93 protein-coding genes and 7 pseudogenes (2 of these 100 running past the window's edge) are annotated in these 115,343 nt (G+C 66.3%); 53 read left to right on the top strand and 47 right to left on the bottom strand.

Annotated features, from left to right (window positions below):
• From IU450_RS28580 to mobF, 19 genes and pseudogenes are all read left to right on the top strand, one after another.
• Positions 1 to 560, top strand: the 3' portion of a protein-coding gene (locus IU450_RS28580) for a class II glutamine amidotransferase (RefSeq protein WP_195152832.1). 196 nt of this gene lie to the left of the window's left edge; the window shows 560 of its 756 coding nt (coding positions 197-756); its start codon lies beyond the left edge, outside the window; the stop codon is at positions 558 to 560.
• A 71-nt stretch (positions 561 to 631) separates the two neighbouring features.
• The gene (locus IU450_RS28575) at positions 632 to 889 is read left to right on the top strand and encodes a hypothetical protein (protein WP_195152831.1); all 258 of its coding nucleotides are present in this window, start codon (positions 632 to 634) and stop codon (positions 887 to 889) included.
• Entirely contained in the window at positions 886 to 1,317 is a 432-nt protein-coding gene (locus tag IU450_RS28570) for a hypothetical protein (RefSeq protein WP_195152830.1), read from the top strand. The genes IU450_RS28575 and IU450_RS28570 overlap by 4 nt, the downstream gene beginning before the upstream one ends.
• Positions 1,318 to 1,342: 25 nt before the next feature.
• Complete coding sequence (locus tag IU450_RS28565; protein ID WP_195152829.1) at positions 1,343 to 1,819, top strand: DUF3085 domain-containing protein; 477 nt, start codon at positions 1,343 to 1,345, stop codon at positions 1,817 to 1,819.
• 5 nt (positions 1,820 to 1,824) lie between these two features.
• A complete protein-coding gene (locus tag IU450_RS28560; protein WP_195152828.1) occupies positions 1,825 to 2,325 on the top strand; it encodes a hypothetical protein in 501 nt (166 codons plus the stop codon).
• Entirely contained in the window at positions 2,322 to 2,531 is a 210-nt protein-coding gene (locus tag IU450_RS28555; RefSeq protein ID WP_195152827.1) for a hypothetical protein, read from the top strand. Before IU450_RS28560 ends, IU450_RS28555 begins: the two co-directional genes overlap by 4 nt.
• A gap of 57 nt (positions 2,532 to 2,588) precedes the next feature.
• On the top strand, positions 2,589 to 3,269 hold the full coding sequence (locus IU450_RS28550; RefSeq protein ID WP_195152826.1) for a cell envelope biogenesis protein OmpA: 681 nt from the start codon (positions 2,589 to 2,591) through the stop codon (positions 3,267 to 3,269).
• Between the two features lie 14 nt (positions 3,270 to 3,283).
• Positions 3,284 to 3,422: pseudogene (locus IU450_RS40150) on the top strand (DUF2786 domain-containing protein); the annotation flags it as partial.
• Positions 3,423 to 3,591: 169 nt separating this feature from the next.
• Positions 3,592 to 4,131, top strand: a complete 540-nt coding sequence (locus tag IU450_RS28540) for a TIGR04338 family metallohydrolase (protein WP_195152825.1) — start codon at positions 3,592 to 3,594, stop codon at positions 4,129 to 4,131.
• A 145-nt stretch (positions 4,132 to 4,276) separates the two neighbouring features.
• Positions 4,277 to 5,143, top strand: coding sequence for a bifunctional DNA primase/polymerase (locus IU450_RS28535; RefSeq protein WP_195152824.1), 867 nt, complete (start codon positions 4,277 to 4,279; stop codon positions 5,141 to 5,143).
• 426 nt (positions 5,144 to 5,569) lie between these two features.
• The gene (locus tag IU450_RS28530) at positions 5,570 to 6,010 is read left to right on the top strand and encodes a DUF4192 family protein (RefSeq protein ID WP_195152823.1); all 441 of its coding nucleotides are present in this window, start codon (positions 5,570 to 5,572) and stop codon (positions 6,008 to 6,010) included.
• A 75-nt stretch (positions 6,011 to 6,085) separates the two neighbouring features.
• Positions 6,086 to 6,499, top strand: a pseudogene (locus IU450_RS28525) (DUF4192 family protein); the annotation flags it as partial.
• Between the two features lie 33 nt (positions 6,500 to 6,532).
• On the top strand, positions 6,533 to 7,453 hold the full coding sequence (dprA, locus tag IU450_RS28520; protein WP_195152821.1) for a DNA-processing protein DprA: 921 nt from the start codon (positions 6,533 to 6,535) through the stop codon (positions 7,451 to 7,453).
• A gap of 129 nt (positions 7,454 to 7,582) precedes the next feature.
• The gene (locus IU450_RS28515) at positions 7,583 to 7,822 is read left to right on the top strand and encodes a hypothetical protein (protein ID WP_195152820.1); all 240 of its coding nucleotides are present in this window, start codon (positions 7,583 to 7,585) and stop codon (positions 7,820 to 7,822) included.
• Positions 7,823 to 7,936: 114 nt separating this feature from the next.
• Positions 7,937 to 9,625 (top strand): ParB/RepB/Spo0J family partition protein, encoded by a 1,689-nt coding sequence (locus IU450_RS28510; protein ID WP_195152819.1) that lies wholly within the window; start codon positions 7,937 to 7,939, stop codon positions 9,623 to 9,625.
• 129 nt (positions 9,626 to 9,754) lie between these two features.
• Positions 9,755 to 10,291, top strand: coding sequence for a single-stranded DNA-binding protein (locus IU450_RS28505; RefSeq protein WP_195152818.1), 537 nt, complete (start codon positions 9,755 to 9,757; stop codon positions 10,289 to 10,291).
• Positions 10,292 to 10,635: 344 nt separating this feature from the next.
• Positions 10,636 to 12,168, top strand: a complete 1,533-nt coding sequence (locus IU450_RS28500) for a hypothetical protein (RefSeq protein ID WP_195152817.1) — start codon at positions 10,636 to 10,638, stop codon at positions 12,166 to 12,168.
• Positions 12,169 to 12,257: 89 nt separating this feature from the next.
• Positions 12,258 to 12,656 (top strand): hypothetical protein, encoded by a 399-nt coding sequence (locus IU450_RS28495; protein WP_195152816.1) that lies wholly within the window; start codon positions 12,258 to 12,260, stop codon positions 12,654 to 12,656.
• A gap of 331 nt (positions 12,657 to 12,987) precedes the next feature.
• Complete coding sequence (mobF, locus tag IU450_RS28490; RefSeq protein ID WP_195152815.1) at positions 12,988 to 18,996, top strand: MobF family relaxase; 6,009 nt, start codon at positions 12,988 to 12,990, stop codon at positions 18,994 to 18,996.
• 114 nt (positions 18,997 to 19,110) lie between these two features.
• Here the strand turns inward: mobF and IU450_RS28485 are convergent, their stop codons facing one another.
• A complete protein-coding gene (locus IU450_RS28485) occupies positions 19,111 to 19,554 on the bottom strand; it encodes an NUDIX domain-containing protein (protein WP_195152814.1) in 444 nt (147 codons plus the stop codon).
• Positions 19,555 to 19,734: 180 nt separating this feature from the next.
• On the opposite strand from IU450_RS28485, the pseudogene IU450_RS28480 reads away from it, so the two are divergent.
• The 7 genes and pseudogenes from IU450_RS28480 to IU450_RS28450 all read left to right on the top strand — a co-directional run.
• A pseudogene (locus IU450_RS28480) lies at positions 19,735 to 20,237 on the top strand (dihydrodipicolinate synthase family protein).
• 509 nt (positions 20,238 to 20,746) lie between these two features.
• A complete protein-coding gene (locus IU450_RS28475; RefSeq protein WP_195152812.1) occupies positions 20,747 to 21,685 on the top strand; it encodes a phosphotransferase in 939 nt (312 codons plus the stop codon).
• A gap of 144 nt (positions 21,686 to 21,829) precedes the next feature.
• A complete protein-coding gene (locus tag IU450_RS28470; protein ID WP_195152811.1) occupies positions 21,830 to 22,078 on the top strand; it encodes a hypothetical protein in 249 nt (82 codons plus the stop codon).
• Entirely contained in the window at positions 22,054 to 22,959 is a 906-nt protein-coding gene (locus tag IU450_RS28465; RefSeq protein ID WP_195152810.1) for a methyltransferase domain-containing protein, read from the top strand. Before IU450_RS28470 ends, IU450_RS28465 begins: the two co-directional genes overlap by 25 nt.
• Complete coding sequence (locus IU450_RS28460) at positions 22,956 to 23,780, top strand: alpha/beta hydrolase (RefSeq protein ID WP_324197863.1); 825 nt, start codon at positions 22,956 to 22,958, stop codon at positions 23,778 to 23,780. The genes IU450_RS28465 and IU450_RS28460 overlap by 4 nt, the downstream gene beginning before the upstream one ends.
• Before the next feature lie 92 nt (positions 23,781 to 23,872).
• Entirely contained in the window at positions 23,873 to 24,415 is a 543-nt protein-coding gene (locus IU450_RS28455; RefSeq protein ID WP_195152809.1) for a GNAT family N-acetyltransferase, read from the top strand.
• Between the two features lie 225 nt (positions 24,416 to 24,640).
• Positions 24,641 to 25,180, top strand: a pseudogene (locus IU450_RS28450) (phosphotransferase family protein); the annotation flags it as partial.
• A 294-nt stretch (positions 25,181 to 25,474) separates the two neighbouring features.
• Here IU450_RS28450 and IU450_RS28445 read toward each other — a convergent pair.
• The 3 genes from IU450_RS28445 to IU450_RS28435 form a co-directional block, all read right to left on the bottom strand.
• Entirely contained in the window at positions 25,475 to 25,954 is a 480-nt protein-coding gene (locus tag IU450_RS28445; RefSeq protein ID WP_324197862.1) for a GNAT family N-acetyltransferase, read from the bottom strand.
• A gap of 174 nt (positions 25,955 to 26,128) precedes the next feature.
• Positions 26,129 to 27,313, bottom strand: coding sequence for a hypothetical protein (locus tag IU450_RS28440; RefSeq protein ID WP_195152807.1), 1,185 nt, complete (start codon positions 27,311 to 27,313; stop codon positions 26,129 to 26,131).
• Entirely contained in the window at positions 27,300 to 28,403 is a 1,104-nt protein-coding gene (locus tag IU450_RS28435) for a hypothetical protein (RefSeq protein WP_195152806.1), read from the bottom strand. The genes IU450_RS28440 and IU450_RS28435 overlap by 14 nt, the downstream gene beginning before the upstream one ends.
• Before the next feature lie 479 nt (positions 28,404 to 28,882).
• On the opposite strand from IU450_RS28435, the gene IU450_RS28430 reads away from it, so the two are divergent.
• From IU450_RS28430 to IU450_RS28415, 4 genes are read left to right on the top strand one after another with little or no spacing between them, the layout of a single operon-like run.
• On the top strand, positions 28,883 to 29,038 hold the full coding sequence (locus IU450_RS28430) for a hypothetical protein (protein ID WP_195152805.1): 156 nt from the start codon (positions 28,883 to 28,885) through the stop codon (positions 29,036 to 29,038).
• Between the two features lie 21 nt (positions 29,039 to 29,059).
• Positions 29,060 to 30,076 carry a radical SAM protein gene (locus IU450_RS28425; protein WP_195152804.1) on the top strand — a complete coding sequence of 339 codons (1,017 nt, stop codon included), beginning with the start codon at positions 29,060 to 29,062 and terminating at the stop codon, positions 30,074 to 30,076.
• Positions 30,064 to 31,866, top strand: a complete 1,803-nt coding sequence (locus IU450_RS28420) for an asparagine synthase-related protein (RefSeq protein WP_195152803.1) — start codon at positions 30,064 to 30,066, stop codon at positions 31,864 to 31,866. The genes IU450_RS28425 and IU450_RS28420 overlap by 13 nt, the downstream gene beginning before the upstream one ends.
• Positions 31,863 to 32,132 carry a PqqD family protein gene (locus IU450_RS28415; RefSeq protein WP_195152802.1) on the top strand — a complete coding sequence of 90 codons (270 nt, stop codon included), beginning with the start codon at positions 31,863 to 31,865 and terminating at the stop codon, positions 32,130 to 32,132. The genes IU450_RS28420 and IU450_RS28415 overlap by 4 nt, the downstream gene beginning before the upstream one ends.
• Positions 32,133 to 32,149: 17 nt before the next feature.
• On the opposite strand, the gene lysS is transcribed toward IU450_RS28415, so the two are convergent.
• Positions 32,150 to 33,841, bottom strand: coding sequence for a lysine--tRNA ligase (lysS, locus tag IU450_RS28410; RefSeq protein WP_324197861.1), 1,692 nt, complete (start codon positions 33,839 to 33,841; stop codon positions 32,150 to 32,152).
• Between the two features lie 472 nt (positions 33,842 to 34,313).
• Between lysS and IU450_RS28405 the strand changes: the two genes are divergently transcribed.
• Positions 34,314 to 35,501, top strand: coding sequence for a helix-turn-helix domain-containing protein (locus tag IU450_RS28405; protein ID WP_195152801.1), 1,188 nt, complete (start codon positions 34,314 to 34,316; stop codon positions 35,499 to 35,501).
• Here IU450_RS28405 and IU450_RS28400 read toward each other — a convergent pair.
• Complete coding sequence (locus IU450_RS28400; RefSeq protein WP_195152800.1) at positions 35,482 to 36,786, bottom strand: serine hydrolase domain-containing protein; 1,305 nt, start codon at positions 36,784 to 36,786, stop codon at positions 35,482 to 35,484. The two genes, IU450_RS28405 and IU450_RS28400, sit on opposite strands and share 20 nt — an antisense overlap.
• 533 nt (positions 36,787 to 37,319) lie before the next feature.
• On the opposite strand from IU450_RS28400, the gene IU450_RS28395 reads away from it, so the two are divergent.
• The 13 genes from IU450_RS28395 (at position 37,320) to IU450_RS28335 (ending at position 45,832) form a co-directional block, all read left to right on the top strand.
• A complete protein-coding gene (locus IU450_RS28395) occupies positions 37,320 to 38,162 on the top strand; it encodes a hypothetical protein (RefSeq protein ID WP_195152799.1) in 843 nt (280 codons plus the stop codon).
• Positions 38,159 to 38,698 carry a hypothetical protein gene (locus IU450_RS28390; RefSeq protein ID WP_195152798.1) on the top strand — a complete coding sequence of 180 codons (540 nt, stop codon included), beginning with the start codon at positions 38,159 to 38,161 and terminating at the stop codon, positions 38,696 to 38,698. Before IU450_RS28395 ends, IU450_RS28390 begins: the two co-directional genes overlap by 4 nt.
• A gap of 230 nt (positions 38,699 to 38,928) precedes the next feature.
• A complete protein-coding gene (locus tag IU450_RS28385; protein ID WP_195152797.1) occupies positions 38,929 to 39,243 on the top strand; it encodes a hypothetical protein in 315 nt (104 codons plus the stop codon).
• Positions 39,240 to 39,776, top strand: a complete 537-nt coding sequence (locus IU450_RS28380) for a hypothetical protein (protein ID WP_195152796.1) — start codon at positions 39,240 to 39,242, stop codon at positions 39,774 to 39,776. The genes IU450_RS28385 and IU450_RS28380 overlap by 4 nt, the downstream gene beginning before the upstream one ends.
• Positions 39,773 to 40,150 (top strand): hypothetical protein, encoded by a 378-nt coding sequence (locus IU450_RS28375; protein WP_195152795.1) that lies wholly within the window; start codon positions 39,773 to 39,775, stop codon positions 40,148 to 40,150. The genes IU450_RS28380 and IU450_RS28375 overlap by 4 nt, the downstream gene beginning before the upstream one ends.
• Before the next feature lie 56 nt (positions 40,151 to 40,206).
• Positions 40,207 to 41,115: a nucleoside hydrolase gene (locus IU450_RS28370; protein ID WP_195152794.1), complete on the top strand. Its 909-nt coding sequence runs from the start codon at positions 40,207 to 40,209 to the stop codon at positions 41,113 to 41,115.
• A gap of 52 nt (positions 41,116 to 41,167) precedes the next feature.
• Positions 41,168 to 41,341, top strand: coding sequence for a hypothetical protein (locus IU450_RS28365; RefSeq protein WP_195152793.1), 174 nt, complete (start codon positions 41,168 to 41,170; stop codon positions 41,339 to 41,341).
• 91 nt (positions 41,342 to 41,432) lie between these two features.
• Positions 41,433 to 41,633 (top strand): cold-shock protein, encoded by a 201-nt coding sequence (locus IU450_RS28360; RefSeq protein ID WP_067470556.1) that lies wholly within the window; start codon positions 41,433 to 41,435, stop codon positions 41,631 to 41,633.
• Entirely contained in the window at positions 41,630 to 42,250 is a 621-nt protein-coding gene (locus IU450_RS28355) for a TetR/AcrR family transcriptional regulator (RefSeq protein ID WP_195152792.1), read from the top strand. Before IU450_RS28360 ends, IU450_RS28355 begins: the two co-directional genes overlap by 4 nt.
• A gap of 382 nt (positions 42,251 to 42,632) precedes the next feature.
• Entirely contained in the window at positions 42,633 to 43,850 is a 1,218-nt protein-coding gene (locus IU450_RS28350; RefSeq protein WP_195152791.1) for a recombinase family protein, read from the top strand.
• A complete protein-coding gene (locus IU450_RS28345) occupies positions 43,847 to 44,197 on the top strand; it encodes a hypothetical protein (RefSeq protein WP_195152790.1) in 351 nt (116 codons plus the stop codon). The genes IU450_RS28350 and IU450_RS28345 overlap by 4 nt, the downstream gene beginning before the upstream one ends.
• A 255-nt stretch (positions 44,198 to 44,452) precedes the next feature.
• Positions 44,453 to 45,025 (top strand): carbamoyltransferase C-terminal domain-containing protein, encoded by a 573-nt coding sequence (locus tag IU450_RS28340; RefSeq protein WP_195152873.1) that lies wholly within the window; start codon positions 44,453 to 44,455, stop codon positions 45,023 to 45,025.
• Between the two features lie 6 nt (positions 45,026 to 45,031).
• Entirely contained in the window at positions 45,032 to 45,832 is an 801-nt protein-coding gene (locus IU450_RS28335) for a class I SAM-dependent methyltransferase (protein WP_195152789.1), read from the top strand.
• Here the strand turns inward: IU450_RS28335 and IU450_RS28330 are convergent.
• The 5 genes from IU450_RS28330 to IU450_RS28310 form a co-directional block, all read right to left on the bottom strand.
• A complete protein-coding gene (locus IU450_RS28330; RefSeq protein WP_195152788.1) occupies positions 45,829 to 47,232 on the bottom strand; it encodes a GDP-mannose 4,6-dehydratase in 1,404 nt (467 codons plus the stop codon). The two genes, IU450_RS28335 and IU450_RS28330, sit on opposite strands and share 4 nt — an antisense overlap.
• 75 nt (positions 47,233 to 47,307) lie before the next feature.
• A complete protein-coding gene (locus IU450_RS28325) occupies positions 47,308 to 47,676 on the bottom strand; it encodes a GNAT family N-acetyltransferase (RefSeq protein ID WP_195152787.1) in 369 nt (122 codons plus the stop codon).
• Positions 47,677 to 48,479: 803 nt separating this feature from the next.
• Positions 48,480 to 49,778 carry a cytochrome P450 gene (locus tag IU450_RS28320; RefSeq protein WP_416382914.1) on the bottom strand — a complete coding sequence of 433 codons (1,299 nt, stop codon included), beginning with the start codon at positions 49,776 to 49,778 and terminating at the stop codon, positions 48,480 to 48,482.
• A gap of 156 nt (positions 49,779 to 49,934) precedes the next feature.
• The gene (locus IU450_RS28315) at positions 49,935 to 51,551 is read right to left on the bottom strand and encodes an FAD-dependent monooxygenase (RefSeq protein ID WP_195152786.1); all 1,617 of its coding nucleotides are present in this window, start codon (positions 51,549 to 51,551) and stop codon (positions 49,935 to 49,937) included.
• Complete coding sequence (locus tag IU450_RS28310; RefSeq protein ID WP_195152785.1) at positions 51,541 to 52,383, bottom strand: SAM-dependent methyltransferase; 843 nt, start codon at positions 52,381 to 52,383, stop codon at positions 51,541 to 51,543. Before IU450_RS28310 ends, IU450_RS28315 begins: the two co-directional genes overlap by 11 nt.
• A 486-nt stretch (positions 52,384 to 52,869) precedes the next feature.
• Here IU450_RS28310 and IU450_RS28305 point away from each other — a divergent pair, with 486 nt between their 5' ends.
• Positions 52,870 to 55,569: an ATP-binding protein gene (locus IU450_RS28305; RefSeq protein ID WP_195152784.1), complete on the top strand. Its 2,700-nt coding sequence runs from the start codon at positions 52,870 to 52,872 to the stop codon at positions 55,567 to 55,569.
• A gap of 2 nt (positions 55,570 to 55,571) precedes the next feature.
• Positions 55,572 to 56,894 carry a hypothetical protein gene (locus tag IU450_RS28300; RefSeq protein WP_195152783.1) on the top strand — a complete coding sequence of 441 codons (1,323 nt, stop codon included), beginning with the start codon at positions 55,572 to 55,574 and terminating at the stop codon, positions 56,892 to 56,894.
• A 69-nt stretch (positions 56,895 to 56,963) separates the two neighbouring features.
• Here the strand turns inward: IU450_RS28300 and IU450_RS28295 are convergent, their stop codons facing one another.
• From IU450_RS28295 to IU450_RS28150, 30 genes are all read right to left on the bottom strand, one after another.
• The gene (locus IU450_RS28295; protein WP_195152782.1) at positions 56,964 to 57,305 is read right to left on the bottom strand and encodes a hypothetical protein; all 342 of its coding nucleotides are present in this window, start codon (positions 57,303 to 57,305) and stop codon (positions 56,964 to 56,966) included.
• Positions 57,306 to 57,456: 151 nt separating this feature from the next.
• Complete coding sequence (locus tag IU450_RS28290) at positions 57,457 to 58,116, bottom strand: GNAT family N-acetyltransferase (protein WP_195152781.1); 660 nt, start codon at positions 58,114 to 58,116, stop codon at positions 57,457 to 57,459.
• Positions 58,117 to 58,197: 81 nt separating this feature from the next.
• The gene (locus IU450_RS28285; RefSeq protein ID WP_195152780.1) at positions 58,198 to 59,061 is read right to left on the bottom strand and encodes an MBL fold metallo-hydrolase; all 864 of its coding nucleotides are present in this window, start codon (positions 59,059 to 59,061) and stop codon (positions 58,198 to 58,200) included.
• A gap of 256 nt (positions 59,062 to 59,317) precedes the next feature.
• Complete coding sequence (locus IU450_RS28280) at positions 59,318 to 60,250, bottom strand: hypothetical protein (protein WP_195152779.1); 933 nt, start codon at positions 60,248 to 60,250, stop codon at positions 59,318 to 59,320.
• Positions 60,247 to 61,182 (bottom strand): hypothetical protein, encoded by a 936-nt coding sequence (locus IU450_RS28275; RefSeq protein WP_195152778.1) that lies wholly within the window; start codon positions 61,180 to 61,182, stop codon positions 60,247 to 60,249. Before IU450_RS28275 ends, IU450_RS28280 begins: the two co-directional genes overlap by 4 nt.
• On the bottom strand, positions 61,179 to 62,066 hold the full coding sequence (locus IU450_RS28270; RefSeq protein WP_195152777.1) for a DUF4913 domain-containing protein: 888 nt from the start codon (positions 62,064 to 62,066) through the stop codon (positions 61,179 to 61,181). Before IU450_RS28270 ends, IU450_RS28275 begins: the two co-directional genes overlap by 4 nt.
• On the bottom strand, positions 62,063 to 63,937 hold the full coding sequence (locus tag IU450_RS28265) for a type IV secretory system conjugative DNA transfer family protein (protein ID WP_195152776.1): 1,875 nt from the start codon (positions 63,935 to 63,937) through the stop codon (positions 62,063 to 62,065). The genes IU450_RS28270 and IU450_RS28265 overlap by 4 nt, the downstream gene beginning before the upstream one ends.
• 47 nt (positions 63,938 to 63,984) lie before the next feature.
• A complete protein-coding gene (locus tag IU450_RS28260) occupies positions 63,985 to 65,088 on the bottom strand; it encodes a hypothetical protein (RefSeq protein WP_195152775.1) in 1,104 nt (367 codons plus the stop codon).
• Positions 65,089 to 65,368: 280 nt separating this feature from the next.
• Complete coding sequence (locus IU450_RS28255) at positions 65,369 to 66,343, bottom strand: hypothetical protein (protein WP_195152774.1); 975 nt, start codon at positions 66,341 to 66,343, stop codon at positions 65,369 to 65,371.
• Between the two features lie 13 nt (positions 66,344 to 66,356).
• Positions 66,357 to 67,295 carry a hypothetical protein gene (locus IU450_RS28250; RefSeq protein ID WP_195152773.1) on the bottom strand — a complete coding sequence of 313 codons (939 nt, stop codon included), beginning with the start codon at positions 67,293 to 67,295 and terminating at the stop codon, positions 66,357 to 66,359.
• Positions 67,296 to 67,376: 81 nt separating this feature from the next.
• The gene (locus tag IU450_RS28245; protein WP_195152772.1) at positions 67,377 to 68,288 is read right to left on the bottom strand and encodes a hypothetical protein; all 912 of its coding nucleotides are present in this window, start codon (positions 68,286 to 68,288) and stop codon (positions 67,377 to 67,379) included.
• Between the two features lie 51 nt (positions 68,289 to 68,339).
• The gene (locus IU450_RS28240) at positions 68,340 to 69,338 is read right to left on the bottom strand and encodes a hypothetical protein (protein ID WP_195152771.1); all 999 of its coding nucleotides are present in this window, start codon (positions 69,336 to 69,338) and stop codon (positions 68,340 to 68,342) included.
• Positions 69,335 to 69,868, bottom strand: coding sequence for a hypothetical protein (locus IU450_RS28235; RefSeq protein WP_195152770.1), 534 nt, complete (start codon positions 69,866 to 69,868; stop codon positions 69,335 to 69,337). The genes IU450_RS28240 and IU450_RS28235 overlap by 4 nt, the downstream gene beginning before the upstream one ends.
• The gene (locus tag IU450_RS28230) at positions 69,865 to 70,533 is read right to left on the bottom strand and encodes a hypothetical protein (protein ID WP_195152769.1); all 669 of its coding nucleotides are present in this window, start codon (positions 70,531 to 70,533) and stop codon (positions 69,865 to 69,867) included. The genes IU450_RS28235 and IU450_RS28230 overlap by 4 nt, the downstream gene beginning before the upstream one ends.
• Complete coding sequence (locus IU450_RS28225; RefSeq protein WP_228835246.1) at positions 70,530 to 71,675, bottom strand: C40 family peptidase; 1,146 nt, start codon at positions 71,673 to 71,675, stop codon at positions 70,530 to 70,532. The genes IU450_RS28230 and IU450_RS28225 overlap by 4 nt, the downstream gene beginning before the upstream one ends.
• A gap of 159 nt (positions 71,676 to 71,834) precedes the next feature.
• Positions 71,835 to 72,461 carry a hypothetical protein gene (locus IU450_RS28220; protein ID WP_195152768.1) on the bottom strand — a complete coding sequence of 209 codons (627 nt, stop codon included), beginning with the start codon at positions 72,459 to 72,461 and terminating at the stop codon, positions 71,835 to 71,837.
• A 41-nt stretch (positions 72,462 to 72,502) separates the two neighbouring features.
• Positions 72,503 to 74,212 (bottom strand): hypothetical protein, encoded by a 1,710-nt coding sequence (locus IU450_RS28215; RefSeq protein ID WP_195152767.1) that lies wholly within the window; start codon positions 74,210 to 74,212, stop codon positions 72,503 to 72,505.
• Positions 74,209 to 75,681, bottom strand: a complete 1,473-nt coding sequence (locus tag IU450_RS28210; protein ID WP_195152766.1) for an SCO6880 family protein — start codon at positions 75,679 to 75,681, stop codon at positions 74,209 to 74,211. The genes IU450_RS28215 and IU450_RS28210 overlap by 4 nt, the downstream gene beginning before the upstream one ends.
• A complete protein-coding gene (locus IU450_RS28205) occupies positions 75,678 to 77,126 on the bottom strand; it encodes a hypothetical protein (protein WP_195152765.1) in 1,449 nt (482 codons plus the stop codon). Before IU450_RS28205 ends, IU450_RS28210 begins: the two co-directional genes overlap by 4 nt.
• Entirely contained in the window at positions 77,123 to 77,923 is an 801-nt protein-coding gene (locus IU450_RS28200; RefSeq protein WP_195152764.1) for a hypothetical protein, read from the bottom strand. The genes IU450_RS28205 and IU450_RS28200 overlap by 4 nt, the downstream gene beginning before the upstream one ends.
• A 14-nt stretch (positions 77,924 to 77,937) precedes the next feature.
• A complete protein-coding gene (locus IU450_RS28195) occupies positions 77,938 to 78,576 on the bottom strand; it encodes a hypothetical protein (RefSeq protein ID WP_195152763.1) in 639 nt (212 codons plus the stop codon).
• Positions 78,577 to 78,599: 23 nt separating this feature from the next.
• Entirely contained in the window at positions 78,600 to 78,836 is a 237-nt protein-coding gene (locus tag IU450_RS28190) for a hypothetical protein (protein ID WP_195152762.1), read from the bottom strand.
• Complete coding sequence (locus IU450_RS28185; protein WP_195152761.1) at positions 78,830 to 79,681, bottom strand: alpha/beta fold hydrolase; 852 nt, start codon at positions 79,679 to 79,681, stop codon at positions 78,830 to 78,832. Before IU450_RS28185 ends, IU450_RS28190 begins: the two co-directional genes overlap by 7 nt.
• Before the next feature lie 159 nt (positions 79,682 to 79,840).
• Positions 79,841 to 80,137: a hypothetical protein gene (locus IU450_RS28180; protein WP_195152760.1), complete on the bottom strand. Its 297-nt coding sequence runs from the start codon at positions 80,135 to 80,137 to the stop codon at positions 79,841 to 79,843.
• Entirely contained in the window at positions 80,134 to 80,787 is a 654-nt protein-coding gene (locus IU450_RS28175; protein ID WP_228835245.1) for a hypothetical protein, read from the bottom strand. Before IU450_RS28175 ends, IU450_RS28180 begins: the two co-directional genes overlap by 4 nt.
• 3 nt (positions 80,788 to 80,790) lie before the next feature.
• Positions 80,791 to 81,489: a hypothetical protein gene (locus tag IU450_RS28170; RefSeq protein ID WP_195152759.1), complete on the bottom strand. Its 699-nt coding sequence runs from the start codon at positions 81,487 to 81,489 to the stop codon at positions 80,791 to 80,793.
• A 125-nt stretch (positions 81,490 to 81,614) separates the two neighbouring features.
• Positions 81,615 to 83,117: a cutinase family protein gene (locus IU450_RS28165; RefSeq protein ID WP_195152758.1), complete on the bottom strand. Its 1,503-nt coding sequence runs from the start codon at positions 83,115 to 83,117 to the stop codon at positions 81,615 to 81,617.
• Between the two features lie 78 nt (positions 83,118 to 83,195).
• The gene (locus tag IU450_RS28160) at positions 83,196 to 84,335 is read right to left on the bottom strand and encodes a lipase family protein (protein ID WP_195152757.1); all 1,140 of its coding nucleotides are present in this window, start codon (positions 84,333 to 84,335) and stop codon (positions 83,196 to 83,198) included.
• A 1-nt stretch (position 84,336) separates the two neighbouring features.
• Positions 84,337 to 85,584, bottom strand: coding sequence for a cutinase family protein (locus tag IU450_RS28155; RefSeq protein WP_195152756.1), 1,248 nt, complete (start codon positions 85,582 to 85,584; stop codon positions 84,337 to 84,339).
• The gene (locus IU450_RS28150; protein ID WP_195152755.1) at positions 85,581 to 86,228 is read right to left on the bottom strand and encodes a hypothetical protein; all 648 of its coding nucleotides are present in this window, start codon (positions 86,226 to 86,228) and stop codon (positions 85,581 to 85,583) included. Before IU450_RS28150 ends, IU450_RS28155 begins: the two co-directional genes overlap by 4 nt.
• A gap of 906 nt (positions 86,229 to 87,134) precedes the next feature.
• Here IU450_RS28150 and IU450_RS28145 point away from each other — a divergent pair.
• Entirely contained in the window at positions 87,135 to 87,944 is an 810-nt protein-coding gene (locus tag IU450_RS28145) for a helix-turn-helix domain-containing protein (protein ID WP_195152754.1), read from the top strand.
• A gap of 840 nt (positions 87,945 to 88,784) precedes the next feature.
• On the opposite strand, the gene IU450_RS41030 is transcribed toward IU450_RS28145, so the two are convergent.
• The 4 genes from IU450_RS41030 to IU450_RS28125 form a co-directional block, all read right to left on the bottom strand.
• Positions 88,785 to 96,974 (bottom strand): SpvB/TcaC N-terminal domain-containing protein, encoded by an 8,190-nt coding sequence (locus tag IU450_RS41030; RefSeq protein WP_324197860.1) that lies wholly within the window; start codon positions 96,972 to 96,974, stop codon positions 88,785 to 88,787.
• A 254-nt stretch (positions 96,975 to 97,228) separates the two neighbouring features.
• Positions 97,229 to 100,972 (bottom strand): toxin, encoded by a 3,744-nt coding sequence (locus tag IU450_RS28135; protein WP_228835244.1) that lies wholly within the window; start codon positions 100,970 to 100,972, stop codon positions 97,229 to 97,231.
• Between the two features lie 16 nt (positions 100,973 to 100,988).
• Entirely contained in the window at positions 100,989 to 108,683 is a 7,695-nt protein-coding gene (locus IU450_RS28130) for a neuraminidase-like domain-containing protein (RefSeq protein WP_195152753.1), read from the bottom strand.
• 42 nt (positions 108,684 to 108,725) lie between these two features.
• A complete protein-coding gene (locus tag IU450_RS28125; protein WP_195152752.1) occupies positions 108,726 to 109,565 on the bottom strand; it encodes an encapsulin in 840 nt (279 codons plus the stop codon).
• A gap of 861 nt (positions 109,566 to 110,426) precedes the next feature.
• Here IU450_RS28125 and IU450_RS28120 point away from each other — a divergent pair.
• From IU450_RS28120 to IU450_RS28110, 3 genes and pseudogenes are all read left to right on the top strand, one after another.
• Positions 110,427 to 110,492, top strand: a pseudogene (locus IU450_RS28120) (ATP-dependent Clp protease proteolytic subunit); the annotation flags it as partial.
• Between the two features lie 441 nt (positions 110,493 to 110,933).
• The gene (locus IU450_RS40145) at positions 110,934 to 111,122 is read left to right on the top strand and encodes a helix-turn-helix domain-containing protein (protein WP_267470628.1); all 189 of its coding nucleotides are present in this window, start codon (positions 110,934 to 110,936) and stop codon (positions 111,120 to 111,122) included.
• Positions 111,109 to 111,912 (top strand): annotated as a pseudogene (locus IU450_RS28110) (IS630 family transposase); the annotation flags it as partial. The gene IU450_RS40145 and the pseudogene IU450_RS28110, both read left to right, overlap by 14 nt.
• A gap of 21 nt (positions 111,913 to 111,933) precedes the next feature.
• On the opposite strand, the pseudogene IU450_RS41405 reads toward IU450_RS28110, so the two are convergent.
• A pseudogene (locus tag IU450_RS41405) lies at positions 111,934 to 112,182 on the bottom strand (SpvB/TcaC N-terminal domain-containing protein); the annotation flags it as partial.
• Between the two features lie 61 nt (positions 112,183 to 112,243).
• Positions 112,244 to 113,362 carry a DUF2235 domain-containing protein gene (locus IU450_RS28100; protein WP_195152751.1) on the bottom strand — a complete coding sequence of 373 codons (1,119 nt, stop codon included), beginning with the start codon at positions 113,360 to 113,362 and terminating at the stop codon, positions 112,244 to 112,246.
• Between the two features lie 885 nt (positions 113,363 to 114,247).
• Between IU450_RS28100 and IU450_RS28095 the strand changes: the two genes are divergently transcribed.
• The 3 genes in view from IU450_RS28095 to IU450_RS28085 are tightly spaced (at most 53 nt apart) and all read left to right on the top strand, a layout consistent with a single transcriptional unit that may run on beyond the window.
• A complete protein-coding gene (locus tag IU450_RS28095; RefSeq protein WP_195152750.1) occupies positions 114,248 to 114,592 on the top strand; it encodes a hypothetical protein in 345 nt (114 codons plus the stop codon).
• Between the two features lie 53 nt (positions 114,593 to 114,645).
• Positions 114,646 to 114,999 (top strand): hypothetical protein, encoded by a 354-nt coding sequence (locus tag IU450_RS28090; RefSeq protein ID WP_195152749.1) that lies wholly within the window; start codon positions 114,646 to 114,648, stop codon positions 114,997 to 114,999.
• A 15-nt stretch (positions 115,000 to 115,014) separates the two neighbouring features.
• Positions 115,015 to 115,343 carry the start of a hypothetical protein gene (locus tag IU450_RS28085; protein ID WP_195152748.1) on the top strand. 3,343 nt of this gene lie beyond the right edge of the window, so the window shows 329 of its 3,672 coding nt (coding positions 1-329); the start codon lies at positions 115,015 to 115,017; its stop codon lies off the right edge, out of view.

Genomic DNA, 115,343 nt, shown 5'->3' with positions numbered 1-115,343 from the left:
CGTTGTTCCATTCCCGGCTGGCCACCCACGGCCACCGCAGCGTGGACAACTGTCATCCCTTCCTCGTGGGCGGTGACGAGCGAACCGTGCTCGCACACAACGGGATCCTGCCCAGCAGCGTCCATCCGCGTCTGGGTGACCGGCGCAGCGACACCCGCATCGCCGCGGAGGACTTTCTGCCGACCCGGCCGTTCGGGTCACTGGATTCGTGGGCGGGCCGCGAGCGGCTGGAGCGGTGGCTGGGCAGCGACAAGATGGTGCTGCTGACCGTTGATCCGGCCTACAAGCATTCCGCGTACATCTTCAACGAATCCTACGGGCACTGGGATGGCGGGATCTGGTACTCCAACCGCACCTACCAGCCCCACACCTGGGGCTACACCGCCGCGGACTGGGAGTACTGCCTGGCCTGCGGCGAACTCGACCCCGAGCAGCCCGGCTCGCACTGCACCGCGTGCGGATTCTGCGCCCAGTGCCTGCGACCATTCCCGCGCTGCGCATGCGAGGCGCTCGATGGCCTCGAACGCTACGCCGACCTGATCGAACTCGAGAACGCCTGACACCACCGGCGTCTGTCCCTCCATGCCGCCTTTCGGCCTTTTGCCCCCACCTCACGAGAGGGGATCCTTCCGTGACCTATCACCCGAATCTGGCCACGATCCTCATCCGGCTGCGCGATGTCGACGGGCACGCGGTCATCGCCAGCACCGACGGCCACCATGTGCGGCTGCTACTGCGTGACCGCGACGATCCCGTCACCGACTGGCGCTACGCCGACCTGAGCCCGAACGCCGCTGACATCCTCGCCACCACGCTGGCCACTCGCTCCCGGCCCGCCCCGATCCGCCGAGCCGCACGGTGGCGCCGTCTGCGGCGCGATCGCCGATGAGCGACCACCACACCCCGCCAGCGCCGATCGCTGACGCGTCCGAGTCCGAGTTCCTTCGCCAGGCCCTCGCTCGCATCGACCGCTGGTTCGACGACGACACCAACCTCGACGAGCTCGAGGACGCCCGCGATCTGCTGCGCCAGCGCTTGGCCAACACCGTCGCCGCCGCAGCCTGCGAGACCAGTGACGGCGGTGATCCGGTGGTCGCGCTCATCGCGACCGAACTGCATCGGCTTCGCCGCGCCCGGGTGGCGGCCACCGTGATCACCCGCGGCGGGTACGTCCACGACCACGTCCGCGTCCAGGCCGTGCACCGCCACCACACCGTGCTCACCCGCAACGGCCAGCAGGCCGGGGTGCTGCTGCCGCTGGCGTTCATCGAATCCGTCACCCCGCTCAGCGGCGTGATTCCAGCCTGCCCACCGTAATCCCTTCAGGAAAGGAGATCTGCCGATGACATCGGTGACCCTGTGGTTCCCACTGTCGAAGGTGATCGACCTCGCCGAGCACGCAATGGCGGCTGCGGGCCATTCCCGCTCGCCGTATGACGATCCCGGACCGGCGGTGCCGTCGCTGATCTGGGTCAAAGACGAGGGCATCTATTTGATGAGCAACGGAATCCCGCGCCAGCCCGGCCACCCCGGTAGCCCGGCGGGTATGGCTCGCGTCGTCTACGCCCTCGGTCACGGACCCGAAACCCACTGGCATCACGGTGAACCGCTCGGTGACGACTTCTCTGAATACCTCGATCTCACCGAGGACTTCGACGGCCACCCTTTCATCGAGTTGATCCGCACCCACGCCGCGATGAACGACTGGTTCTCCATCACCGTCTCACCCAGCAACTTCGCAATGATGTTCAGCCCGACCCCACCCGCCGCCTTTCCACTTTCTGGCGGTGACCACCGCTCTTCCCGTGGTGCGGGGTGATTGCGGTGGAACTCGACTCCAGCCCCTACCTCGCACGTCTGCAGACCGATCCTCAATATCGGTCGGTTCTGCCCGACGTCGCCCCCACCGCGCGGGTGCTCGTCGCGGGGTATCACGCCGCGTTCGCGGCCCCGCCCCAGCCGGGGACCTCGATCGGCGTGTTCCCCGGTGTCGACCCTGTCCCCGCGAAGGCGGGGGTTGCGGCGGTGATGGCGTTGGTGCGCATCGAGTACGCCACGCAAGTCGACACCCTCGATGAGGACGCCGGCAGCCGAACCGGCTGGAAACGGCAGCTGTTCGATCGGTTGCCGACCGGGTACGGGTGGCGACTGCTGCCCGCCGAGCTCGACGAGCGTGCCCGGTGGGTGATCGCGCGCGGCAACCTTGCTACCGGTGGCTTACAGGCGTTGCTGCCGCGGTCGGTGAGCACCCAGGTACCCGGCGCACCCATCGCCGTCGCGGTGCACGACCTCGACCCGCACACCAGCCGACGCTGGCCGTGGTGATCACCAACGCCACCGATCTGGTGGCCTGGATAGAAGCCAGCCTTCCGGACCTGGACCCCGACCGGTTCGAGCCCTGGGTCGTCGAACCACCGGTCCCGGGCGCGCTACGCGCGGTGATCGAGATCCGAATTCACGCCCCCGCCGTCGCCGCGCGGGTGATTCGTATCGAGGTGTCAGCCGCACCGATCCCGGCCACCGACTCCTGACACCCCTCCCCCACGCCACTTCGGGTGGCGCATCCGATCGATTCGAGGTGATCTTCGTTGACCGAACCCGTACCACCGGCGCGGCCACCGGTCCCTGTGCGGTTGGCGCACGCGCCGCTGTCGCAGGGGTTGGTGGTTCCGCACGTCACCCTCGCCCACCGCGACCGGACCCGACCGGTATGGGGCAAACTCGACCAGCGACGACTGCGGGACACCCTGTCGCGCAAACTGTGCCAGATCTGCGGGCAGCCCCTGGATGACCGGGTCGTGCTCTACATCCGGCCCGCCGACCACCTGCGCGGGATCGCCCCGGAGCCGGGCGTGCACCCCGAATGCGGCCACTACTCCCGCCGCGCCTGCCCGATGCTGGCCGGACGGCAGCACCGCTACAACCCTCACCCGCCCGAGAAATTCGCCCGCTGCGAGGACCCCGCCTGCCCCTGCTGGCGGTGGCAGGCGAACGAACGTGACTCCCGGGAGGCGCCGCGCGAAGGCCAGCCCGCCGACGCCTGGTACGAGGTATGGATCCCGATCTCGGACTACACCGCCGTCCACGATCCCGGCACCGACACCACCCCACCGGTGACCGGTATCAAGCTGCGCGGGGCGAAACTGCTGAAGATCCGCAAGGTCCGCGACGCCGCGCCCGCCGCCGACGGGATGTCCGGTCCAGTCGACCTGCTGCGCGCCCACGTCGCCTTCGCGAGGCTGTTCGGCCTGAAAGGGATGCGACTGTGACGGCCTCACAAAGGATGGTTGCCCGCATCGGTGCGCTGCCGCGGAAGGCCGAGGGCACCGAAAACGAGCATGAGGCCGAGGCGTTCTCGGCGATGGCGCAACGGCTGGCCACGCAGCATTCGATCGATTTGGCAATGGCGCGGGCCGCGTCACCGCGCGACTGCTACACCGCCCACAGCAGCGCCCGCGGAAAATGGCGCGGCAGCCGGACCAGCCGCCCCCGACCGGCACCGGCCGCGACCGCCGCCGGTGATGCGGCCGGTCGCCGCGACCGCCTCACCGATCCGTCCGCCCTGCCGTCCACACTGCGACGGCTGCCGTCATGACCGGTATCCGGCCGCGTGATACGCAGCGGCAGCGGGTGTATGACGCCGAGCAGGACGTGCGGGAGATTTTCGACCTGGCCGAGAAGGTGCCCGGGCGGATGGTGGAGGTGTTCGGGTCACGCATCAACCTGCCCGCCGAACGGCGGATGGTGTCGCTGGAATCCATCTCGGTGTACCTCAACTCCGTACTCGCGTTGGGCTGGGTTCAGGATCGCTACCCTCGCGCGCGTATCCCGGTGACCGTGCGCGCCCGCCGCGGCGCGGCGCACGCGCACTACGAACCGGCCACTAGCATGGTCGCCGTACCGCTGCACCATAGGGCCGCATTGCGCGAGTTGCTGCTGCTGCACGAACTGGCCCACCACCTGCAACCACCGGCCAGTGCCGGGCACGGCCCGCAGTTCTGCGGCGTGTTCGTGGAACTTCTCGACGGTGTCATGGGCCCCGAAGCCGGATGGCTGATGCGTGCCGCACTCGCCGACAACGGAGCCCGGCTCAGCGACATCGGATCGCGTCCAGGAAGGAGCCGCCCATGAACACCGTGACCACCCACCGACCTGCCCGGGACGCCGTGTGACCGGATCGGCTACCACCGCCCGGAACCGTAGAGCCGCCGCGGTTGGGCTCGACAACACGAACGCACCTGGCGGTTTGCCTCGGCGGTCGCATCCGGGCGGTGGGGTGGTTTTACTGAGCGCGGCGCTGGACAACGCCGAGCGTGGCTTCCACGTGTTCCCGCTGCATCCGGGAACGAAGGTCCCGGCCATCAAGCAGTGGGACCGGGCCGCCACGCAGGATCACAGCCGGATTCGCGCGTGGTGGCGGCGGCGGCCCCGCGACAACGTCGCGGTCGCATGCGGCCCGTCGGGACTGCATGTACTGGATCTCGACACCAATCACGGCCACACGCCGCCGCCGGAGTGGCGTGCGGCGCGCAATGGCCGCGAGGTGCTGGTCCGGTTGGCCGCCGAGTCCGGTCAGCCGATGCCGGTACCGACGTACGCGGTGGCGACGCCGTCGGGCGGTGTGCACCTGTACTACCGTGCGCCGCGTATACCACCGCTGCGCAACACGATCGCCCGCCTCGGCTGGCGCATCGACAGCCGCGGCCACGGCGGCTACGTCGTCGCCGCAGGATCCCAGCTGCCCGAAGGCCCGTACCGCCGCCTCGACGACCGGGCACCGATCCTGTTGCCGCAGTGGCTGACCGAGCTGCTGAGCCCGCCGGCGCCGCCGCGGGTTCCCCGCAATGCTCCGGTGGTCGTTCATCCTGACGCCTACGTGCAGGCGGCGTTGGTCAATCAAAGCGCCCGTGTCCATGCCGCCTACCCCGGGATACGGCATCGCACCCTGCTGTTGGCGGCCAACTCCCTGGGTCGGCTCGTCGGCGCCGGGCTGCTCGACCACAACCAGGCACACGCCGTGCTCAGCGAGGCCGCACGCATCCACCTCGGCGTCGAGGGTTTCACCGCCGCGGAGTCCGACCGCACGATCACCGACGGGTTGACCTACGCCGCCCGCCGCACCCTCGCAGGCACCAACCCATAACGGGCGTGGATACCCCGGGCCGAGTCCCACCCGGCGCGGCGCCCGCTTGCATGGGGCATCGCCGGTGGCTCGGCCGGGGGTGGCGGGGTTAGTCTGCCTGCAGGGGTCGGGGTTCGCCGGGGGGACAGTCACTTTCGCTTTCCGTCGGTCGAAGCCCGATGCTGCCCGCGCTGGGCTGTTGCCCGCTGCTTCACCCGGCGCCGAGGCGCGACGGTGGATGCGCCCCGCCCCCTCCAGGACGCATCCACCCTCCCCGCCTCGCCCGTCATCCCCCGCCAGCGTCGGGCGAGGCCGCGCCGCTCTGTATGCGTGCCGTTGCTGTTGCGTCTTCCCGCCGTGGTGACGCACGCCCCTTCCTCCGTCTTCGAGGAGGTTCGTCGTGTCTTCTTTTGAGAATCCCGGCCGGTTCATCGCCGAGGCGCTGGCGTGGTTGCCGAAACCGCCACACCAGTCGCTGGTGGTGATCGGCCTTCGGGAGGGGCGTGCTGGCCGGATCCGCAGATCGCGGTCGAACGCATCCGCCGCGAAGACCTCTACCTCACCCGGGATTACCTGGCCACCATCCCGATCCTGGCTCGCACCCGCGGCTGGTGTGCACAGCATCGCCCCGCCGTCGCTGTTGTCGTGGTGGATGATCCGAGGCCGGACACCGCGTTTCCGCGCGATGAGCACCGCCAGCTGGTGACCCTGCTGCGCGACCAGGTGGCCGAACTGGGCGTCGAGGTGTTCGCGGCGTGGTCAGTGACCGGCCCCGACGCGGGGCATCCGTGGGCGAGCTTGTTCGGCAGCGAGCACGGGCTGCTGCCCTATACCGAGCCGCGGCCCCAGTGTCGAGGACCTTCCGCCGGACCTGGTTCCGGATGGTGAGCTGGCCGCCGAGGTCGCGGCGCTGCTCACGGTGCGTGGTGGCGATCGTGAGCTGTCGCAGGAACGGCTGCGGCTGGCGCTCATGCAGTGGACGCGGTCCGCGCCGAGGGTGTGCTGTCGGCTGCGGAGGTGGCCGAACTCGCCGATGCGCTCGCCGACGACATGGTCCGCGACAGCCTGTATGCCTTCGCCGTCAGCGCGAAAGGGGCGCGTGGGCACCGATGGTGGGCGTTGCTGGTGCGCGCTCTGCCGTCACCGCACCGGCCCACGGCGGCGATGTTGTGCGCGGTCACCGCGTATGTCGCCGGTGACGGGGACCGGGCACTGGCCGCGGTCCGGATCGCGTTGGCCGACGACCCCGACAACCCGACGGTGCAGGCCATGGCCGCCGGAATCCACCGCACCGTGCCTGTCGAGGTCGTCCGCGCCGCGCTGACTGCCGGGCGCGCCAGCGCCACTCAACTCGGCATCGACATCGACATCGACTGAACCCGTACCCGCATCGACCACCGTGGAGGTTTCATGAATCCCGCTGCAGCGCACGGCCCCTCGCGTCGGCTGGCATGGGCAGTGATCGCCCGCGCCGCGCTGACCGCCGCGCCGGTCGTGCGCGAGTTGATGCGCACACTCGAGGTCGAGGAGGCCGCCGCCCGGCTCGTGACCGGGCAGGCTGGCCCAGTTGATCTTCCCCGTGATCTGCGTGGCGGGGCGGAACGGGATCTGGACCGCGCCGCCGCGCTCGGCGTCCGCCTGGTCACTCGCGACGATCCCGAGTGGCCCGGGCCTGCGGGATTGGCCGACCTCGACGCACCCGGCGTCACCGGTGGCAGTCCGGTGGCGTTGTGGATGCGCGGGACACCGCGGCACAGTCCGCTGTCGCAGTTCACCGTCGCGGTTGTCGGCTCCCGTGCGGCCTCCGACTACGGGGTGCACGTCACCCATGACCTCGCCGGTGATCTGGCCGAGTGTGGATGGACGGTCATCAGCTGCGGTGCGTTCGGTATCGACGCCGCCGCCCATCGCGCGGCGCTCAACCGTGGTGGTCGCACGATCGCTGTGGTCGCGACCGGGTTGGGTCGCGCCTACCCGGCCGCGCATCGTGAGCTGTTCGACCGGATCGCCGAGACCGGGCTGCTCATCTCGGAGTACCCGCCCGATACTGCGGCGGCCAAACACCATTTCGTGCAACGCAACCGGCTGGTGGCCGCGCTGGCGCGGGCGTTGGTCATCCCGGAATCGGCAATCCGTGGCGGCACCCGCAATACCGCCAACTGGGCGCGCCAGCTCAACCGCCCGGTGTTCGCGATTCCCGGCCCGGTCCACTCCGCCGCCTCGACCGGCTGCCACGACCTGATCCGTGACGGGCACGCCCGCCTGGTCACCGATGCCCAACAGGTCATCGACGACATCACATCGACCCCCGCCCCACCGCCACTGGGCTGACCAGCCCACCGCATAACCGGCGCGCGCTCGTCGGCTCATCCGCCGGCCGGTCAGGAAGTTCTCTTCTGCTTCACCCACACCCGTCTTCCGGTGGCAGTTGTCCGCCGACCGATCACAGGAGGTTTGTTCATGTCCGCGTCCACCCCTGCCGTGCAGTCCCTCACTCGCGGCGAGTTCGAGCGTCTCGAGCATCTCGGCTACGCCGGAGCCGCGCCCGCGATCACTGATTCGGCGGTGCTGGATCGCTGGCGCGGCGACTACCCCGGCTGGCGGGGCCGCTACTGGGCGTTCCTCGACGACGGCGAGCTTGGCGTGCTGCGGCTGCGCCCGGTCAACGTCACCCGCCACAGCGCCCAGCGAGCCGCCTGACATCTCATCCGCGCGGGCACTCGCCCGTGTCCTGTTGTCCCGTTTCGTCTTCCGGCGCGGCGGCCTCACCTGTGAGTGGTGGGGTCGCCGCGCCGCTTGCCGTGAGGAGCCGTGTTGACTACTTCCACCCTGACCGCCGTCGCCGACCCGGCCACCGATCCCGGTCCTGACACCGACCCGGTGGCCGTCGAGGAAACCGTGCCTGCCGCGCAGCCCGCCCCCGCGGTCGAGGAATCCATCATGGTCGAGGAGCCCGTGGTGCTCGATGTGCCCGAGGCCAAGGCGGAGTACCTGGATCCGGCGGAGTTGGTGATCGCCGAAAACGTCCGTAAGAGTTTCGATCTCGCGGCGCACCCGGAGGAAGCGGCGTCGATCCGCGAGTTCGGTGTCGGCAACCCGATCCGAGCCGAACGCGAAGCCGACGGCTCCGTTCACGTCGTCGATGGGCAGATCCGCACGCTCATCGCCCGGGAGGTCGGTTTGACGCGGGTGCCGGTGTGGGTCACCGACGCCCCCACCGACATCGACCCTAAGGAACGCCGGATCGCGCGGACGTTGACGCAGATCAACCTCAACGACCGCCGCATCCCGCTCACCGACGCCGACCGCGCTACCGGTATTGCGTTGATGCTCGACCTCGGCGCGTCGGCGACCCGGGTCGCGAAAGGGTTGCAGCGCAAACGGTCCGAGATCCAGAAGACCGCCGCGGTCGGTGCGTCCGACACCGCCAAACGGCTGCTGGAGGAACGCCAGTACGGCCTCGATCAGCTCGCGGTGATCGCCCACTACGAGAACCTCGGCGACACCGACGCGGTGCAGCGGCTGGCGACGGCGGGACGGTGGAGCTTCGCCTCCACGGCGAAGCGGATCGAGCACGACCGCGCCGAAACCCGCGCCCGCCTGCACGAATCGCTTCTCTATGGCGCGTATGGGTTCGGGGTCCTCGCCAGCGAACCCGATACCAGTGAGCCGGATGCGGCCTACATTCCGGCCAGCGAGCTGGTCACCGCCGCGGGTGAGCCGGTGAGTGAGGAGCTGATCTACGCCGACCCGGCCCGGTGGGTGGTGTTCGTCGAGGTGCAGGAGAACGGGCTGCTGGTGGACAAGGACACCGGCGCGATTATCGACGCGGGCACCGTCGACTGGAGCACCCGCGGCGACCTGTCCGCCGAACCCGCCGACGGGCAGGTACACGCCGAGCAGGTGCAGTGGCGCGACCGGTGGATCCCGTCCTACTTCCTGCCCACCAACGCGCTGGCCGACAGCGGCCTGCAGCAGATCGTCCCCGACACCGGTGACGGCTCCGAAGAAGCCGCCGCGAAGGCGGCCGCCGACCGGGAGCAGGCGCGCCAGGACCGGCGACGGGTGATCGAGCTGAACAAACGAGGCGATGCGGCCAACGCGCGGCGACAGGAGTTCCTGCCGCGTCTGCTGGCCGGGCGCACCCCACCGCGGCAGGCCGCGGCGTTCGTCGCCGAATCCATGGCCCACACCCTCGATCCGACAGTGTTGCAGAAGGTGACCAAGCTGCTCGGGGTCGGCGGTTCCACTCAGCAGCTGGTCGCAGCCATCCATGCCGCGACACCCTCGCAGGCGTGGATGATCGTGCTCGCCATGCAGATCGCCGCCGCCGAGGCACCGATCGGCAAAAGTTTCTGGCGCGACAGCTCCGCGGCCACGAAACGGTATCTGCATTTCCTCGCCGAAGCCGCAGCCGGAACCGAGCTGGACTTCGCGCTGGTCGATGTCGAACAGGCCGCCGCCGGAGACATCGACTACCACGACATCGACCTCGCCTCCTGACACCACCACCTTTGATTCGCCCGAGAGGTGAGGCGATCCGGTCTGCCGTGGTCCCACCGTGGTCATTGCCCGGTGGCACCACGGCCACCGATTCATCCCCCTGTCCATACCTTGTGAAGGAGCATGCTCATGGCCGGAGACACCCCGCTGACTGTGATCGGTAACCTGACCGCCGATCCGGAGTTGCGGTTCACCCCCGCAGGTCACGCGGTCGTGAATTTCACCGTCGCGTCCACGCCGCGATACCTCGACCGTAACGCCAACGAGTGGAAGGACGGCGAGGCGTTGTTCATGCCGTGCAGCATCTGGCGCGAGGCCGCAGAGAACGTCGCGGAGTCGCTGACCAGGGGTGCGCGGGTGATCGTCACTGGTCGGTTGAGGCAGCGCAGCTGGCAGACCCCCGAGGGCGACAAGCGCAGCCGGGTCGAACTCGAGGTAGAGGAGATCGGGCCGTCGCTGCGGTTCGCCACCGCGAAAGTCAACCGCACCACCCGCCCCGGCAGCCGCAGCAGTGACGCCAGCGGCTTCGGCGAGGACCGGTCACGCTCGCGGGAGCTGGTCGGGGCGACAGCCACCGGTGGTGGTGATGGGTGGTCGTCGGATCCCTGGGGTAATGCGGGTGCGGGGTCGTTCGGCGGTGGATCCGGCGACGACGTCCGATTCTGATCGGAGGCGTTGAGGGCATGTTGGGGGGGCCGGGCTGGTCGTCTGGCCGCTCGCCCCGCCTTCCTGAGGGCTACCAGGGTGGCGCCCGCCGCGGCTGCGGGCCCGCGCCCGATCGTGAACGAATTCCCCCGGCGCGCCGTCCACCGGCCATGTGGCCGTCGTGTGTTCCAGCGCAGGGAATTCGTTCCCGCCCGCAGCTGGCGCGTTCCCTCCGCCGCGTCGTTCACCACCCTGGCCGGTCGCCCTCAGGCGGGTCGCTCGACCAGCCACCCACCCCTCGTGTCGTAAGAGGACGCGCGTCGGCGGGGTGGGTTCGTTTTCCTTCGCGAGACAGGACATTCGTCATGACCGAACGCAGTGCCTTCCTCGACGCCATCACCCACATCGACCACCTGTTCACCACCGACTCCGCCGCGGCGCGGCGCGCGTTCCCCGCGGCGCTCGCGCTGGCCACACCCGAAGACCGGGCGTTCCTCACCGGGCTCGCCGACACCTTTACCCGCTACCCCTTCCAGATCGCGCACCGCCGCCTCGAGGCGGTGTGGAAAGCCCACCCCGAGCACCGTGACCGCATCAGCGTATGCGCACCCGACACCGACCCGGGCCTGCACCATCGGCAGCTGCTCGGGTTGTTCGAAGTGTCGTTCGCCGCTGCCGAGCTGCCGCCGCTGCCGGTGCGTGACCGCTACCGGCCGCTGGTGACCCGCCGTGCCCCGACCCACCGGGTCGACGCCGCCCGCCTCGCCCCCGCGCGGATCGCCGCACGGGTGGCGGCGCGGACCGTCCGCGTTGGTGATCATCGCGGGCCGGTCCTCACCCGTGCCCGCCTGTGCGACGCGCTCGTCACCGACTACGCCCAGACCCTGTTGTTCACCGACCTCGGCGCGACCGACGACGAGCACGAGGACGACCCGCTCGCCACCGTCTCGGTCGCGCCCGTCGCGCCCGGCATGCGGGTCCGCTCCGCCGACCAGCCGCGGGATTCCGAGGCCGCGGCGCAGATGTGGGACCGCGTCTATGTGGCGTACGTCGCCGCCCAGTACGACGACGAGCTGCGAGCCGCCTGGGACGAGCAGCGGTGGCGCGCCGCCGAACGCGCCGACCGCGACTCCGCCGAGGCTTCCCTGGCCCAGCGCGCTCGCGCCTACCTCGACGCGGCCGAACCCTCCAACCTCCTGCCTCGCCGCTCCGCGCCGCGGACACCGCGGCGGCGTAGCCGCATCAGCGAGGAGGAACGCTTCGCCTTCGCCGCCGCCCGCACCACGCTGCGGGTGCGCGATGACGACCGGCCCGAAATCCCCGACCAGGGCAACGGTCTCGACTACGACCGCGCCGCGATGGTCGCTGTCACCGGGTGGTGGTGCGTGTCCTGCTTCATCGAACGCGCCACCAGCGACCAGCGTGCGATCCACACCCGCAGCGGCCGCCTCGTCTCCGACGACGGCCTGTGCGACCTCTGCCGCGCCGACGGCCGCCCCGGCATCCCGCCGCTGCCCGAGAACTTCACCCTCGAACAGTTCGTGCTCTCCCGGTGTGAGTACCTCGCCGCGGCCTACCCGCGTGCGGCGCACGGCCTGCTGAAGGAGGTGTGGCATCGCGCCGCACCGCACCCGATCTGCCGCATCATCAGCCGCTACCTCCACCAGCACCCCGAACTCGGGCCCGCGCCCAGCCCCGCTGCGTCGCGGCGGGCCGCCGCCCCGTCGGTGCGCCGTACCTCCCGCCCGCGGCGTCCGCAGCTGGCCGCCGACCAGCGCCACGGACGCTGCGACGGCTGCACCCACCTGACCGTCATCCACATCGACGGCTACTGCACCACCTGCCGAGTTGACCTCGGCCTCATCCCCGCCCGCCGCGCTCAGCCGCGGGCGGCCTGACCCGAGCACTCGCTGCGCCCCTCGATCACCGGTCCGCCGTGGCTGCCCCGCGCCCACGGCGGACCGGTTCACCACACAGGAGTCCACTCATGCACCGCCGATTGGCACGCCGCCTGCGGATCCACTTCCGCCACGTCACCTACCAGCTGTACCTCCCGACCTGGCTGCGGCCTGCCGCGACGATCTCGGTTTTTCTCAACGTCGACGGCCCCTCCATGCGCCGCCACTACCACCGAGGGGCACCGCTCCTGGCTGCGTACGAGTACACCGTGCCCGCCGCCAAAGTGTGGTCCGACGAGCTCATGCTCGAACGCGCCTTCGCCACGTTCAACGGACACCCGCAACACCTCGACGACCACGCCCACGCCGACGCCTGGGCCGCCCAGCGGCATCGCTCGCTCTCGGTCGGCGACGTCGTCGCCATCGACAACCGCTACTACGCGTGCGAGCGGTTCGGATGGGCGCGCATCCCCTCTCCGCGCGCCTGAGCGTCGGCTCCACCGGCCGCCGGGCCGGGACCGCACCACGGTCCCGGCCCCCCTGATCAGCCCACCGCCACTACCCCAGGACCGCCATGCCATACCCACATCTCCCTGCCACGCTCACCACCTACCTCAACCCCATCAATCCACAGCTCTGCTCCCCATCTCCTACACTTCTTCACCGCCACCCAATGCCTCCCTCTACCTCTTTTCTCAAGCAAACCTCTTGCATCCAGGATAACAATCCCATAACGACCAGGGGAAATGCTTGATTTGACTAAAAAATAGTCAAACTCGACCCCTAGCGCTATTCCTACAGCGGGCGCTTGATGGATGCATGACCGCGACAATTCATAAAGTCGTGGCAGGCAATGGCTACCAATATTACCTGCGTAATGTCGCCGCGCACGACGCCAGCTCGCGCGGCCGTGACAGCCTGGCCGACTACTACTCCGCACACGGAGAAGCACCCGGTGTCTGGCACGGCACCGGCTTGACCGCACTGGGCATCGACGACGGTGCTGAAGTCAGCGAAGAACAGATGAAATCCCTGTTCGGACTGGGGCGTCACCCGAACGCCGAACTCATCGAAACCGAGGTCTACGACGAGCAGATCAGCCTCGGCGCCAAGCACGACCACGCGGCACGCGCGGCCGATCAAGCGTCGCGTTTAGGCAATCCGTATCGGGTTTACGCCGAGGTTTCCGCGTTCCGAAAACGATGCGCGAAAGCGTTCGAGCAACACAATATCGCGCATGGAGCAGACCCGCACGACGCCATTCCCGCTACCGAACGAGCGCGGATTCGCACCCATGTCGCGTTCGAAATGTTCTGCGAAGAGTACGGTCGTGCGCCACTGAATGCGCGGGAGTTGTCGGGGTGGGTGGCGAAGAACTCGCGGCCGAACACGACCGCGGTCGCGGGTTTCGATATCACTTTCTCACCCGTCAAGTCGGTGTCGGCGCTGTGGGCGGTGGCGCCGCGGGCGGTCGCGGACAAGATCGAGACCGCGCACCAGCGTGCGGTGCGTGACGCGTTGGGGTGGCTCGAACAGCACGGGATCTTCACTCGGTTGGGTCGCAACGGTGTGCGCCAGGTCGATGTCGAGGGCATTGTCGCGGCGTGTTTCACCCACCGGGACTCCCGCGCTGGGGACCCGGACCTGCACACGCATGTGCTGATCGCCAACCGCGTGCGCACCTTGGATGGGAAGTGGCGCACTCTGGATGGCTCCGCGATCTACCAGGTGGTAGTCACGGTGTCGGAGATCTACAACACCCGTCTCGAGCACCACCTGGAGGATCTCGTGGGCGTGGAGTTCGCCGCACGTCCCACACCGGATCCGGCGAAGCGCCCGATCCGGGAAATCGTCGGCATACCAATGGGATTGATCGAGGCGTGGTCGCGGCGCGAAACCGCGATCAAGGGGCGGGTGGGTGAGCTGGCTGCGGAGTTCCAGCAGCGGTTCGGGCGCGAGCCGATCCCGGCGGAGATGTATGAGTTGGCGCAGCGCGCCACGCTGGAAACCCGCCCCGCCAAACACCAGTTGCGGTCACTGGCCGAGCAACGCCGCACGTGGCGCGCTGAGGCGGTGGCGTTGCTCGGCGGCCGCGACGCGCCGTCGCGGATGATTGCCGCGGTGTTGAATCCGGTGCGCGCGCCGCGGATCGCGGTGTCAACGCAGTGGATTGCGCGCACGGCCGACCAGGTGCTGGAGGTGGTGGCCGAGCACCGCGCGACGTGGCGGGCCACCAATGTGCGCGCCGAAGTCGAGCGGCAGCTGCGTGGCCGCATCCGCGGTGAAGAGTGGGAACAGGTCACCGACGCCGTGCTCACCGAAGCGCTCGCCCCGGGCCGGTCGATCCCGCGCGGCGACCCGGATGTTGCCGACGAACCGGAATTGGGCACCGTCCCGGAGCTGTTGCGACGCCGCGACGGTGCCAGCGTGTACACCGCCGCCGGCTCGCCGCTGTACACCTCGGCAGGCGTGTTGTCGGTGGAAGCGGCGTTGATCGAGCTGTCGGTGCAGTCCGGCGCCCGCCGACTCTCCCCCGACCTGGTGAGCGCCGCGGTCGACAACTACAACGACCAGCACGCCGACCGGTCATTGAATGCCGGGCAGATCAGCGTCATCGACAGTTTCGCGACCTCCGGGTTGCGGGTGCACACCGCCAACGCCCCCGCCGGATCGGGCAAGACCACCGCGATGGCCGTGCTCACCGACGCCTGGCACGCCAGCGGCGGCCAGGTCCTCGGCCTGGCCCCCACCGCGGCGGCCGCGGCGGTGCTGGGTGAGTCGATCGGCGCCCGCACCGAGACCGTCGACAAGGTTCTCGACGTCCTGTCCCGGCACACCCCGCACCCCGGCAACCCCGCGCTGGCGCGGGATATCCCGCCGTCGCTGCCGGAATGGGTGCTGCAAATCGGCTCCGACACGTTGGTCATCGTCGACGAGCACGTCAAAGTCGGCAACCTCAAACGCCTACGGCTGCTGCGATTTCTGACCGAGCGCGGGGCTACGATCCGCTGCATCGGCGACGATCACCAGCTCCCCGCGATCGAGGCCGGCGGCGCGGACGCCGACATGAACGCCGCAGCCCCCGAACAGACCTTGACGCTGACCCATGTCGTGCGGTTCGCCTCGACCGCGGAAGCGACCGCCAGTTTGCAGCTGCGCGAGGGCGATCCGGCCGCGTTGGGCTGGTATCTGGACAACGCTCGTGTGCACGCCGGGCACCTGGGCGCGACCCAGGACGACGCCTACACCGCCTGGGCTGGCGATCATCTCGCCGGCCGCGACACCATCATGCTCGCCGCCACCCACGAGGTCGTGACCGCGTTGAACGAGCGTGCCCGCGCCGACCGGATAGCCCGCGACGGCGGTGTCGTCGGCGCCGAAGTCATGCTGGCTGATCGCTTGTCGGCGTCGGTCGGGGACACGATCCGCACCCGCCGCAACAATCCGCGTCTGCGTGTGGGCGCACACGATTGGGTGCGCAACGGCTACGCCTGGACCATCACCACCGTCGACAACGACGGCAGCCTCACCGCCACACACCAGCGTTCCGACGGAAAACCAGGCCAGAGTGTGCGACTTCCCGCCGACTATGTCGCCGCCCACGTGCGGCTCGGGTACGCGGCGACGATCGATTCCGCGCAAGGCATCACCACCGACACCTGCCATGTCGCACTCACCGGAACCGAGTCCCGCCAACAGCTCTACGTCGCGATAACCCGCGGCGTGCACGCCAACCACGCCTACATCCCCACCGCGTTGGACGGGGATGAAGGCTCGTTCTGGAGCGAACCGGCGGCGTATCCGCGCACCGCGGTCGAAGTTCTGCAGCGCATTCTCGGCCGGGACGGCGCACAGAAATCGGCGCACACCCAACTACGCGACGCCCTCGATCCGCGCGCGCGGATCGGTCGCGCGCTCGATATCTACCTCGACGCGATCGGTGTCGCCGCCGAAGCCGCGCTCGGCCCCGACGGGCTACAGCGCATCGATGCGGCTGCGGACGCGTTGCGCCCGAACCTCACCGACAGCCCCGCCTACCCCGTGCTGCGTCAACATCTGGCGACGATCGCGCTGTCCGGGCGCGATCCGACCGCCGCCCTGCACGCCGCCGCCGGCGCGCGGGAACTCGACACCGCCGACGACATTGCCGCCGTTTTGGATTGGCGCCTGGATCCCTCGGGCGCGCACTCCACCGGCATCGGACCACTGCCGTGGACACACGGGATCCCGCGCGGCCTGCGCGAGGACTCCGATTCCACCCAGCTCGCGTCGCGTGCGCGCATCGTCGGCGACCTCGCCGCGCAGATCCGCCGCGACACCCAGCACTGGACGCCGAGTGCCGCACCGCACTGGGCGCGTCCCCTCGTCGGCGTCGACCCCGGGCTGCTGGGTGAGCTCGCGGTCTGGCGTGCGGCCCTGCATGTCGACGACCGCGACATGCGGCCCACCGGGCCACGCCGCTACAGCCCGCTCGAACGCGACCATCAGCAGCTGCTGGACGCACGCGTCACCGACGCGCTCGGCGACATCCACCTGCCGGTCAACACCTGGGCCGCCACCGTCGAACGCCTCGACGCCCGCATCATCACCGACCCGTACTGGCCGGTCCTCGCCGACAAAATCGCCCTCGCCGCCCGCGCCGGACTCGGCATCGCATCTCTGCTCACCGACGCCGCCGCGAGACGACCGCTGCCCGACGAAATGCCCGCCGCCGCACTGTGGTCGCGCCTGGAACTGGAACCCTCGGCCCTCGACACCGGCGTCGGCCACCGCACCCTGCAACCGGACTGGATCACCGATCTACACACCGTGCTCGGCGCGGACGCCGCCGACCGCGTCACCACCGACCCCGCCTGGCCACGGGTGGTCGCCGCGATCGACCGCGCCACCGGCACCAACTGGACACCCCGGCAACTGCTGGCCACCGCCCACGAACTACTCCTCGCCGCCCAACCCGACCACGCGACCGGCCTGCGCCCCGACCAACTCGCCTCCGCGCTGGCCTGGCGCATCGACGCCGTGCTCCACCACACCCCTCACACGCCAACCAGCACACCCGCCGACCACCAACCACCCACCGCAACCGAGCCGATGACAACCACACCACCACAGCCGCCCGAACCCGATCAGGTCCGCAACCCGCACCTCATCCCCGAACCCGCACACCCGCCGGAACCAGCGACACAAGCAGCACACCCTGATGAACTCGGGGCCGAGGTTCCTGACGGCATCCGCCGGGTGGCGCAACTATTTCAGACCGGCGAGATCACCGCCGCGGTCGCCGCGTTCGGTGACATCACCGGCATCGCCACCGACGAACAACGCGCGATCCTCACCGACATCGCCGACACCCTCTACCGCCACAGCTTCCCCGTCGCCCGCGCCCGCCTGCGGTGGGCCGGCGAACGTTTCCCGCAGCACCGAGCACTCATCGACGCGTGCACACCGACCACCGACCCGCACGTCTACCAACCCGCCACCACACCCACCGAACCCGCCTACCGGCGCGACCGACGCCACGAAACCGCCCGCGACCACCACGAATACACCGACCCCGACGCCCGCCGCGACCCCCTCACCCACGCGCAGACCGACGCCCGCCGAGCCGAGCAGGACTACCGCGACACCCGCGCTGACGTCGACGACCAGCCCTACCACACCGTCATTCCCGACGGGGTCGCCCATCACTACTACCGCGAAGTCCTACCCGACACGCGCGCGAAGTACCGCCCGCTCGACTACGACCTCGCCGCCCTCCCCGACACCCGCGGGCTCGGATGTGTGGCGTGCGGCCTCGAACGCACCCGCACTGACGCCACCCCCGTGCCACCACGCCGCGCCGACGACGGCCTGTGCGGCGAATGCCGCGACACCGGCGAACCCGGCATCCCCGACCACAACCCCGCCGACCACATCACCGCCCGCTGCGACCACATCACCGCCACCAAACCCGCGACCGCCGCCCGCGCGATGCTGCGCCGCGACTGGCGCAACACCCGCAACCCCACCCACCGCGCCGCCATCGAAGCCTGGATCCGCAACCACCCACTACTCGGCGCCGAGCACGAGTCACGACCCAACGACGCCGCCGATCCGGCCGCGGACAATCCGTTGTTCGCACTCACCGACGACCAACTCGACGAGCGCATCGATCAGCTGCAGCAGAGCCTGGCGCTTGCCGACACCGACACCGTCCTGTACGGCCCACCTCAGCACACCCCCGACAACCAGGCAGATACCGACGAACTCATCCGCCGCCATATCGCAGCACAACAAGCCATCCGCGACTCCCGCACCGCCGACCAACAACTCCACACCGCCGCGAAAGCCTTCCACGCCACCGCCACCGAACTCGCCGACACCCGCACCGAACTCGACGCCACACCCGCCTACCGCCGCAGCCAACGCCGGACACTTCAGACCCGCATCGACACCCTCATCACCGAACAAACCACCCGCAGCCGCAACTACCGCACCGCGCGCGCCGCCGCGCGCGCCGCCAACCGCGAGGCCATCCTGCTCGCCGGGACCGCCGATAACTGGGACCACCTCTTGGACACCGACCCCGAACCCGTCCCCAACCATCGACGCGCAGACACGCGCGCCGAGACAAACGACGAGGCCCGGACGAGGATCACCGACATCAGCCAACAACTTGACCAATACCGCGCCGAACAGCAACGACGGCGCACCCTCGACCCGACCCAGTTAGCGCGAGAACAACAACTCCGACCGCACACCGCACCGGCCAACGACGGCGACCAAGAGATCACCAACCAGCACACCGAGCCCTCCCATCGGCAGCGAGATGACGACCTCGGTCTGTAAGGCGCGGATCCGCTTCCGGCGTCTTGGCTGCGCACCCGTAGCAGGCCATCCTCTCGATGGCTGCGGCACGGTGGACGGGCCAGCGCGCTCACCGGCTGCCGAATCGGTCCGCGTTTACCGTTCGAAGCCCATGTAGATGTCCTTGCCGGTGCGCCACTGGCCCTTCTTCAGGAACTGCGGATAGATGCGTTCCTCGGCCTGCATCTGCTGTGGAGTGAAGAACCGCATGTGCTCCACGGGCCCGTCGAGATCGGCCCAATCCTGGTCGACTGCCCCGGATTCCAGGTGCGCTTGGAAGTAACACTCGACTTTGTGGCGGTGGTGCTTCTCTTCCCAGTATTCGAAGACATGCACCAGCTCACCGGCGGTGACATGGAGTCCGGTTTCCTCGTGGACTTCGCGACGGATGCAGTCGTGCAGCGACTCGCCGGGTTGCAGGCGACCGCCGGGGGTGTACCAGATCCGTCCGTCGTTGGACACCAGCAGCAGATCCTCCCCGCTGGTGACCAGAGCGCGTGCGGTGACCTGGATCTGGAACTGTTCGATGGTGTCGCTCATCCATAGTGTCCTTCCCTGGGCTGATCGTCGACGAGCCATCGCCGGATGCATGCGCGAGTTCTGTGTGACGAATAACTATTCGAGCCGCGAGTCCCGTCCAGGTTGGCTTCGTTCTGCGGCGATGCGCGCTGCCTTCCCGCCGGCGGTCGCGGTCGGGCACGGTCTGGGGGTTGTCCGGCGATGTTGAACCATCGGCCGGAGCGGTTGAATCAGGACATGCTGAGTTCTGCGATCGTGGCCGCGGTGACACCGTTCCAGCCCTCCGCCGAGGTGGATTTCGCCGGGTTGACAGACTACCTGAAGTTCCTAACGGCCACTGGCGTGAGCGCGATCCTCGTGAACGGGACGCGGGGGAGTTCGCCAGCCTCACCCTTGGTGAACGCCGGGCGGTGACCGAGCACAGTCGCAGCACGTGGGCTGGCACACTGATCGCGCACGTCGGCGCAACCGCTACGGCCGATGCCATCGCGGCGGTGCAGCATGCTCAGCAGCATGCCGACGTGCTGGCGGCGATCACCCCGTACTTCTTCGCCGCCGCACCCGAGGCGGGAATCGAGCAGTTCTTCCGGCAGGTACTGGCCGCATCCGGCAAGCCGTGGCTGCTGTACAACTTCCCGCGTCACACCGCGAACCCACTCTTCCCACCGTGGTGGCGCGGCTGGCCGCAGATTTCCCGCAAGTAGTGGGGGTGAAAGACCCCGGCAAGGATCGTGCGGCGACGCGCGAGTACAAGACCCGCTGCCCGCGACTGTCTGTGTTTCTCGGCGACGACCGCGCCCCAGTGTGACTCACCGAGCTGGGACTCGACGAAGTCGTCACCGGCGCGGGCGGCCCGGTCGCCGAACTGCTGGTGGCGATCACCGCAGCAGCAGCTCGTGGCGAGTTGGACTGTGCGCGGTCGTGGCAGCGCAACCTCGACGACTACACCGATACCCGCAAGGCGGTGCCATTGTCGGACATCGCGTTTATCAAGGCTGCGGTTGACGCGCGATTGCCCCGGGTTCCCGGCTCATGTTCGCACACCGCTGGTACCGAGGATGCACTCCAGCGCAAACGAATTCGACGGTTCATGCGCGCCGACGTCATACCCGCAATAGATGCCGTGCTCTGCCACCGCACACGACGTACGGTCATCGCGCCTGCCTCGAAAAAAGAACTGGAGGTCGGCGGTGCTCGAGCCCACGATGGTGCCATGGCCAACGACGCAGGCACCGCGACGCGGATCGAATGGCATGAGCTGCCGCAGCCGGTACGCGCCGGGATCGAGCGCCGCCTCGGCTCCCGGGTGCGGTCAGCGGTCACGCAGCCGGGTGGGTTCAGCCACGGCACGGCCGCGCGGCTGCTGTTGACCGACAGCCGCAGGGTTTTCGTGAAGGCGATCAACCGTGACGACGCTCTGTGCGGGATGTACCAGACCGAGGCAGGCACCGCAGCGCGGTTACCCCGCACAGTGCCGACACCGTCGGTGCAGTTCATGATCGACATTGCCGGGTGGTTCGCCGTGGTGTTCGACGACGTCGACGGCCGCCATCCCCGCCTCGACCGGCCGGGCGAGCTGAACGCGGTGCTCGCCACCGTCGAACAGTTGGTGAACGCGCTGACGCCCAGTCCCCTCCCCGAGGCACCCACTATTGCCGACAGCTACGGGCCGGAGCTGAACGGCTGGCGACAGTTCGCCGAGCACGGGCCACCTGCCGACCTCGACAGCTGGTCGCTGCGCAATCTCGACCGGCTCGCCGCCCTGGAATCGACCTGGCCCGAACACGCTGACGGCGCAACTCTGCTGCACACCGACCTGCGGCCGGACAACATGCTCCTGCGCCCCGACGGCACCGTCGCGGTGATCGACTGGGCCTGGCCGTGCCTCGGCGCCGCCTGGATCGAACTCGTCTCGCTGGCACCATCGATAGCCGCCAGCGGAATCGACCCCGGCCCGATCCTCACCACGCACCCGGTCACCCGCGCAACCGATCCGGTCGCTGTCGATGCCTTCCTCGCTGCGCTGGCCGGCTACTGGGCGCGCAACAGCCGCATGCCCGCACCGCCACGGTCACCGAAACTTCGCCTCCACCAAGCACGCTCAGCGCAGGTGTCACGAGAATGGCTGCGTCGACGACTCGCATGGCCGTAACCGCCACACGGCCGCACAATGCGGAGGTTGCACACCCATACGATGGGAGTACCCGCTGGCAAACCGCCCGGCGCGAAGCCGCCGAGGAACTACCCATCGACCCGAACTTCAGCACGACCGGTTCCAGATCCGCTGTTCCTCAATGTGACCACCACGGTCGGCCGCGACGCCGGACACGTGGAGGTTTCACTGTGGCATGTCATCACAGGAGACGGGTCGCGCGAATATACCCTCGACCCAGCGGAATTCGATAGCGGCTACTGGTGGAACATCGATGGCTACGCTCTTTCTGAGTCCGACCCGCATTTCGGCCGGTTCCTCCGCAAACTCGATGCCAGGCCTGTAACCGACCGAGATCTTTCGACTCCATGGTTGACCACACCACAGCGGTGAATACTGTCCTGACACCGTGGCGCAGCGGTGCTGGCCGGATCACCTCTACTATGACGACCGGGGAAGGGCCTTGCATGAGCCAGTCGATGTTCGACGACAGATTGTCGGAGTTCCGGCAGTGGCAGTCGAGTCCGTGGGGACGGTTGCGGTACCGGATCGTCGCCGCGAACCTGTCCCGGCACCTCCCGGACCGGCCTTTGTCGGTGTTGGATATCGGTGGAGGCAACGGGCTCGATGCGATCGAACTAGCTGCGCGCGGGCACCATGTCGCCATTGTGGATATCTCCGAAGAGTCACTCGCCGAAGCACGTTCGACTGCGGCTGAACGAGGACTGACGCCACGCATCAGCACTCACCTTGGTGACGTCGCCGCCATTGGCCGCGATTTCGAGGCCAATGGCGTCGATGCGGTCATGTTGCACAACGTGCTGCAGTACGTCTCCGACCCCAGCGGGGTGTTCGAGGCGATGGCCAGCCCGCTCCGCGCTGATGGCGTGGTTTCGGTGCTGGCACCGAACGCGCACGCCGACCCTCTGCTGTCTGCGGTCCGCACGTTGGATCTGGATGAAGCGTTGCGATTGCTCGATTCCTCAGCTCGGTACAGCGCCGCTTACCAAGCCGGGACGCGAGCATGCTTTCCCGAGAATGTCGAAACCGACCTGGCAGCCGCTGGTCTGCAGGTGATCGCCAGGTACGGGGTCCGTAGTGTCTGCGACTACATCACCAGCGAGTCTCAAAAGGCCGATCCCGAGTTCTACACAAAGCTGGAACGACTCGAACTCGCCCTGGCCGATCGCGTGCCCTACATCTACACGGCCCGGTTCTTCCACATCATCGCCGCCCCGGCAGCACTACGGGAGGGTGTCCCGGAGCGACGGTGAGCGCCAACAGGCTCCTGATTCGGGTGTTACTGATGCAGCGTGTCGACGTGATCTCGGTAGATGGCATCCGGCTTGCGGCCGCCGTTCACCCGGCTACCGCGCCGACTCGTGGAGCGGTGCTGCTGGTGCATGGCATCACCGTGGACATGGACGAAGGCGCAGGCATGCTCGTCCGGCTGGCCGAACATGTGACGGCAGCGGCGTTCGACGTCGTGCGGTTCTCTTTCCGCGGCCACGGGAATTCCGGCGGAACTCAACGAGGAGTGACGATATCAGGCGAGTGCCTGGATCTGCAGGCCGCGATGGAGCGCGTGCGTGCACGCTTCGCGGGCCCCGTCTCGATCGTCGCGGCCAGCTTCGGCGCGGTCCCCACGGTTCTATCGTTGCCGTGGCTAGCCGATGGTCTGCATCGGTTCGTGTTGTGGAACCCAGTACTTGATCTCCGGCGCACCTTCGTCGAACCGCAATTGTCGTGGGAAATACAGAACTTCGGTCCTAAGCAGCAGCAACGGCTCGTCGACGACGGCTTCCTCGTTGTCGACGGCCAGTTCGAACTAGGCAGCGTGCTGTTCTGCGAGTTTGCATGCTATCGGCCGCTGGATGATTTCCTGGCCAGCCGGATTCCGACCCTGATCGTCCACGGCGACCAGGACACAGCCGTCGCCTACCGGATCAGCACCGACACCGCGCCGGCGCGGCCGGATACCACGCTGCACACCATCAGCGGATCAGACCACGGGTTCGACTCGCGGGAGCGGGAAGACAAAGCCATCGCGGCGACGATTGACTGGCTGATCGGAGAATCCGCAGCCAGGCCGTGAGCCCCCCGGCCAGCACGCGCAGCCGAGCGCCAATACCGGTAGGGGCGAAAATCCGTCGACGATGCGCCGTCTCGCTGGCTACGGTTCGGGTCATGTCACCTGCCCCGAAGACCACGACCGTCCTCGATACGGTGCGGCTACGGCCGCTGCGGGAGTCGGATGAACAGGTGGTCCGCGCGGCGCATGAGGCCATGGCCAACAGCGACGAGTTCACCTTCGCGCTGGGGCTCACACCGGCCATGCCCTGGGAGCTGTACCTGTCGGTGCTGAAGGACTACCGGCAGGGAATCAATCTGCCCGGCGGTACCGTCGCGGCCACCTACCTGGTCGCCACCGTCGACGACCAAGTCGTCGGCCGCACGTCTATCCGGCACACCCTCAACGACGCATTACGCCGGCGAGGCGGTCACATCGGCTACGGCGTCCTCGCACCATTTCGGCGCCGCGGCTACGGCACCGCGATCCTCCGCCACAGCCTCACCGTTGCCCGTGCGATCGGCATCGACCGGATCCTCATCACCTGCGACGACGCCAACCTCGCTTCTCGGCGCATCATCGAATCCTGCGGCGGCGTACTGGAATCGGTCGAGCCCTGGACAGACGGCAGTCAGATACGGCGATACTGGATCGACTGATCACCCACGATCGAGGACGAATGCCGTGGCGAGCCTGCCGTGTGAGATCACTGCCGCTACCGAGGCCGCCGGAATCCGCATCGGCGCCGTGCTGCACCGGCAAGACGCTGCTGGGGACAGGCGCCCTCGGCGGCCTGTGGCAATGAAATGCTTGCTCGGCCTCGATCCGTTCTGGGCCGATAGATGGCAGCATGAGCTCGGCGTGTACGAGATGCCGCCAGCGCCCCGCCGCCGCTACCGGTGCCGCGTCTGCTCTACACCGACCGCAGTCGGCTCATGGCGTTGAAATGGGTGAACGGGCGGCCGCTCGATCATGATCGTTATCCTGAGAGGCAGCTCACCGACAACGAGATCGACGCGATACTGCAGACGATCGAGGGCTTGAACCGGTGGGTTCCGCCTACCGGAGCGTTCGACGTGGTTTTCGACTACCGCGACCGGATCCACCGCTATCACTCTCGGGGCTACCTCAGTGACGCCGACCGCGACGCTCTCCTGCGCCTGCTGGATCGTGCCGGTACGCCCGACGAGGTCAATCACGGCGATCCGTTGGCCAGCAACATCCTACTGTGCGACGACGGCACCACAACCCTGGTGGATTGGGAGTTCACCGGCCTGTTCCTGCCCGGATTCGACCTGGCGATGCTGCACACCCAGCTCGGCGCCGCCATGCCGAAGCTGAAGAACCGCAGCGACACCGTCGCCGCGGCCACCGGGATCGAGGCGCCCTTCGTCGTCAACCTGGCCATCGTGCTCACCCGGTAGCTGCGTCTCCACCACGAACCACCGGATAGCCCACTGCGCCGCGCCCGGCTGCACACCCTCGAAAATGCCTGGCAGCAGACGCAAGACCGGTTGTACACGAGGGAGATTCCAAGCGCAGCCGAATAGGACGGCAACAGCGTCAGGAAGATGCCGAGTTCCGTCGGTGAATCGGATCATGTAGCGCCTCGGCGGCGCTGCTTGGCCGTGGCCTGCCTTACGGCAGGTCTGATTCGGTAACAACCCATCCCGTGGCCGGTCGGCGCACCCTTGCGAGCCACTTGCTGGCTTCGCCCTTCAGGTCAGGGGCAGTTCGTAGACTGCACGGCTGCGGTCTGGTCCTTTGAAGTGGGTGGTGACGGATATGCCGTTGATCTTGTGGTCGCCGGGCAGGTTAGCGAAGCCGAGCGCTATCCAACTGGCGTGCGCTGCCTGGTTATCGGGTTCGGACGTCAAATACAAGCGTTCGCAGCCCCACTTCTCGGCCTGCGATCGCACGCTGTGCAGCAGCGCTCGTGCGATGCCTTGTCGCCGGTGCCGCGGGTGGGTCACAACGTCCTGGACGTACACGTCTACGGGGTCGTCTTGGCTGCGGAACGCGATCACTGCTCCGGTGATTGTGTTGTCGTCGCCGATCGCAATGGGGCAGGTCGAGGCGAACAGTTCGGCATAGAGCCAGTAGTCAGAGAGGGTGCGTGCGCGAACAAAGGGCTCCCCGACCCCCATGAGTTGGAGGACTTCGCTGATGTGCGCGACCTGCAGTGGTGTGACTATCACGGGCCCTCCTCGTTGCGGATCTTTCGGACCAAACCTGGTAGGAACTGGCGTGTCATGTCGGCTGGGACGACGACGCTTCGGCCGACTAGGCGTGACAAAAGGCATCGCGGCAACGGCGCAACTTCTTCTGCGCGATCGTAGGGCGCAGCGACGCCCGTATTCGACGTAAGAGTGTCAGGAAGATGCAGAGTTCTGTCGGTGAATCCGATCTTCGGGGCCACCGACAGCGGGTCCCTCGGGCCAGAGTTCTTCGAGGTCGGCCGGTGTGAGTGGGGCCTGGTAGGCGGCATGAAGTACGTTCCGGATGACCGTGGCGTTCGCATCGGCGAGGTTGATGAACCAGTCGATGCCCGCGGCGTATGCCCACATGTAGGTCCTCAGCAGTGGGTTTGTACTCCGGTCTGCCAGCAGGTCGGCGATGTGGCTGTCTTTCCACCATGGGATCCGAGAGCGTGCGTGTCGTGCACATTCTTCGATGGGCGTTCCGGCATTCACAGCAAGGTGCAACTCGGCGCGGACGAGTTGTGTGTAGTGATCGATCCGGACCCGCGCAACCAATGCCTCATCATCAGGCACGATGAACAGCGGCATTGCCTGTGCCCAACCTTCCAACAAGACTTGTTGCGGACCGTGGACAGATGACAGGCGTACCCACGGGACATCCTCGGTAGCGCAACGGGCGGCGATGCTGGCGCTCTGCAATCCATGGCCCAAGACCTCATGCAGTGCGAACTGCCGGGCCTGGGTCTTTGTATAGATCGCGTTGCGCGTGTTCAGCCGCAGCCGGACTCGTTGCCCAGCCCCGTCGAGCCAGTACGCCCAATAGGCGTCCACATCCGCTTCCTCGATCGTGAGCTCGTATGCGGCCTCGGTACCAGTCGCGCGGCGGACGACCGGCTCGTAGTCGACTGCGGCTTCGCGGATCGCGTCGGGCGCGGCGGAGGCATCGAGTGGGCCTTCGATCGCGGCGAGATCAACCGCGGTAGTTTCACCCCACCTGACGCCGAGAGCATCGAGGCATCCGCGGGCGATGTCGCCCTTGGCGGTGACATAGTCGGCCGACCATCCGGCTGCCGGACATCCCTGAGTGGCACGGACATACTCGTCGAGGGCCGGCCGCTCGCCCATGAGCGCGCGCAAGTAAGCGAGATCACCTTTGACTCGCTGCACAACCGAGGATTCGTCGATCTCGTGGAGCAGGTCGTTCAACCGTCCGAAGGTGCCGAGTCGGTCGACGGGGCCTGGCGGCTCACCCGTAGGAGGGAAGAAATCGAAGTCGATCACGGCCGGCGCGCCTCGATCGATCTCGTGCTGATTCCATGCCCGGATAGCGTGCTCGACGGCGTCACGAGTGCTCATGAGAAACCTCCCAGCGTAGTGTGACGGATTGGCTCGGGCGTAGATACTCCCGGGTGAGCGTGACGATGACGTCGTCTCCGTCGTAGTCCCAGATCAGGTCTTCGGTTGCGGAGTTCTCCGCGCCGTCTTGATGTTCTTCGACCGCGGAGCAGCTGATCAAGTCCCCGGCATCGCCGTGTCGGAGGTGGATGCTGAAGCGTCGGGTGTATCGGTGAATTGATTGCCGCCAGTACAGCTCGTCGACGAATTTGCCGCCTTCGCAGGTGTAGCCGACTACGGCAGACTCGCCCGGTTGGATGGCCGGTGAAAGTTGGCATGCAAATTTCGATAGGCTTGGTGTGTCGTGGATCCGCTGGATGGCGAGACGACGGCTGCTCTCACGCAGCGGTCTGATGTCCAGCTTGCCGTCGGTGTATTTGAACCACAGCTCTCGAGACATACGAGTCAGCGGCCGGTCCGTCATATTCAGTGTTTCGTAGCGGTAGGTCAAGCGAGCCGATCCGTCGCCCCTAATCTGGATTTCAATGCGGGTATCGAGATCGATGATATGACCGGCCAGGTGGGCGAATTGGCTGACCTCGCGACTGTTGACACGCTGGGCCCTCTCAAGCCGCAGTAATCGTTGTGCGAGTTGCTTGGTTGCTTTGCTGATGCCTCGACCATCGTCTGTTGCCAGCCCAGCATCCCAGCCCGAAGCGTCCCCTGGCTGTTCTGATGTCCAGTCGACGACACCGAAAGTTGGTCGGGTGAGGCGGTTCTCGATGACGTCGAGCAGTCCTCTGGGGCTGTCGACTTCCGTAGTGCCGGTGTCGAGGAGCGCGGTCGGCTCGTCGTCGGTGCACGGCTCGAACAACTGCGCCGCAGTGTAGCCGGGGAACATCTTCTCCAAGACCCGGCAATGGTGGGGGTAGGGAAGCCCTTTCAATGCACCGGATAACCAACGGTGGAACTGTGCGCGTCCGGGTGAGGTGCCCACGAGGGCCGGGTCGATCGTCTGGGCAACTCTGTCGTACTCGCGGCAGAAGGCGCTGTGTGTCTGCAAGTGTTTCTGACGCAGTTCGACTTTCAGGCGAATGAGCGCAGCAGCCACCCTCCGACCCTCCATTATCCCTCTGGACTGCCGAACGTAACACAGAGGAGCCGCAGAGGAGACGGCACCGGACCCAGAAGTTCGAGACGGTGGATAAGCGGTATCGAGATGTGACACCGCTTTTCGGCATCGTCGTACTCGTCGGCTACGGCAAGGAAGCACCAGAACACCGTGCGGATGGAAGGGTCCGGGCCGGGCTCCCGAGGGCGGGCCCGGATCGGGAACGTCCGGGTGTCTGTGTGGCCGTTCCTGCCTCAAATCGTGAAGGAGGTCTCTTTCGTGCGGTTCGCAGGCGAGATGAGCCGTCAGGTCGTTGACGCAGGCCGAGCTGCCTTCGATCGATAGCGACCCGCACCGAATCCATCAGACGCGCTTCGCTGGCTGTGCCCCCACGAGCCGTTGCCGCGGTAGCGCTACAGCCAGCGAGAACGTGGCGAGAGCAACGCACTCTGATCAGAGTGCGAGAAAAGGAGAAGGAAGTGACACAAAAGTTGGACCAGCGCAGCAAGCTTCGGACAGCCGCGAAGGGCAGCTACGATCCGCCGGTCGTGGTGGCGTCGTTTGCTCGGACGGAGTTGGCGGACGAGCTTCCACAGATCATCACGCCGCACATCCACACCTCGCAGAGCAGCTGAGTCAGGAATCGAAGTGACGTGATGCGATACAACACCCTGGGCATTCATTTGACGAATGCCTGCAACCTCACCTGCGGCCACTGCATCACCGATTCCTCACCGCACGCACGCGGTGAATTGACGTGGCCGCAGATTGAGGCGGCTGTCCGCAGCGCCGCGACGCACGTCGACGGCGTGTGCGTAACCGGCGGCGAGGCTTTGCTGCGCCGTGAATTGGCGCTGCGGACAATCCGTCTCACCCGATCCCTCGGTCTTCGGTCGTCGCTGGTCACCAACGGGTTCTGGGCCCGCTCACCGCACGAGGCGAAGAAGACCGTGGCCGAGCTGGTCGATGCGGGGTTGGACAAGCTGGCAGTTAGTTTCGACCGATTCCATTTCACGCCCAAGCATCGTGGTATCAGGGCCGCGCTTCTCGATACCCTGCTAGCGGCCGCAGCAGCGACGAACCTGGAGCTGGTGCTCCAGTATTGCGGCTCAGGAGACGACGACGCATTCCAGATCGCTGCGCAAGCGACGGCACGGCATGGGGCGCGGCTGGAAACGGCTGCCGTGCTGCCGTTCGGTCGCGGCCGAAATCTCTTGCTGCGGCGCGGAGCCAACATCGAGGATGTCCCGGCTGGCCCGTGTGGGGTGGTAGGCCGACCCATCCTGACACCGGAAGGGGACTTCTACACGTGCTGCGGGCCCGCACGCGGCGCACCAGCCCACTCGCCACTGCGGCTGCCAATCGGAACGTCCGCCGACGTGGGTGAGGCGCTGGCCACCGCCGAGGTCGATCCGATCATCAACACGATCCACACCCAGGGCCCGAAGGCGATGCTTGAAATGCTCAGCGAGCCCGTACGGGAGCGGGTTACCCAGAAGCTGCTGGATGGGTCGATGTGCTCACTGTGCCGCGCGATCACCGACGACAAAGAAGCGGTCAGCGAGATCCGAACAGCGCTAGCCGGAAAAGAAGTTCGGCTCGTCGCTTTGTCGGCAATGTTGAGTGTTGCGCAGAACGAGTTGAAGGAGAAACAGGCACCGTGTCCTCGTTGACAATCTCTGTGGCAGGCGCGGCCAGCAACGCGCACCGCGACGTTATGCGCATGACTGAAGCGATGACCGACCGATCCCCTGCGTGGGCGGTTGTCGGAGAATCTGCCGCCGCATCGGCTGCAGTCGGTGGCGAGAACGAAGAGGCGGCCCGGGCAGGCCTCCGATTGCTGGACAACGGAATTCGACTGGCCATCGCCGGACCAGAGTGGCTCCGACGTGAGTTGGACCCCTTAGCGCAGATGCTCGACAGCCCGGATTTTTCACTCGAGATGATCGCGGCCATTCTGGCGGGAGTCAGCGGTGACGCCCATTGCGCCGCACTAGTCGGCTCGCGATGCGCCGTCGTCTACCGGTCACCGATGTCGGCGCGACCACTGTTCTACGCCATCCGCAGCGACCGGACAGTGCTGATTGCGTCGCGGATCAGAGGGATCCGGGCGGCGCTGCCTGCAGTCGGCATCGACATGGCTGGGTTGGGGCCGTTTCTTGTACCGGCGATGTGTGACCCGTCCGGCACAGCGTGGGAGGGTGTGCGGCGGCTGCCGCCAGGACATGCGTTGATCGTTCGGTACGGGCGGGTCACCGTGCGTGAGATGCCGCCGCTCGAGGCCCTCGATATCGAGGGCGCTGTCCGCGAGGACCTGGTCGCGGAGTTCCGCCGGCGGCTACTGACCGCGGTTGAACGCAATAGCGGCCCGCCCGACGCGGTGCTCCTCAGCGGCGGGATCGACTCCGCGTCGCTGACTTGCGCAGCCAAAGCAGCAGGTCTAAAGGTGCGAGCCTTCTCTCTCACCTACAGCAGCCCGTCGCTGGCCGCGTGCGACGAGCGCCGGTTTGTTGATGATGTCGAACGGTCCGTCGGTGTACCCGTGACGCGAATGCCAGCCGATCATCTACTGCCACTGCTCGCCGACTACCCGATCGGCGACGAACCCGAGGCATGGACCTACGCCGCCCGGAACTCCGCCATGCTGCGCCGAATCACCAGCAACGGCTCACGGGTGTCGACTGTCATCGCTGGCGAAGGCGGTGACGAACTGCTACTGGGGCAGATATTCGCCGTCGCCGACCGGCACGCACGCGGCGACACTGGCGGCGCGGCCCGCGAACTCGCGACCTTCCCCGACCCGGTTGCCTCCGCACGGATCGTCGACGGTCTGCTCGCGGGCAGCTACAACCGTCACGGCACTCGCGTGATACGGGCGCTGGCCGATATCCCACCCTGGCTGTCCAGCCGCTACCTCGCAGATACTGGGCTGGCCGATCGCCTCGCCGACGGCTACCCGCAGCTGACCCAGCCTGGCCACCTGACCATCGACTACTCACGAGCACTTATAGCCGAGGCGGGCGCCGCCGGTCGTGTTCACTGTGGCGGCTGGTGGGAAGACGTCGGCCGCCGCGCCGGACTCAACATCACCTACCCCTTCCTCGATCCCGACCTCGCGACACTGACCTGGTCGCTCCCCCCAAACATGCTGCGAGACAACGGAATCGAAAAGGTGATCCTGCGCGATGCGCTCACCAATGAACTGCCCGACAGCATTGCGGCACGCGCGGACAAAGCCGACGCGCGCGCCATGATGCACGCCGGTCTCCGCCAAGCTCCCGATCAGCTCCGCTGCGTCGCGCACGGTGGGCCGCTGGTCGATCACGCCGTCGTCGACCCCAGCAAACTGCTCACCGCCATCAACGAATACTTGGCTGGCGACGACAGCCACGGTCCCGGCCTGTGGGCCACAGTCGCAGTGAACACCTGGATGTCCTACCACGAAGGAGATGCCCCGTCATGAGCACACCAGCTCTAACATCCGCCGCCGCATCAACCGTCACCTGCAACGGCGATATGTGGATACTCGTGCCCGAAGCCACCAGTGGTGAGGTTCTCGTTGTCAACGACACCGGATACCAAATCTTTCAGCACTGCGACGGCACGCACTCCTGCAGCGACATCGCATACAAGCTCGCTAAGGCAACCGACGCCCCCGCGGAGGATGTGACACACGACGTGACGGTGTTCGTGAGCCGTCTCCGCTCGGCAGGACTGCTGGCCGGTTGAAAGCGGCGGCGCAGGTCCTACTGCGGCGGCGTCAGTAGCGTCCGGACACGGTCTGGGCCGAGGGAAAGCACTAGCGTCGGCAGCCGGGGCCCGGTGTCTCGGGAGCAGAGCAACTGGTAGAGGGCCTTGAAGAAGCTCCGCTGCGCCTTCTTCAGCTCGGGCGTCGGCTCGGCATCCTCCGACAATCCCTCCAGTAGTTTCGGCACCGCGTACACGCACTTGGTCAACCCGTCGAGGGTCCAGTTGTCGGTCATCCTCTCGACCAACATCCCCACCCCATCGCGGGTTCTGTCGTCCAGAGCTGCCCATGCCTCAAGGTTGAACTCGGACCGGATAATCGTCCGGTCCTCCGGCGGCAGCGCCCGAGCGAAGTTGACCGCATTCGCCAGCCGCGGCTCCAGCTCGTCCAACAGCACAGCGTCATCCGGAAGCTCTGCGTCATCGGATACGAGATGTTGACGGACCAGCCGCTCTACCTGTTGCGGGTTTGCATCCGTGATATCGGCGGCCGAGGACAGCAGCCGGAACGACACCGGCCTCGCGCTGCGTTCCACCGGTCCGGCCGAGGTCCGTACACACACTTCGTACAGGTGCCGCTCAACCGCTGACGCGGTATCGTCCTCCGCCCGCGCGGCGAACCGGTCCCACTCGTCATACAGGCGCAGGACCGCAGGCGGGGACATATCGATGGTGAAGGACTGCGACGGCAGCCGCCGCGCGTACAACCACCGCACCATCGACGGCTCCAGGATGTCGAGGGCGGTATCGGGAGTTGCCGCCCCGCCCGCAGACCCCGACATCTTTGACCGCCCGCCAGCCAGGCCGACGAATGAGTACACGATCGAATTCGGCGCCGATGCGCCAAAAATTTCCGGCGCCAGCACCCGCCCCGAGGCGAAGCTACTGCTCGGCGCGTGGTGATCCTCACCTGCAGGCTCGAAGTCGACGCCCTCGAACGCCCAACGCATCGGCCAATCGACCTTCCACACGAGCTTCCCGGCAACCCTTACCCCGTCGACCAAGCTCATCTGGCCCTCATGCCCACACCGGCACCGGTACGTCACAGCGCCACCGTCCCAGCCTGCGACTTCTGTGAAGTCTTTCCCACAAATTTCGCAGTACGGCTTGAACGGAAAGTACGCCGCACGCCGTTCGGCGACCGGCCGCTCGTGACGTCCTTCTGTCTGAAAGCGCTCCAAGATATCGAAGATTTCGCCGCGCGCATCCATCGCCCGCCGGATAGACGCGTTATAGATACCGGCCGGATACTGCTGCGACTGCCGAATCTCCCGCATCTCAACACCGAGCCGTTGCAAGGCCGTGGTGAACTCCGCAATAAAATGGGACGCGTACGAATCGCGCTGGCCATACGGATCCGGGACCTCTGCCAGCGGCTTCCCAATGTGCTGATCCCACTGCTCCGGCAAGCCCGCCGGAACTTTCCGGAACCGGTCGTAGTCATCCCAGCTGTGGATATGCTCAGCCGCGATGCCGCGGGCCTTGATCTCCTCCGCGACCAGATGCGCGGTCATCACCTCACGCAGGTTACCTAGGTGAATCGGTCCGCTCGGGCTGATACCAGACGCGCACACAATCGTGGTGGCCGACGATTCACGCGCGTGCTCGATCGCGGCGTCGGCGGCGCGCTGAATCCAGCTCGCCTCTGTCTCCGTACTGCGAGGATCTTCCACCCTGGTCGTCGAAAGCACCTGCATACGCTACCAGCGCCGGGATATGACTATCGGGGCAGGTACAGCATCCGAGATACCATGGCCACATTCGAATGCTGCTCGATCCGGTTCCCGCGAAACCTTCGAACAGGTCGAGCTAAGCTCGGACGCTCCGAGAGCACTGCCAGAGGAAGAGATCCAGGCCGCAGACGATGCCAAAAGATGATCCGCACGCGCAGCCGCCAGCGCACAGGCAAGCAGTCGTCTCCACCGGTGAGTGACGTTCACTGTACCCGGCTTCGCATGGATGCCAGAATCCTCCTGCAGTCAGCGGACCATGCCCGATTTCCTGTTGACGGCCAGTTGCAACGGGAGGTGCATCGCGACGACGAGCGTGAGAAACGGCATTTCTACGGCAACGAGTTGTCCTGCACCGCATCCGCGGTGAGGTCTTGCCCACCTATGGCACGTTCCCTGGTGCCCAGGGGTCAGCGGACGCAATAATTGCGCGGTGGCACCAGCCCATCGTGAGTTCGATCCCCGTGACACCGCCGAAGCTCTGTTCGGTGCAGAGCTTCAGGCTCGCCGTGTCGCAGCGGGATTTTCGCTGCGGCAGCTGGCACCGCTCGTTCTTGTCAGCCATGACCTACTGGCAAAGATCGAGAAGGCGCAGCGGCGCCCGCAACCTGACGTTGTTGACCGCCTCGACGACATCCTGAAGGCGAACGGGCATTTGAGGCGGCTTGCCGCACCATTTACAGACTTCGCCCGACCGACGAGGCGGCGCATTGTACTGGAGCCAGACTCGGCAGAGTTCACGCTTCGCGATCTCATTGCGGAGGTGCGCGCGGCGGATCACACGATGGCCGCTGAGCATCTCGACGAAATCGTCGCCTACGCTGACGCTGCGAAACAGGTTGTCGCCCGGATAGGGGAAGCACATCGGAATCCGTTGCTCCGCCTTATTTCTGAGGCACATCAACTGGCGGGTTGGATGCTGTTCGATCGTGGCAGTGTCGTGCTGGCCGAAAAGTCGTTCGCCGCTGCTCGGAAGGCAGCCGAGCACGCTGATGCCTTGGATTTGCTCGCGTTCGTCGGTGGACCGAATGCGGGGTTCATGAGCACCTGGACTGGCGATCCCGGCCGCGGCGCGGAGCGTTCCTATGCGGCGCTGGCATGGGCACGGCGGAGTGGAAACCGTCGTTTGACCGCGTTTGTCTCGACTATGGCCGCGCGCGCCCACGCCAAGATGGGTGAGGCTGATTTGTGTACGCGGATGTTGCTCGATGCGGAGGCCGAGTTGTCTCGACATCGCGCGGGTGAGCCCGATCCCGTGTGGCTGGAGGTGTTCGATGATGCCGCTCTGGCGGGTCATCGAGGGTCATCTCTGCTGGATCTCGGTCAGCTCCGGCCTGCAGTCGACTCGCTGCGCCAGCAGGATTCAGCTAGCCCAGCGGTGTTCGTTCGCAACCGGACTATTTGGCAACTCGAGCAGGCTGAAGCCCAGTTGCGGATGGGTGAATATGAAGCGGCTGCTGTCTCACTGGAGCAGGCAATGAATGGGGTTGCTACCGGGTCCGTTACACCACGGGTCCTGCGTGTGTTCCGCTCGATCGACATGAAGCTGCGCGCCTGTGTAGATCCCGCCATCTCTGATACCAAGGCTCGCCTGGAGGTTTTCATCTCGGTGTGCGCGTGAGAGGGTAGGTCGCCCAGCGCATTTCGACACCCGCACGAGTCTCGGTGACGTGCAGCAGCTCGCCCTGGAACCGTCCCTGGGCAGCTCGGAATCGTCCGGGGCCTTCTGCCACGAAGCGGGTATCGCCAGCGACGGGGTCACTCACGAGGCTCGCATGCAAGCCGTCACGCTCCCAGCGGAACACGATTTCATCGGCTTCCGACCACCACCTGCCGAGCATCGGTTGGATGTGCTCGGGACAGTGCGCCGGGCGCCACGGCGGAACGGGCTTCGGCGGCTGCGCGGCGATGGCCAGTTGCAGGGTTTCCACGGCGAGATCAGCGGGCTTGATGCCCCGTGTCGCATTGGCCAAGGCCACGACGGTCACGTTGGCGCCACGATCGAGCATCAGCGCCGCCTGGAATCCAGGCATAGCGCCCGTGTGGCCGGCGAAGATATGGTCGTCCCGCCGCTCCAAAATCAGGCCCAAGCCCCACCCGCGTGTCCAGCCAGCGGTGTCGACCATGACCTGGAGGGTGTGCATCTTCTCAACGACCGCCGCAGGCAGTACAGCTGGTTCACCGCCGACCAGGGCGTGTCCCCAGCGCAGCAGATCACCCGGCGTAGACCACATCTGGCCGCCGACACCGATCGCAGCCTGGTCCATCACTGGCTCGCGGTGCACGGCGTCGACGTATGGGTCGAGCCTGTACCCGACCACGGCGTTCGATGGCGAAGTCCAGCTCGTCTGGTTCAGGCCCAACGGTGTGAGCAGCGTTTGCTCAATCGAGGCTTGGCACGCTTGGCCGGTGACGGATTCGATGATCTGGCCAAGGATGGCGTATCCCAGGTTGGAGTAATGCCAGCGCTGGCCGGGTTCCGCGACTAGCTCGACCTGCTGGAATACCTCACGAAGTTCCGCAGCCGACGGCCCGCGCATGGTCTCCCACATGTCGGTAGGCGCTTCGCGTTGCAGGCCGCTGCTGTGTGCCAGCAGCATGCGTAACGGAAGGTGCCCAAACGGCGTGCCCGGCAGATACCTGCCCACAGTGCTGTCCAGCGGTAACTCGCCATGGTCGGCCAGCACGAGGGTCAGCGCTGCGGTGAACGTCTTCGTGATCGACCCGATGCGGTAGCAGCTCTCACCGGTGGCCGGAACGTGGTTCTCGATGTCTGCATATCCCGCGGAAGCGGCCGACCACTGCACGCCATTGACGCCGACAGCTATCGTCAAACTCGGGATCCGCGCGCTCGACTGCACCTCGGCGACACGAGCGGCGAGCGCCGTTTGGAAGTCGCTATCCATGAGCCCCTCTCCGTCGAAACCAGCATCCCACACGCCTGAGCTGCTCCATGTGGACAAGCTTTTTGTCGACAGCAAAAGCCTTCCACGCGCGATTACCGCAGGCCAGGCTGACATCAGCACTCGGTGTGAGCCGTTCGGTTTCATCCCGCAGCACCGCAGCGGCTAGGCGGTCCAGTTGTTACATCGGACAACAGGTCGGCTCAGCCGTGTCGCCGAGTGCCCCCGAGACAAGGAGGCCCTCGAATGCACAACACGCGAGTATCCGAGTCACCGACAGCGACCGCGCCCACACCAGCGATGCTGGCCGACCGGAACGAGAACGAGACCGCTGTATCGCACACGGTGCTGACCGCCACGGCTGCTCGGGCAGTACTGCACACGCAGTCCGGTGTGCCTTCGGAGTTGTGGGCGCAGGCTGCGGCTCTTTTGTCGGCCGGACTGGATGAGGACTAGCAGGGGTCATTGTCATGTGGTTCGGATACGCACAAGCGGAACTGTTGCCCGTTGATGGTCGTGATGCGGTTCACCGCGCGATGCAGGAGTATGCGGCGTACTTCTCTTTCGGCCCCGGCCAGGTGGTCATCGAACCGACGGCGCCGGAGCTGGTGTTGCGGGCGATGCTCGAGGAGGCCGACCGCCGGAATCCCGCCGCAGCGATCATGTGGCGGTTGGAGCAGGTTGCTCAGTCCTGGAATGTCGACCTGACGCGTGTGTTCGACGCGGATGCGCCTCGCACCCAGCTGTTGTGGCAAGTGATGGAGGAGATCGAGGGCTATGGCGGTAGTCATCTCATCGTGCCGTCACGGACCCATCTCACCAGCCTCGGCCCGTCCGGCAAAGCGGTAATCCAGCGGCTCACGCGAATGCCGCGGGCGCACATCCATGTCCTGGATGCTTCCACCAGCCTCCCGGAGAGTGGACAGCCGGAGGGCAGCGCACCCGAGGGTGTGTCCCGCCGGGGCGAGCGAGTGCTTGTGGAATCGCCTGTGGGTGCGATTCCGACTGTGACCCGGTTCGACATGGTCGCAGAACTGACCCGTCGGGGCTGGCCCCAGGTGATGAACGCGGTAGACGCGTTGTATGTGGCGTTGGTCGATGACGCCAACGCCGCAGCCAAGGCAGCAGGTGAACCCGGGTTCGGACCAGGTGGCCAAGACGGTGTCATCCGCCTGATTCAGCGCGATGACGGGCTGCTGGTGGTCGAGTTGGCCGAATCCCGCCACCGCATCGAGGACCCGGTCGCGGCGCTGACAATGCTGTGTACGCACACCGAACGGTTCACCGACCGGGGGCACACGATCACTCGCTGCACGCTGTCCTCCGAGAACTCCCCGCCGGTTGCTGTGCCCGCTGAGTGTTCGGGTGGCCAGTTGTGAGCGGCGCGATTCAGCTGGGCCGGGTGGTGCCGATGTCACCGCAACCTGGCGGGAATCCTGCGTCGGGTCCGGCGGCGCTGTTGGCGCCGGAGCAGTTGCTGGCCGCGATCTCCGGTCATCTCCAACAAGACTCGCCGTTGATCGGGTGGGCGCGTGAACTCGGTGACCTGCATGCCGCGCTACTGCCCGGCCATCCGGATGCACCGCGACATTCGCCCGACTCCGATGAAACGGCCGTGCGCAAACTGATCGCGGAGGTGGTCGAGCAGGTCAATTCGTGGGCGGTGTTTCACCTGCCGCGCCCGACCGGCGCGCGCAAGCATACCCATTCCCTCGGGGAGGTGATCAGCCACGTCGCCAAGACCTTCGCCGACGCCTGGTGGACCGTTCGGCATACCGGCGACGAGCAGACACGCCACGAAGCCTGGTTCCACCTCGCCGAAGTCCGCGAGGGCTACGCCGATCTGCTGGCCGACATTCATGCCCGACGCATCGAGCTGCCCCTGGGCTGGCGGGGCGTCAACCCAACATCATGAGCAGCACGACAGGAGCGACACTACCGGTGCATTCGCATCTTCCGAACCCGGCCGGGATGCCACAGGCCGGGGAATGGATCACGCACTTCGCCGTGTGGCTGCCAGCGCACTCCACACCGACCACTCTGCGGGAAGCCTTCGCCGCGGCTGGGCGGCGAGCGAAGGCATGGGTACGTGATCGGATATCCAGATCCGGTCCGGCTCGTGCGGGTCACCGTAGTCCGGATTGGGTGGCGATGCTGTCGGCGTCGATCGTGGATGCGCATCACCGCCGGAGCCAGGTGACCGGTTCGGGTCGGGATGCGGTGGACGACGAGATCACGTGGTGTGAACGGACGATCGACGCGAAGCTCGCCGCGCTCGTCGGTGTCCCTGCCGCGCGGGTTGGTGTCGGGGAGCTGGTGTCCGCCATGGCGGCGCGGTGGGTGTCCTACGCACAACAGCCAGTCGATGACACCGCCGTGGCCGGTGTGCTCGCCGCCCAACGCGCCTATAACGCCCGGGTTGAGCAGCTCTCGACCCTGGCGCGCGGAGGAACACCGTGACGCAACTCGACTGGTATGCCAGCATTCCCAGCGCCCGCACCGTGTGGCGGGCGCTGCGCGCACGAGTGTTCGATCGCGCCGACTACGCCCACCCGGAAATCGTCACGGCAACGGTCGGGCTGCTGCCGGCGCACCACCGGCAGCTCAACGCCTTAGGTCAGATCGCGGCGCTGATCGGATGCAAGGCAGCGCGGCCGGAATGGCGGGTGGCCGCAGACGTTCTCGTGCGGGCTACCCGTGATATCCAGGGGCTGATCGCCCGCATCGATCACCGCGTGCACGACGCGCTCGGCGACCAAGCCTTGGACTCCTCTCACGCTTGCCCCCAGCCGCACGGTCTCGGTGCGATGCTGTCGCGCCATACCCGCTATTGGGCCAGCGAAGTGACCGCAGACCGCGACTTCCGTCCCAGCTCGGACGCGGCGAACACATTGATCGAGCAGGCCGCCGCCTACAACCGGCTCGCCGCGCGCATCGTCACCGGCCCGGCGAACATTCCGTGGGCTACTCGTTGCGGCGGGAGCGTGTTGTGAAGTTCTTGCCCCACCGCAAAACGATCACCCCGACGCCCCCGGTCGCGCTCGGTTACATACACACCGCTCACCTGGCACCCGGTGCCAACCTCGCCCGCCTCGGCGCGGGGATGCGCGCCCGTGCCGAGGGTTGGGGCTATCTGTGGGGTGGAACGCATCTCGACCTGACCACCCACGGCGGCACCGTCGCGGCGCTGACCCGCCACGCCACCCGTGATCCGGACGTCTGGCTGATCGTCGTGCCCGACGACGCTCACCTCCCCCACGGCAAACGTGTTCTGACCACCAGTGCTGCGTTCGTGCGGGTTGTCACCGCCGACAGCCACGACGGCGCCACCATCTGCCCGCCCACTCCAATCCCTGCACGCCCCTGACCCACCACAACAGAGCCTCCCCGGCGCTGGGGAAGGCCGACTGCAAAGGACTCATTGTGACTGCTGAACTTCTGACCCCGTCCGCATTCGCCGCAGAGTCGGCACCGATCGTGGTGTTCGACACCGATATCGGACACGACCTCGACGATGCCCTCGCTCTGTGGATAGCGGCGGAATTGGTGCGCAACCTGATTGTGGTCACCAACGACGAAACCAACGGCAATCACCGCGCCCGATACGCCCGAGAACTACTCGACCAGATGGGCCGCACCGATGTGCCGGTCGTCGCTGGCCGTGCACTCGACGGCGCCGAGGACCGGTTTGTCATGCATGGCCGGGTACCCGACGCTCGGCCGGTGCTCAGCGATGTCGTGGAGGTCGTGGCCAGCGCGTGTGAGAACTCCACGCGACCGCTGATCTGGGTCGGATGCGGCCCCGCCAGCAACGTGGCCGAGTTCTTCATCACCTGCCCACATCACATCGAGCAGATCGAGTTCACCGTGATGGGCGGTTGGCTCGACTTCTACCGCAACCCCAGCCGAGCCTCGCACAACCCGCGCATGGACCCCGCTTCCTTCGGGCTCGTGCTGCGCGCCGCCCACCGGCCCCGGCTCGTGCTGTCCACCCACACCAACGCCGACCACCTCGCCATCACCCCCGACTCGCACCTCTACACCTGGCTGACCGCCGTCGATGCACCACCGCACGTCGAGCTCATCGCCGCCAACGCCACCCAGTGGTTCGGACATCGTCCCTCCAGTTGGATGAACGACCCAGTCACCCTGGCCGCCGCGCTCGCAGTCCCGATTGTCGAGTTCGGCACCGAAACCGTGCGCATCGCCAAGGACGGCCGTATCCACCGTGACCCCGCCGGACGTGTCATCGAAGTCTCCACCCGCATCGACTACCCCGCCGCACTCTCGTGGCTGTCCGGGCTGCTGCCCCTCACCCCGCCAACACCCTGACTGCTCGACCCGACGCACCCGTCCCACCACGTCGACAAGGAACCCGGACACCATGAGCCCCCGCACCGTTCTCACGACACTGCTCTACTCGATCACTGCCGTCCTCATCTACGCGGCGATCGCCACGCTCGCCCGCCGACGCGCCCAGGCCGCCTCCCACGACGTGCTCACCAACTACGGAACCGACCGCGACGACACCCCCGCACCTTCCACACGTGGCCACTGACCCCCGAACAGCGGTGACACCGCTCGCCACACCCGCACACGGCTTTCCGCACGTCAAACACCACACTCCCTCGACCGCAAGGACACCCAGGATGGAACACGGCACCGTGAAATGGTTCAACGCCGACAAAGGCTTCGGGTTCATCGCCCGCGACAGCGGCGGCGACATCTTCGTCCACCACTCCGAAATCCTCGCCGACGGCTTCCGCACCATCGAAACCGGCCAGCGCGTCCAGTTCACCATCGGCCAAGGACCCAAAGGACCTGCCGCCCAGAAAGTTCAGCCGCTGTGACCGCGTCCAGCCCGGCTCGCTGCGACAGCACGGACATCACCGCGCCTCCACCGCGTGCGGAGCGGCAGAAGCTGACCCGTCAACGGCTCCTGCATGCGGGCACCGAACTGGTGCTCACCCACGGCTACACCGCGACATCGATCGACCGGATCGCTGAGCACGCGGGATGCACCCGGGGCACGTTCTTCGCCCACTTCGGCCACAAACAACAGATCGGCCACGAAGTCGCCGACACCCTGGCCCGTCACGCCATCCAACGGGTTCGGCGCTTCCAGCCATGCGACGGCGACCACATCCTCGCCACTCTGGCCAGGTGGGCTTCCATACTCGTGAGGCGGCCGGGTTGGATCCGCCTGGAACTCGACCTCGCCGACCTCGACCCCTCCAGCCGCGCCCAAGCCAACCAGCGTCTGCACCACCTGCGCGACACCGTCCGCGACATGCTCGCCACCGCCACCGCACCGCCTGATTCGAGGGTCGATCTCGACGTCACGATCTCGTTCCTGCTGTCGGTGCTCGTGGGCATGGCCACCCAACACACGCACAACCCCGGCATGCCGCAGACAGCGATACGCCCGCACATCGCGCTCATCCTGCGTACCGCTGGAATCGGCTGAACCCGCCAGAAGCCCGCAGCGCGGAAGCATTTCCAGAAGCGAGAAGACGCACCGACCTCACCAGATACGCCGACAGAAACAGCTGCGACATCTCGCTGCCTATCGCCGTCCGTGTTCACCCGAGCCCCTGGGTGCCCAGGACTAGGACTTGCGTGCCCTGGCCACGTTTGTACTGACCTCAAAGGTTCCCACATGATCGAGACCGATCTTGCACCCAAACTGGTGTCCGCGTACCGGTCAGCGTCGACACCACCAGAGCGAGCATCGCCCACGTCTACGACTATTCGGGGACGACTGGAAGAGGGGAAGGCCGGGTTGGAACTGCTGTCAACTGGCAGGGATTTCGGGGGTTTGTTCTTCTTCAGCAGAGCCAGGAAGGGCTATGACCTTTCGATTCGAACCGCCCATCGACCTCACCGACCTGCCGAACTTCAGGAAGACGGACACGCGTCTCCGTCGCCCGGTGTTCGTCGGCCGCGTCTCCACCAAAGACAATCAGAATCCCGCCTCATCGCTGCCACGGCAGGTGGTCCTCGCCTCCGAACGACTGGAGGCCGGCGAGGAGTTCGTCGGCTACTTCTGGGACGTCGAGTCCGGGATGCTCCCCCCGCAGCTACGCAGCCTCGCACCGCGGGAGATGTATGAGGCGCTTGCCGTGCCGGTTCCCAGGGACGGTGGACTGCAAGATCTTGTGGACCGGGCTGAGCAGCTTGGCGTCACCCATGTGCTGGCCGAGCGCTCGGATCGCGTGGCACGCGCCATGCTGACCAGCCTCACCGTCGAGCACGAGTTGGGGAAGGCTGGGGTGGAGGTGGTGTACGCCAACGAACCAGTCGGCGGCACCGAATCAGGACGGCTACGCACCCGTCGCTACAGCCAGGTCGACGCGGAAATCTACCGGACCACGCTGATGGAGATGTCGATGGGCGGGCAGATCCAGCACGCCATCAACGGCTGGAACCACGGGTACCCGCCCTACCCCTACACCACGGTGGTCGACGAGACCGCCCCGGTGCCGGCGAGGGGACGATTCGGTGCGACACGGCCGAAGCGGAAACTCGCTCCCCATCCCGACTCGCGCCGGTTCGACGCGGCCCGGGAGTTGTGCCGTCTGCGACGAGAGGAGCAGCTGAAGTCGGCGCAGATCATCGCCATCCTGGCTGCGGAGCCCGACCGGTACCCGATCGAGGGCCGGTGGACACACAACTTGGTGGAGGGCCTGGTAACGAACCCGAAGCTCACCGGCCACCAGGTGTATAACCGGCGGGCAACCCGAACCGGCCGGCCTGGGTATTCCCGGCAGAACCCGGTTTCGGAGTGGGTGTGGTCGCCCGGAATCGTGCACGAGCCGGTGGTCAGCTTGCACGAGTGGAAGCAGGCCCAGGAAGTCACCGCGGCGCTGCGCGCGGGGTCGCAGGACGGCGGCGCTCTGTTGCGTATCCGCGCTGCGGCCCGTCGGCTGGGGCTCACGGTCACCGCAGTCAGTAGCAGTGAAACGCACACGGTGTGCCGGATCGGGGCGCGGAAGGTCGTTTTACCCACCCCGATCCCCGACATGGTCGTGCAACAGGTAATCGCCGACATGGAGAAGCCGACGTGAGCGAGAGCATCGAGTGCCGGGCCAACAGGCGCGGTCGGACCTGGGTGGCGCACGTTCCCGAGCACGGAGTGTACGGGTACGGGCGGACGCTGACGGCGGTGCGCAAGAGCATCAAGGACGGGCTCGCGCACGTCGGCGTGACCGCAGAGGTCACCATCATCGCGGTGACACCGGAACTGGAGAACCTGCGGTCCGTCGAGGACACCTACACAACGGCCTTGCGCGAGGCGGTGGCTGCCCTGGCGCTGCACTCGACAACGCTGGGGGACATCGCCCTGGCAACAGGAGCGCCGACCAAACGAGTAAAAGCGCTCCATGCCGAACTCACCGCGGCTCCTGGCATGTGATCCAGTGGTTCGAACTCCCCGACCGGATCGACGCGCTCGGCTCCGAGACTACTGCCAAATCGAATGCATTCTCGATGCGATCCCGACCATCCGTGACGCTCTCCACCCGACGGAGCGACGGCGCTCTGCCGAGAACTAGGAGACACTCGACGAGTGATGCGCCGCGGCGCAATATATTCCGCGTCAGGGCCCTCTTGGTTAATCGTCCCGCGTTTGGGGCCGACACAGCAGATCTACTGACATCGAGAACCAGACATCGCCGCCGTCCTGCGGGAATGCGCGATCACCTCCACTCTCACCCCGGACCGCGCCGAAAGCGCTGCCGAACTCCTCGCTGAGGGCCGGATCGTCGCCTGGTTCCAGGGGCGGATGGAGTATGGACCGCGCGTCCTCGGTGCGCGCTCGCTGTTGGCCGACCGGTCCACCGCGGTGATGCGAGAACGGGTGAACCGCATCAAGCGGCGCGAAGAGTTCCGCCCCTTCGGGCCGTCGGTGCTGGCCGAACATGTCCAGGAGTTGTTAGGCCGCAGCGATATTCGCGCACCGTTCATGTCGTTCACCCTGCTCACATCTGATCGCGGCCCGATCGTGGCGGCCACGCATGTCGACGGCACCAGCCGGCCTCAGACCGTGCCGCCGGGCTCGGGTGTGTACCGGAGGCTGATCGAGCGGTTCCATGCGCGCACCGGGATTCCCGCGGTGTTGAACTCCGGGTGGGAACCGATCATCGCCGACCCAGCTCAGGCGCTAGCGTTCTTCTACTCCTGCCCGGCCGATGCCCTGGTGATCGGTTCGCACATCGTCACCGAACACGACGGCCGGCGGTGACAACCGGTGTCCGAGCCGCTGGGGCTGCTCGCCGAACAGATCGCCACCCACGCGCAGTACTCCGAGCACCGATTCGATCTCAGCACCGACGTCCGCACCAGCTTGGCACCCACCGGCACTGAGCGAATCCTTGATATCGTTTGCGGCACAGTACAATTCCTGCGGACCATCCGTGACAGCGGGCACCGCGGCTTTCTCGTCGGCACTGATATCCGCCCCGCCGCCGTCGCTCTGGTCACCGCGCTCGACACCGTGCACGCCTTCCACGCCGATGCCCTGCATCTGCCGTTTCCCTACGCCGATTTCGATCGCGCGAGCGCGATGCACGTGCTGTACTACCTGTCGGATCCGGCGGCGGGGCTGGCGGAAATGCATCGGGTGACCCGCCCCGGAGGCCGGGTCGCTGTCACCCTCAACCACACCGCCACCGCACCCAGGTTGCGGGCCCTCGTCGCCGAACACGCCGCCCGGCACGGGTTCGAGACACGCTCGGCCACGCAGATATGGGCCAGTACACCGACCACGGCTACGCCATTGGACGTTGATGCCGCCGCCGAGTTGATGCGCATCGAGTTCGGGCATGCCACCGTGTGGCGGCGTGACAATGCCCTGGTCTTCCCTACCCCCGACAGCGTGCTCCGGCATGCGGACGTGCTCGCCCGCCTCGCGTGCGGTGTCCCCGAGGACTCACCGCACCGTCAGCAGATCGCACACAGCCTCAGCGTCGAGGTGCGTGACTGGTTCGCCTGCCACCACGGACCGTGGCGCGACCGGAAGAGCTACACCGTGTTGACCGCCGAGACCTAGCGCGGGGTCGACGCCGGACCGACCTGGCTCCAGTCGAAGCCGAGCTCGCCCTTGTCGGCAATGATCTGCTCCCACCATGCGCGGTGCTCGACATACCAGGCGACGGTCTCGGCGATCCCGCTCGCGAAGTCATGGGTCGGCGCCCAGCCCAGCTGGGACTCGATCTTGTCCGGGTTGATCAGATACCGGCGATCGTGGTTCGGCCGATCCGGGATGTGCTCGATCCACTCGTCCGGATTCAGGCCGAGTGCGGTGACCACCATGGCGGCGATGTCGATATTGGTGACCTCGAACCGGGCGGACACGTCGAAGATCGGCAGCAGCCCCGGGTCGGTCGCCGCCGCGGCCGGGATGGGGTCGAGCTCGGCGTGCAGCACCCGATGCACCGCGGCACAGTGGTCGGCCACATGCAGCCAGTCCCGGCTCTGCAGCCCGTCGCCGTAGACCGGTACCTTCTTCCCGCGCAGCACGTTCGTCACCGCGAGGGGGATCAGCTTCTCCGGCAGCTGGAACGGCCCATAGTTGTTGGCGCAGTGCGTCATCCGGATATTCATCTCCGGATAGGTCTGCATGTAGGCGCGCACCATCTGATCCCCGGCCGCCTTCGCCGCCGAGTACGGCGTCTTCGCGTTCAACGCCGACCTCTCGGTGAACCACTTGTCCCCGGCCGCCAGCTCCCCGTACACCTCGATCGTCGACACGTGCACATGCGAACGGACCGGCACCAGACGGCTGCACTCCGCCATCACTTGCGCGCCGAGGGCGTTGCTGCGCATGAACGACGACGGACCCAGAATCGCGCGGTCGTTATGCGACTCCGCCGCGAAATTCACCACAAAATCCGGCTGGCGCCGACGGTAGAGGGCCTCCATCACCTCGAGGTCGGCGATATCGGCCTTCTCGAACACGATGCGGTCGATCACCGCGTCCAGGTTCGCCAGATTGCCGGCGAAGCCGATGTAGTCCACCGCCACCACCTGAGCGTCCGGCTCCCACTCCAGCAGGTGATGCACATAGTTCGCGCCGATGAAGCCCGCGGCGCCGGTCACGAGGTAAACGGACATGGCTGCCCAGCCTAGTGGGTGGCTGGCCAGGTTACTGGTGATGCCGAGGCGCACGTTGGATGTCGGGCACACGTCAAAGACGATGCGGTGCTCGGCGAGCTCGTCGAGGAGGCCCGGATCGGCGACCGCGCGGACGCGGTGCGCGATCCGATGCGGTCGCATGGCGGCGACGGCGGCGCGGATCTCGATTGTGGTCCTTGGGTTTCCCTGAGGTGTCGTACGACGAGCAGGCCGTGTGCGCGCAATCGCGGCAGCCCGGGAGTACCGCTCCAATCCGTCGGTCGGCTCCAGCCCTGCCACACCGAGCCACGCGAAGGTGTCAGCAATGGACCGCATTGTTCTCGTCGGCCGTGACTGATCGGCAATCCGCAGGTCCGACGATTGAACGCCATTTCGAACTTCGGTCGCGGATTATCGGCTGTTCGCAGTGAATCGCAGGTACTGTCCCGCCGGTGCGAAGCCCGCGCGTAGGTAGAAGCCCACCGCTTCTTCGTCCGCTGCCAGGCTGGTGTGCGGAATGCGCCGACGTTGCGCCCAGGCAGTCAGCCGCGTCACCATAGTCGACCCGATGCCCTGGTGCTGATGGTCGGGCGCTACCACAACGTCGACCAGTAGCGCATACAAGGCGCCGTCTCCGATCACCCGGGCCATGCCCACTGTCCGCCGATCTGCCGACACGGCGACGACCCCGGCAAGGGACGCCTCCAGTGCAGCAGCACTGTGCGATGGCGACGGCAGATGCCAGCCGGCGGCCCCGCGCAGGGCCAGATACTCCTCCACCGTCGCATGTCGGTCGAGGAAAGCGATTCCCCCGTGTTGCTTGGCCGTTTCGTTCTCCCGTGCCGTGTTGTCGAATGGAACTTCTAGGTCCTCGCGAGCGACTGCATATGGCAGCGCACCAACTAGCGGTTCTTCCGGATATCTCACAGCGCTTCCAATCGTGTGTCATTGGACGTACCGAGCAGCCTTGCTCAGGCGTCGAGTGTCGCTCGCTGAATCCCTTGGCGTGTATGGATTCCGGACTCACCGGAGTGGGTTGACGCATGTGGGCGAGGCATGGGAATGCAACTCCATCCCATTGGTCGGGTTTGCCGACTACAGCGACCAGGCGGCGGAAGTACTGGCTTTTGGCTCCGTTCGCGATGGCGATTGCTCCGCCGTGTTTTTGCTCTGCGTGTGTACAGGTAGGGGTGACGTGGGCGACGGCCTCTCGCGCCGACCCTCCTCTCTCGTCACAGTTTCGGAGCGTGTGACGGCTGTCGGGTGTGGTGGTCTGGCGGGCGACGGCTGTGGCGCGCTGCTCGGATCCTGGCCACGCCCCTGCCTGGAACTATCGCCGATGCTGTGGAAGGTTTGTCGACATCCCCGTTTCGGCTACCCGTCTCCAGCTGGTTGAGGAACTGCTGCGTGACGCCCAGTGTCCGGCGTCGGCGGTTTGGCTCATCCCGATGGCCGGGGGACTCCCGAACGGCCCTCCTCGACGTTGCGAGTGTGGCCATGCTGGACATCACGCTGCAACCAGGTGGGCTCTGTCTCATCCACCTTCGACTCCTCCGGAACAAGCCTGTGACTGTCGATTCGACTCATACCGCGTTCGACTGCTGGCGGGCTGTGCTGTGCACGCCTGTGCGCAGTGGAGGCGACTTGTGAAACTGCACCGGCAATGTGGTCAATGCCCGGTGGAAGGGGCCGGGCCGCCACTCCAGTTGCTTCCCAGGCACAGCGAGCTGCATTTCGGGAAGCGCATCGAGGAGTTGGTTGATGGCGTGTTCCGCGGCCAGGTACGCCACGTCCTTGGCAGGACAGACGTGCGGCCCGGCGCCGAACGCCAGATGTGAGCGGTTGCCGGTGCGGTCTGCGCTGGCGATGGCGGGGTCATGGTGGCAGGCGGTGAGGCTGATGAGGACCGGCTGGTGGGCCGGTATCCAGGTTTGGTCGACCATAATCGGCTGGCGCGGGTAGGTGGTGCAGAAGTTCGCCATCGGTGGGTCGGTGAACAACACCTCATCGAGGGCGTCGCGAGTTGTCAGGGCTCCGCTGAGCAGACCGCCGCCGAAACGTTCGTCGGTGAGCATCAGCAGCAGCGTGTTGGTGATGAGATTGCGCGTCGGTTCGATGCCCGCGCCGTAGAAGCTCATCAGCTGGGCCAGGATCTCGGCGTCGGTGAGGCTGGCCTTGTGGTGCGCCAGCCGTGAGGTGATGTCGTTGCCGGGCTGGGCGCGCTTGTGCCGGATCAGCTTGATCAGCGCCGCCTTGAGTTTGGCCATACCGTCGGCGGCTTCGGGGCCGGAGTTGAAACGTGCGGCCGTACCGGCCGCGACGTCGCGCCCGATCTCCGGCGAGCAGCCGATGATGTGGTTGAGGACCGAGAAGACGAGCGGGAATGCGTAGTCGGCGGCCAGATCGGCGCTGCCGCGCCCGCAGAAGGTGTTGATCTGCGGGATAGCGATTGTCTCGATCATGGCGTGCAGGCCGTGCAAATCAATCCCCGCGATGCCGGCGACTGAGGCTTGCCGGTAGCGCTCGTGCGCCGACCCGTCGTGGAATCGGGCGGCGGGCTGCCACCCGAGCATCGCCCGAATAGGTGAGTCCTGCGGGATCGTCTGCTCCCACTTGCGTGGGTCGGCGGGGAAGCGGGCTGGGTCTTGCAGAATGTTGACGGCCGTGCGGTAGCCGAGGACCAAGGTCGCTGGGACGCCCGGTGCCAGTTCGATCGGCGCTAGTGGCCCGAACTGGTCACGCATCGACCGGTAGGCGCCGTGCGGGTCACCGGCGAACTCCGGGTTGTACAGCGGTACTCGGCGTTCGTCGCCGTTGTCGTTGGGTGATCCGTGGCCGACGGGGCATCTGCCGGACATCGTGAGGTGAGGTGGGGTGGTCAATGTGACTCCAAAGAGAATGCAGGGCGGCCCGCTAGAACCGGGCATGCCAGCAGGCCGTCGTCTGAACCCGCCGGGATTCGCGCCTGGGGCAGAACCGTTTCGGCGCGCGACAGCTCAGGACCGTGTAAGCGGGGCGGCGGGCTGCGTGTGCCGCGGTCAGGTCAAGACGGCGCCGAGTGCGGTGAGAAGTGTTTGCTGCTCTGGTATGCCGCACAGTTGGTGGATGTGGGCGTCGGGACGCAGCAGGCACAGGGTGTCGGTGTCATCGGCGCCGTACAGCTTGTGGGCTGCGTCGGTGTCGGCGATAACCGCTCCGGATGGTGCGACGCTGCGCTGTTGGGGGGAGGTGATCACCGACATTCGCACCCGGTCGCCGAACCGCTGAGCGAGCCGGGTTCGCAAGGCCACCAATGCTGGTGTTGCCTGTGTTGTGCGTTGGAATGCCAATACCGTGTGCCCGGGGTGGTGCAGCAGGTGGTGCACGCTCTGGCGGGAGGTGAGGGCAATGTCGGGGGCGCGGTCTCCGGCCAGGAGACCGGTGCGCGGCGTGCCGGTGCTGTCGGGTGCTGTGTGCCGATACGTGGTGGAGATTCCGGAGATCCCCTCCACAGCCTGCTGAGTGAAGCCCGGCGCTCTGAGGATCGCCAGGCGGTCGGCGATCGGCATGTCGGGGTTCATGAGCAGGTCATGGAGCCGTTTCGTCCGTTCGATCACCCGCGTGGCGACCGGGATGCGTTCTGGTTCATAGCCGTCAAGGACCGACTCGTGGGCGCCTGCCTTGGCGACGAGCGCGAGCCGCCACCCCAGGTTGGCGGCGTCCTGCAGTCCCAATAGCAGTCCCTGCGCACCGGCGGGTGAGTGGATGTGGGCGGCGTCGCCGGCGAGGAAAACGTTCCCGCGGCGGTATGTGTCCGCGACGCGATTGCGGATGTAGAACTTCGCTGCACCTTCCGGCTCCCCCAGGATGGTCGTGCCGGGGAAGTAATCGTCGAGCGCTCGCTGGAACGCCTCGCGGGTGATTTCGGCTTCGGAGTTCTTGCCCAGGTCGCTGACCAGTACCCGGTAGTTGGGGCCGGGCAGGCGAATGAGTAGCACCATGCTGCGGTCGCCGATGAGGTAGTGGAGACGATCATCGGGCAGCGGGAGCGGATGCCCGAGGTGCGCGGCCAATGGTGTGTCGCCCATGCGCATCCAGTCGGCGGTGTACTCGCCGCCGACGAAGCCGATTCCCATCTGACGTCGGACGGTACTGTGCAGGCCATCGCATCCCATCAGCCACTGTGGATGCAGTACCTCTGCGCGACCGCTGGTTTTGTCGATCACCTGTGCGGTAGGGACACCGGCGCTGTCGGTGGCGACCCTCCGCAGTTCGATGTTCCATTCGATCTCGCCTCCGAGGACGGACAGATACTCGCCCAGGATCTGCTCGATGCGGTTCTGAGGGATGGTGAGCATGAAGGGATAGCGACTGTCCTGCAGTTGCGTGAAGTCCAGCCGCACAACCTCTACCCCTTTTTCTTGGAAGAAGTGGTAGTCCATCGAGAGGGCGCGACGTCCCTGCTCCAAGAACGGGTCGACGATCCCGGCCTGAGCGAGCAACTCCAACGACCGTGCATGCACGACGCACGCACGTGACGTCGGCGCCGGACCGCTGGCCTGATCGATCACTCGGCACTCCACTCCCCGCAACCGCAACTGGATAGCGAGCATCAACCCGACCGGACCCGCGCCGACGATGACGATCCGGTTGCAGGCATCGAAATCATGAGACATGAGTTGGCCCTCCTTGCTGTTGCGTTGACGGTTTGCGGGCGACCGCGCCATAGGCGGAGACCGGGCGGATCTCACCCACTTCGGTGTCGCCGGAGCGCCATTGGGTGATGGACAGGAAGCCCGGCGCGACCAACTCCAGGCCGTCGAAGACGACTTTGATCTGTGCTTGCGGGCGAGGGATATAGGGGGTGGCGCCGGTGTGGGTGTAGTTCTGGCACAAGGCGACGTAGGCCCGGCTGTCGTCGGTGCCGTCCCACATCGCCAGATAGCTGCCCGGCGGCACGGCGTCCATGACGGTGCCCACGATCCGCAGCAGCTCGTCGTAGGTCTTGGCGTGGCCGAGGACGCCCATGAACATCACCGCGATCGGCTCGTGGAAATTCAGGACGTTCTTGGCGTCGGCGATGATCCGCTCGGGATCGTGGTAGTCGGCGTCGATGTAGGTGACCGAGCCCTTCGGAGTGGTCGAGGTGAGCAGCGCACGCGCGTGCGTGAGCACCAACGGGTCGTTGTCCACGTAGACGATCCGCGCCTCCGGGCAGACGGCTTGGGCGAGCTCATGGGTGTTATGCATCGCCGGTAACCCGCAGCCGATGTCGAGGAACTGCCGCACCCCGGCCTCGCGGGCGAGGAAGCGCACCGTGCGGATGAGGAACTGCCGTGACTGCACGGCCATGGTGGTGATGTCAGGGTCGACGTCGATGCCGGCGTCGCCGGCGATGCGGTCGATCTCGTAGAAGTCCTTGCCGCCCATCCAGTAGTTCCAGATCCGCGCCGATTGCGGGATATCGGTCCGGATGCGGCGCAATCGGTCGCCGACTTCTGCCGCCATTTACCTTCCTCCCTCCTGCTGCTTCGACACCGCCGGACGGCGGTGACGACCAGCGTCTCGGGCGGATGCGATCAGCGACAGATGAGAGGACACCGCACGGATATGGGTGTGCTCCCCGCGCATTGCCACTGGCCCAACGGGTTTTGGGCACAGACGGTTGCGGGGATGGAGGCGGGCTCTCATCTTGAAATCCGGCACACGGGATGATCACCGCGCGCCGGGATTAGCCGGTGTGCCCGGCAGGGTCGGACTACCGTGGGGCCTGTTCACCGGGTACGTGGCAGGGGCGGATGAGGGATGGGTGACAACGGGTCTCGGTCGTGCGCGCCGATGTGCGCCAAGCGCATCCGTGACACAGCTGTGGGGCAGCTGGCTGACGGGCAGCTGCCGCCCATCGAATCGCTGCATGCGATCGCCGGTGAAATCGCCAGCCACTGCGGGCATTCAGCATTCAAGTCTCATCGGCTCGCCTGGGGATGGACTGTCGTGCAGGCGGTCGAGGAGTTCCACCAGATGTGTCGGCGCGAGAACCTCAAACCCCGCGGCCTGGTCGTGCGCTCGTGGATGGAATGGGAGGCCGGGGCACGACCGAGCTGGGACTACCAGGACCTGCTGTCACGGCTGTTCTCCACCAACCCCGTCGCCCTGGGCTGGGCCCCCGACTACGCTCCGACCCCACCGCCACCATCCCCTGGTGATCTGCCTTCTGCTCGGACGCTGATGCACCTGCCTCCGGACACCGAGGTGTTCACCGGGCACGATGACGAGGTCGCTCGGCTGAGGGGTCTGCTGGAGAGTCAGTCGACCACTGCGGTCACGATCGCCGCGGTGTCCGGCACCGCCGGTGTGGGCAAGACCGCGCTGGCGGTCCACGTCGCCCACCAGGTCCATCACGTGTATCCCGACGGGCAGCTGTATGTCGACCTCGCCGGTACCAACCCCAGCCCGGCCGATTCGGCCGAGGTTCTCGCAGGGTTCCTGCGCGAGTTCGGTGTCGAGGGCGCCGACATTCCTGAAGGTCTTGACGAGCGCGCCCGCAAGTACCGGGGTTGTCTGGCGGGGCGTCGGGTGTTGGTCGTGCTTGACAACGCCGCTGACGAAACTCAGCTGCGGCCTTTGCTTCCCGGCACCGCCGGGTGCGCTGTCCTGGTCACCAGCCGCACACCCGTGGCCACGCTGGGAGGTGTGCACGTGCCTGTCGATGTTCTGCCCGAAGCCGAGGCCATCGGATTGATCTCGGCGCTCATCGGAGCCGACCGCGCAGACGCCGAACCGGACGCGGTGCGGGGGGTGGCGCGGCTGTGCGGTGGGCTTCCGCTGGCGTTGCGGATCGCGGGCGCCCGGTTGATGTCGCGCCCGAGTTGGACGGTGTCGTGGTTCGCCGACCGTCTGGCCGATGAGAGCCGCCGCCTCGACCTGCTGGCCGTGGGCGATCTGGAAGTGCGTGCTTCGTTCGGGTTGAGCTATCACAGCCGCAGCGACGAGGAACAGTCCGCGTTCCGGATGCTGGCGTTGACCGCGGCGAGCTTCCCGGCGTGGAACCTCGCCGCTGTGCTCGACACCGACCTCAGCAAGGCCGAGCAGCTGCTGGAAAGCCTCGTCGATGCCCAGCTGGTCGAGATCGCCGGACTCGATGCCACCGGCCTGGTTCGCTACCGCCTGCACGATCTGATCCGCGTCTTCGCCCGCGAATGCTCCGCCCGTCACGACACCGACGAGGCGCGCCGCCACGCCGCGCGACGACTCATCGGCGACTACACCACCGCCGTGCACACCGCGGCCTCGATCCTGCACCCAGGAACCGACCCCGAACTCAGCGACCTCGACGGCGCCGACCGTGCCGCCGCCGCAGTCGATCTCGCCCGCACCCACCCGCGGCGATGGTTTACCGTCGAACAGGCCAATCTCGTTGCCGCCGTGGACCTTGCCCATCACTTCGGGTTGTGGGAGCACACCTGGCAGCTCGCCGCCGCGCTCTCGGCGATGTTCGATTGGCGCGCGGACTGGCAGGCGTGGGCACACACCCACGAGCTGGCCTTGGACGCCGCCCGCGCCGTCGCCGCCGACGGCTATGCCGAAGCAGTCATCCTGCGCAGTCTCGGTGCGCTCCACCGGGAACACGGCAGGTTCGAAGAAGCCGCCACGATGCTGACCCGCGCAGCCGCAATCTTCCGTCAGCTCGGCGACCATCGCCGATGGGCCGCGACCATGAAGCTCATCGGCGACACCCGCCGCTACCAGGGCCGTCTCGACGATGCCCTCGACGCGTTCTCCGCCTCACTGCTGACCGCCCAGTGCGAGTCCGACGACCGATCCGTCGCCGGAATCCTCAACGGACTCGGCGACGCCAGCCGCGGCCTGTCCCGCTTCACCGACGCAGGCCGCTACTTCGAAGAAAGCCTCGCGCTCTACCGCCGCCTCGGTGACGAACTCGACCACGCTCGCACCCGGGTTCGCTACGGCCTGGTGCACCGCGACCAGTGGAACAACACTCGAGCACTGGGCATGTTCGAGCAAGCGCTGCGGGTCTTCGAGGAGTTCGACGACCAGCGGTGGCAGGCGCGCACCCTGCGGCATATCGCGGTCGTCCACCGCAACGCCGGCAACCTCGCCCATGCACTGGAGAGGTTCGACGATGCGCTGTCGCTGTTCGATCGGCTCGCCGACCGCCGCGGCATCGCGGTCACCCTGCGCAACAGAGGCGATGCCTATCGCCTGGCCGACAACCGCGCACACGCGGAAGCCGACCTCACCCGTAGTCTGGTGATCTTCGAATCCATCGCTGATTACCGCTGGATCGCCCGCTGCCATCTCAGTCTGGCCGACCTCCACCGCATCAACGGCGACTACGACCAGGCACACCAGCACCTCGACACCGCCTTCGACATCATCTACCGCACCAGCGGCGACCGTCCCGCCCAAGCCCGCGCGCAGCGGCAACTCGGTATGCTCTGCCGCGATTGCGGCGACTACGACACCGCCACCACCGCCCTGGTCGACGCCCACGCCCTGTTCACCACCCTCGGCGACGACCTGTGGATCGCCCGAGTCCACGCCAGCCTCGCACACCTGAAACAGCGACGCGGCGAGGACCCGGAACCGGAAGCGAAAGAAGCACTGGCGATCTGCCATCGCCACGGAATCACCGACCCCGACAGCATCGAGATGGTGCTGAAAGAATGGTGACAATGCCCGAACCCGCCGCCGCGACCCGCTACGAGCGGATCATGCTCGACCACTCCCGACACCCCGGCGACACGGCCGCCCTGTTCCGCGACGCCAGTCGGGCAGCGCGCGCCCTCGTTGCGGCAGCCAGCGAACACCAGCGGGTGATCCGGGATGTCGCGGCCGGTGTGGCGGCACCAGCGCTGGTCGGTGCCGTCGTGTGGATGCTGCGCGAAGCCGATCGACGCGGCCTGGCGCGGCTGCGGTTTCTGTCCCGCGACGGGCAGATCTTCTGCGAAATCACCCGACGCCTCGCACCTGTCCTCGGCGTGGATATCGAGGTGGAGTACGTCTACAGCAGCCGCCTGACCTGGAGCCTGGCCGCCAGCAACCCCACGCGGCTCGACGAGGAGGCGTGGCTGTTCAACAGCTTCATGAAATCCAACGCCGTCGATCTGTGCGCGCGGCTGGGCCTTCGGCTCGACGACTACACACCGATGCTGGTCGCTGCCGGGGTGTCGCTGGATCCCGACGCCCGCGCCGATCAGCCTCGGCAAGCCGACGCCATGCGACGGTTCCTCCGCACACCCCAGATCCGGGATGTCGTCGGCGATCGCATCACCGAAACTCGCAGCCTGCTCGTCGATTACGCCACCGACCGCCTTCTCATCGACCCACGAACCGGGTTGGTGGATGCCGGATGGACCGGTCGCATGATCGACTCCCTGCTGCGCGCCTGCCACACCACCAGACCACAACGGCCGCATGTGCTGCTGTGGGGCTACGAGCCGCGTGCGGTCGACCCCGCCAACCTCGACCGGGTCGCGGCGTATATGTACAACACCGCCACCGGCGACGGCCTGCACTGGCGGGTGCCCGACGCACCCTTTCTCGTCGAAACGTTCTGCATGGGCGACCACGGAATCGTCACCGGCTACCGCAAAACCCCAGCAGGACAGATCGAACCAGTACAGCAAACCCCCGACAATCCCGCGGCCCAGGCGTGGGGACTCCACACCTACCGAGCGACGCTGTACGCCTTCACCGAGCAGCTGACCAAGCTGCCGATCGAGGATCTGCGACCACTCATCTACGAACTCATGGCCGCGTTCTGGTGTCATCCCTCGTGGCGCGAAGCAGCCACATGGGGAGCGTATCCCTACGACAGCGACCCGGCGGGCACCGCAGTTCGCCCGCTGGCCAGGCCCTTCGACGAACAGGACCCGACGCGTGAGGACCGTGCCTGGATCTCCGGTGCGCTGGCGTTGAGTGCGCCTTCGGTGCGCGAGCGGTACCTGGCGCAGGTATCTGCTGGCGAAATGAGTGGAACTCCCGCCACAGACTGACCTATCTCGCAGGCAAACTGCCCGCTCACCTGCGCCTCTCGATTAGCCGACGGCGTGGGCGCGACACGTTCAGGTCCATTCGTCGTGGCTGCCGTACTGCTCGGACCAGCGGGCCAGGTCTGTGACGGCGATGGTGATGTCGCGGCGGGCGACGTCGGCGAGAGCTGCGCGTGTGTCCTCGAGGTGGGTGTAGGCGCTGGACTGGGACAGGAACTCCGGACAAGCGGTGATCGGGACCAGCCCGCACGTGCGCCAGTAGCGGGAAAGCCGTGCAGTCGCCAGCTGATCCGGCTGGCCAATCGGATCGGTGTGCTCGGCAACGGGTGTCAGCACGACCAAGCCGTCGTGGGAGGACAACATCCGATCGCTGATCTCGCTGATCATCCACGCGCCGAATCGATGTCCGCGCACTGGTGGCGCCAACTCTGCTGAGCCGGTCGACGCCCCCGCCGCAGCGCCACACCCATGCCGAACCCACCGAATCCCGATCCAACAGATCGGGGAAATCGGAAAGCGGTGTAGCGGTTGTTGTCCGTTCGCCTATAGCGGTCGATCTGGCCGGTCACTGGTTCACCACCTGATGAAACAGAGTCTCCCCTGGTAGAGACGCGACAATCGCGGGCAGGTCGATGAGCGTATCCAGGTCCAGTGGTGCGCCGGGTTCGGACAGGTTCACACCGCAGCGGCGGTAGAACGCGGCCAGTCCGGCAGAGCTGCTGTCGAATTGGCCGTACACGATGCGTGCTCCGGCATTGCGGGCGGTGGTCATCGCGTGACGCAGCAACGCGGTGCCGATGCCGAGCCGCTGGTAGTCGGGCTGGACTGCGAGTGCGTGGATTTTGATCGTCGTCAGCGCGGCTTGCAGGGTCACCGCGGGACCGAGGGCCGCGATCTGCGCGCACAGGAAGAACGAGGGGCCAGCGGACAGGCCGCCGACCGGGCGGCCATGGGCGAGCGCGACCAGCGCCATCGTTCGCGCGGCCAGCACCGTCGGCACGCTGCCTGGCGTGCTGGTGGCGTTCTGAACCGACACTGCGTAGCTGCGTGAGAGCCCGGTGGAGAGGATCCCCGCATCGCTGACATCGACAAGGTTGCGTCCGGCTCGGCGTGCTTGCGGCACACCGGCCAGGCGATGCCATCGAGTGAACTCGCGTAGCTCGGCGCGGCTGCTGGCAGGGCGGATCTGAACGGTCAGTCCGGCGGATCGGGGGGCGGGTTGCATAGCTGTCTCCAAAGTCTTTTTTGGGGGTGCGGATGGTCTTGGAGTCGTGGTGTGAGGCGTCGAATGCCGTTGGGCAAGTGGTTATTGCGGCTGCCACGTCCGGTGGCCATCGGGGTGGATGGTGACTCGGCCGAGTTGGACGTCGGCGAAGTGCAGGCCGAAGCCGAGGACGCCAGGCCTGGTGAGATCGTCGATCAGTCGGTGACAGGTGGCGACGGATTCGCCCGGGTCGTCATCCATGGCACCGGTGAGCTCGGGGTGGGTGATCTGCAGCGGGGTTTGCATGGCGTCGCCGAACACGATCAGCCGGTGCCCGGGTGAGGTGATGGTGTAGGCGAGGTGTCCAAGGCTGTGACCGGGTGTGGCCACGGCGTGGACGCCGGGGAAGATTTCCTGCCCGTCGGCGACGGTGCGGACTTGCGCGGCGAACACGTCGATCATCTCCGGACTGGCGCCGTCGGCGACAGCGAGGTCACGCTGTTCCCATTCGGTGTCCCCGACCAGGACCGGGATATCGGCGAACGGGCTGCTCGAGGTTCCGGGCGAGGATTGCCAGAGCCAGCCGATGTGGTCGAGATGTAAGTGGGTGAGGGCGACGAGTTCGATATCGGTGAGGCTCTTGCCTGTTGCGGCGAGGCTGTCGAGCAGTCGCCCACCGCGCAGCAGCCCGAATGGTGTCGGGACGGCCAGCGGCCCGACTCCGGCGTCGATGAGCAGGGCGCGGTTGCCGTATTCGACCAGCAGCGCACCGACGCTGGCGACCAGGTAGCCGTCGGCGTTGATCAAGTGAGGGTGCTCGGCCCACATCTGGTTGTTGGAGCCGGGCAGCCAGGCTTGGGGTTCGAGCAGCGCGACACCGTCGGGCAGGTAGGTGATGCGGTGGTCGCCGAGCTGGTGGCGGTGAGCGGCGGCGGGCCGGGTGTAGTGGTCGAAGCTGAGGGTCATGAATCGGTCTCCTGATCTCGAGGGCGGAATGCTGGGCGGTCGGCGCCGGATAGTGAGTCGGTGACCTACCCATCGGCGGATCTTCGGCCGGGGCGAATCTCGACGGCCGGGCGGGCGGGTCATGGCGGCAGCGTGCGGGTCGACGCGGTCTTCGCGTGCTGTGGGGCGGTGTCGGCAGTGCCTCCGGTGTCAGGTGCGCGCATGGGGTCCTCACGGGCGAAAATCGAGGCGGACAACACGTTCGGATCCGGATCGGCTAGGGATCAGGCCCTGCCTCGGGGTACGCCTCGACTCCTGTGAACTCGCTGTCGCGGACGTGGGTGCCGGTGTCCCAGCGATGGGTCGCCGCATCGGGCATCGCGGCGGTGACCGCTGTGCCGATCGCGGCTCCTGCCTCGGATTGATCGGTGCTTGCGGTGTCGAGGGCGTGGCGGGCGTGGTCGAGCAGGACGCTCGGTGTCGGGGTTGTCTCGCTCTCGGCGTCGCTGCTGTTGGCGGCGCGGTTGGTGCGGCGCAGGCTTTTCAGTGAGCGCCGCACACCATCGGCGATGGCCGGTGTGGTGTAGGTGCGCCACTGTGCGTCGAGGTCATCGAGGCGGTAGTGCCGGTAGCGTTCGACGTTCGTGTCCACATCACCGACGGCAGCCTCGAATGCGTGGGCGCGGTCGGTGCGGCTCATGCGGATCGAGGTGGCGGTGGCGGTGGCGCGGGTCCAGAGCGCTTGCATGTTTCGCCGGAGTTGCTGCGCCGCAACGGGGTCGGGCTCACCGGCGATCCCGCCTGTGGCGAGCAGGTGCTCGCGGACGACGGTGATCGCGGCCATGTCGGCCAACTGGCGGATGTCGTCGAGGACCCGTTGGGCGCTTCGGCGGCCCGCCACCGGCCGCAGTGTCGGGAGCAGGTGGTCGTCGGTCCATGCCTGGCCGGTGTGCCCGAGGCGGCGAGCGAGATCGACCCAGCTCGCCGGCATACCGCTGGCGCGGGCGTGGATTTCGGTCAGGTCGCGGTCCCGGTCGATCGCGGCGATCTGCGCGAGAACCTGCGTGCTGGGCGTGGCGTTGGGGTCTGCGGTGTCGTTGGTCTGGCGCAGGCGGGTGGCCTCGGCGGCCAGTTGGTGGACCCGGCGCAGCAGCGTCGCGTATTCGGGCGCGATATCCCGGACGCGTAGTCCCGGTCGCGGCCCGGTCATGTGTCGATCCCGTCGATGGGCGACAGAAATTCCGGCGGGCGGAGGTCGAGGTCGGCGGCGGTGTCGTAGCTCGAGTCGTCGACGGTCGGTGCGTCGCTGAATTCCGCTGGACCGAGCAGGGGATCGATGTCAGGGCTGCTGGTGAGGTTCGCGGCGCTGATCGCGGTGTCGATGTCGGCACCAGTGGCGGCGGACCGGAACAGCGGCTGCGGGAGGGTGAGCGCGGCACTGATGCCGGGTGCCAGGTCCTCGTGGTCGGGTAGGGCCGCCGCGGTGTCGATCGTGATACCGGCAGCGGCCAAGGCTGTAGCTTGCAGGGCGTAGGCGCTGCTGTCGGTGTGTGCGACCGCTTGCCAGCGCTGCACCAGCCGCTCGGCGGGAACGCCATCGAGGGTGGTGTGCCCGGCCTGCACCCAATCAGATGTGGTGCCCCACAACTGCTGGCCCTGCTCGGCGGTGAGTCCCAGCAGGTTCGCCACCCCCGCGGTCCGAGTCCGCAGGGCCCGCAGATTGCGGTCGAAGTCGGTGGCGACGCCGGTTTCGGTGGCCGGGTTGATCTGGCGGTAGGCCGCGTCCAGGGCGGTCCACTCGCGTAGCCGCTGCACGTCCGCGTCGAGGCCCCCCAGTATCCGGTCCCAGTCGCGTGGTTCGGGGGCGCGCAGGTACAGGTCGGCGCGCCAGTGGATGCCGCGGGCGCCGCGTTCACCGACGTGATCGATCCACGCGCGGGGCACCCCACCGGCGTGGGCGGCGGTGGTCAGTTCCTCGCGCAGGATCGCGCGGCGGTGGAAGTCCTCATACCAGGACTGCGGCGGGCGTTGACCGGTCCGCTGCTGGCGCTCGGTGGCGGTGGCCACCATCCGGTTCAGGAACAGGGTCTGGTTCTGCAGCGACTTCAGCACCTTCACCTGCGCGCGTGTCGGCGCCCTCATGACCCGGGTCCTTCCACCGTCCCGTTGGCGAGGGCTCGGAAGTCGGGCCCGAACCCGAGTCGTTCGATCGGGGTTTTCGCGCCGGGGGCGCCGAACCAGGCAGCCGGGATCGGTGCCGCGGGCAGGCCGGGGGTGTCGATGTGCTGATCGGGAGTGCAGCGGTGCAGGGGTCCGTTGGCGGCGTCGAGGATGTGGCGCAGGTGCGGGTCGATGTGCCGGGTGAACAGGCTGCTCATCGCGGTCTTGTCCTCGGCGCGGCGGGCGGCTTCGAACACCTTGTGCAGCCCGGCGAAGCGGACGGTCACGCCGTGGTGGGCCCACCATTGGCGGCACCAGGTGTATTGGCCTTCACGGTTGTTGCCCGCGATCCGCACCGCGGTGACCGGCAACAACCACTCCTGCACGAAATCGCTGTAATGGGCGAACCGCGGCGGCGGCCCCTTCTGCTCCCCCTCCGTGCCCGCTGCCCCGGATGCGGCACCGGCTGGCTGGGAGGCGGATGTGAACCAGCCGACCGGGACCGGATCGAATGACAGTGACGGCGTGGCGACGTGGACGGTGCGGGTGCAGCGATGCAGGGGCCCGTTGGCGGCGTCGAGGATGGTTTTGACGTGGGCGTCGACGTGGGAGAGCACGAAGGTGCTGAAACCGTTTCCGGTGCGAGCGCGGCGTTGCGCTTCGAACGCGGCATGCAAATGCGCGATCCGCACCGCGACCGGGCGATGCGCCCACCACTTGCTGCACCAGGTGTAGGTGTTCTCCCGGTTGGCTTCGGCCAGCCGCACCGTGATGAACGGCAATAGCCACCGCTCGGCGAATTCGGTGAAGTGGGGGTAGCTCGGCGGCATCGGCGGCTTCTTGCCCGCCGTACTCGGCGCGGTCACGACTGCTTACCACCCGCCGGGCCGTGGTCGACGTCGCTGGCGGGCAGCGCGATCTGGTTGGCGGCTTTCTCGAACCGCGCCAGGGACTTCCGGATCAGTGGCGCGTATCCGGTGTGCTGCCACCAGATTTTGCGAACCACCACCGGCCCGTGGTTCGGGAGACGGACCAGCGCCCGGTCTTTCGGCAGTGCGGCCAGCAGGGCGACATCGAGGATGGATTCCGCGCGCCAGGACAGGGTCCGGTTGACTCCTTGGGCGCCGCGGCTGCGGGAGCGGTCGGCCACATCGTGCGGACCGGTCATCGCCGACCAATGCTCCAAATAGTCCGTCGCGGCGATGCCGCCGCCGTAGACCTCGATACTTTGGGCGCGCATCGTCGCGAGTCCGTTGACGCCCCACAGGTCTTCGCCCTGCTCGAGAACCTGCAAGATCGTCATCAACACGATTCCGCAACCTCCGGCGTAGGTGTAATACGACGGCAGTTCCGAGATCCGTGCGCAGTTCGCGGCCTCATCCAGCACAGCCAGCATCGGCACCGCTAGCCGGCCGTCCGGGCGGGCGCGCGCCGCGTCGAGCGCGGCTTCCAGGATCTGCCCGACCAACGCCGACGTCAGTGGGGTCGCGCCGTCGGGTCCGGCCATCGACAGCGCATACAGCGTGTCGCTGGAGGTCACGAAGTCGGCGGGTTCGAACTGCGGAAGATCATGCGTGCGGTCTTGTTTGGTCTTGCCGATGACGACACCGGTCTTGCGAGTCTTGGCGTCGGTTTCCTCGCGCACCGCCAACAGGACACGCTGGGGTGGGGTGATCATGCGGGCGTAGCCCTCATCGGAGAGCACGTTCAAAAACCGCCGCGCCATGTCGTAGAGACCATCGCGCTGGCGCGCATACAGCCCTTGGGATTCGAGGATGCGGTCGGCGGAACGATGGTGGCCGTAGTGGCGCAGGATCAGCGCCGGGGTCTGGTCCTGATCTTTGCCGAGCCATTCAGCAACATGCAGCAGATCCCCGCCCGCGCAGGCCGCGGCATACAGATACAAGCTCAACAGTTCTTGCGCGCCTCCGTCGAAATAGCTGTCCACCTTCGCGTTTGCCGACTGGGACGCAGATCCGGAGGCGGCGGAGACGAAGAACCCGGCCAGCTTGCGGGCGGCAGGCAAGGTGGTGACCTGGGTGAGGAGGTTGACCCAGAACCCGCACTCCACCCGGCCGGTCACTGCTTGCAAGTCACACAACCAGATCCGGCCACGCTGCTCGCGCCCGTAGACGGTGTGCCGGTACAAATCGGGCTTGTTCGAGGTGGCCAGGCACGGCCCCCACGCCGACAACACCGCCGGGATCGCCCAGGCCATGGTTTTGCCGGTGCGGGTTCCGGCGGCGATTGTCACCCCGAGTTCGGCGGGCACGAACAGCTCCACGCCACCGATCACCGTCTTTCCGAGTGGTGGCCCTGTGAGGGCTTGGATCTTCGGGTCGGCGTCGCGCAGCAGCCGCCGATTAGCGGTCATGTTGTCGCGGGTACGGGCCATCCGGATCTGGGCTGGGCGTTGCATGGTGCGCGCGGCGGCGTCGATCTCGCTGCCCGCGGACAACGTTCGCCAGCACGCGACCACGAGCGCGACTCCGGCGGCAGTGAACGCGACGGCCAGGACGCTGGCCTGCCAGGGCCAGGGGTGCTGGCCGGCGACGACTTCGAGTAGCGCGGTTACCGGGTGGCGGGTGACCGGCAGTCCGGCCCACCAGCTGCCCAGGCTCAACGCCGCCCACAGTGACAGCGCGAAGGCCATCAACGCCAGAAACGCCAGCAGCAGTGTGGTTTCCTCGCCCAGACCACGTGTGGTGCGGCGGCGGGTTTCTCTGGTCGAGATCATGATCAACCCCTTTCGGGGATAGTGGGAAAGGTTGGAGAGGCGGGTTTTCACCGCGACATGTCGGCGTCGAGGTCCAGGCCCGGCGCTGGCGCCGCGTGGGGTTCCTCACCGCCGTCGGTGGGGCTCCAGTCGCCGACGTCGGCCTCGGGCAGGGCGGCGCCGATGGCCTCGTCGATCTCGGCACCGCCGGGAGCTGTGCTCGGTTCCCCTGCGGCCATCTCGCCGAGCGGTGGCGGCAGGTCCAGCCCCTGGTACGCGGTCGCGGCGGGCCCGCCCGTGCTGGGCGCCTGCGGGTTGCCGGGTTGTTGATGCCAGTAGCTGCCGTCGCGTCCGGCGTGGTAGACGGCTTCGATGTCGGCGGCCGGTACCCCTGCCAGGGCGGCGGCGATGCGGGCGGCGCGGGCGGCGGCCAACAGGGATTCCAGCCGTGCGATGTGGGCTTGGCCCTGTTCGGGTGAGCCGGGCCACGCCTCCGCCAAACGGGTGTGTTCGGCGGTGGAGTCCTGCAACTGCCGCAACGCCGCGTTCTGCCGTGCGGCGCGTTCGTCACGACCGGTATCGAGGTCACCGGCTGCTTCCTCGGCGTCGAGCAGCTGATCGGTTTCGGCGATGATCGCATCGACCTCGGCCAAGCTCGCCGGTCCCGGGGCGCGCCCGCCGAGGGCCCGGTCGAGCAGGCTGGCGCGGTCGGCTTCCTGCCCACGGGCGCGGTCGGGTGGTCTCCAGCGGGCGCCGTCCTGTTCGGAGCCGCTGACGACGGGTTCAGCGTGACCGGTGATTTCGGCGGCTTGGCGGAGGTTGCGCTCCACGACTGGGTCGAGGTCGAGGTCTCCGTCGGCTTTGGCTTGGGTGATGCGGTCGTAGGCGGCGCGGGTGGATTCTGGGCGGGCCTCCCATCCGGCGACCGCGGCTTGCAGTTGTGCCCATAAGGTGCGGTGCTCGGGGGATTCGTGGCGGCCCCATCGTGCGGCCAGCGCATCGGCTTGGGCGGTGAATTCCCGCTGCTGGGCGGGTGTTTCGCCGTGCGGCGCGATCTCCCGCAGCTGGTAGTAGCGGGTGAAATCGGCCCGGAGTTCGGCTTCGGCGCTGGTGGCGGCGTCGCGGTAGTAGGCGGGGTCGGTGGTTCCGTGTCGCGGATCGGGCCAGCTCATTGCTGAACCCGCCGATCACAGTGACGATGGCGCCGCGGTCGGTGGCGTCGCGGGAAAACGGAATCGGGTGTGGTGTCGGACATCGTCGGTCTCCGGTGAGGGAAGGCGGCTGCCGCGTGCCGTTATGCGATGGCTGGTGCGGCGGTGTTCGGATGTCCCCTGGCAGTGCGGTTTCGGCGCCCCCGGTCAGTACCCGTGACCGGTGCGTCGACATGAGCGCGTGAACGAATTCGTCAACTGAGATCAGTGGTCGGTGGCGTGGTCCTTTCCCTGGAGGCTGTTAATACGGGTCGGTGCCCAGGTCGGTCCGCGACTGTGGGTCGCCGAATTGGCCGGGGTGGTCGGGTTCGCTGTCCCAGGCGTGCTCGCCGTCGGGGAGGGCGGCGTCGACGGCGTCGGTGATGGCGGCCGCGGCGGCGGGATCTGTTGCGTCGGCGTGATCCAGGGCGGCGTCGATGAACTGCGCGCGCAGCGAGGCTGCGGCTGTGTCGATCATCTGTTGCGGTGTCGGCGGGGTGACCTCGGCGCCAGCGATGGGGGTGCCGGTATCGGGGTCGGTGGGAATGTAGGGCGGTACCACGAGCTCGCCGCTGGTTTTCGCGTAGGAGTTCCATTCGTTGACCAGCGCCACTTCGTCGTAGGTTTCCAGATGGATCGCATGCCCGCGCCGTTCGCCTTCCGCGCTCGCCCCCCACAGCACGTCGGCTTCGTGCGCGGTGATGTGCGCGGCGTGCGCCAGGGCGGTGACGCGTTCGTAGCGCAACTGCATGTTGCGCGCGAACTGCGCGGCCGCTTCGGGATTGGTGCCGAAGCTCCACCGTCCGGTGGCGATACGGTCGGCGCGGGCTGCGGAGATAGCGGCCATCCGTTCCAGATGCCACAAATCCAGGTGCAGCATGTCCACGTAGAAATCCTGGGCAGCGTTATCCCGCGACGGGTTCTGCCGGACCCCGGCATCCACGCGCGGACGGGTGCTGCGAATGCCGATCTCACGAGCGTCCTCGATCCACGCCGGTTCGATCCCCGCCGTCAATGCGGTTTGTTCGGCCTGCTCACGTTGGGCCTCGAGCCCATCCAAATGCGTTTGCCACGCCCGCCGAGAATCGCTGTCGCCGCTGAGGGCCTCGAAGTTGTCCCACCCGGCGTCGAAGATGCGGGTGTGCTCGGCGGCCAGCAGCCGGATGCGCATCAGCAGCTGGGATTGCCACTGCACCACCGTCTGCGGGGTAGAGAATTCCGATTCCGGAGTCGTCATCGTCTACGCGCCCTTACAGCTCGTGACCGGTCGACGCGCCGGGTTCGGGCGGGCGGGCATCGGGTTCGATGGCCGCTTCGCTCCCCCATGCCGCGCTAAGATCCGGCGGCAGCGCGGCGTCGACCGCTTCGCCGATGTCGGCGTCCGCGCACACCTCAGCAGGTGTGGTGGTCGTGAGAGCTTCGGTGGCGCGGTCGATGAGCAGGTGCGGGGTCGGTGGCGCTGCACCCGGTTCCTGCGGCGTCACCCGGTCGGCGGCGAGGGCGTCGATGCTGCGACGGACGTCGTGTTCGATACCGGGCCAGGCGTAGGTTCGCCAGCGTTCGTGCAGGGCGGCGTCGCCGTAGCGGTGGACAGTCGCCGCCACCAGCTGCCGCCAACCGGCCTGGTCTCGGTCCCACAACTCGGCGCGCTCGTCGCCGGTCAGGCCGATGACGTGGGCGGTTTCGTTCGCCCGTGCCCACAGCGCCGCCATGTTCCGGTCGAACTGCTCGACCGCTACCGTGTCGGGCGGGAAGCGGTCACCGATGCCCCGGAGCCGGTGTTCGACGCTGATCGCGGCCATGTGCTCGAGCTGCCACACATCATTGGCGATGCCTTCGACCAGGTGGGCGCGCACTGGATCCTCCCGGGTGCGAATCGTGCGCGGCCCGTGCCCGCTGTCGCCCCACCGCAGTCCGCGGCCCCCGTCCACGCGTGCCTGATCGATCGCTGCCCGCGGCACACCGACTGCGACGGCGTGGATCTCGATTTCGTGACGGGCAGCAGCGAGGGCGTGCAGCTGAGTGCGCCACGATTGCATCCGGATGTCCCCGCCACCGTCGCGCGGCTCGTAGTTCGGGTGGCCAGCAAACAGCAACCGAGCGTGGTCGACGGAGGCGGCTTGGATGCGTTCGAGCAGCCGCAGCTTCCAGCTGGGTAGAGAATCCAACCCCGGTATCGGTTCACTCATGTCTTTGTGCCTCTCTCCTGGAAGGATTGGTGTTCAGTCGTTTCGGATGACGTGCAGCGACCACATCTGCGGACACAGCCGTCATGGCTCGTGCCCGTGGTCGACGTCACGGCATGCGGTGGTGGGCTCTGGTGCGGTCATGCCCTCGGCTGGCCCGACAGCGGTGGACGGGTCGCCGGTCAGGCCAGCGGCCTCGATGGCGGCGTTGATCCCGGCGGCTTCGGATGCGCGAGCAGGTTCGGTGAGCAGGGGCAGCACCGGGCTGCGCTCATCGGCGGCGGTGAGAGCGCCGACCACGAGTTCGACCATGCGGTCCGGGGACACCGGCATCTGCGCGGCGATATCGTCGTGGGCGATCCCGGCGGCTTGCAGCACGATCACCGGCATCGCGACAGCGGTGAAGTCCGAGCCCGCGACCTCATTCCACCGCGCTGCCAGCTGGCCGGCACTGTGATCACGGAACTGCTCGGCCACCGCGGTCGACCAATGCTGGTGACCGCGCTGCCACACCTGGTGGCGTTCTTCGACGGTCAACGACAGCGCGTGGGCGACCGCGCCCAGACGCTGCCAGGTCATCCCCATCACCCGCCGAAACCGCACCACCTGATCGCTACCCGCCTCTTCATGGCGGCTGGAGGCGGCGGCGACACCGGCCATGTCCTGCAAGTGATGGACGTCGCGGCCCAGTGCCGCGATCAATGCGCCGCGCTCGACCTGTCTGGATCCGAGCATCACCTGCCCTGGCTGCCACGGGTTGCCGCGTTCTCCGGCGGCGCGGGAGTAGTCGATCCACGCCTTGGGCACTCCGACCGCCAGCCCCACTTCCTCGAGTTGTTCGCGAGACCGGTCGCTGATGTCCAAGTGCGCCAGTACTTCTGGCGGTGGGTTGGTGTGACCGGCGTGGCGGACGCGCTGAAGAGCCTGGTGGTTGTCGTAGGCGAGGTTCTGGACGGCTTTGAGCAGGTGCGCCTGCAGCGGGGTCGGCGTGGCCATTTCACCGACTCCCGCCCTCTGCAGACGGCACCGCTGTCGTCGTTTTCGTGGTCATGGCTGTATCCCCAGATCGGGGGTCGGCGACCCGTGCGCCACGTGCGGGTCTGGTTCGGGTTCGAAATCCATGGCCTCGGCCAGGCCGTCGCCGGTGAGCCCAGCAGCTTCGACCGCATCCCCGATCACCACCCCCTGATCGGGGTCGGTGTCCGAGTCGCCGGCCAGATCAGCGAATTCATGGGTGAGGTGGGTGGCGAAACTCAGTTCCTCGGTGAGCCCGACGATGTCCTCGATCGCCACCGCCGATGACCTGGTCTGCTGTCTCGCTGTCACGTCGAGGTCGTCGAAGTCGTCGATGATGTCGGCGTCGATGATGTCGGTGTAGTCGCTGCCGGTGTCCCCGGCGAACCGCTCGGCGTAGGCGTCGAAGTCGTCGTCGAGTTGCTCGGACAACCCGTCGGCGCTCTTGGCTGCGGCGAACGCCGCAGCCGAGGCCATCGCTTCGCCGGTTTCTCCGTGTGAGGTCAGGGTGTCGCTGAAACCGGCTGAGCGGCGGCGGATATCGATGAGCAGTTCCTTGTATTCGACGTCGAGCGCGTGCAACTCGTCTGCGCGGGCCTCCCGGTTGGCGTAGGCGTCGACCTTCCACCCTTGGATTTCGATGTTGTGTTCCCGCTCGAGTTCGCCCGCTTCGTCGCGGCGGTCCAGGTCGGCGTCGGCACGTTCGGCTTGCCGTTCCTTGATCCACTGCTCGAGTTCGTGCATGTCATCGCCGCGCTCGATGCGGGCACGCACTTCCTCGACCTTGGCGGTGTTCAGCTCCCGCGCTTGGCGCGCTGAATCCACCGCGTCGATCACGCGCAGGCGGTGTTCGATGAACGAGCGCCAATCTTTGGCACCGGCCAAGCGCATCCGCTGCTCGGACTCCGCCCTCGATCGTGATTCCCCACCCCGTCCCCGCATCAGGGCAGCGGTCGTATGCGCGGTCTGCAGCGCTTGAACGAAACCCTGGCGCATCGCCTGAGTGGATTCCTCGACCGGATCACCACTCATGCCTGCACCTCCAATCCGGACAACAACCACGCCGATCCCGCCGTGGTGCGGGTGGCGTGGGCGTATACGGCCCACCGGACCGGCGGCTGGTTACTGGGTTCGAGTTCGACGGCAAGCACGCGGCTGACTGCTGTAGCGGTATCGGCCGGATGGTCGTCGCTGGTCACGCGAGCCGATGCCGCGAGGGTGGTGGCGTCGGTGCGCCACTGGTGCCACTGCATGGCGCTCACCGGCGCCCACACCAGCGCCGCGGGCTGCGCGCGCTGCGCGAACCCGGAATCCATCAACGGGCGCGCCACCCGGAACGCTCCACGCTGATCGAGGTGCTCACTCGGCCGATAACCGAACACGGCCGTCACCGCCGCGGTCAGGACCGCTTCGGCCGAACACGGGTCCACCGCACCGAAAGGAGGCGCGAAACGTGCGGCACGGCAGGGTAGTTCACCGTTGGGTGTGGCGGTATTGGCGGCGCATCCTGCCGCGACGGCGGCGACCGCGATCACTACGGCGCGGAATGTCGTTCGGGTCATGCCGCCCCCCGGTGGGGGTGCCGCAGGCCGCCGAGGTCGCTGCTGCGCCAGTCGACTGCGTCGCGGCGGGTGCATTGTTCGGCGGCCGGGTTGTGCACCGGGTTTGTGGCCACGTCCAACACCAGGTCGGCGGTCGCGGCGGCACGGTGCAGGTTCTCGAGGTCGACGCCGCGGCTGCGAGCCAGGATCAGGCGCAGAGTCGCCGCTTCAGCGCCCCACCCGGTACGGGCTCGACCCGCAAGCCAGATCGCTTGGCGCGCTGATGCTTCCGCAGCCGCCGACCCAGTGCATGGCGCAGTGTCGCGGAGGAACAGATCGTGCCAGATGACCTGTCCGTCGGCGCGGCAGACGGTGAAGGTGGTCATGGTAGCGGCTGACCACAGCATCAGCCGTGGCCCTCGCGCTGCCACGGCCACCAGTCGTTGGTGCGCGCTGCGGCGGGCGGCCTCGGTTTGCCGCAGTCCTTCGTAGTCGATCCCGGCTTCGACCAGCAGCGCGGTCAGATACCGCTCGAAGCTGCGCGTGTCGGTGAACTTGTGCTCAGCCGCCACGCGATCGAACTGGTGGGTGCTGGTGAACCCGTGCAACTCGGCCGCGCGAACGCGCACGACCATCTCGGGCGTGACGCCGGGTTGCGGGCCGGTAGGGTTTGGTGGAGTTTTCATGTTCGACCTCCCGGGGTGGTATCGGGGGCTGGTGTGGTGGTTGGTGCGCTGTAGCGGCGCACGTCCATGCGTTCGCCCTCCCACGCGCTCAGCGGGGTGAGAGTGACGGTTTGCCCGGTCTGTGGGGCGTGCAGCAGCAGGTCGCGCCCCTGGGAGTCGCGGCCGTAGTAGATGCCGACGTGATGGGAATCCGCATCGCCGGGGGTGGTGAAGAAGATCAGATCCCCTGGTGCCCGATCGGCGAAGGGCACCGGTTGTGCGGTCGGGTGGTCCTGTTGGGCTTGGGTGTAGTGCGGCAGACGGATCCGGCCGCCGGAGGCGTGGTAGACCGCGTACAGCGTCAGTCCCGAGCAGTCGAACCCGCCGCCGGTCGGACCGGTGGTGTCGCCGCCGCCCCACACATAGGGTGTGCCGATCCAGCGGGAGCCGTGCTCGATCACCACCCGCCCGAACGCACTCGCCTCCGCCGGCAACGGCGTGCCGGAGCCGCTCGGCCCGCACCCAGCCGCCGGTGACCCGGCCGCGGTACGGGGCAACGAGCCGACGTCGATATCGGCGAACAAGACGTACAACCTGCGCGCCAACTCCAGCTGCCCGGCATAGGCGTTGGGTGCGGAACGTTCGATCGCTTGGGCAAGTTCGGCCGGCGACATCCGCTCGGCCGCGGCACCCAATTGCTGGGCGTGGTCGTAGAACCAGTTGATCTGATACACCGGGTCCATGAGCGTGGCGATGCCGACCGCACCCCAGACGCTGGCGCGCATCTGGTGCGGGCCAACCGAATCGTGGTCGTACCCGAGCCCGTCGTTGGCATAGTTCAACGACTCCGGCACCGACGGGTTGGCCAGATTCCGAAAGGTGCTCTCGGTGGCCTGGGCCGCCAACTCGGCGATGATCACCGACTCGCCCATCCCGCGTTGTTTGCCGATCGCGACACCGTTGCGCGCCAGCTGCAACTGCCGCTCCGACAGCCCCGCCACCGAAATACCGGTCTGTCCCCCAACCCCGGCCGCGGCGCCCGTGGAAAGCGGGCTCGCGCAGCTCAATGCTGGGTCGGCGCCGATGACCACCAGCAACAACAGCAGCAGCGCCACCGGAAGACCCAGCGCGGTCGCGGTCACCGCTCGCGAGGAGGTATCCATGAACGTTCTCGCTATTCCTTGCGTCCCTGGCCATCACGACTTGGACGAACCATGGGGTTGTCGCATCGGTTTTGCGGCCGTGGTGTCGCATCGGTTTTGCGCTTTCCGCCAGCACTTGGTCTCGCGCGCCAGCCGTCGACGCAGTGGGGTGTTGATCGGTCACAGCCCGGCCTCCGGCATGTCCGGCAGCGCGACGTCGTCGGTCGCTGCGTCCGCGTTGACGCCGGACTCGGCGTCTGCGCGCGGGCTCTGGTCGAGACCGGCCGCGGTGATCAGCCGGTCGCTGTCGGTGTCGGCCTGGGCCAGGCGCGGGTCGGGTTCGTTGCTGTCAGCGATGCGCTCGGTGATCTCTTCTCGGAGAGCGGCGACCTGGTCGGTGAGGTCGGCGATGATGTCGTCACGAGCGCGCACCATTCCCAGCAGCAATGGAACTCCGGCGACAGCCGCGATGTCGTGGTCGAGATCCTGGCGGATGTTGTTCCAGTACCTGCCCAGCGTGTCCATCGGCCGCCCGTACCAGAAACTGGAGTCCGGTTCGCCCAGGAGGTTCTCCAGCGCCCGCTGCCGGTCGCTGGCGGGAGCAGGCACATGTCGCACCATGTCCGCCAGCAGATGCCGCACCCCCCACATGTAGATGTGGCGGGCCTTGTGCTGCTCATCGGACGGGTCCATACCGGTCATGTCCATCGCTTCGCTCACCGAGTTCAGCCGCCGATACCGGGCGATGACCTCGGCGATGGTTGTAAGCTGGCTCGCGCCCCGCCACCGCCGGTTGCTGCCGCTCATCCAGGCGGCGCCTCCGTCCGTCGTGGTCCATCCGTCAGCCATCACCTGCTTGCCTCCCCCGCCGCGGGCAGATCATCGAAGCGCCGGTTCGTGTTGTGCACATCCGCGGCGCGCTCGGTCGGCGTGAATACCAGACGGAATGGAATTCCCGGCTCGTTGGCCTCGCCGGTCTTCAACAAGAAGCAACCGGTGCCGGGCGGGGTTTCACGACGCGTGGGATCCAGGTCATCGTCGCTGGGCGGGCGCGGCGCAGCCCACGAGGTGACCAGCAGTTTCTCGGTGTCGGTGAGTCCAACCGCATTACGGATGCGATCGGTCTCCTCCGGCCCCACCGGCCCGATCAGCTTCGCGCGCGCTCTTTCGAAGAACCCCACCGCCTTTGCCTGCGCGGCCGGCGAGTCGAAAGCGGCGAGATCTTTGATGGTGTGGCTGCACATGATCAGTCCCGTGCCCAACGTTCGGTTGAGCCGGGTGAGGGCATCGACGCGGTCGACCATGAACGGGCCCACCGACAACACGCGCCAGATCTCGTCCATGACCACTTCGAACGTCCGCTTCGGCGCAAAACCCGCGTCAGCGAGCGCGTGGGCAGCCGCGACCGCGCCGAATCCCTCGCTCCAGCACACCATCAGCACCGCCGCGAGCAGCTTGGTGTCCCCTGAAGGGATGCGGGAGACATCCACACACACCGCGGGGCTGGCCAAATTCAAGCGAGTGGTGGTGGGGCCATTGAAGATCGCGCCGAAGGGCCCCTCTACCAGTGCCCGCAGCGAGCGGCGAAGGGTCTTGGTGCTGGCGCGATAGGTGGCGTCGTCGTCTTCTTCGGCGAACTGGCGTAGTTGTTCCCCGCCGCCGGAGATGACCTCGAGCAGGTTCGACAGCAGCGGTGGGTGTTCGTAGGTGAACCCTCCTGTGGGGCTGTAGAGTTCGCGCAGTCCGGCGGCGATCAGGACTTCTTCGTAGTCGGCCACCCGGGATCCGCGCACGAGTTCGATCAATCCCGCGACGATGTTGACCTGTCCGGCTTCGACGCGGGCGGTGACTTGGCGGCGCTGGTCGGGGTCGGTGAGCTGCTCCACGACCGCGCCGAGCGCGCCGACATCCAGCGGGTTGATGGTGCCGTGCCCGTACCCGACATCGACCACTTGACCACCGAGCTTGATCACCAAGTCTCGGTAGTCCGGCTTGGTGTCGCCCATGCACAACACCACTTCCCCGGCCGCCACCGCGCCGGTCACCATCCGCCGGATCAGGCTGGATTTGCCGAAACCGTTGAGGCCCAGCACGAACGCGATCGGGGCGGTGATGAACCCTTTGAGGAACCACGACATCGGGTCGAACGCCACCGGCGCCCCGGTGATGTAGTGCGCCCCAACAGGTGTGCCGACGGTGGGGGCGCTGGCGCCGACGGTGAATGGCCACAACCCGGCGACTTGTACGGTGGTCGCGCGCCATTCCGGTGTGCTGGGTACCACCGAGGCGCGGCCGCCGCCGAGCCCGCGGTATCCGCGGTCGGTCAGCTGTCGTGGCGATCGGTCGAAGCCGTCGCCTCTGACATCCTCTGCGCGGCGAGCGGCAGTGGTCCGGCGATGATCATCGCTCGATATCGCCAGCCGTGCCCGCCAACCGCGCAGACCGGGCTGGGCGGCGGCTGCCTCGGTCGCGGCGCGCGCCGAAGCGGTGAGCACCCGCACACCAGCGACCGTTTCGGTGCGCGCGGGCCGAGAAGAATTGCGGCTGTGCGCGTTCATGCCGACACCCGCTTGGAGATGGAGGTGTGTTCGGGCAGGATCAACCCGATCCCCAACGAGGCGGCGAAGGCCGCGGCTTGGGTGCCGTAGCAACGGCGCACCCCCAGCCGCGACGCCGCGGCCATCCCCTTGACCGACGCTTCGATGCCCGGCAGGTCCCCGTCGAGGTGGTCGGTGACGGTCACCAGCGCTCCGAACCGGGTCAAGCCCGCGCCGCGTGCTTGCTCCTCGCGGGAGGCTTGGGTGTTGGCGACCCGGATCCGCGCCGACGCCGAGGCGATGCCGCGTTCGGTCTGCTCGGCCGCGACCGCGTCCCGGAAATCGGAATCGACCAGCGTGGTCGCCTCGGCCGCGCTGTGCAATCGGTACACGATCGCCACCCGCTTGCGGGGCACGTCCGCGCGCGGGCGCAGTAGCTCCTCGAGCACGGTTTCCATGACCGCGCCGCGCGGTGCGGCGTCCATTTCCCAGGTGATCGAGCGGGCGCCGTCGTGGACGTAGTGATCCCACCGGTCTTGGTGCGCCAACGGTCCCACCGAGTCCCACGACTGTGTGCGGGTGATGTCCGGGCCCGCGGCTTCGACGTCGCGTTGGGCGGCCAGGTCGTAGCGGGTGCGCACCAGCCCGAGCACTTCCCATGCCTGCAGCGGCGTCGCCGGAAGCCCCGCGCGGGCGAGCTGGGACAGGACCCCTTGCAGGCGTTGCCCGATCTCGCGGGCCTGCTCGGCTTCGTCGCGACGGATGCGGCCTTTGCCGATGGGGCGGTAGGTGATCGCGATGCGGGCTTCGATGCGCACACCGACCCCGCCGATGTCGGCGGCGGCTTCGCGCATCACCGCCTGCGCATAGGCGGGGGCGTCGGGGCGGACCAGGCGGGCGACTTCCCGGGCCTGTTTGAGGCGGGTTTCGACCACGTTCTCGAGTACCGAGGTCACCGCGACCACTTCCCCGCCGCGGCTCTGGGTGGCCAGGAATTGGCCGTATCCCTCGACCCAGGCGTCGATTTGGGCTTGGTCGACCAGCTCTTTGCCGCGCGGAATGACCCGTAGTACGACGGTGTAGTGGTCGCTGCGGCGGATGTGGAGCATCGCGAACCGTTTGCCACCCGCGGTCTCATACTCCGACAGCCGCGAATCAGCCAGCAGCCCAGGCAGTTTCGCGATTCCGGGGATCTTGGAGAAGCGACCCGCCTGGTAGACGTGCTCACCCCGGGCGCGGGCGGCAGCGAACTGCGCCCGCAGCAACACCAGCTCCCAGCCGGTGCGGCCGTTGCGAGTGATCGCCAAGGGCGTGAACACCAGCGCGGCAGCCACGACCAGACCGGCGGCGATCGACAGCGATCGGGTGATCATGAACCCGACCATCACCATGACTATCAGCGCCAACCCGAGCATCGACACACCCCAGGTCAACCCGAAGAACCCGGCCGAACGAGGGCGTTCCCAACGGCCATACATGCGAGCCGTCATCGCCGGACCTCCCCCGGCCCCAACGCGTCCGGATCCAACGCACCCTCGGTCGCATCACGGGTCTGGCTGTCGATCGCCGAAATACCTTGCTGCACCGTGTCTTTCGCCATCTGCGCGCCCATGATCAGCGGTGCCATCGGGCCAGCGCCCGCGGCACCGGCCGCCTCACCGCCGCTGCCCGCGCCGGGCACGCTCGACGACCGTGCGCCTGCGGCTCCGGTGGGCCGCGCACCGCCCCCACCCACGCCGCCGCTCGAACCGCCGCCAGAACTCACCGCTCCCGCAAAGGAAGAACCGCTGTCGCCGCTACCACCAGACATCGGACGACCACCGCCACCACCACCGCCAGGACCACCGCCCGGCCCAGAAGAACCGTTGGAGACCCCGCCACCACCGGGCGCGTTCTCTCCTTCACTGACCTTGCGGCTGCTGGAGCGATCACCCATCGACGCCATCGCCACACCGGCCGCGCCGCCGGCCAGCACAGCCGCCGCGCCACCACCGCCACCAAGGGTGGCGACCGCGGGTGCGACCAGCCGGATCAGCGCGGGCAGCACCACCACGCTCATCACCAGCAGGATCAACCCCAGCAGTACCAACTGCGGATCGCGTTGCTTCTCGTTGCCGATCACTGTGAACGCGATCGCGTAGACGAGCGCGCCGACGGGTTTGTACAGCACGAACGCCAACGACCAGCTCAATAGCTTTTTGTAGGCTTGCGAGCCTGGTCCGGTGCCGGACGCGGCGGCCGCCAGCGGGATCACGGCCACGACCAGGATCAGCAGGGCTTGGCGCACCACCAGCATCACCAGCTGGATCAGCGTGCTGATCACCCCGAGCAGCCCCACCAGCAGCAGGACACCGGTCCCCAGCCCGGAGCGGGTGTCGGCGTCGAACTGCGTCAAGCGGTTGACCGCGCCGGTCCAATCGCCGCTACTGGCGTCGAGGATGACCCAGTCGGCGAAGGCGTCACCGGCGCGGGTGCCGGCGGTGATCACTGCGGCAAACGCCATCGAGGCGAACACCGCTCGCGCCAGCATCAGGAAGCTTTCCTGGGCTTCGCCCGCGACGCCGCCGCGTTTGGCCAGCGCCAACCTGGCGGCGGCGAACATGATTCCGGTCGTCAGCAACAGCACCTGAAGTCCGCTGCTGTAGTCACGGATCGCCGACAGTGCCGCACCCGGCTCTTCCCCGGCAGTGGTCAGTTGCGGCGAGGGAAGGTCGGTCCACCACGTCATCGCCATCCGCAGCAGTCGAGTGAACGCGTCCATCAGAGTGCCGGCGAGGTCGTCGAGGGCAGAGCCCGCCGCGTCGGTTGCGGCCTGCCCGAGTTGTTCGCATGCCTGTTGGGGGCCCAAAGGTATGTCGCACACATTGGTCGGGGGCAGCTGCGTCTGCCATGGCGCGGCCGCGACCGGCCCGCTGGCGCGGATAGTTCCGGTCATGGCATTGCCTTCCACGACCCGAAACCACTCAGAGTCGGTGTGGAAGTGCCTGGGCCCCAGAGTGTTTCGATGTCGCCTGGGACGCGGACACGCCAGTCTCCGTCGATCCAGGCCATCGGCCAGGTCGCGATCGTGTATCCGAGGTCGTCGCGGGTGGCGAACTGCACGACCGCGAGGTCGTCGCGGTAGCCGGGTTGAATCCGCACGCCGTCGGGGACCACGACGTAACGGGCGGCGTTCTGGGTGCGCTCACGTGAACGGCTGAAGCGATCCAGTAGCGGTTCACCGCCGCCGTAGTAGCGTTCCCGCACGACCTGCTGCCAGATGCCATCGGGGGCGGCCAGTGCGCGGGCGAGCGCGTCGAACGCGGCCAGGGCCGCCCCTTGGGGTGTGCGCGCGAATCCACTGGCGAGCCCGTCGTGGATGCGGGCCGGTCCGTCGCTGCCCGATACCGGCAGCGCGGCTCCGCCCCAGCCGCGCTGCCACTGCATCCGTGCGGGCGCGGCGGTCAGGAAGTCCGGGCGGGTGGGGTCGGGTCGGCCAGAGGGGTCTTGGGGAAGGACGACACCGGATTCGTCGTGTGGCACCTCCAGGCGATTGCCGAACAGGTCAGTGGTCGGCGGCAACGTGCTCGGCGGCAGGTCAGGAAAAGTTCGCATGGTGGGCGCAGTCGTGCTGCCGGGGTCGGCGGGGATATCGCCGGATCCGTTGTCGTTGGTGACGGTCAGTACGAACGCGGCGATCACGACGGCAGTGATACTGGCGAGCAGGACGATCAGCAGGCGATGGGATCTCATGGGCTAGGTCCTTCTCAGCGGGGCGTGAGCGCGACCATGTCGGCCGGTGGCACGTCGACGGCGGTGACCGAGGCGGCGGTCGGGTTGTCGGGTAGCTGTAGGCGCCAGTCGTCGCTGTGCCAGAGGACGTGGGTGCGGTTGCGGGTGACGGAGTTGTCGGGGTGCAGGCTGTAGATGTCGACGTCGCTGGCGCCGAGGGTGTAGCGACCGATCACATAACCGAGGACTTTCGGTGCGCCATTGGCGATCGGGGCGGCGATCGAGATCTGGGCGCGGGCGGTGGCCCAGGCGTCGCGCCCTGGTCCTGGGGCGAGCATGCGTTGGCCCACCATCGGCCATTGGCTGTCGGTGGCGATCGACATGCGCACCGTGGATTGGATGGCGGCCAGCGCGGCACCTGCTGGTGAGTGGTGGTATCCGGTGGCTACTGGTCCCTCGATGTGGTGGGGACCTTGGTCGGCGACCGGAAGGTCGACGCCTTGGAAGGGCTGCCAGCGCAATCGCGTGGGTGCGGCCGTTGTTGCCATGGAGGGCATCCCATGGGATTCGCTGGTGTTCTCGGTGCCGCAGGCGAGCAGCCCGGCCGCGGCAAGGGGTGCGGTGAATGCCAGCGCGGCTACGACGCCGATGCGGTGTGCGTGGGAGGGGTTCACGGGGGTTGGTCTCCTCGAGTGGATCAGGTGGGTGGGAGGACGGCGAGGGCGAGGGAGCTGGCGGAGCCGAGCAGGGCTGCGCCGAGCAGGGCGCCGAGGAGTCCTTCGACGCTTTCTTCGCGGTACATCCGGATCGCCAGCAGCCCACCGACCCACACTGCGCGAGCGATGCACAGCAGCAGCACGAACCAGCACAACCAGCCCAGCAACTGGGTGAGTGGTGAAAGAACCTGCGCGGGAAGTGGTTTGGCGATCACCATGGGCCGTCGTCCTGCTGGTGGGTGCGGTAGGCGACCTCGAGAGCGGCCAGAATCGGCGCGCTCGCCGTGGCCGGGTCGCTGTGCGGAAGCGAGTGCCCGGCACCCGGGACGCTGTCGTAGTCGCCCCAGATGTGTTCGGCGAGGTGGCGGGAGCTGCTCGGTTCGACCACCGGGTCGAGTTCGCCGGTCAACACCCAGGTCGGGATGCTGCGCATGATGCTGGCCGTCTCGCCGGTCAGCGCAGCGCTGCCATAGGCCGCCAGAGTCGCCAAAGTCGCCTCGAGGTTCGCGCTGCGCCTGCCGCGACCGAGGCCAAGAAACACACTGCGGCGAGGCAAGCCATAGCGGGCCGGCGGCTCGTACAAGTAGCTGGTCAGTTCCCCGACGAGTTGGCTCCCCCGGCGCCTCGAACGCCTGCCGGCGTCATGCACCTCGGAAGCTGGGAGCCAGGGGAATTCGGGGCAGCCGTTGAACAGCACGATGCCCGCCAGTGCGCGAGCCCGGCGGGGGTACTGCTCGACCCATGCCTGCACCAGCAGCGATGCCACCGAATGCGCCACCAGCACCACCGCGCCGTGCGCGTGCGCCAGGACCGCGTCGAGGTCATCGACGAGCATCGGCAACGTGATCCGCACCCCCGGATCAGTGTGCCCGGAGTGGCCGTGTCCGCGCTGGTCGTAGACGATATGGGCGATACCGCCGTCGAGGCGCCGGTGCAGATGTCCGGTCAGCGGCCTCCAGTAGCTGGAGTCGGTGAGCATGCCGTGGACATAGACCACGCTCGCCGGTGCCGACGCCGGGCCGATGCGGCTGGCCGACAGCCGGATTCCATCCGGGGCAGCCACAGCGAACGCGATGGCGTCGAGGTGGCCGGTGGTGAGCGATTCGCGCCGTGAGGTCGATGCGGACGGAAAGCCGCGCCCGGCCTGGCTGCTGGAGGTGTCGAGGGCGTCGTGTTGTCTGACTGTGGAGGGTTGGGAATGAATGCGGAAGCGGCGCATGGCTTATGCGCCTCCGGTGACGACGGCGTTCATGATCCCTCCGGCGCCGGTGGCGATGATGCCGCCGACCAGCGCGCCGAGGATGATCTTGGGTGACTCGACCGCGCCGCCGTGGAATCTCTCCCACCCGAATTTGCCGCCGGCGTAGACCAGGGCGGCGATCCCGGCGAGCATGACGATCCAGGACAGGTAGTTGACCAGGTTGATCAGCTTGTTCGCACCCGGCGGCGCGACGGGGGTGATCGGGATTTCTTGGGCGAGCACGGTCAGCGCCTCGCCGACCGCGTAGGCGGTGGTCATGGCGAAGTCTCCGAATCCTTTTGTGCAGCAATCGAACGGGTGGCTGCGAGGTGGGTGATGATGTGTGTTCCGGCGCGGTGCACGTCGGCAGGAACCGCTTCGCGGAGGCTGGAGCGGCGCGGCGGTGCCGGGTCGTAGGGCATGTACTGGGCCAGGTCGGTGAGTTCGCAGGTGACGAGTTCGTCGTGCCAGCCGATCTCGTAGACGTGCTCGACCAGCTCGGCGACCACCGCGCGATACCGGCGCACGACGGCAGGAACTCGCCCCGGCCGTGCCGCTGTCAGTACCAGCCCGATCACCTGCACACCGTCCGGTGCCAATCCGGCGTGCCATTCGCGCAACCGTTCGGCCGCGGCAGTCAGACCTGGCATGCACAGCCTCGCGGCGAGGATCACGTGCTGGGTGGTGGCCGGTGAGGCGGGCCATTCCAGGCCGGTGTCGGCGGCCGGCGCCCACCATCGGGCCAGCGTGGAGGTCCCGGAGCCGCCGTGCGCGCCGAGCACGGCGAACAGCGGTGGGTGCGCTCCCGTGGTCGGCAGCGGAGTCTCCCGCACCGGCGCCAACCGTTCCGGAGCGGCGACGGTGCCCGGCTCGAGCCGATTCGTTCCCACGGTGGGGTCGTCGTGGTGCAGGTGCAGCGGTGCGGCCATTCCTCAGCCCCGCTTCTGAATATTGGTGATCACGACACCAACACCGTCGTGGCGGACGTTGATCAGTTGCAGGTAGTCCACCCGCTGCCCGTCTGGGTGCCGCTGCACCACGTGCACGTCAGCAACGCCGTCGGCGATCGGGGTGATCGCGACGCAGTGCGTGGTGCCGGCCGGGATGGAGGCGATGCCCGCCGCCAACGCCTCCGGCGCGAGTCCGGCCTCGGGGGCGACCAGTCGCAGCGCTGCTTCGGCGTCGCGTTTCACGTAGTAGGCGTGCTCGAAGGCGGCGATCACTCCGGTAAGGCTGTGGGTGTCGCCCGCGGTGTCGGTGACGGTCTGCCCGGCCAGTCCGGTGCACGCGCCGCCGAGGGGTTGCGTGGTTGTCGGTGGGCCTGCGGTCAGGGTGGGGATCGCTGGCACGGTGTCCGGGTGGTCGGCGACCGAGCTGATTCCCACCCCGACAAGCACGGCGGCGAGCCCGAGTGCGGCGCCAAGCCCTATCCAGACGCGCCGAGGGACGCGCGTGCGCGACGATCCCGATGGCAATGGCGCGGAAGGCGGTTGGTTGAGCCACTGCCATTCGTTGCCATCGATGTCCGGGCCGTCGGTCGCGTCCGAAACAGGTTGCAGGGCAGTGGGTTCGCTGCGGTGCAGCCAGCCCCAGCCGTGCTGACCGTTGGTGTCGGTGTGGGTGTTCGGCATGTCGGGTTCTCACCTCCTCGATGGGGTTGATGACCGGTGCAGGGCCCTTCGGGCGGGGTGCCAGGGGAGAATCTGCAGACCGGGTGTGGGTACGTCTGCGGAATGGGGCTCCGCCCGAAGGGGTCTCAGGGTCCGCCGCTCGATGTCGGGGCCGCTGGTGCGGCCGGGCTGCTGCTGGATGCGGTGGCAGGTGTCGTGGGCGTCGAGCGGGCGGTGGACTGCGGTGGGGCCGATGGTGTCCCGGTGGCGGCGAGGTCGCGGGCCAGCGCGGTGAACCAGTCGGCGGTGGCGGCCAAGGCTGATCTGCCGGTTGGTGTGGCGGGCACGGTGCGGTAGGAGCCGTGGCGGCCGGTGGTGTCGCTGTATTGGGCTGAACCGGCGAGGGTGTAGAGCTCGCTGCGATCGGTGATGGTGCTGGTGATCGCGGTGAATGTCTCGTTGACCCACCGGCTGGCGGTCTGGGGTGGAATGAGCTCGACCACCGCGGTGGCGAGTTCGGCGCCCAGCGCGGCGACCCCCACTGCGGGGTTGGCCATGCCCACTGTGGCGAGTTCGGCGATCGTGGCCGGCGTGAATACCTTTCGCGCGACCGAGATCACCGCGTTCAAGCCGATGGTGCCGATCTTGAACAGCGCCGCCAGAGCATCGTTCGGCCCGGGTGGGATGGTGTTCGGGTCCGAGGCTTCGGCCAGGCGCTGCCCGAGGGGTTTGGCGGGTTGGTAGGACAGTTGATCGAGGCTGCTGCCGGTCAGGTCCTCGTTGACCACGTTCACGGCGGTCGTGTAGACCGTCGCCGATAGAGCTTGCGCGATCGTGGATACCGCCGCTATCGGATCGCGCAGGTCCGAGCGGGCGGCGATATTCGCGGCAGCGGTGGCCAGGGGACCTGCGACCGGCGCGTCGCAGGTCGCGTCGCCCGGCACGCACAGCTCCGCGACTCTGCCGGTCAACTCCGCGTAGTCGTTCGATCGCTGTCCGGGGGTGATACCGGCCCCCGATAGGGGCGGGTTGAGCAGCGCGACTTCGGCGACCTTCTGCCCCGAGGTCCCGGGTGCGGCCGAGGGAGTGATGGCGCCTGGGCGACCAGGCAGCACGGGGGTATCGGTGTCGCGGTTCGGGTTGGCCAGCAACGCGATCCCCGCGACCTGGTCGGCGCCGACGAGCGCGTTCCCAGCTCCGACTCGCTCGGCGAACTGCGCGACCGCGGATGCGCCCTGCGCGTATCCGGCGGCGGCGACCTTCGTGGCCGGGCAGCGCTGCACGATCTCGCCGGCCATGGTTTCCAGGCGCTCAGCCGCGGCGGTGACCGCGGTGTCATACGGCAGCACGGTCCCGTCGGGTGCGCGGCCGTAGGGTACGTACGCACGCTGCACGAGATCCCCCGCCGCGGCGGTAAGCGGACCAAACACGAGGCCGAGCGCGCCGGAATCGATGGTGATCGCGGCGTCGGGGGCGGCTTCCTCGCTGCCCTGCACCCCCAGCGCATACAGGCTCGGGCACCTCCCGCCAAGGGGGACACCGGTATCGGCGGACACAGCGCCGACACCGGCCACCAACACGGTGACCAACGCCAGGACCATCGCGACGGCGCGCCGCAGCATCGGTGTTCTGGTGGTGTGCGGATGCATGGACTTTTCGACCTCGATCTGTCGGTTCGGGGGCCTGCCCGCACCCCGGCGAGGGGCCCGCAGGTGCGGGCAGGCGATTCAGGTGGTCTGCGGGCTGGGTGGTGCCGGGCGAATGGCGGTGGGTCGGCGATGCAGGTAGCTGGCCAGCCGCCTGACGGCTTCGGCGGCGCCGTCGGCGGCGGCCGCGATATGACTGTTCGTGTATTCGCGCCAGCTCAAATCGACTCCGAGCGCGCGGTATTCGGCGAACAGGCTGCGGCCCATGCTCACGGGGACGAGGGCGTCTTCGGTGCCGTGGTAGAGGTGCACGGGCACCTGCGGCGCGGCACGGCCGCTGGTCTCATTCGCCAGGGCGTAGCGCCACATCGCGTCGTTCCACGGGTCAGGCCGCTCGCACCAGTGCCCCAACGGGGTGTTGCGGTAGGCGACCAGCAGCTCCGCCGCGTCGAGCTCTCCAGCGCGCTCGACGGTTTCGTGGCCTTCATCGGTGAGCAGGTGTCCCATCGGGAGATGCGCATACGCGCGGGCCAGGCCGATCAGTCCAGCCAACGCCAGCCCGGCCCACGGCCCGCCGTCGATTTCAGCGATCAGCGCTCCGGGGTCGGCGACAACGGCACCGGCGGCGACGCCGCGCAGATCCAGTTCCGGGGCATACCGGGGCTGTTGTTCGGCCGCCCAGACCGCGGCGCGCCCACCATCGGCATAACCCCACGCCACGCACGGCGCCTCCGCGCAGTCCAGTTCCGGTAGCAACCGCACCGCGCGTGCGAGGTCGAGCACGGCATGCGCGGCGGCTCCTCCGGCCAGGAACTGGTGTGCGCCAAGCCCGGTCAGGCCCAGGCCCAAACCGTCCGGCACCGCCACCGTCCAGCCACGCCCGAGAGCCGTCGCGAGGAATCCGGTCTCCGCTTCGGTGCCCTCCCCCGCCAGCAGCTGCGAGGGTGCGCATCGCCCGCCGAGACCGTGAAAGACCGGGCAGTACACCAGGATCGGGTTGGGCCCGGCGGGACCGGCGACGTCGGGGGTGATCACGATCCCCGATGCCGGGATGGGCGCGCTGAACGCGGTGCGGGTGGCGTACACCAGCTGCCACGCACGGTTGGCGCCGGGCAGGCGCGGGGTGGTGACCGCGCGGCGGCGCAGGATCTCCCCCGGATGCGGAGTGAAGTCCAGCGCGGGGCTGCGGTAGAAGTCATCGAGAGTGGTCGGGTCGGTCATGTCATCGGCTCCCGGCGATGTCGTGGGCGAGGGCGACCATCCAGGCGATGCCCGAGGCGAGCTGCCCGGTGATGGCGTAGTTGTTGTGGCGGGCCACGGTGTCGGCGAAGCGGACCCAGACCGCGGGGTTGACCAGGTCGGCGTTATCCGCGACCAGCTGCCCCCACGCCGCGCCGAGTTGGCCAGCGAGCTTGGGAAGCAACCCGAGCGGGTTCGCCGCGACAGTGGCGGTGATCTCGTTCCACCGAGCGGCGGCAGCGTCGATGTCGTGCGGACTGGGTGCGGGAATGCGCGGGTCTGCGGCGGCGATCAACCGTGCCGCGAGCGGCAGCTGCGGCGCGTAGTCGACGGTGCCGCCACCGACCTGGAAATCGCCCAGCACCACCGTGGTCCAGGTATCACCCAAAGCCGCGGAAAACAGGGCGGCCAGTGACCCGACCGCGGCGAACGGGTCGCGCAAGTCGGCTTGGGCGGCGATCTCAGCGCCGACGCGCAGCAGCGCGGCCCGCTCAGGTGCCGAGCAGGCCAGATCGCCGTCGGTGCAGATGTCGGCGACCCGCCCAGTCAAGGCACCGTAGCTGGGCGCGCCATCGGCAATCCCGCCGCCACCGGCCGCCGGGTTGGTGATCTGAACCCCGGCGACCGCGGCGCCGCTCGTTCCCGGGGCCGGGTCCGGCACCGTCTGACCTGGGCGTCCGGGGAAGATCGGCGCGTCCGGTGCACGATCGGGATGGGCATACAACGCGATCCCCGCGACCCGCTCCGGCGCGACAGGGCCCGCACCCGTCCCGACGTCATGTGCAAACGACGACATCGCCTGCGCGCCTTGCGAATACCCGATCCCCGCGATCAAGGTGGCGGGGCAGGTCTCGGCGATCTCGACGGCGGCGGCATCCAACTGGCGGCGCGCGTCGGTCACCGACACCACATACGGATCCGGGCCACCACCCGGCACCGCGCCGCCGAAGCCCGCGCCGTAGGAGATATACGACCGTTGCACCAGCCCGGGAGCAGCCGACAGAACCGGTGCAATCAGCGCACCGACCACGCCGGTATCCGCAAGGGGGTCCGCAGTCGGTGAAGACTGGCCTGTGCCCTGCACACCCAGGACGTAGAGCGCGGGGCATCCAGGACCGATCGGCACCGCCGCAGCAGGGCCAGCAGTGGTAGCCGCAGCGGGGCCGAGCGCGGTGGCGACTGCTGCCGCAGCGAGGAAGATGCGTGCACGATGGGTGGTCTCGGTGCTCATGGCTGCCCGACTCCGACTCCGGCACCGAATCCCGCGCCGACCGTGCCCGCGGCAACTGCGCCGACGACCGCGGCCGGGACGCCGGCGACCGCGGCACCAGCTGCCGCGCCGGTGGCGGCACCGAGCGCTGTTCCGGCGACGCCGGAGGTCACCGTGCCGATGACCGGCACCGGCACCACGGTGCCCAGCGCGGCGCCCGCGATGCCACCGGCGGTGCCGCCGATCAGGCCACCGACCACCGCGCCCGCGGCTGCTGCGGGGACACCGGCGACGGCCGCGCCCGCAGCGCCACCGATACCGGCACCGGCCAGGGTGGCGCCGCTGACCCGGTCGGATCGTCCGGCGGGAATTCCGATCGAATCCAGTGCGGTGGCGACCTGTGCTTCCGCGCCCGCCGCGACATCGTTGATCGCATCCGCGCATTCCGGGGGCAGCCACTCCGGGCGCGGGGCCTGCCATTGCCCGATGCGGATCGTGTCCGGGGGCGGCTCGATCGGCGCGACGGGTTCGACCGGCTCGGGCAGGTGCAGCTCCTCGATCCGGACCGGCTCCACCGGCGCTTCGGGCGGCGGAGCCGGGCGCGACGGCGCCGCGTTGCGGACCTCGGGCGGTTGTGCGTAATACACCGGTGGCGCCGGTTGCATCGGCACAGGTTCGGGCTCGGGTGCTGGCGGCGGGGGTGAGGGTGGTGTGGTGGTGCCCGGCTGGGCTGGGCTGGTCACGCCGGGCTGATCAGCGATGGCAGCTGGAATGTCGGCAGCGTGTGCCGTTCCTGCTGCAGCCAGCACCATCGCGATGGGAACCGTGCCAGATAGTAGGGCGCGGCTGCCACGAAAGGTTCTGGTACTGGTGTTTCGAACTGTTCCCGCGCTGACGCCGTAAAGGGCGGATGTGCGGAAGCGGGTGGAGTTTCTGGATTTGGGCATGCCGAAGAGACCCTTCACTTGATCAGGGCGGGATGGGGATTACCGATGAATGCGCCGAGGCGCGGTATTTCGCATGCCTCCCAGAAGCGGATCCGCCTCTGGGAGGCCGCTTCTCAGGCGAATCGCGTCAGATGAAGGGCAGGATGAGTGCCAGCGCCTGCGCTGCCACCGAAAGACCGTGGGACAGCACCGACAGACCGGTGTTCACCCAACCCAATATCACGTAGGGATCCAACGTGGTTTCCTCTCGATCGGTTCGGACTTGCGGATCCATCCAAACCCCGAAACATGCTGGAATACCAGGGTTTCAGCTCTCCTACTTTTAGGTGAGGGTGAAATAGTCAAACCGCTATCCGGTCTGCGTGCAGGGCGTTTGCCAGAAGTTTCATACTGGGATCATGAAGAAAAATTCTCGCCAGATCTGCTGCACGGCAACTCGCTCCACGGGCGGGCGAACCACGGGGCGCCTCTCGGCGAGCAACTTCTTTGCGATCTCTCAGACGGTAAGACCTTGCCGCGCTATACCCGTTCTGGTAGGAACAGAAACATCATCCTGGGGGCAACCGACCATCGTAGCTTCGCCCACCCCTGTGACGGAAGACACTAGGAAGGGGGGGACTCCCCATGACCCGGAATCCCGCACATCGTTCATCCGACAACGCCAGAGGCGGGCGACTACCCCACATCCCGACTCTCGGCAGCACATGCCGACTGATCAGGGAGGATCTCGGACTGTCGCGTTTCGGCGCCCAGCAGCGCCACGGCATCAGCCCCTCCTACCTGTTCAACATCGAGAAGGACGAGTACACACCAACCTTCGAAACCCTTGAAAAGATCATCGCCGGATACGGACTCAACCCGATGCAAGCACGCCACCTGCGCGAACTGCGCACCCCTGCCGAGGAACTCGCACCCACGGACAAACTTCGCCAGTGCGTGAACGAGAACGTCGACCTGGTCAGCCACCTCGACGACCTCGAGCAACGAGAAGTGCTCGCGGCCTACCTCGACCCGCTCTGGAACGTGCTGGGCCGCAACGATCTATTTCGAGCGGCAACACCCGGCCTGGAGGAAACCGACTGCATCCCGGTATGGCTGTTCACGCCGCAGGCCAAGACCGCCTTCGTCCAGTGGGACCACGAATCCGCCTACAGCGTAGCCACACTCAAGGCCACACTCGGCCGTTACCGCGACTCCGAACAAGCCAAGAACGTCATCCGCCAGCTCCGCCCGGTCAAGGAAGTCCGCCAACAGTGGTCTTCCAGCATCGACGTCGCCTACGGCCGCGACACCAACGACCTGCTGCACCTACGCGACCCCGCGACCGGTGAGCTGGCCTCCTACCGACTCACCGTCGCCGACGTCACCCAGACCCAGAACGTCCTGCTCCTTACAGCAATCCGCAAGCCCTACTCCGGACCCGAGCCCTCCTAGCCGTCGAACTCGACATCGACACGACGATGCGACACGCCGGATACTGCCGCCGGAATCGCGGATCTGTCATCCCATCGATGATCTTTCCGCGTCGCCGAGGCCACCTCATGCCATGTCTGGTTGGCACGCGGCACACTAGGGCGAGCAACGCCACGAGTCCGAAAACCGATGCATGACCACTATCACCAATCCGCGCCGAATGCGCCTGTTGTCGAATACCTACGATGAGATTTGCTGGCACCCAATGAAATAAGGGCGCTGCCATCGACTGATGAAAGAGGTGCCGTCGATGATCTGACATCGGACTGGCATAGCGGGTTCCAGATGCAGCATGTGCCGCTATTGGCCGAGCAGGAGTCGGTCCTGGTCGAGGACATCACAGATCTCGTCGAGGACTGTGGGGTCGACGTCGCGGCACCGTGAGCGGTTGATCACGGACAGCCGGGCTGGCATACCGACGGGCCACATCGCCTCAAAGACTGCCCATTGGTGAAAGCGAACCCGGCAGTGCGGTCGCGGCGCGGACCGGGCCAGCGCCGACGGGGCAAGCTCCACGCCGACAAGGCTTACGACCAACCGGAACTGCGGCTGCGAGTCCACCGACGCGGCATGGCAGTTCGCATCACCCCCAAGGGCATCGAGTCCGCGCAGCGACTCGGCCGGCACCGGTGGTTGATGGAGAGGACGGTGTCGTAGCCGACCGGCTACCACCGACTCAACATCCGCTACGACCGCGAGGGAACTCATTACCTGGGCTTCCTGACATTGGCCGTTGCCCTCACCCGCTTCAAGAAACTGACGAAGGCCAGAACGACCATGTGAGACGTCGTCTAAGTTTGCTTAATTTCCTGATCTCAGCTTGAAGACGTCGATAAATTCTATGCCATCATCTCGCAGTTTCTCTGTTACTCCTGAAAGTATTTTGTCATCACGTGTAATATTGGCGTTAGTGACTACCTTTCTATAGTTTCCTCTCTCTATTGCAGTGATTGCACTTTGCAGCACACTCCGCTCCTCTGCCGAACCAGCATTAGCAAGTGCGTCCTTGAACTCCTGAAGCGCCACCGTCTTATTCCTTTCGAAATTGGTAATAAGTGCCGACACAGAGGAAACATTCCCGCCTCGCGACAGCGCCTTGTTGTCAACGAAATGCACGACCCCATCCTTCATCGTCACAATATCTATACCGCCTTGATTGGTTCCGCGGATATCCGGTTTGTACGACAGAATGGCATGCCCTTCAGCGGCCAGCGATTCCGTTGCTAGCTTCTCTCCTAAGTTTCCACGCGCTAAGCGAGGCGCTACTGCCTTTTCCGCCTTAGCTGCGACCTCTGTGGCAGCGGCCTTTTCAGCCTGCTTGGCGACCTCTGGAGCGGCTTTTTTTCCGAGCTGTTTTGCAACCTCCGGCGCAACCTTTTGCTCAACTTTTGCCGCAACGGTTGACGCCACCTTGCTCTCAATGGCAGGAACCACCTTTTCGGCGATAGCCGCTCTCGTAACCCTTCCCGCGTCGTCAATTGGTCCTGGAAGGTCGAGGGGCGAGGCTCCTGGCGGGTGCGGATCAACCAATCCGACGCCGAAGGCCCCCGCAGCGGTCACTATTCCCGGGTTAGCTGCCGCCCATCCAATGGCAGCTGGCGCAAACTCGACGCCAGCCATGACTACAAATGCGCCGCCGACACCCAGGAAGACCGATGCAACTGGGTTCTCGCCAATGAAACGAGTGACCGAGTTCTCACGAAGAGTCTGAGCCAGCTGCCCCATCTTCACATACGGCCCCCATGGACCAGCTTGCAGTCCGTTTGTGTCATGGAGATTCACCGGAGAGTCGTGCGCATACCGGTATGCGCACGGCCCGTCAGCCAGCCCAGCCGGATCGCAGCTTCCCCATCGTCCTATCCATGGCGCGTAGTACCTCACCCCGTGGTAATACAACCCACTTTCCTCATCTCGCTCCTTCCCCGTATATCGATACCGCGTCGCCGATTCTGTATGGCTGCGCACCGCCTGATAGGTCGAACTGCCATACGGCGCATATTCGGCGTACGAGATGACTTGGGCGGCCTCGTCCAGCTCCAGGCTGGCTGAGCCGAGATGGTTTCGAAATTGGTAGCGGATTAGCTTTCGGGGGACGTTCGGCTCGGCGCCCAGCGTCCGCGTCTCCACCAGAACGATGCGCTGCTTGTCGTCCATGACATGCAGCGTCTCCCGCTCAAGCGTCGCGCTGCCGCCGCTGATCGCGCCGCTATGCTGACGGAAAATCTCGAAGCCGTCGAGATAGATGCGCTCCTCGGTGACGCCCGGCTTCTCCCAGACCTTGCGAACACGCTGGCCCGAGGCGTCATAGACATAGAAGGCCGCTCCGCCCCCGCCCTTGTCGACCCGGCGCAGCTGGTCCTTATGGTCCCAGTGCATGTTGGGGCCCGGCAGCGCGCCTCCAAGATGCGGCATGCGCAGCATGTTGCCGTGGGCGTCGTGCAAAAAGGCCTCGGGTGCGTCGGCGATCCCGTTGCCGACCTGGGTGCGGCTCAGCCGATTGCCAGCTTTGCCCGCTTCGATAAGGCTGGCATCAGCATAGGTGTAGCGGCGCGTCCAGCCTGGGTGGAGTGGGTCGCTGCCGCGGTGCTGCATCTGCAGGATGTTGCCCACGGCATCATAGACATAGCGTTCCGTGTAGGTGCCAATCGCGTTGCCGTCGTTCGGGGCGAAGGCTCCCGCCGCATTCGCGCTGACCAGGCCGACGCGGCCGGCATCGTCGTGCGAATGGGGGATGGGCGACCCGCCGATCTGGCCGAGATGCTCTCGGCCTTTCGCCGCGACCAGCCGGTAGAGCGCGTCGTAGACAAAGTCGCCACTTGGCTCGACACGCTTGTTCCTGAAGTAGATCGTCTGCTGCACATCGTCGTGTATGTGGGTGATGTTGCCGGCCGGGTCATAGGTGTAGTGCATGTTCTGCAGGCCGCAGCCCTTGCCCGCGGGCGGCTTCTCGGGCGCCGAGATAGTTCCCGGCGGCGGGTTTGGATTATCGCAATCCTCGGTGAAGGCGACGCCCTGCGCCGTGTTCGGGTCCACGCCCCGGCGCGTGTAGAGATGCGTCAGGCGGAAAGTGAGGGGGTCATAGGCGTAGGTGGTGCGGATAACGGTCGCATCGCTGGTCAAGTAGTCGATGAGGGTTCGCTGGCCCTTGGCGTCATAGTCGATATCGGCCACACCGACCGGGGACGGCGCTTCGCCCGCCGGGTCGATCAGCCTGGCGGGCTCGGCGGAGCGCTCCAGCCACACGTCCACCCGCTCCAACAGATTGGCCTCGTTGTAGACCGGCTGGATGATGTTGACCTTGCCACGCCCCAGGCTGCTGCGCGGGGCGACGGACTGGATCGGACGGTTGAGGGCGTCGTAGCGGGTGCTGGTCTCGAAGGTCTCGGCTTCGAGCTGGGGGTTCAGCAGCCAGTCCGGGATGGCGGTGTAATCGCTGACCAACTGCCGCGTGCTGCGCAGCAGGTTACCCTGGAAGTCGAAGGCCTCGGTCGGGTTGCCGCTGGCATCGAGCCGGGCGTTGGTGACGATTCCCGCAGAGTCATGATGCCGGTAGATACGGGAGCGCAGATTGAGCGCTTCGGCGTTGGCGACGCTCTCGCCGTAATCGATCCTGTCCACGACGATGCCGCGGCCGAGCGTGCGCGGATCGGAATTGGGCTTGAGCGGATTGGGGTCGCTGAACGTTCCCCGCACATACTGCTCGACCGGGCGCCGCAGCGCGTCATATTTGGTCGAGAGATTGTGGCCGCGGCTGTCCCAGGCACGAATCGGCTTGCCGGCGACGTCATTGAGCATCCAACGCGCGCCGGCCTCCATGCTGTGCTGGTGGATCCGGTTGCCGAGCATGTCATACGCATATTGCATGACGATCCGTTGCTCGGAGGCGCCCAGCGGGAGGTTGTCAGTATCGGGCAGCTTCCGTTCGTCGAACACCTTGCGCTGGTTACCTTCGATGTCCAGCTCGACGCGAGTGCGGAATTTCTCGTCGGGTTTGTTGTGAAGCAGATGGCCTTCGCAGACCACCCGGTTGCGCGTCACGGTCAGGAAGGGTCGGCCCAGTGCATCGAAGTGGGCGGTGGTGGGCGTGTCGGTGTGTGCGAGCGTGCGTACGGCTGCGTCTTGCTCTGGATTGGTTCCGCGCGAGTCAGCCGGGGGATTCTGAGAGTCGGCGATCCGCTGCTGCACCCAGGTCTTCCAATCGTTCGGCTGAGTCTTGAAGTATTCCTTCACGTAGCCGCAGATGTCGGGATCGGTGCGCGGGTCCCCGGTCTGCAGGTTGCGCGGCGCGCAGGTGTCGTTGACGTCGTACGTCGTCTGCTGCCAGGGGTCGAACGCCACCTTCTCGTAGGTGTGGTTCGGGTGCAGTGTGGCGATGACGCGCTCGGCCGGGTCATAGAAAAGCACGGGACTGACGCCTACCGCCATGCCGAACTCGAAGCGGTGATCGCTGTAGAGGGAACCGTCGGGGCGCTGCCGCTTGCTGAAGAAGGGCTCGTACTGGCGGACCGGCTTGCCCTTGTTGTTGAAGATGGTCCAACCGCTGCCGACCCAACGCGGGCTGATGTCGGGGCCGCCTTCGACCAAGGGGCCGGGCTCGGCCTGAATCTTCTTCTGGATCTCGCGGCCGAAGCCGTCGGAGTAGCTGAAGCTGAGCTGGAGCTTCAGTCCCTGCGGCGGCAGCGCGGCGTGGAGGTGGGTTTCGCGGACGAGCGCGGCGGCGCAGGCGGGCAGCCACTTCTCCGGTTCCTTGGGATGCGCCTGTTGCGTGCGCTGGAAGCGGTCGAGGTCGTAGACGATGCGCGTGCTGGCGCCCTTGAGCAGCGCCTCGGCAGCCGTGTGCGCATCGTTGGCATCGAAGAAGCCGTCGAGCTCGCCTTGTGTGAGGTCCGTGGCGAAGCCGGTGAGCGAGTCGCCTTCCGCCTCCGCCGGGTGCGGCTTGCCCATCACGGCCGTGCCGACCACCATGCCGAGCGCATCGAAGACGACTTCGGTCCGGTTGCGGTTGGGGTCGCTGACCAGGCACGGCTGCAGCAGGCGGTAGTCGTTGGCGTCCACGGTGACGTGGTTGTTCAGCGCGTCGCGGGTTTCGACCATCAGCAGGTCCTGTGCGTCGAAGCTGACGACGGCGTTCTGGCCGAATGGATCGCGGTAGCGGCGTGGCAGGAAGAAATGGGCGCGGGCCTCGGCCAGCTCGACGGGGGTGGCCACATCGTCCGGGTGATAGAACGATCGGCCGGAAGGAATCCACCAGAGGCCATTGCCATCGAGATCGACGTAGCCGCCTTGGTCACCGGCATGGCCGCCGAGAATCGTCGCCCGCGCTGCTTGCGGCAACAAGGGTTCGTCCGGTTGTGTGTGGAGCGGGCGCTTGAACTTCTGATCCAGCAGCCCGGGAGTTAAGGCGAGCTTGTAGCTTTCGCCCGAGAGTGCGAGCGGTTCGAGCTTGTTAAAGGGTAGCAGACCGCTGAGGTCGTCCTTGCGATAGAGCGTACGGACGTGCTCGATGAGGCGTTTCTGCTTTTCCCCCGCGGCGGGGTCCTTTTCGTAGTTCAGTGATGACGCAGCGGCGGCGTCATCTAAGACCTGCTTGAAACTCAATCGCTGGTCGCCTGCGGCGACTCCGGTCAGTTCATAGGTAATGGCCTCGCAGGGCAGAGGTGTGCGATAGCTGTCGTCCCGATCGATAGCGTCATTGCCCGTATCGTGATCATTGGTGAACCGATTTTCGGTATAGGTGACGAGCGGCGCAGTTTGCTTCGCTTGATCGACGGGATCGAGCCCGTTCAATTCGGGATTCGGCACCAGTCGCACATTTCGCTGATCGTCGACAACACGAATCTCCTTGCGCCGCCCGTAGCCGATGGCGGCTTGCTTGAGCACATTCCCAAAATCATCGACTGCCAGGGTCAGCGCGTGCTGGATGCGTGGGTCGGCGTGGTTGCGCTCGTAGTGATAGCTGAGTGCCTCGCGCGCATGGGTGAGAAAGACGGCGTGGCGGTTGGCGCCTCGCGGTTGCAGGCGTCGGACGGTAAAGTTCCGCTCGGCGACGGTGTAGGGCGTGCGAGCGCGCTTGATCTGCTCAAGCGTTGCGCCTGGATGGTGGGCGTCGTCGGCATAAACCTCCTGACGCAGCATCGAGCCCCTGAGGGCCCGGCAGGCTTCGCGCTCTTCTTCGAGCGCAAGCCCTTCGGGAAGCTCGGTATCCGGCAACAGCAGGGTCCGCGCTTGCAGGTCCGTGAGGCCGGGCTCGCGAAAGTATTCGCCTTGGTCGGTGCCATTCAGCAGGCCGGCGAGGTAGTCGGAGACGTGCTCCCGGCCAAGGTAGAGGCCGGTATGGAACCAGCTCTTGGTGTGGACAGGTGGGACATGCGAGGCGGCATCGAGGTTGTCGGCTGGTACCGCGCCATCGGCAAGGGTCGCAAACTGCTCGGTGTCCCACTGCTCGACCATGCCGAAGCCGCGGAACTCGCGCTCCTCGCCGTCGAAGTAGCCATGGTGGTAGGCGTAGCGGGTGACGAAGCGGTTGCGGCTGATGTGGTCCCAGGTTTCTACGCGCTCGACCACGTGCACGGGGAACGGCAGGCGCATGATCCAGGGCTTTCCGGCCTGTTTGTCCTGTAGGTAGAACTTGGTCGAAGGGGCGTAGTCGACGCGGGTTTCGGCACCGAGGTTGTTGACGGTCTTGACCAGCAGATGGGGCTTGAGGCCGCCCATGAGGTTGACGTAGCGCATTGGCGACTGTGCGTCGCCCGGCAGGCGGGACGACCAGACCAGGCAGGCGGTGCCGTTGCCCAGAAGGTCGATCGGCACAATGCTCACCAGGTCGTTGACGCGCGGGAACGCTTTCAGCGTCTGCGGCTGACTCCAGCCATTGCCGGACTGGTTGAAGTACAGGCGCACGCCATCGCGGTGCAGGTAGATGATGTCGGTGGTGCCACTACCGTCGATGTCGGCCAGGCGGATGCGCTTGTGGTCGAACTGGTCGGGGTTGTCGAACCAGGGCGCGTTGTCCATCGTCACCTTGGCGCCGAACCGGCCATAGCCAAGGTTAGGCCAGTAACAAACTTCGCCGTGGCGGATGCGAACGATGTCGGTCAGGCCGTCGCCAGAGAGATCGGCCAGATAGATGGATTGGGTGCCGTCGGCGAAGACGATCCGTGGGCCTTTCTCCTCGTCCAGCGCCTGAGCGACACGAAGGGCCGGACCGAAGCCTTCTTCGGCGAGCGAGGCATGCCACACGAGCGCTTCGTTCTCGGTGATCAGCACGTCGGCACGGCCGTCACCGTCGAGGTCGACGAACTTGAGGTTGGGGTCGCGGAAGTCGCGATTCGGGCGCGAGGTAAAGGGGCGGAAGGACTGCCAGCCCTCGTCCCCGTCGTGTTCGTATAGGCCGGGTGTTGGGCCTTCCATGACAACGACGTCGGGCTGTCCGTCGCCGGCCAGGTCCATGAATTCTGCGCCGGTATTCAGGGCCAGGTGGGGCTTGAGAGCAACGGTTTCGAGCGGGGCGAACCTGACTTTAACGGCCTTGCTGCCGTCGGTTTGCGTCTGCGGAATCGGGCTCCAGTTGCGCTTGTAGAACCAGGTGCCGGCCTGCTCGGTGAGGATGCCGGGGATACCTTCGCCGTGCAGGTCGGTCCAGCGGTATGCGCTGCCGTCCAAGCCGATGGGCAGGTTCTCCAGGCTCGCCGGGTCAACCTCTTCGACGACCTCCTGCACGATGGGCACGGTGTATGTGAACTCCACTGGCGGCAGGCTGCGACAGGTGATCGCTCCGCCTTCCTGCTTCCACCCCGTTTGCACCACCTGCTTCAGGAAGCTGTAGACGGGCTGGGAGGCAATACCGGGGTCGATCTCGTCGTCGTAGGTGAATTCGGTGCTGCGAACCACGCCCCGGTAGCCGCGTTGCGTCGGCTGGTCGGGTATGTGGTGCAGCATCAGGACCCGCTCGCATCGGCGGCATGTGCGCACCTCGAAACCCGAGCGGTAACTGGAGAAGGCATCCGGGCGATAGAGCCAGGGCTTCTCCGGCTGGCCCGTCGGATTGGACTCGTCCAATTCCCCGTAGTCGAATCGCACCTCGAACAACCAGTCGGCGTCGGCGTCCGACGGCGGATTCGGCAGGTCACTCAGGAACCGGGGGCGCTGGCCTTGGGCATCGAGCAGCGGCTTCAGGTTGCCGTACAGCACACGCTGCACGTAGCGATCGGCGGTGCGGCGCGGATCGGAGGCGAGGCCCCGGTTGCGCTGGTGGGCCTGACTGAACGGATCGGCTTGACCTGGCCGTAGCTGGCAGTCGCCATCCTCCTTCTTGAAGAGATAGCGAATGCCATTGCCCTTGTCATCGCGCGACTCGCAGATCAGCCACGAAAAAATGCGGCTGGCGTCGAGCGGGTCGGCAATACGCGAATTCGTGTCATAGCCATATAGTGTCAGGATGTTGTCCTTGGAGATCGAACGCCAATGGACATCGCCGGGCGAGCCGATCTTGCTCCAGCGCTCGATACGGGCGAAGAGCCCTTCTATGCGTGGCCGATAACGCCGCACGCGGTAACCGTCGAGTTCATCTTCGTGTACGACGAGGCGACCGGATGAATCCCGTACCCAGAAGCCTTCCGCGTCACGCTGAAAACCGTCGCGGCCGGCGACCCAGGTGCCCTCCGGGTCTCGCCGATAGACCGGCACCAGATCTTCCGCCCCCGAGAGGATGAAGACATCGGAATCGACAGCGTCGAAATACTGCGGCAGGCCTCTGTCGGTCTTGCGCGTGATCGACGGCAGCGACAAGCTCCACCCGAAGCCGAAGGGGCCATTACCCGAACCGGAGTCGTAGGACAGCGAGAGCTGCGGCCCGAAACCCGAACGGCCCGGGCTGGTGGCGATGGGCACCGACATCGAGCCGGTGCCGGTGACCGCGTTGGCCGCGAACTTCTCGCCGATGCCGCGGATGGTGCCGCCACCCTTGGGAAGCTCGACTTTGGGCGCTGACACCGCGAATGGTGTATCTGGCCTTGACTCCTGCTGCTCCGGAGTCGGATTCGATGTTGGCTGCGGGATCACTGTTTACCTCGGGTCTTGAGTCGTTTGGACTGGGCAACTCCACCTACAGCTACTCGTTCGCCCCCTGATGGTCATCTTCGTCATCACGCATACGGTTGGACTGTTGCGTATGCGTAATACCTCCCTTCTTGCGCGCGCAGCACGCACCCTCCTTGCCCGAACGAAATGGCTCGGCGCAGTACCGACTACTCTTCGAGTCCCCAATGAACCAGCAGCCACGCCTCCTCGATGCCGTCGGCGGTGAGCGCGACGCTCCATTCACCGTTGAATGGTGGTTTCGGCGCATTGGTGATTTCAGTGCGTGTCAGGTCACCGAGGAATGCGCCGAGAGCGTCGGTGTTTCGGCCGTCGGGCGCAGCGACCGTGACGGGGCCCGTGGCTCGGGCAATGAGCGCCGCAGCGATAACTTTGCCCGTCTTCGACGTGCTCCAGAAGGGATAGTGTTGCGGCCCGAGCTTCATCGTGAACGCTCGGAAGTCGCCTACCTTGGGGGCCGCTTTGTACGCGGCCCAGGCATCGGGAAAGTCATGGCGAAGCGAGAACAGTCGGACCGACCCGATCGCCATGGCTTCGTTGATCTTTGTCTGTAGGTCGTCAACCGCCGCCTTCCGTAATGCTTCGCCGCCTTCGCGGGCGGTGTAGCGCACATGTAGCACTACATCGCTGATGGTGTTGTAGTCGAACTGCGTCGGCTCGCCTGCGCTGGGATTGGCCGGTAGCTGTAGCTGCCAGTCGCTGATTACGCCCGAGTTCTCGAAGGGCAGGTAGCGCTCGTCGCGCAGGTTCGTGTCGAACATTCCACTGTCGTTCTGTCCGGAGCTGGTGACGATCGACTGCATGCTGCCGTGGTAGTTCGCGAACCGGTCGTCCTCGGAATTCTCCCAGGCGTACGGCCTGTCCCCGGGGACGCTAGTCTTGCGGATGCTGCTCTTGAGCAGGGTCAGTGTGCAGTTGACGCCGGCGTACGGTCCTGTCACACAAGGGATGGTGACGGCCACATTTTTGATGCGACGGAAGTAGTGGCTCGGCCCGTCCATGTTGAAGATGTCTTCGTTGAGTCTGATTGTGCAGCGGCCGGTCTCGCGCAGTTGGATCAGCGCCTGCGGGTCCAGCTGAACGAGGCTCACGTGTTTGGTCAGTTCATATTCGCGGCGGTTGAGTTCCAGGTAGGCCATTTCCATGCGTTTGAGGTCGAGGTACAGTCGCTCACCCGCGAGCAGTCCCTCTTTGCCTGCCAGGTAGCCGAACTGCAGATATGTCAGACTCGTGTCACCGAGTTCGTGCTGGAGGGCGCGTTCCGCCTTCTTCGCGGCGTCGAAGGCGAACTGGAAGCACTGGGCGTAGAGTCCCTTGACTTCGCGTTTGAGCCAGGTGTAGAGCGCCTTGTTGGTCCTTTTGCCCTTTTTGTTCGTTCCTTCCTCGTTGAGGAAGTGCTCGATCTCCGCCGCGTGCTTCATCTGCGTTCGGTGGTTGGCGAGTTCCATCTCTGCGATCGCCTGCCGAATCTCAGCTGCCCGGATCTGTTTGAAAATCTGGGTGATTTCTCCCGCGGCGAGGTTGCTCTGGAAAGCCCACTCGCGTTCGCGGCGGGCGAACCCGTCGATGCGGGCCGCGCGCCGCGCCTCGAAGTTCAGCCGGTCCGCTACCCCTCTGGCCAGGGTGGCGGTGGCTTGGATGCCGGCGCCGACGTTCGAGCCGCCGAAGCTCGTGCGGCCGCCCACGCCCCACGGTTCTGCGGCCACATCGAACTGGGGGACGATGGAGGCTGCGGAGCCAAGGCTGCTGAGCAGGTTGCTTGCGTCGGTGGCGATTTGTGCGTACTCGAGCAGCTCGTCTTCGAGCGCCTCATGTGAGCTCAACAACTTTCCGCTACCAGGTTGACCGGTCGCATCGGAGGCGATGTCCACATCGATCTCGCGGATAGGCACCGCGCCTTCATCGGCGGTGAACTTCAGTTTCTCGAGTTCGTCGGCCTTCAGGTCCACGAAACTCGGCACGGCGTGGGTGATCTCGTCGGGCGACTTGCCGAGTTGCCGCTCGTAATAGGCGTAGCGTTGCAGCGCGTTCTGCAGGGAAGTTGTCAGCCCTTCCTTCGATTTGATGGCATCCTGCAGTTGCGCATACTTGACGCGCTCGACGAGCTCCAGAACGGCTTTCTCGTGTCTGGCGCGTAAAAGGGCCACCGCCTCCCCGTCCTCTTTCTCCATGTTCGCGAGCAGGCTGCCCCCAAGGGCTTTGACTTCCTGCGCGAGCTCGAGCGCTTTCTGCAGGAGGAGCTGGAACCGGACCAGGGGCAGCGGTTGGTTCAGGCCGCTGACGATCGCCGAGATGTCCACCCCGGCCGCGGCGGCGCGAGCCAGCAGGGCGGGGTCGATGGGCGGCTCGAAAAGCGCCAGCTGACGGAATACACCCTGCAGATTCAGGCTGTTGCGGATCTTGAACAGCCGGTCGGATACGGTGTCCCAGTAGCCCATGAGTTTGTCATTGCGCGGCACGCAGAAGTACAGCGCTTTACCCAGGCTGCGCATCGAGCCGGCTTGCGGGTTGGTGGCGCCGTCCTGGGCAGGCAGTGGCATCAGGTCGTAGGGCGCTTCGGCTTCGACGTCGCGCAGGACTGTGCCGAATTGGGCGAGGTCCTTGCGGAGGTTGTCATACGTTTGCGGCTTCACTGTCCCCTTTGCTGGCACAGCTTGTGGCCGCGGGCCCAGGATGCTGGCGGCGAGCACGTAGAGCATGAGCGCCTCGTCGATCGTCTCACCGGTGTCCTGGCTGAACAGCGAATCGCCCCAGGCGATGAGGTTATCGAGGTACGCCATCACAGTCTTGTACATGAACGCCTGCTGCCGGTGGCGCGCGATCACATGCGGCCGGAAGGGAGTTTGCTGCCAGTCGCTGATGCTGTCTGCAGTCTCGGCTTGGAGTGTGGCGTCTGTCGGGTTCGCTAGGTTGACCAGGATCTCCTCGACCTTTTTCACGTCGGTGGTGTGGAACGGCCGCACTTTCCAGAACCGCTCGGGTGTGGGTCCGTCGCTGTCGTCGGTGGGGTCGAAGATGTAGTGGAACCAGCGTTGTGCCTCCGCGAAGCGCTGGTTTTTGCTGAGGTGGATCGCCATGGTCAGTGGCGCATGGAAGAAGAGTTCCCAGTTGTAGACCGCGTATGCGCCCCTGCTGGTGAAGTCGAGATCGCGGACGGGCCGTGGTCGCTGAACGAGCCTCGGCGAGGGGCTGTAGCGGTCCATGATGTTGCCATACAGGAGCGGCCACGGCGTGCTCTTCTGGATTACGGCGGGGGTGTTTGCTGGGATGGGGAACTCCATGGCCCGCGCTGCTAGTACCTTGGTTCCTGCCGGAATGGTGCCCTTCATTCCGTTGAACAGGATGACCCCGGTCGTGCTTTTGAGTGTGACGATGGTGTCGCCGAAGAGGAACGCTTGCTGCGCAGCCAGCGTTACCGCCTCGTTCGGCCCGGGAGTGTGGACCATCCCGCTGACCAGCGTGGCGCGCAGTCCCTGGGGCGCTCTCGCGGCGGCCGCGGCTGTGGTGCGCAGGTGCATCGATCGGGGCAACGTGATGACCGCGCCGTTCTGAAGTGTCGCTGGGGTCTCTTTCGCCAGCAGCACACCGGCACCGTCTGGCACGGTGATCTCTGCGTCCGGTGCGAGGGTGAACTCGACGCTCTCCGGCAGTGCTTCACCGTTCGGACGGTATTCGGTGTCCGCGGCCTGCAGCCCGCGCGTCCCCTCTCGGATCAGCCGGTCCGTGAGCTGGCCGACGAACGGGTGGAAGTGCGCAGAGAAGCGGTAGGAGACCTCGCGCTCCTGCACGATGAAGTACTTCTGCTCCGTGGTCTCTACATACCGCTGCCGGAGGAACGAGTTCTCTCTGTCCAGGATTCCGTGCATCCGCATCGCTGGCTGTGTGATGGCCATTGGGATTCCTTCCGCGTCACTGCACCGGGCCGGTTGGGCTCTGTAATCTGGCGAGGCCCTCGAGGGTGAAGGCCTCCACGTTCTGATGCAGCGCCGCGTTGTAGCCGCCGTGGCCGATGATGTTCATCCCGTTTCTGACCTGAGCCAACCCCGTGTTCCCCGCGATTGCGGCGGATGGCACGACGACTGTGGACGCCGCGGGGATGCCGCTCCCCGCATTCACTGTGATTGTTGCGGCACCCCGTGCAATCAGGTCCGCGGCCTTGGCCGTCGGGACGACCTCTATCGGTGCCTTGCCCTGCGCGTCGATCACTTGCCCGTCGAAGATCAGTCCGGTCCCCGGGTTGATGAGCAAATCGATCCGGTCCGTGCCCTGGAGGATCGAGTCGCGGTCGGGGAAGATGACCGGGCCCAGTGGGTCCGGGATGAGTGACTCGGGTTCAAGTGGTACGACGTGTCGCTCCCACCACGTGGGATCCAAGTGGAACTTGGGAAGCTCCGGTTCGGGTACCGGGGTGCGGGTCACCCACTCCTGCCATTCCTCGATCGTGCGTTCAGTCACCTCGGGTTCGACGAACAAGGTGTGGTTGTTGTCCTGGAAGAAGACCGGCTTCATCAGCCTCTCGATGATCGCGATGCTCTCTTCCATCGCCTTTCGCACTTCGCCGGGCTTCTCCGCGTCCTCGTATGCCTCGAGAGAAACGCCCAGTGTGAGAGCGTTGTTGCAGGGCAGCAGCGTGAATGCACCTGTCTGCCCCAGAATGTCCAAATAGTCCCACGTGGATTTCCCGGGCTCCGTGCTGGTGTGCAGCGCTGTGATAACGGTAAATTTGCTGCCTGCGCCCGCGTAGCGAGTCGGCCGTAGTTTGGACGAGGTCCACCAGTCGACGGAGAAAGGCGGCCATGGCCGCTGGCTGCCGCCAGGCATCGCCTCTGGCGAGCTGTTACGACTAGCCAGGTAGTACTCCTGCCAGAAGGGGGCGCCGAGCGTGATGTAGACGCCGGCTTGGGCCGTCGTTGCGAGGGTTTCCTGGTCGAGTTCGGGATCTTCGACCACCTTGACGTGCACAAACACTTGCTGCGGGTCGAAGTCTCCGCTCACGATAGTAGTGATCCGTTCCTCGGCAGGTGCGCTGTAACCGCCGGATTCGTGCGTGTTCCATTCTCCGTCGACGTACTCGCTCCAATGCAGCTGCACTTCCACCTTCCGTTGCACGGTGGGCAGCTTGTCGAGTTCGCTCGTATCGGCAGGTCCTGTGCCGAATGGTTTTCCGCTTTCCAGGAACGTCAGCCAGAAAAGGTAGAGCCGATTGCGCCACACCACCGGGGCCAGGTGGTCACCCTCGATCTCCGCGCTCACGGGCTCCCACGGGCTCCAGACGTGGTCGGCGAAACGGCGGTAGAAGTATTTGTGCGGCACGCTGAAGGTCCGACCGATGACATGCAGCGTGTTCTTGGAAAAGTCGGGCTTGTCCTCCAAATGCATCGCCACGATGTCGAGCCGCGCCAGTTCTTCGAGCTTGCGTAGATAGTTGAGGAACGCATCATCGACCCGGTCGGCTGTGACGTCGCCCTGCATCAGGGCGGACTCGAGCTCGGTGCACAGGTGCGTTTTGTCGTCGCGGAACTCCGGTTCCAGCCAGTTCTCCGGGAAGAGGAAGATTTTTCGGTTGGCTTCCCACACCCGGTAGCGTTTCATCCAGTCCCACTGGTCGGCGTTGAGGATCGCGGACGGGTGGACCTGTGGCTCCAGATTGAGCAGGCAGCGCTGAACGAACAACTGCGCCGTGCCGATGGCCAGCCGGATGCGCGAGGTTTGCACAACCGGCTCCATGCCGGGGTCCACCAGGAAGTACTCGTACAACTGCTCCGATCTGGTGAAGTTATCCCGGTGCATGATGTGGCCGACGAGGGCGTCGCGCTGCCGCTTGCGGAGTTGGTCGAAGATGGGCTGCGCCACCCGTTGCCACGTCTCCGAGTCGTAGCGCGATTTGATCGCCTCCCGGACGCCGCGCGCGATTTCGAAGTGCGGGTCCTCGGCAGGTGGCGGGCCGCCGCCGCTGGGCGCCAGGATCCGGGTCCAACTCTGCAGTGCGATGGGCGCCGCGCCGAGCCGTTCGACCAGTTGCAGCGCCCCCCACAATTGCCGCAAATGCTCGTCGTTGGCGAAGTTCGGCGCAGTGAAGAGCGCCTCGGCGGTCGCTTGCACCACCGTCACGTCGCGCCGCGCCAGCCGCGCGATCAGCGGGTACACCGTCTTCGGCAGCCGGTCGGCCTCAGTTGTCCCGTTGGCCTCGAACACGCTGATGAGGTCGTCCGTTCCGCCCGCAAGCTCGCGCTTGAGGTGGGCGTACGCGGCCAGACGCCGGAACTGCCCGAAACGCTCGACCGCGGCCGCCTTCTCTTCGGGTGTGTCCTCGGTGCGGTTGGTCAAGTCTGTCGGGAGTCCGCTGAGGTCGACGCCGCCCCATTGTGTGGAATGGGTGAGGATGTATCGCGTTTCGCGTTCGGTGAGGCCGAGCGCATCCAGCAGCACGAGTGCGCTGCCCAGTAGCTCGTGGGCCTTCTCCGCCGCGTCGAGCGCGGCCGCGGAGTAGAGGTCGAGCTGCGTCAGGCTACCGCGTGGTGACGTCTCGCTCTGGACGAGTAGCCGTGCGCCCCCTCCGTCGAGCTTGTCGAGGGCCAGTTCGAAGCGGTATGGCACACCGGTTTTCAGGTCGAGGTACTCGTCTTTCCCTGTTCCCAGGGGGGCGGGCGGATTCTGCGCGGTTCCTTGAAGGAAGAGCGGCTGCGGCAGGTGTGGGAATGTCAGCCGGGCCTCGGCACCGGCCTTGTCGAGTTGGATGTAGAACCGGTATGTGCCGGTCGCGGGGGCAACGAGGTAGCCGACAAATCTGGCGCTGTTCGCGGGGGGAAGGTCGTTGCCCTGTGGATCCTTGTTCTCTTTCAGGTCGGTGTCCGCGCTGTCGGCGCGTGCGGCAGTGGGCTGGCGTGGTCCCGTACCGTCGGAGGAGGTGTAGAAGTCGGCGTCGAGGCCGGTCGCTCCTGCAGTCATCAGCGTGCTGAGCAGTGGCTCGTCGTCCATGGTGAGCAGGCGGGCGTCGACGACAAGGCTTTCCACCAGGGCCGGGTCCGCACCCGATTCCGCGGCGAGCGTCTGCACCAGCAGTTGACGGATGAGACGGTTCTGCAACACGGGCAAGAACGCCTCGGCGGTCCGCTGCCAGCGCCGTTGCGTTTCCGTCCGGTTCGAGGCGATGATCTCTTCGTTTCTCTCACGCTTGGCGTCGATCTGCTCCTGTGTGTCGGTGGGCGCGATTTCCTCGAGCTTCGTCAGTGAATCGAATAGATCGGGGTAGTCGGCTTCGGTCAGGAAACCTGCCTCTTCGGGCAGCCGTACCTGCTGCTTCTTGAGCACGTTGTCGAAAAATGACCTGGTCAGCAAGTTGAGTTCCTCTTGCCCGCGCAGCATGCGCAGCAGCTGCTCCACGTTGCTCGGTGACAGCAGCAGCCCCAGCTTCTGCTGCAAGAATTCCTCTGTCAACGCCGCTGGGTCTGCCGGCACCGGATGCTCGGCCTGGATGGCGCGCACACCATCCGCGAGGGTCCGCAGCAGTGTGTGCGTAGCATTCCGGTCCCGGCGATGCGGCCCGAACTCGTCGAAGTGTCGTCGCAGCAGGAAGTCCAGGTCCTCGATCTTCAGTCCGCTCTGCTTGACCTGTTCGGCAATGTCAAGAAACTCAAGTGTTTCGACGAGCGGGTAGTCCTGGTCCACGGTGGTCAATGGGTGTGGATCGAGCGGCCGGAACGGATTCTTGCCGACGAGCGTCTTCAGGGTGATCAGGTTGTGGACGCTGATCTTGAGCGCCTTCGCAAGCAGCCCGTAACGGTAGAGCAGCGACACACGTGGGAGTGAGAGTTCCGCGGTGTCGATAGAGGTTCCGGCGTCGGCGAGGATCTCGTCGACCTCGCCAGGTGTCAGTCCGAGCGCAGCTTGGATGGCCAGCAGGTGACCCTTCACCAGCACGAAATCCGCCGGCTTGTCGACCCCGTGTGCGGCCACCCAGGCGGGGGCGAGGTAGTCGCCCTGCGGGTGGTCGAAGATCGGGTCGGCCTTGAGGACATTGCGCGTGAGGAAGAGCTGACTGTACAGCGAGCCGTTCCCCTCGGTTGGGATGTCGGACCACAGTGTGAGCAGTCTGATTCGGCTCGGCTTGCCCACTTTCACCCGGCCGTCCAGCTCCTTGAGGTGTGCCAGGTAGATGAGTGCCGAGTCGAGTGGTTTCTGAGCGAAATGCGTCTCGTCGTATGGGGTTTCGGCGGGTACGAAAAGGCGCAGCGCCTGGTCGGTCTCGGCGATGCTCCAGCCCAATTTGCGCCACAGGCGCACGAACAGGTTCAGACGCAGGAACGCGGCGGGATCCGCTGGCTTCGTGTCGGCGTAGCGGAATGTGGTCTCATCGAAGTTGCACCCGGTGTCGGGGTCGGCCAGCACGAGGGCTTTGTCGAGGGGTAGAGCTGCCAGGTCCGCCAGAACGTCGGCCGCCTGGAGCTGATACGCGGCTGCGTATGCGGTCACCCGATCCGCATACGCGCCGAGGTCGGAGAGTTTCTCCCAGTCATCCTTCGGCAGCGCTTTGAGCCGCGCCTTCTGAGCGGCGTTGAGGTTCTTCTCGAGCAGGTCTTTGTTGGCGGTGTAGAACGTCTGATTGTCCGGGGCGAGAAAGAATTTCGTCTCGGCGATGCTGGCTGGGAGTTGGTACAGCAGGGCCAGCCCGGTCAAGTGGGGGTTGACGAACCGGGTTTTGATCAGCTGGACCAATTCCTTATAGGTCACTCCCAGGCGCCGTGAGAGGGCCTTCGCGGAATTGAGGTCGATCCGCTGCTCGGTGTGCGGGTCTGATGCAACGTTTCGGGCCTCATCCACCGTTGCATACCCGTACAGCTCCCACCATGTGGTCAGTGGGTTGGGATCGGCAATGATTGCGCGTTCGACGGGCGAGAGCCCCAGCGACTCGATGAAGATGGCCGCCCGGTCATAGTCGTTGGCGGGGTCGAACAGCTTTTCGGTGGTGCGGAACGTGTCGAGCAGGGTTGGCAGCGGCGCTTCGCTGTAGTTGCAGAACTGGCGCACCGTTTCCAGCCACAGGTCGAAGGGCAGGTTGAGCGGATACTTGTCGTTCAGTAGTCGTGTGTAGGCCTCGGTGATGACGTTTTGAGGTTCGGCGAGTAACTGCGCGCTCGTGGCCTCGCCGGTGTCGCGGGCTGCTTCCTTCGTGAGCGTGTCGTTCGCGACGTAGTATTCGAGGATTTCGTTGACGATGTCGATGTAGGGCAGTGCGACGTTGGTGTTCTCGCAGGTGAGCAGGATGTGCGGCAGATCGGGGCGCCGTTTGATCAGCGCATCGTAGGGCGACAGGTAGTTGTCGGTATACGCCGTGCCGTTGCGGTCTTTCCACCGGTTGAGGAAGTTGGTCCGGGCGCGCGGTTCGGCCTCGATGAACTGGAGTAGGTCCACCAGGTAGGCGGCGGGGCTGAGCACCGAGCGGCAGTGTTCACACTCGCAGAAGTCGAGCGACCCGAACAGCTGCTCCATCGTGGGATACCCCTTGAGGGCGTCCTTGAGTCCCTTCCTCTCCGCGGCGTGCTTGCCGGGAGTGCCGGAGATGACCGGGAGGGGTGGGTCGCTGTCGAGCTTCTTCGTCACCGCGAAGATGTTGTAGGTCATGCAGCTGACCTGCTGCGCCTTACGCCATACCAGCTCGCGTTCCGGTTTGCTGGGCGGCTTGTGGTACAGCTCGATGTATTTGTCGGTGAACAACGTGTAGAACTCGTCCTCGCGTAGCGAGGTCACGTCGTATGCGGATGTCAGCCCGAGCGCCGCCAACACAGGCATGCTGGCGTTGTTCGGTGTGATTTGGTACAGGCGTTGCAGCGATTTCACTTGCTGTTTTGCGGCCGCGATGTCGCGGTCTGTCATGTCGTCGGGCAGCGCGGCGACGCCGGAGTTGAAGAACGCTTCCACGGGTGTCTCGCCCAGCTTGAATCCCTGCGGCGCGGCCTCCTGCAGGAGCTTGATAGTCGCGTCCTTGTCGCCGTCGAGCTGGAGGGCGTCGTTTTCGACCATCCGGGTGACTACTTGCGTGGGGTAGCTGATGCGGAGTTTGCGGGCCATGTCCTCGGAGTAGGCGTCGAGGCGATCATCGACCGTCTTGCCGCCGTAGGCGGCGGGGATCAGTGCCGCGAGCTCGTCGTCGTTCCGGGCCAGCCCACGTAACTCGGTCTTCCACTGCTCCGGCTCGTAGAGGTCCTGATTGACCAATTCGACTGCGCTGTTCAGCTGCGGTGCCTCGCCAGGGTGCAGGGGTTCGCCGACCAGCTTCTGCATGAGGTGCTTGGTGACCGTGCCGCTGTTGCCGGTCAGGTACGCCAGCTTGCCCTGCCACTGCAGCTTGCCGATCGCCTTGTCGTCGACCTTGGCCGCGCGTGCGGCCTGCCAAAGGTCTGCGGGGTCTCCGCGGTGGTTGAGGAAGACTCGCGTAAATTTGTCCCGGTCATCGCCGATATCGGCCGCGTCCAGCAGCTGGCCATAGGTTGTCTGCGTTCCCGGCGCGGAAGCGGCCAGCCGCACGGTGTCGGCGAACGTTTTGAAATCGCGCTTGAACGCCGCGATCTCCTCCGGGGCGAGGTCGATGATTCCTTTCTTGTCGAGGTTCTCCAGCGCTTGCCCCACGGTCTCGGTGTCCACTTGGGCCAGCAGTAGCTTGTCGGTGGGCAAACCCGCGCGGAACAGTCCGTAGAGTCCCTGTGGGGAGAGCCCGACGTGCGGATCCGCCCCCAGCCTCTGTGCGGTGGCAGCCAATGCCAGGGCGCGCGCGTCCCAGCCCGTGGCTGCATGGAGTGCGGATAGGTCACGCTGTTCGGCGTTCTCGCGCGCCCCCGCGAGCTTCGCCATGCTGCCGATCTCACGAGTCACGTCAGCCGACAGCCGGGCGTATTCGGGACCCGATGGGCTGAGCGAAGTCGGCGCCATAAGGTTCAGGACGGTGTTCTCCCCAACCGCGAGTTTGGTTTTCGACAGCGGGATCTCGCGATCGCCGGCGACCGCGCGGATTTCGATGTTGGCGAGGCCTTTCGACACGCCGTATCGCGCGTCGTACAAACCGCGCTCGTCGGTCCGTACTTCCTTGAGAAGAGTTGCCGCACCGCCGAACCCGCGCTGGTAGAGCCGAAGCCTGACATTCGCCGCGGGGACGCCGTGCTCGAGGAAGATTCGCCCGCTAACGCTCCTCTCGCCCGAGGCAGCCGCTTTCCGGCTTGCGCCGACCGGCGAACGTTCGGCCGCCACCACCGTGCCAACGCCAGGCGTCGGTATCCGTCGCGGGGCATCCTCGGCCCGAGCTGATGAGGCCTCCGGGCCAGGTTTCGGCGCACGCGGGGCCGCGCGGGCGGCCGTCGCGCCGGGACTCGCAACGCGGCCCGCCCCCGGTAACGGGTTCCCGGACAACAGGGCGGTGGTCGGCTCGTCCACCTCGCCGCTGCATTCGATTCCGTGTTCCCGTTGGCATGCCAGGACGGCTTCGCGTGTGCCCGGCCCAAAGAACTCGCGACGCAGCTCCGAGTCCGGGATTTCGAGCTTGTGCCGCCGGAGCTCTTCATGTAGCCGCGCCACCTCGGCGCCGATCGCGCCTGCACTAAGTTTCTCAGCCACGGACGCTCTCCTTGGACGGTTGCCGACAGTTCGAGAGCGCAGTTACGCGAACTTCAGCAGCACGAACGCGCGCGCGTCGCGAGCGACGAACTGCACTCGCTCCACGACTCGAAAGACAAAAGTCGCGCCCGCTTTTCGGACGAACTCGGTAACGGCCTCGCGACCGACGTAGAGACTCGTCGGCTCACCGCCGAGCGCCACAAGTAATCCCTCGTCCTTGGGCAGGGTGCCGGTGCCGTAGAAGCCACCTTCTACCAAGGGCTTGATCCGTTCCGCGGTCGTGAGCAGACTGGCCGGGCTGGGCGGCACGAACGTGTCCGCGTATATCGCAGTCGGCAGGACCAGCGCGTAGTTGGGCGCCTGACCCTGCGCGGTGAGCTGCGCGATGCCGTCGGTGACCGCGGCAAATGTATTCTCCCCGTACACCAGACCTGCTCTGGCCGGGGCCAACTTCTGCACTTTGATGGTTGTCGCCGCAGCCTCTCCTAGGAGCCCCTTGCCCGCCGAGCTACGTTGCTCTGTCTGGACATTCGGTGGCAGCGCTCCGTTTGCACCTTGGAGGATGACCGTGTCCTCGGCTAGGGCGATTTCCTTGGCTGCCATTCGAGCCAGCGTCTTACCCGCCTTCTTCTCGCTCTCTTTGCTCACCTGAGCACTGGTCAGTGGGAATTCACGGTAGATCTCGACGAACGGTTTGGTGCTGCCCTCTTGGATCGTCAGAGCAGGGAAAGTGATGACGTCGTTGAGCACCTCGGTCGGGTCGCTGTCGAACACCGTGGTCGGGAAGACTTTCTGGGCAATACGGACTTTAGCCACTTCCTTGACGACGGCTTCGTTGATTTCAGTCCATACCGCCTCTGGCCAATCCACTTCGTTTGGCATGACGCTCCCTTATCGGTACGTGCGGTCATCGACGGAGACAGGCCCCGCCAGGGCCCGCACCATGCAATGGCTAATGATTCGATTCGTAGTTGATCGCCTTGCCTAGCCATCTCAGAATCATAGTTTCTTCGCCTGTCGAAGGACCTATGCATCTCCAGACGTTTTCGTGCAAGATCCATCGTCTACTGCGGACTCGAACTCAACGCGAGTAGTGGCCTACTCGAATCGCATGGTCGACCACCGACTTTCGTGCGGCAGTTGCCTATAGTCCCATAGCCCGCAGCGGCCACCGACCTTTTCTCGCAAGGTGTAGAGGAGGAAGCATTTGTTTCTCCATTTAGTTGACAACTAAATCTGCCCTGGCGCGGACCGCGCCCCCAAGCGCTTTTTTGGGATCTTGCTAACCGCACACCCGCGCATCCCGTCGGTGTCTTCGCGCTCGGCCGCGGCTCCATCGAGTAGCTGACTACCTAATTCGCAACCGACTGACTACCTGCAATTACCGTACTCTCCACTATGGCGCATAGCATCGAAGCTGCGAACAGTTGATCTAAGGCAGCGAATAGCAACCGTAATGATCTAATCTTGAGATCCGCAACGTGGCGATCGTGTCCCGCTTCCTGCTTTCTCACAACGTGACTGTCGCTGCAGAATAACCTCGTGACAGTTTTGAGAACCATCTATAATCGGGTCTGCAAACCGGAAGTTGAGTAGCTGGCTACGCGCATCAGTATGCGGCGGGATTTGCGCGGAGGTTGGTGTGGCTCTTTCCTTATCGGCGGAAGGGATGCTCCCCGCCAAAGGACCTCAGGCGGATGGTCAACGCATCGGTGTCGAGGGTTTACCCAGCGCGGCGAGCGCTTGCTGCGTGAGCGCATCATCTTCTGCATCCAGGTCGACGACGACATCGCGAACAAGCTGTGCTCTTTCAAGCACCAGGCGGAGGTGAATCCTCACGGTGAGGGTGGGTTCACTGGCTTGTGCACCGGATCATTCATAACTGCAGCACAGAGCTCTGCCCTCCGGTTTGCCGAGCCGACACAGCACGGATACCGAGACTGGCCGACGCCCCGTCCTGCCTGTGCGTACACAAGGGCGGCGTCGCACACTGCTACAGATCTCTGCCGCCACGCTTTCCCAGGTCGATCCCCGTGGTTAGCGCATGTGTCCCTCCGGACACCAGTGCTAAACACAGGATCGGCCCCGACGACTGAATCGCCCCGGTGAGTTCGGAGACTTTGATGTACCCCGGTTTCCGTGGAGGTGGTGCCGGTGGCTCGGAAGCCGGATGTGTTCGTCAGGGCGGTGACCCCGGAAGAGGGCCGCAGGCTGGCCCAGATCGCCCGCCGCAGCAAGCAGCTGGTCCGGATGCGGAGGGCGGTGGTGGTGATGGCGTCGGCGCAGCATCAGCCGGTCGGGTTGATCGCGAAGCTGATGCAGGTGTCGGAATCGTATGTGCGGCAAGTGATCCACGACTTCAACGAGAAGGGTTTCGAAGCACTGGACCCAAAATGGAGCCGGGGGCAGACCGGCGAAGACCGATCGAGCGACGCGTGATCGGATCTGTCAGATCGCTCGGTGCTGGCCCCGTGACCTGGGCTGGCCGTTCGCGACGTGGAGCCTATCGAAGCTGGCGGAAGTGTTGCGAATCAACAAGGTTGCTGATGTCAGCCGCGAAACTGTCCGGCGGATCCTGAAGGCCGGTGGAGTGTCGTGGCAGGCCACCAAGACCTGGAAGGCGAGCAATGACCCGGACTTCCAGGAGAAGATGGCGCGGGTGCTCGACCTCTACGACCACCCGCCCGCCGATGGACGCGTGGTCTGTGTGGACGAGTGCGGGCCGCTCAACCTGCAACCGAGGTCAGGCCGCGGCTGGTTCCCGAAACGCCGACCGGTCAGGCTGCGGGCCACCTACAACCGCACCCAGGGCGTTCGGCACATGTTCGGTGCGCTCGACCTGGCCACCGGGCAGCTGTACTACCGCATCCGCGACCGGAAACGCTGGACGGAGTTCCTGACGTTTCTGAAATCCCTGCAGACCCGATGGCCGGGTGAGAAGTTGTACCTGATCCTGGACAATTACTCCGTTCACAAGCGCCGCGAAGTGCGCGAATGGTGTGCCGGCAACCAAGTCGAGCTGGTGTTCCTACCGACGTATTCGTCCTGGTTGAACAGGATCGCATGCGAGTTCGCCGCCCTGCGGTACTTCGCACTCAACGGCACCGACCACCGCAGCCACAGCGAACAGGACGACGCATCGCCGACTACATCCGCTGGCGTAACCAGCACACCGCACCGATCCGAGACTTCGCCGTCGGTTCCAAGATCCGGTACCCGGATTATCTAACCAACGTTGCGTGACGCGGCACTAGCGAATCGCGCTTCCGAATCGGTCGTATCGCGCCTTGAACAGCCACTCGTACGCCCGGTCGGTGTGCGCGGGGTCCTGGATTCGGCCGGAACCGTCTGCGCGTCGACCGAAGACTGCGATACTGCCGTCGGGTCGCCGTACCCGCCAGTGCACACAACCGTCGGTGTTGGAAGTCCACTGCGCGATCCGCTGGAAGGTGGCCTCGCGCCGGCTTTGGAACCGCCGAACATGGTGCGTCGAGGTGTCCCATGTCCTGTCTCGTTGATCATCGGGTTGTCACGGACACCCCTCATTGGATGCTGATTGATCATGCGGTGGTTGATGGCAGTCGGGATTCGACCGGCATGATTCGGGGCTTGCCGTCGAGATATGCATCCAGGGCCGGCGGCCGGTAATCCGGTTTCTCCTGGCGCCGCTCAACTGCACTTGAAGCGACGTATTCGTGAGCCTCATCGCTGACGCCAAGGCTTCGGACGAATGGAGGGATCATCCGATAGGCGCCCTTGCGGGACTCGTGTAAGTCGCCGAGCGGATCGGGGTGGACAGCCGTGCACACGCCCATCATCTCGTCGTCTGTGGATGGTTCAGCACCGCCGGATGCGCGGTGGGTGAAGGCGTCCGGACGGAAAGCCAAGCCGCAGCCACGGGCGCGATCCACCATCCACATGAGCGGAATGTCGCTTATCCCATGTGTCGGATAGCCGCCGCCGACATCGGAGTGAACGCCGGCGAACCATACCTGCTCCACTCGCTGACCTGCCGGGGGGTCCTCCTGGGGCGTCCAGAGAGCCGGCCGGAACGGTCCCCGTTTTTCGTCGATCGCCAGTGCCTGAAACGCCGCGTCGACGCTGCGGCTCAGTTTCGTGTCGTGGAACTCCCACCGGCGGTTGATCAACTTGGCCAGGCCGAGCCCGCCGAGCGGAATACCAAGAGAACCCACGGTATCCCAGACACCGATGAAGCGGATGCGTGTTTCGTGGGAGTACGAGCGCCTGAAGAGTGTTGCCTCGATCCCGCGCGGATGTGTCTTACTGCTCTTGCTGCGGTAGAGCCCATACGCCTCGTCGACGCGGTCATAGTGCTCTCGCCGCAGAATGCCACAGTTTCGGACAAAGCCTGCCGTGCTACGTGCGGTGAATGCGCCGCGGCTGAAGCCGAAGAAGAAGAGCTGATCGCCAGGGTCGAAGTTCTGCACGAGGAAACGGTAAGTGTCGCGGACGTCGCGCGAGAGCCCGAACCCGAACGCACCCCCACGCATTCGCTCCCACCGGTTGGTTCCGACCCCGAGATGGTAGAAAGTCCTCTGCTCTCGGCCGCTGTGATCCGTGGGCGCAATTGCCAACGAGACCTTCGTCACGTTCGTCGGGCTCTGCTGGTCCGGGCTGTTCCACGTGCCGTCGCAGCACACCACCAAACTTTTCGACATCTCCGCTCCTATTCGACGCACGCCTAAGAGCTGTCGATCTAGCTTTGCGCCGTTCCAGGACAGCTGCTGCAAATTTCCGCCACATCGCCCAAACGGTGATCACAACGTGCCCGACCCGAAACCAGCGACGCGGGGGCGGGGAACCGCGTGGAAAGAATTTTCCAATACCCATGCGCAGAGCACGTGCGCTGAGCGAGAATCCAAAAATGGCGCAACTCGGGTAGTGCTCGCCCAGTCCGTCCGGGTGGTGTGAAGGTGGCACTCCTAAGGGCGGCCCCTTCGGGGTGGCAACCATGACGGGCGGTCGCCTCGGGTACGACCGGCTTGTCGAGCAGCGCGCGGGTGGTTTCGGAGAGGTAAGGCCGGGCGGCGCCTGCCTTCGTCATGGACTTCGACGAGCATCCGAATCCGCCAAGCGCACGGCGGTCGAGTTCGAGATCGAAAGCATTCAGCACTGGCGGCGGCATGACGGTCAGCTATCGACCCATGACACCGCCCGAGGGCTTACTGTAATATCGTGAACGCGCTCGATGATCCTTCGGCCGCGGTATCGGGCCGAGGCGAAACTCGGTGCGCGAGCACCGCTGGGTCGCGCGCCACAACGCGGAACTGTGCCCGGAACAGATCGTCTCGGCGACAACACCTTCGAAGACACTCCCAGCGACATCCCGCGAGATAGTTGGACTTGCTCGATCCGCGTGCGAACATTTAGTAGAATCGGCAGGATATCGGCGACGCAGCCGCTGAGACGCTCGCGACGATACGACAATCTGGGCCATCCACCTCGGCGGGACGCAGCCGTAACTAATAGACGTGTCTGCGAGGTGCCACAATCCCCTTTTCGACATGTGTTGCTCAGAATCCAAACCAACTGGAGGTACGGAAATGCCTACCGATACCGAAGCAGCCGAAGCAGCGCTTACCCGTCTCGCTAACGTGGGAGTGGACTTCAGCGTGCAGCGTTCAGATCTTATCTCCTGGCTGGGTAACCCCGACTTCACCCCCTTTCCGGCGATAGCGGCTGCGGTTATGAACCTGTTGAGTCCGAAACCGTTACGACGTCCGGTGTACCTTGATGTGGTCGTCTTCAACTATGAGCAACGATCGGGCAGCTCTCCGCGCCGCGTCGAGGACATCGATCAATCCATGCTGATGGCAGCGGTTCTGGAGGCTTCGAACTCGCGCTACGGCACGGGCGAAACAGACTTCACGTCTTTGTTGAAGAATTAATTGTGACGGCCGTGGCGGCGCGTTCCCTGGCGGAGTGAAAGTTGAGGTTTGCCATGCCATCTGACTTCGGCGACCCCGAATCTGTGATCGAGGCCCTCAACGCGGTGGGCATAGATTTCAGCGTGGCTAAGATCGCCCTGCTGGACTGGCTGGGCAACCGCTCGTCCACTCCGTTCCCGGCCATCGCAGAGGCGCTGCTGCAGTTACTTGGCGCTAGAGCGCTGCCGCGGCCAGTAGCTATCGACGTAATCGTCTTCAAATACGAACAGGCACCAGGCAATCCGTCCCCGCGTCGTGTTGAAGACGTTGATATGGAGCTGCTCAAGTGGGTGATCCTGGCGGCCTTCAACGAGCGGTACGGGGAGCAGAGCACCGACTTCGAATCATTGTGTTCCCCCGCGGAGTGAAAGTTAAGGTTTGCCATGCCACCTGACTTCGGCGACCCCGAATCTGTTATCGAGGCCCTCAACGCGGTGGGCATAGATCACAGCGTGCATAAGATCGCCCTGCTGGACTGGCTGGGCAATGCCTCGTCCACTCCGTTCCCGGCCATCGCAGAGGCGCTGCTGCAGTTACTTGGCGCTAGAGCGCTGGCGCGGCCGGTGTATATCGACGTAATCGTCTTCAAATACGAAGATTCACCCGGCAATCCGTCCCCGCGGCGTGTTGAAGACGTTGATATGGAGCTGCTCAAGTGGGCGATCCTGGCGGCCTTCAACGAGCGGTACGGGAAGCAGATCACCGACTTCGA

The organism is Nocardia abscessus, assembly GCF_015477775.1.
Classification (GTDB): domain Bacteria; phylum Actinomycetota; class Actinomycetes; order Mycobacteriales; family Mycobacteriaceae; genus Nocardia; species Nocardia abscessus_A.
Note: the sequence above shows the minus strand (reverse complement) of the source record. Positions and strands in the feature narration are given on the sequence as shown.

Bases quoted from the DNA above. Each gene is read 5' to 3' on its own strand.
- IU450_RS28570 (WP_195152830.1), top strand. From the start codon at position 886: ATGAGCGACCACCACACCCCGCCAGCGCCGATCGCTGACGCGTCCGAG.
- IU450_RS28565 (WP_195152829.1), top strand. From the start codon at position 1,343: ATGACATCGGTGACCCTGTGGTTCCCACTGTCGAAGGTGATCGACCTC.
- IU450_RS28540 (WP_195152825.1), top strand. From the start codon at position 3,592: ATGACCGGTATCCGGCCGCGTGATACGCAGCGGCAGCGGGTGTATGAC.
- dprA (WP_195152821.1), top strand. From the start codon at position 6,533: ATGAATCCCGCTGCAGCGCACGGCCCCTCGCGTCGGCTGGCATGGGCA.
- IU450_RS28515 (WP_195152820.1), top strand. From the start codon at position 7,583: ATGTCCGCGTCCACCCCTGCCGTGCAGTCCCTCACTCGCGGCGAGTTC.
- IU450_RS28505 (WP_195152818.1), top strand. From the start codon at position 9,755: ATGGCCGGAGACACCCCGCTGACTGTGATCGGTAACCTGACCGCCGAT.
- IU450_RS28500 (WP_195152817.1), top strand. From the start codon at position 10,636: ATGACCGAACGCAGTGCCTTCCTCGACGCCATCACCCACATCGACCAC.
- IU450_RS28495 (WP_195152816.1), top strand. From the start codon at position 12,258: ATGCACCGCCGATTGGCACGCCGCCTGCGGATCCACTTCCGCCACGTC.
- mobF (WP_195152815.1), top strand. From the start codon at position 12,988: ATGACCGCGACAATTCATAAAGTCGTGGCAGGCAATGGCTACCAATAT.
- IU450_RS28485 (WP_195152814.1), bottom strand. From the start codon at position 19,554: ATGAGCGACACCATCGAACAGTTCCAGATCCAGGTCACCGCACGCGCT.
- IU450_RS28475 (WP_195152812.1), top strand. From the start codon at position 20,747: ATGGCCAACGACGCAGGCACCGCGACGCGGATCGAATGGCATGAGCTG.
- IU450_RS28465 (WP_195152810.1), top strand. From the start codon at position 22,054: ATGGTTGACCACACCACAGCGGTGAATACTGTCCTGACACCGTGGCGC.
- IU450_RS28455 (WP_195152809.1), top strand. From the start codon at position 23,873: ATGTCACCTGCCCCGAAGACCACGACCGTCCTCGATACGGTGCGGCTA.
- IU450_RS28440 (WP_195152807.1), bottom strand. From the start codon at position 27,313: ATGAGCACTCGTGACGCCGTCGAGCACGCTATCCGGGCATGGAATCAG.
- IU450_RS28425 (WP_195152804.1), top strand. From the start codon at position 29,060: ATGCGATACAACACCCTGGGCATTCATTTGACGAATGCCTGCAACCTC.
- IU450_RS28415 (WP_195152802.1), top strand. From the start codon at position 31,863: ATGAGCACACCAGCTCTAACATCCGCCGCCGCATCAACCGTCACCTGC.
- IU450_RS28400 (WP_195152800.1), bottom strand. From the start codon at position 36,786: ATGGATAGCGACTTCCAAACGGCGCTCGCCGCTCGTGTCGCCGAGGTG.
- IU450_RS28395 (WP_195152799.1), top strand. From the start codon at position 37,320: ATGCAGGAGTATGCGGCGTACTTCTCTTTCGGCCCCGGCCAGGTGGTC.
- IU450_RS28365 (WP_195152793.1), top strand. From the start codon at position 41,168: ATGAGCCCCCGCACCGTTCTCACGACACTGCTCTACTCGATCACTGCC.
- IU450_RS28360 (WP_067470556.1), top strand. From the start codon at position 41,433: ATGGAACACGGCACCGTGAAATGGTTCAACGCCGACAAAGGCTTCGGG.
- IU450_RS28350 (WP_195152791.1), top strand. From the start codon at position 42,633: ATGACCTTTCGATTCGAACCGCCCATCGACCTCACCGACCTGCCGAAC.
- IU450_RS28330 (WP_195152788.1), bottom strand. From the start codon at position 47,232: ATGCGGTCCATTGCTGACACCTTCGCGTGGCTCGGTGTGGCAGGGCTG.
- IU450_RS28315 (WP_195152786.1), bottom strand. From the start codon at position 51,551: ATGTCTCATGATTTCGATGCCTGCAACCGGATCGTCATCGTCGGCGCG.
- IU450_RS28310 (WP_195152785.1), bottom strand. From the start codon at position 52,383: ATGGCGGCAGAAGTCGGCGACCGATTGCGCCGCATCCGGACCGATATC.
- IU450_RS28300 (WP_195152783.1), top strand. From the start codon at position 55,572: ATGCCCGAACCCGCCGCCGCGACCCGCTACGAGCGGATCATGCTCGAC.
- IU450_RS28290 (WP_195152781.1), bottom strand. From the start codon at position 58,116: ATGCAACCCGCCCCCCGATCCGCCGGACTGACCGTTCAGATCCGCCCT.
- IU450_RS28285 (WP_195152780.1), bottom strand. From the start codon at position 59,061: ATGACCCTCAGCTTCGACCACTACACCCGGCCCGCCGCCGCTCACCGC.
- IU450_RS28280 (WP_195152779.1), bottom strand. From the start codon at position 60,250: ATGACCGGGCCGCGACCGGGACTACGCGTCCGGGATATCGCGCCCGAA.
- IU450_RS28275 (WP_195152778.1), bottom strand. From the start codon at position 61,182: ATGAGGGCGCCGACACGCGCGCAGGTGAAGGTGCTGAAGTCGCTGCAG.
- IU450_RS28265 (WP_195152776.1), bottom strand. From the start codon at position 63,937: ATGATCTCGACCAGAGAAACCCGCCGCCGCACCACACGTGGTCTGGGC.
- IU450_RS28260 (WP_195152775.1), bottom strand. From the start codon at position 65,088: ATGAGCTGGCCCGATCCGCGACACGGAACCACCGACCCCGCCTACTAC.
- IU450_RS28255 (WP_195152774.1), bottom strand. From the start codon at position 66,343: ATGACGACTCCGGAATCGGAATTCTCTACCCCGCAGACGGTGGTGCAG.
- IU450_RS28250 (WP_195152773.1), bottom strand. From the start codon at position 67,295: ATGAGTGAACCGATACCGGGGTTGGATTCTCTACCCAGCTGGAAGCTG.
- IU450_RS28245 (WP_195152772.1), bottom strand. From the start codon at position 68,288: ATGGCCACGCCGACCCCGCTGCAGGCGCACCTGCTCAAAGCCGTCCAG.
- IU450_RS28240 (WP_195152771.1), bottom strand. From the start codon at position 69,338: ATGAGTGGTGATCCGGTCGAGGAATCCACTCAGGCGATGCGCCAGGGT.
- IU450_RS28235 (WP_195152770.1), bottom strand. From the start codon at position 69,868: ATGACCCGAACGACATTCCGCGCCGTAGTGATCGCGGTCGCCGCCGTC.
- IU450_RS28230 (WP_195152769.1), bottom strand. From the start codon at position 70,533: ATGAAAACTCCACCAAACCCTACCGGCCCGCAACCCGGCGTCACGCCC.
- IU450_RS28225 (WP_228835246.1), bottom strand. From the start codon at position 71,675: ATGGATACCTCCTCGCGAGCGGTGACCGCGACCGCGCTGGGTCTTCCG.
- IU450_RS28220 (WP_195152768.1), bottom strand. From the start codon at position 72,461: ATGAGCGGCAGCAACCGGCGGTGGCGGGGCGCGAGCCAGCTTACAACC.
- IU450_RS28215 (WP_195152767.1), bottom strand. From the start codon at position 74,212: ATGAACGCGCACAGCCGCAATTCTTCTCGGCCCGCGCGCACCGAAACG.
- IU450_RS28210 (WP_195152766.1), bottom strand. From the start codon at position 75,681: ATGACGGCTCGCATGTATGGCCGTTGGGAACGCCCTCGTTCGGCCGGG.
- IU450_RS28205 (WP_195152765.1), bottom strand. From the start codon at position 77,126: ATGACCGGAACTATCCGCGCCAGCGGGCCGGTCGCGGCCGCGCCATGG.
- IU450_RS28200 (WP_195152764.1), bottom strand. From the start codon at position 77,923: ATGAGATCCCATCGCCTGCTGATCGTCCTGCTCGCCAGTATCACTGCC.
- IU450_RS28190 (WP_195152762.1), bottom strand. From the start codon at position 78,836: ATGGTGATCGCCAAACCACTTCCCGCGCAGGTTCTTTCACCACTCACC.
- IU450_RS28180 (WP_195152760.1), bottom strand. From the start codon at position 80,137: ATGACCACCGCCTACGCGGTCGGCGAGGCGCTGACCGTGCTCGCCCAA.
- IU450_RS28175 (WP_228835245.1), bottom strand. From the start codon at position 80,787: ATGGCCGCACCGCTGCACCTGCACCACGACGACCCCACCGTGGGAACG.
- IU450_RS28170 (WP_195152759.1), bottom strand. From the start codon at position 81,489: ATGCCGAACACCCACACCGACACCAACGGTCAGCACGGCTGGGGCTGG.
- IU450_RS28165 (WP_195152758.1), bottom strand. From the start codon at position 83,117: ATGCATCCGCACACCACCAGAACACCGATGCTGCGGCGCGCCGTCGCG.
- IU450_RS28160 (WP_195152757.1), bottom strand. From the start codon at position 84,335: ATGACCGACCCGACCACTCTCGATGACTTCTACCGCAGCCCCGCGCTG.
- IU450_RS28155 (WP_195152756.1), bottom strand. From the start codon at position 85,584: ATGAGCACCGAGACCACCCATCGTGCACGCATCTTCCTCGCTGCGGCA.
- IU450_RS28150 (WP_195152755.1), bottom strand. From the start codon at position 86,228: ATGCAACCGGCGCCACCGGTGTATTACGCACAACCGCCCGAGGTCCGC.
- IU450_RS28145 (WP_195152754.1), top strand. From the start codon at position 87,135: ATGACCCGGAATCCCGCACATCGTTCATCCGACAACGCCAGAGGCGGG.
- IU450_RS28135 (WP_228835244.1), bottom strand. From the start codon at position 100,972: ATGGCCATCACACAGCCAGCGATGCGGATGCACGGAATCCTGGACAGA.
- IU450_RS28125 (WP_195152752.1), bottom strand. From the start codon at position 109,565: ATGCCAAACGAAGTGGATTGGCCAGAGGCGGTATGGACTGAAATCAAC.
- IU450_RS40145 (WP_267470628.1), top strand. From the start codon at position 110,934: ATGCGGAGGGCGGTGGTGGTGATGGCGTCGGCGCAGCATCAGCCGGTC.
- IU450_RS28100 (WP_195152751.1), bottom strand. From the start codon at position 113,362: ATGTCGAAAAGTTTGGTGGTGTGCTGCGACGGCACGTGGAACAGCCCG.
- IU450_RS28095 (WP_195152750.1), top strand. From the start codon at position 114,248: ATGCCTACCGATACCGAAGCAGCCGAAGCAGCGCTTACCCGTCTCGCT.
- IU450_RS28090 (WP_195152749.1), top strand. From the start codon at position 114,646: ATGCCATCTGACTTCGGCGACCCCGAATCTGTGATCGAGGCCCTCAAC.